Origin of the sequence: uncultured Shimia sp., from assembly GCF_947493595.1 — a bacterium.
Lineage (GTDB): Bacteria > Pseudomonadota > Alphaproteobacteria > Rhodobacterales > Rhodobacteraceae > Shimia.
The window spans coordinates 1-115343 of sequence record NZ_CANLRL010000002.1 but is presented as its reverse complement, the minus strand read 5'-3'; the positions used below and the strand labels follow the sequence as shown (position 1 = coordinate 115343).

Here is a 115343-nt window from a genome sequence, read left to right as displayed (position 1 = left end):
AAATCGGTTGCCCCGTTTCACAATCGCTGCATCCAGCCGTTCTTCCATCTTGCGAATGCGCATGCTGAACGCAGGTTGGGACACACCACAATCTTCTGCGGCGCGGGCAAAATGCCCGTGTCGGGCCAATGAGGACAGAAATTCGAGGTCTTTCAGGCTGATCACAGGACCGCTCCACTAAGCTGTGACGCAAGCTCTAGCGGCTTTGCCCTTCCCGCGCCAGACCGCGACCGCGCCCACGATTCGAACGGAACACCTGAGTTTGCTTAACCGCAGAGTAAGAATATTGCGGCCAACCGCCGGAAAAACTGTGTCATCAAGCGCGACAAGGGGACGCGACAGCACAAGATAAGCGAATGTTCGCTGGACGGGTTGCAACACCTTCGTTAAATAGCGGCGGAGAGAGGCTGCGGGTAACTGCGGCCCGAACCGATATGGGCCGCTTGTCGGCTGAAAAATGGAGGAACCTCGTGTCCCACGCAGAAGATCACGAAGGCACCCGGAGAGACTTTCTCTACTACGCCACCGCTGGCGCAGGTGCCGTGGCTACTGGTGCTGCCGTCTGGCCGCTGGTCAATCAGATGAACCCCTCCGCCGATGTGCGCGCGCTCTCTTCGATTCGCGTTGATACATCCGGCATTGAGCCAGGTACGCAGTTGACCGTGAAATGGCTTGGTAAGCCGGTGTTTATTCGCCGCCGCACCCAAACCGAGATCGACGACGCTCGTGCGGTCAACATGGACGACCTGTCCATCGACCAAGGCTCCCAAAACGCCAACAAACCCGGCACCGATGCAGCGGATGAAAACCGCGCAATGGACGAAGCTGGCGAATGGCTGGTGATGATGGGTGTGTGTACCCACCTCGGTTGTGTGCCTCTGGGCGACGGCGCTGGTGACTTTGGTGGCTGGTTCTGCCCATGCCACGGCTCGCACTACGACACCTCCGGCCGCATCCGCAAAGGTCCGGCTCCTGAAAACCTCCACGTTCCTGTTGCCCGCTTTGAGGGCAGCGAACTGGTCCTCGGATAAGGAGACGCGCGTATGTCTGGTATCCCACACGATCACTACGAGCCCAAGACAAAGGGCGAAAAATGGGTTGAGAGCCGCCTGCCGATTATCGGTCTGCTGTACAACACCCTGATGATTCCAACGCCAAAAAACCTGAACTGGTGGTGGATTTGGGGCATCGTTCTGGCGTTCTGCCTGGTGCTGCAAATTGTCACCGGCATTGTTCTGGTGATGCACTACACCCCGCACGTTGATCTGGCGTTTGCCTCCGTTGAGCACATCATGCGCAACGTGAACGGCGGTCACATGATCCGCTACATCCACATGAACGGCGCCTCGCTGTTCTTCTTTGCGGTCTACATCCACATCTTCCGTGGCCTCTACTACGGCTCTTATAAAGCCCCACGTGAGATCACATGGATTGTTGGCATGATCATTTACCTTCTGATGATGGCAGCCGGCTTCATGGGCTACGTTCTGCCTTGGGGTCAGATGTCTTTCTGGGGTGCCACCGTGATCACCGGCCTGTTTGGCGCGATCCCGTTCATCGGCGAAGCGATCCAGACTTGGCTGCTCGGCGGACCTGCTGTGGACAACGCCACACTGAACCGCTTCTTCTCGCTGCACTATCTGGTGCCGTTTGTGATTGCCGCTCTGGTGGTTGTGCACATCTGGGCCTTCCACACCACAGGCAACAACAACCCAACCGGTGTTGATGTGCGCAAAGGCTCCAAAGAAGAAGTCAAAAAAGACACCCTGCCATTCTGGCCTTACTTCGTGATCAAAGATCTCGTGGGTCTGGCAATTGTTCTGACCATCTTCTTCGCGATCGTAGGCTTTATGCCGAACTACCTGGGTCACCCGGACAACTATCTCGAAGCCAACCCGCTGGCGACACCTGCACACATCGTGCCTGAATGGTACTTCCTGCCGTTCTACGCGATCCTGCGTGCCTTCACTGCCGACGTTTGGGTTGTGATGGGCGCCAGCTGGATCACCGGTGGCATCATCGACGCCAAGTTCTTTGGTGTTCTGGCGATGTTTGGTGCGATCATTGCGATGGCTCTGGTGCCATGGCTCGATACCTCCCGCGTGCGCTCCGGTCGTTACCGTCCGATGTTCAAGTGGTGGTACGCCCTTCTGGTTGTCGACTTCATCGTTCTGATGTGGGCCGGCGCAATGCCAGCAGAGCCGCCATACTCCACCATCTCCCTGATTGGTGCGACCTACTGGTTCGCTTACTTCTTCGTGATTCTGCCGATTCTCGGTGTGATCGAAAAGCCGACAACACCGCCGGCCACCATCGAAGAAGACTTCAACGCCCACTACGGCAAACCTGCTGAATAAGAGGAACCAGGATTATGCTTAAGAAACTTAGCATTGCTGCTTTGGCCGCCCTGTCCTTCTCGGCAGGTGGCGCGATGGCTGCAGGTGGCGCAGGCCACGTCGAAGACATCGACTTCTCCTTTGAAGGTCCGTTTGGCAAATTTGACCAGAACCAGCTGCAACGTGGCCTTCAGGTCTACACCGAGGTTTGCTCGGCGTGTCACGGCCTGAAGTACGTGCCGCTGCGCACTCTGGCTGATGAAGGTGGTCCACACCTGCCGGAAGACCAGGTGCGTGCCTATGCCGCGCAGTTCGACATCTTCGACCCAGAGCTGGACGACGATCGCCCACGGGCACCAACCGACCACTTCCCTGAGAGCGGTCTGGCAGAAGCGCCTGACCTCAGCTTGATGGCCAAAGCACGCGCAGGCTTCCACGGCCCGCAGGGCACCGGCATCAACCAGCTGGTCAAAGGCATGGGTGGCGCAGAGTACATCTACTCTCTCCTGACCGGTTACACCGGTGAAGAGAAAGAAGAAGCTGGCACCACGTTCTACGAAAACACCGCCTTCCCGGGTGGTTGGATTGCCATGGCACCACCGCTGTACGGTGAGGATGTGGAGTACGCCGATGGCCATTCCAACTCCCTGCACCACGTAGCAGAGGATACGGCCGCCTTCCTGATGTGGACAGCTGAGCCAAAAATGATGGCCCGTCAGCGCGCAGGCCTGACCGCGGTTCTGTTCCTGTCCTTGCTCAGTGTGTTGCTCTACCTGACCAACAAGAAGCTCTGGGCGCCAATCAAAGGCAAAAAGCTCAACCTCTGATGAGCTGACAGAGATCTAAATTTTCGCGCCTCGCCGGGTCACCCTGGCGGGGCGCTCTCATTTTTTGCTTTGGAAAACCATAGAATCGGGCGCACACTGGATCAGGCGACGGGACTCACAGGACCGGAGGCTCTAGATGTTTCGATTTTTCATAGCACTCATTCCTCTGCTTTTTACGAGCAGCAGCCCTCTTTGGGCCAACCCTATTACGCTTACTGACTCCGATGACTGGCGCATTCGTGCCACGCTTGGACTGTTTGCCGCAGCCAAAACCAACGGTGATGTGACTGTGGCTGGCAACACCGCTGCATTAGATATGAACTTGCGTGACGCGCTGGAGCATCTCGACTTCACCACAACCGGCCGGTTTGAGGCGTGGCACGGGCGACTCGGATTGATTGCCGAGGGGCACTACATCGGCCTCAGTGAAACGGCCTCAATCTCTGCGGGCCCGGGCGCGGGCCGCTTTGCGGAAGTGAAATCCACGCAAAGCTGGCTTGGCTTGCTTGTGGGGTATCGCGCTGTCAGCGGTGACTTGGGCAATGGTCGCCCCTTCGCCTTCGATGTGCAGGGCGGTGCACGCTACAATCGCCTCACGCAAAGCGTGGTGGGCCCTGGCGGGCTAGTGGATGTTGGTGGCACTGAACGCTGGTGGGAGCCTGTGGTGGGCGCGCGTTATGCCTGGGAGATAGCCGACAGCTGGACAGGCGCCGTCGCGGTGGATGCTAGCGGCTTTGGTGCCAACGGCAATGATCTTGCTTGGAGCGCCAATCTCGCCATTTCCAAACAATTCAATGAGCGGTCCTCGGTGGTGTTTGGTTGGCGCCATTACGACATCAATTTTGAAACCACCCGGTCAGACGGCACCTTTGGGGCTGATTTCTATTCAAGCGGCCCCTTCATTGCCTACGCCTACACATTCAAATGAAGCTGCTTTCCCAACGGCCAAACATAAAAAAGCCGCCCAAGGGCGGCTTCTTCTTTGCTGTGATGTAAGTCTTGCGACTTAGCCCTGACGTGCTTTGAAGCGACGCTGGGTCTTATTGATCACGTAAACGCGGCCCTTGCGGCGCACGATCCGGCAATCGCGGTGCCGGTTCTTGAGCGAGCGGAGCGAGTTCTTGACCTTCATGGGCCTTCTCCTCATTTCGCGGCGCTGCGGTGCGCCTGGGGTTACGGGACCTCTCAAATGAGAGGCGATGAATTCATGGTGGGCGATACTGGGATCGAACCAGTGACCCCTTCGATGTCAACGAAGTGCTCTACCGCTGAGCTAATCGCCCTTTGACACCAGCTTGGATCAATCACCCCCTAACAAAAGGGGGCGCGGAAAACCCGCGCCAGTGGCGGTCTCTATAAAAGGAGTCGCAGGGGGGATCAAGGGCTTTTGGCGCAGTAATTTTTGAGGCTATAGTTTGAGGGAACAGGAGAGAAGATGGAAACTCCCGCCTACCGCATTTTTGAACCTCAAACCGTGCAGACATCGGTGGTTTTTGCCTCGCCGCACAGCGGGTGTGACTATCCGGAGTGGTTTATTCGGCGGTCCTTGCTCAATGCGCACACGATTCGCTCCTCAGAAGACGCTTTCGTGGACCAACTCTTCGCAGAGGCACCGAATTTTGGCGCACCGTTTCTTGTGGCACAGGCGCCCAGAGCATTGTTGGATCTAAACCGCGCGGCCGAAGAACTGGACCCTGCGCTGATCCAAGGCGTACGCAAAGTTGGCCACAACCCGCGTGTCGCCTCCGGCCTTGGGGTGATTCCCCGCGTGGTGGCAAACGGCCGGGCGATTTATCACGGCAAAATGACCCGCGCGGAAGCAGAGGACCGCATCGAGACCTATTGGCGCCCGTACCACAGCGCGCTTCAAAACCTGCTCGAAACAGCCAGACAAGACTTTGGCGAAGCCATCTTGATTGATTGTCACTCCATGCCGCGTGAGGCCGTGCAGGGTGCCACGCGCCGCGGTACGCCGCGGCCCGAAATTGTGCTAGGCGATCGTTTTGGGGCTGCCGCTGATGTAGAGCTGGTCGATCAGATCGAAGCGGCCTTTGTGAAAGCAGGTTTTGTTGTCTCCCGGAACACCCCTTTTGCCGGCGCTTATGTCACGCAGCACTATGGTCGGCCTCTGAGAGCACAACACGCCATTCAGATCGAAATTGACCGGTCCCTCTATATGGATGAGACCACGATCCAGCCCCATTCTGACTACGAGAGTTTCCGCGAACGCCTGACACAGGTGGTGGCCCAAATTGCCCAATTGGGCAAACCGGAGGTCAACAGCCTGGCGGCCGAATGACACCGCGCCGTTGACCTTGCCGGTGTGCTTGGTAAGGCTCTAGGCAAAGACGAGGAGACCCAAATGGCCAACGCTTTGATTGTGATTGATGTCCAGAATGATTTTTGCCCCGGTGGTGCACTTGCCGTGCCCAAAGGCGATCAAATTGTGCCGGGTATCAATGCGCTGATGCAGGACTTTGACACGGTTGTTCTGACCCAAGACTGGCATCCGGCAGGCCACTCATCGTTTGCCAGCAGCCATGATGGGAAATCTCCCTATGAGCTGATCGACATGCCTTACGGACCCCAGGTGCTTTGGCCAGACCACTGTGTGCAAGGCAGTGCAGGGTCCGACCTGCACGCCGACCTCAATCTATCCCGCGCCAATGTCATCATCCGCAAGGGCACCAACCCAGCCATCGACAGTTACTCCGCCTTTTTTGAAAACGACCAGAAGACCCCCACCGGGTTGGAGGGCTACCTGAAAACCCTGGATGTCACCGAGATCACAATGGTTGGGCTGGCCACCGATTTTTGTGTCCAGTTTTCGGCGCTGGATGCAGCCCGTTTGGGTTTTCACGTGACGGTCCGCCAAGACCTGTGTCGCGCCATTGATCTGGATGGCTCCCTCACCGCTGCTGAAAATGCCATGGACACAGCAGGAATTTCTCGCATTTGAGAGAAAAAATTCTTGGTTTGTTAACCAAATACCGGTCATTTACCCGTTGTTAGTTGTCTGAGAAGATTGGGAAATGGCTGCGGAAATTCACGAGCTTAACCGGGCCCTGGAGGCTTTTGATCGGCGCAACACGCCGGCTGGCTTGTTGGTGCGCTATGCCCGTGGCCGGTTGCGGTATTTCTACAGCCGCCAAGTGCTCGTGCTATTTGGGGCTATGGTCCTGGCCTATTCTGCGTCGCTCCAAATTGCCGGGCTGGCTGTTTTGGTTGCGGCCAGTGGGGATGTAATCGACAGCTACGTACTGCATGGAATAACCAAGAATTTACAGCGTGGTGAGACCGTTAAGGACCTCCAGCGCAAAACAACACTTACGGCTTTTGCTCAGGCGTTTGGTCTATCAGCCTTTGTCGCGATCTTGTGGTTGGCAACCCCACGCGAGGCCGCTCTTCTGCTGTGTTTGGCCTATTTAGGGTCCGCCTCCGTGAATGCCATTATGGCGCTATCGTACCACCGCGTGGCAGCCTTCACACGCTTGTCCGTATACGGAGCCTCAACCGTACTGTTATTTGTGGCAGATTTTTATATGCTGCAGAACCACCGTGAACAGGTGTTCTACAATTTGGTTGGGACGTTGATGGTCGCCTACACCATGCTGCCATTTGTCAGCTATGTCACAACCGGCCGCCAGCGGGACTTGCGACAACAGCGCCGCCAGATTGAACAGGGGCTGGAACTGGCTAGAGCCAACGCTTCTTTGCTGGCGCGCCAGCGCGAAGGCCGTTTCCTGGGCTCGATTGCCGAAAATGCCGTCGACAGCATCATCATGCTGGACGCGGATGCCAACACACTTTGGGTCAACCCGGCCTTCACCCGCAAAACCGGCTATAAGCTGTCCGAGGTGGTGGGCAAACACCCCGCCGACTACCTGCACGGCCCCCGGTCTGACCCCGCGATTCTGAAGCGGTTTACACAGGCCATCAAAGACGGCGTAGCCGCCAGCGGCGAAAACGTGAACTACACCAAAGTTGGCGCACCGTTCTGGGTTGAAACCAATCTCTCGCCCGTGTTTGACGAACATGGCAACCTCGAAATGGTCATCTCGGTTGACCGTGACGTGACACTTAAGAACCAGCGCGAAAACGAACTGGCCGAAGCCAAACGGGCCGCGGAGCAGGGGGAGCGCGCCAAAACCGCCTTCCTTGCGACCATGAGCCATGAAATCCGCACGCCGATGAACGGAATCATTGGCATGTCAGAACTTCTTACAGATGCTAAGCTCGGCGCCGAAGAGACGCTTTATGTGCAAACCATCCGCCATTCCTCTGAGGCGCTGCTGACCATCATCAACGATATTCTCGACTTCTCAAAACTTCAGGATGGGCATCTCAAAATCAGCTCCGTTGCCTTTGAGTTGCAGCCTTGTTTGGATGAAGTCATGAACCTGATGCGTCCACAAGCGGCGGCAAAAGGCATTCCGCTTGGGATTGAAATCGCCGATAACCTCCCCCGAACGGTCTGGGGCGATGACGGGCGCCTGCGGCAAATATTGGTGAATGTGATTGGCAATGCCATCAAATTTACAGAAACCGGTGACGTGACTGTGCATGTCGGCACTGTCAAAGAAGGCCCGGACCATGGTCTTGAGATTTCGGTCGCGGATACGGGTATCGGCATCGCTCCGGATCGGATTGAGCATGTGTTTGATCAATTTGCTCAGGCTGACGCCGCCACGACCCGGCGCTTTGGCGGCACGGGATTGGGGCTCGCCATTTCCCGCCAGCTGGCCCGGATGATGGGGGGAGATGTCACCGCAACCAGCGCAGTGAATGTTGGCTCCTGTTTTGTCATTCAAGTGGATTTTCCAGCCGTCAACCTCCCGGCCAAGCGGCTTGCGGACCCGGATGTTTTGCCGGACGAGATGGTGTTTTCTGGCGCAACTGTGCTTTTGGCGGAAGACAATCGCACCAACCGTTTCCTTGTGCAGAAACTTCTGAAGGATTTGCCATTGACCTTAATCACCGCCGTGAACGGCGAAGAGGCGGTGGAAATGGTCAAGGCGCATCAGCCACAGGTGGTGCTTATGGATATGTCGATGCCGGTCATGGATGGGCTTGATGCAACCCGCTTCATTCGCAATCAAATGACGATCCAACCGCATATCATTGCTCTGACGGCCAACGCTTACCGCAGCGACCGTCAGGCGTGTTTGGAGGCGGGCATGAATGGGTTTCTGCCCAAACCGGTGCGGCGTGCGGAGCTGCTGAAAGCCATTGCTCATGGACTAGAAAGCCGCACCAACACCGCTCGTATTGGCTGACATCCCCATAAGGGCTTTCAGGCCTTTGATTTTCTGGGTATTAACAGCCAAACGAGACTGTGAGGGCCAGAATTATGGTCGATATCGCCACGCGCGTCTGGAACCACAAATGGAAGATTGACCCGATTGTTCGGTCACTCATCGACAACGACTTTTATAAGTTGCTGATGTGCCAGTCGATTTTCCGCAATCGCCCTGACGCGCATGTCACCTTTAGCCTGATTAACCGGTCTTCCAACATCCGCCTGGCGGAGTTGATCGACGAAGGGGAGCTGCGCGAACAGCTCGACCATATCCAATCGTTGTCCCTGAGCCGTGGCGAAAGCACCTTCCTGCGCGGCAACACGTTTTATGGCAAACGCCAAATGTTCCGTCCGGACTTTATGGAGTGGTTCGAAAACATGCGTCTGCCGGATTACCATCTGGAAAAGCGCGACGGCCAGTATGAGTTGACCTTTGAAGGTAAATGGCACGAGGTCATGCTGTGGGAAATCCCGGCTTTGGCGGTGCTGATGGAGCTACGTGGCCGTGCCGTGTTGCACGACATGCGCAGGTTTGAGCTGCAAGTGCTCTATGCGCGCGCCATGACTAAACTCTGGGAAAAAATCGACCACCTGCGCACCTTGCCGGACCTGCGGATTGCGGATTTTGGCACCCGCCGCCGTCATTCCTATCTGTGGCAAGACTGGTGTGTGCAAGCCATGGTCGAGGGTTTGGGTGACAAGTTTGTCGGCACCTCCAACTGCCTGATTGCGATGAAACGCGATCTGGAAGCGATTGGCACCAATGCACATGAGCTGCCAATGGTGTTCTCGGCACTGGCGGAAAACGACGAGGAGTTGCGTCAAGCACCCTACAAAGTGCTCGCAGATTGGCATGACGAACACGAGGGTAACCTGCGCATCATCCTGCCGGACACCTATGGCACCGAAGGCTTTTTGAAAGGCGCGCCGGATTGGCTTGCGGGCTGGACCGGCATCCGCATCGACAGTGGTGATCCCGCCAAAGGCGCGGAAACCGCCATTCGCTGGTGGAAAGACCGTGGCGAAGACCCCACCAAGAAGCTGGTGATTTTCTCTGATGGTCTGGACACCGACAAAATTGCCGAATTACACATGCAATTTGCTGGCCGCGTACGCGTGTCCTTTGGCTGGGGCACCTTGCTGACCAACGACTTCCGCGGTTTGACCCAAGACGACGGTCTGGCGCCGTTCTCCATGGTCTGCAAAGCCATCAAGGCCAACGGCAAACCGACGGTGAAGCTATCGGACAACCCCAACAAAGCCATGGGTCCCGCCAGCGAGATTGAGCGTTACAAACGCGTGTTTGGCGTGGGCCAGCAGGACGAAATGGAAGTGATCGTCTAAGTCGCTTCCATCAGAAATTTCTGCACCATAGCCACCGTGCTTGGAGCTTGCAAAATGCGGGTGTGCCCCAGGCCCTCGGTGATCTCAAATTGCGCCCCTTCCCAGGCTTTGGCCACTTGGTTGCCTTCTGCCAACGGTACCTGCTGATCTTCACGATCATGCAGGATCAATGCGTCTTGATCCAGAACTGACGCATTGAGCGGCGTGCGAAATTCATCAAACGCCCGCCCATATTGCGCCTCGATCTGCGCTTGCGCCCGCCCGGAAACCTTCTCTGTGGCCCCCAACATGCGCCCTGCCTGCGCCAAATACGTGCCCGGATAGGCCGGCGGCGCAATCAGTACCGCGCGCTTGGCCGCCATGCCTCGCCGCAAGGCCGTTGCCATGGCCGCGCCGCCCATGGAATGGCCAACCACCGTATCAAGCGGTCCCTCATGTGTGGCAAACATCTCCAGCGCATCGACAAAATCCGGCAGGGCGGCGTTGCGCTTTGGCGATTGCCCATGTCCCGGTGCATCAAACCCCACCACTTCATAACCAGCGGCCACCAAGGGCTCCGCCAAGCCGCTCAACTGGCTGACACGCCCGCCAAACCCATGCATCAAAAGCACTTTGGGATGCGGCCCATTGCGCTCCGGCACCCATCGGTACACTGACAAAAACCCCAAGGCGCCAAACCGCCGCCGTGTGTAGCGCGCCTGTGTCATGGCATGGCGCTCCCAATGGCGCACAGAAGGGCGGGGAGGGGTGGTGAACAGATCGGCCAACCGTGCGGCTGCCTTGTCTGGCGACGTGCGGGACATCACCCACATCTGACTGCGCAGTGCCGACAACATCGCCAGCTTTTTGATCTGCGGCAGCTTGCGCCGCCGCCGCACAATGGAAGGAACACTGCTGTCGGTCATCACTCTCTCCTGCGCCAAACGTATCTAGGTTCCAAAATGGAACTCACATGAAGAGTAATAGGTTCTAAATCAGAACTGAGTCAAGTTCTGTTTTGGAACCTATTGGGAAAATCTGCGGGAGATGCTATGTGAGACGCATGAAATGGACTGATCTCCCCAACGAAGGCTGCTCTGTGGCCCGCACCATGTCTGTGCTCGGTGACCGCTGGACGCTGCTCATCCTGCGCGACACCCTGTTTGGCATCCGCCGTTTTGATGACATTCAGAAACGCCTAAAGATCACGCGCCACGTGTTGTCGGATCGTCTCAAGCGCTTGGAATCCCACGGCCTTCTGGAGCGCAAACCCTATCAGGAGCGCCCCGTACGATATGAATATCATCCTACTCAAGCCGCCAGAGATTTTGTGCCGGTCATGCAAGCCATGACAGCTTGGGCGCAAACGCATCTGCCCACGGAGAAGCCGGAACCTTATCGATTCCTTGATCGCGAAACCCGCCAACCCACAGACCCCAAGGTGATCGACGCCAACACCGGCGCCGAAATCACCTCAAAGTCCATTTGGGTCGAAACCACCCGCCGCTAGGCCAGATAGCGCGTGGCCATTGCGATGGCCCGCTCGGCATAGTCCCGCACTGCTGGATGATCATCGGCATAGCGCCCAATGACCCAGCCACAAGACGCCATCGCCCGCATCACGGTAAACGCCAGCAGCAGCTGCTCTGCATGCTCAGGCAAGGCCCGCACCGTCGCATAGCCGCGTAGCAAACCTGCCCCCAAGGCCGTCTCATTGGCCTGATCCCAATTCTGCGACATGGCCACGCCCAGCTCATACATGCGGAACCCAAACACACCGTCGTCAAAGTCGATCAGCCGTGTTTGCCCATCCTGTACCAGCACATTCTCCCGCAACGCATCCGCATGGATCAGGCCAAAATCGCCCCCCGCTTCGGCATGCGCGCCTATCTCGGACCGCAGCTTTTCGCGGCACGCCAACAACAGCGCTGCTTCATCTTCAGCCAGGCTGGCGTTCTCCCAAAACCGCCCCCAGGACGGCACGTCGCCCAGCAGAGCGTCCAGATCCAAAACCTCGCGCTCAAACGCCTCAGGCCGCTGCATCGCATCGCTGGCCACATGCAACCGCGCCAGTTCCGCCCCAAGAGCCTCATGCAGCCGTTCTTGTTCTGCGGCCTCCATGGCCAGCTGCACACCACCTTCGCCCAATGGCGCGCCGTCCAGCCAGGTCACCAGCGAGGCAACACGCTCCCCACCTGTCGCCAACACATCGCCAGCCAAAGTACGGATTGGCTGCGGCACCACCATACCGGCTTCCACCAATGCTTCGGACCACCACAGTTCCGAGCGGATTGCATCGTCACTCTGATATCCCGGCCGGTGCAGCCGCAACGCCGCGCGCTGCCCATCCGGCCCTGCCGCTTCCAAGACAATGTTCTCGCGGTTCTTGATCAACCGGGGTGTCATTTCCACACCCCATGCCTTTAACGCCTCTTGCGCAGCTACTATGGCCTCTTGATTGTTCATAGCACCGCCTCAAACGCCGCGTTCATAATCTCCACCAACAGATCGGCATTGCCGCGATCAAACGCACAGGGTGGGCGGATTTTAAGCGTGTTGTCGTAGCGCCCCTCGCTGTGCAGCAGCACGCCACGGTCGCGCATCTCGTCAATCATCGCCGTGCAAACCTCTGTGGCCGGTTTCCCGTCGCGCCACAGTTCTACGCCAAAGAACAGGCCGGAGCCGCGCACATCGGCAATCACGTCATAGCGCGCCTGCAGCTCTTTCAATTGCGCCACCGCATAGGCACCCACATCCGCCGCGCTCGCTACAAGTCCTTCGTCTTCAATCACGTTCAGCACCGCATGCGCCGCCGCGGCACTCACCGGGTTACCACCAAACGTGTTGAAGTATTTGAAGCCTTCCTGAAATGCAGTCAGGATCTCCGGACGTGTGATCGTCGCCGCCACCGGATGCCCGTTGGCCATCGGTTTGCCCAGCGTGACGATGTCCGGCGCAAAGCCAAGTTTCTGGTGCCCCCACCAGTGGCTGCCAATCCGGCCAAATCCCGGCTGCACCTCATCGGCAATCACAATGCCGCCCGCGGCCTTCACGGCGGCCACAGCCTCATCCAAGAAGCCTTCTTCCAAGGTCGGGAAACCCTCGTTGGCGAAATACGGGCAGATAATCAGCGCCGACAGCCCGTGTTCAGACCCCTCAAGCTCGGCAATCGCCGCCTTTACCGCTGCAGTGAAGGCTGCTTTCTGACCTTCGCGTGTGCCGCCAACCGGCTGCATATTGTCCGGAGCGGGCACGCGTTTCACATGATCTTTAAAGCCGCCAATTGGTTCCTTGGAGCTGTTGAGCTGGCTCACCGCCGAGGTGTTGCCGTGATAGGTGTTGTCCGTGGTGATCACGCCGGTGTTGCCGATCATCGCCTGCGCCATGCGCAGCGCCACATCGTTGGCTTCCGATCCGGAGCAGACCATCACCATGCTGGTCAGGTCATGGTCGAACTTTGCGGTCAGCGCATCGCCATATTTCAGAATCCCGTCATGCACATATCGTGTGTGGGTGTTCAATGTGGCGGCTTGCGTCGCAATCGCGTCGACCACACGCGGGTGACAATGCCCGACATGTGGCACGTTGTTGTAACAATCCAGATATTTGCGGCCGTCCGTATCCCACAACCAGACCCCTTCGCCACGCGCCAAATGCACGGGCTCTTTGTAAAAGGTGGTGACATGTGGCCCCAACAACCGTTTTCGCCGCGCCAAAATATCCGACATGGCTTGCTCCCTCAATTTGCTCCCGCGCCATTACTGCGCCCGAAGCCCTGAGGCTGCAACCCCGCAATCACTCGTCGCGAGAGACTTTGCCACGCATCGCCTTTACGTCACCACGCACCTTCTTCGCTTTGAGGCGCCGTTGCTGGCTGCCATAGGTGGGCTTCGTCTTGATACGTCGTTTAGGGGCCACCAAGGATTTGCGGATCAGCTCCGCCAGTCGATCCCGCGCAATGTCGCGGTTGCGCGCTTGGCTGCGGGTTTCATCACACTGAATGATGATCGCTCCGTCTTTGGTCCAGCGCCGTCCTGCCAGCCGTTTAAGGCGCGTCTTTACCGGGGCCGAAAGGGCTGGAGAACGCTCCGCCTCAAACCGCAGTTCCACGGCGGTTGCGACCTTGTTCACATTCTGCCCGCCAGGCCCGCTGGCGCGCATGAACTGCTCGGTCAGCTCCCAGTCTTCAATTGTGATGTCGTCGCTGATCCGCAGCATGGCTCTCTCCGCGTTGCGCGGACTGTTTGGTAAGATTTACGTTTTGGTATGCGCCGGAAATTCGCACCTCCGCAATACAGTCGTTAAACCGACGTGATACCGACGTGGTTTTTGGGTGACTTTGACCGGTTAACTCGGCAGCAAAAAGGGCTGCTTCCCGCGTTGGAAACAGCCCTTCGAGATGATTGGAGGTGCATCGGTTAGGATCACACCAATTCGGACTTTACGTCAGCCAAGGGCTGCCTCAGCTGCGCTCCCCCCAAACTGTTCCGACCTCGTTCTCCATAGCTTCTCTAGACAATGGGCACCTCCCTTCAATTTGTTTCGCGTATCCTTAGCCTGCCACAGGTTGGGGATAAGTCAAACAAAATCATGTGGTGCGCGCGGTCAAAGACCCCACGATCATGCGGAACGGCACAAGCGCAAGCAGCGCGAGCGAAAGTTTTACGCACCAATCGGCAAAGCCCAGGCTCACCCAAAGCGGCACCACTGGACCAGCGCCCAGAAGCGGCAGCATTTCGCCCGCCCAGCTCACATCGTTGCTTGGTTCGATGACCGAGAGTGCGCCGCTGAAAGCAACAGTGAAGAAAATCGCCGTATCCACAGAGGAGCCGATCAGGGTCGAGGCCAACGGTGCCCGCCACCACGCGCCCTCGCGCAGCCGATCAAAGATAGCAACATCAAGCAGTTGCGCTGTCAGGAAGGCGAGTCCGGAGCCGATTGCAATACGCAATGTCACGGCAGGATAGGTGAAGCCGTCGCCTTGCAACATGATCTTGGTACCAATGAAGGAGCAGATCACACCCACGATGAAACCGGAAAAAACCACTTTGCGTGCGGCAGGCGCACCATAAACGCGGTTCATAACGTCGGTCACAAGAAAGGCGAGAGGATAGGTAAACGCCCCCCAGGTCAGCCACTGACCAAAGAGGAATTGCACAAGAATATTGGAGGCTACAACAATAGCAGCCATGGCAATAATGCCAGGAAGATAGGTCGTTTTCATTTGTCTGAGCCCGTTTTGTCAAGGTAGCGGCGACTTGGCCCCGCGACCGCCGCGGGACGGGGCGCTCCTACCGTGCGTTGTTTGGCAAATCAAGCTTTATTGAGGGATCACATATTCCACGATCTCGGTGCGCTGGATCAAACGAAAGTTATCGTCCGAGATCATGGTGAGCCGAATGCGCCCTAACTCATCGCGCCAGACGGCCAATCCCTCGAGGTTGTCGTGAATGCCTATGCCTTTGCGCAACAACAGCTTTTCATCACTGGCCACGGTGCCTTCCACAGCGAAACTGCGCACCCGAACCCGAAAGCCCAGACCATTGAACCCCCGTTCCAGAAGGTACAATCGCCCGTCCGGCCCAAAATCTGCGCCAACAGGCTGAAACTGTTTCTCGCGCGGCAAGGTAAAGGCTTTCTCCCATTGGCCTTTCTTCAAAGTGAAGACTTGCGCGATGGTCTCATCGCTGATCGGTTGCTCGGGAATCGCAAAAATCTTGCCCCAATTGTTGATCGCCAAAGCTTCAAAGCCGCCGTTCACTTTCATTTGGTTGAAGGTTTTGCGCCAAGGCATGCCCTGTGCCTTCGCCCCTGGTTGGGAAAATCGGTTTAGGCGGTGTTTGCCTTCAAAGGACACCACAAGCTTACCGTCTTTCTGGAGCACCAACCCTTCGCTGTCGCGCAATCCTGCCTTTTGGGGAAAAGTGCCCTTGGTGTCCAACACCCGAAAGGATTCGACGCCCACAACACTGGAAACAGCACCATCTTTGCGGCGCAATGTGCCGGTCACAAACATCCCACGATCGGAGATCGCCACCATCTCGCGTCCGTTGTCAGACAGCTCGATGCCAGAAAACCCGCCAAACCACCCGTCGTGCAAGCGCCATATGTAGGTCGAAACATGCTCTGCTAGATCATCGGACGCGCCGCTATTACTGCGGCTCGCCAACACTCCAACACTGAGCACACACGCCGCTACGGCGATTGCAAAACTGCGACGCATTGTTGTGGAAGGTCCGTCATTTGAAGTTCACGTCGCGGCTTTGGCTTCGGCGCATTGGGATCTGGTGGAGGCGGGAACAGTATGTCCTGTACCCATTGCCGTGCGTCGTCACAGCCATCACCGGCGGGGGGTGGATCTTGGTTTACACAGCTCATGTCACCACTTGGGCAGTTTAAGCGTACGTGAAAATGGTAGTGATGCCCCCACCAAGGCCGGATTTTGCGTAGCCACGCGCGATTGCCTTTTTCGTCGTCACACATTTGGACCTTGGCGCCAGGAAAAACAAAAATCCGTGCCACTCTAGGATCACTTGCTGCGGCTTTTAGGATCTCGTGGTGCTGTTTGGTCCAATTGCTGTTCACATATGCGCCCCGTTCGCGCCGCATGGAAATCGACGAAATGCTCTCGCGCTCCGCAGCTGTCAGGTTGAGCCGGTTCGCGGGCAGCATCCAAATATCAATATCCAGTCCCAGCTGGTGGGAGCGGTGTCCGGTCAGCATCGGACCACCGCGCGGCTGGCTGATGTCCCCAACATAGAGCCCGTTCCAGCCAGGCTGTGTCGCAGCTTTGGCCGACAGGTCTTGGATATAAGAGATGGTCTCTGGGTGGCCCCAGTTTCGATTGCGCGACAGGCGCATGGCTTGCCAAGTTGGGCCGGTCTCAGGCAGCATATCGCCCCCTGCGAGGCAGCCCTTGGAATAGCCTCCAAAAGGCGCACTGTTTTGTTGTGAGGCGACAGGTTTGGCGCCAAAAAGCTGCTTGGCCTGCACGCCCTGCATACTCACAGGCACCTGCTGCTGAGTCGATACCGCAACCGTGCGCTCTGGTGCTTCGTTCTTACACGCGGCAAGCCCGATCAGGGCCAGTACAGTTAAGAAGCGGTAGCCCATGTGTCGCTGTCTCCCTTTGGGTTGACCCAGCGTAGCAGGATCAGACCCAATAGGAAAAGAGCGATCAGCGGTGTCACGCCAATCTGTTGACTGCCGGACATGAGCGTCACCACCCCAATCATAAAGGGCGCGATGAAGGAGGTTGCTTTGCCGGCTAGCGCATAAAGTCCAAAGGATTCAGCGGTTTTGCCCGGCAGCGCTTGCCGCACCATCATAGAGCGGCTCGCCGATTGAATCACGCCACCCGCAGCCCCAATCAATGCACCGAGTACATAAAAAATCACGTCGGGCAGTTTGGAGGTTTCTTCAACTGCAATGCCAAACACGCTCTCGCGGCAAACAAAAACGATGGCAATGGCCACACCACACAGCACAAAAATACAGAAGGTGATAACCGGCTTGGGACCCATTTTTGCATCCGCCCGCCCGCCAATCCAGGCAAAGATTGCACCGGAAATGATGGCTAAAATGCCAAAAATGCCCACATCCACCACCGACCAATTCAACACGCCCGCGGCGTAGATGCCGCCAAAGGTATACATCCCGTTCAGTGCGTCGCGGTAGAACATCGAACTGCCCAAATAGGCAAAAAGAGACGGGGTTTGTGGCAGATTTCGAATGGTGCCCCACACTTCTTTGAGCGCGCTGGCTGTGGCCCCTTTTGGCGGCTTGGTTGGCTTTGGATCCCGTACCCAGAGGAAAAACGGGATCATGAACACTGCGTACCACAATGCCGTCAGCGGGCCGACAAACCGCGTGCCTTCTCGCTGGCTCGCGTCGAGGCCAAAGGCAGGATCCAGACCAATCATGGTTTTGCCACTGTCAGCGTCTTCGGCAAACAACGCCAGCATCAGTACAAGCGTGACAAGTCCACCAACATAGCCAAACGCCCAGCCGTTGCCAGAAATGCGCCCCACTTCCTCAGTGGAACCAAGTTCCGGCAGCATTGAGTTGGTAAAGATCGTCGCAAATTCCATTCCGATAAGGCCAACGGCGAACAAAAACAGGGTCTTGTGCAAATCAAAGCTGCCGGGGGCCGCAAACCAAAGTCCAAAGGCGCCGACGACATACATTGCCGAAAACAGCCAAATCCAGCGCAGCCGGTTGCCAGAGTTATCCGCCATGGCGCCCAGCACAGGGGCGAGGATGGCAATGACAATGCCGGCCGCTGCAACACCAAATCCCCAAGCCGCTTGCGCTTCGGCACCATCGCCCATCAAATCTTTGATGTAAGGCGCAAAAATGAAGGTGATTAATAGTGTATTGTAAGGCTGGCTCGCCCAATCAAAGAAGAACCAACCCCAAATGCGCTTGCGCGCTGAAACGTCTGACATCCGCATCCCCCCGGACTTTGATTTACACTTAGACGGGATGTCACAACCTTAGCAAGTTAATCCTGCATCGGGGGCCACGGTCTGGTGGTTTCTGCGGCAATCCAATTGGCCACCCATTCTGGCGCGACCGGAGAGGTTTCTTCTCGCCCCATGCCCGCCAGAACACGATCCGGCGTTACAATGCCAGAGTGATCCGTTACCGCCGCACGGTAGAGCGCGTGGTTGGCACATTCGCCGTTTTGTTTCCACATGGACTGCTCCAGGTAGATAAAGCGGTCATCCCAAAACACCGCCCGGCTGCGCATTTCCACTTTCTCAAACGTGCGGATGCGGCGGCGATAGCGCACCGTCGCCCCCGCCATGGTCATGCTCCATTTTTCCTGACGTAACACAGCCACCAAGCCGATACGTTGCGCCAGCGGGATGCGCCCCAAGTCAAACAGGGTCAGCGTGCGCCCGTTGTTCAACTCCATCCACAGGTCAATATCGGACGGCCAACACCGATGTGCAGACACATGTGTGCCGGTCAATGGCAGCGGGGCTGCGTTGCGGAATTTGATCAACTCTTTGACCATGCGCATGATGGGATACATGAAGGTCTCCTTTGGCCGTCCTTCAATGCGCTCTGCAACACATCGTCAACCGAGATTCCAGCGCAGACTTGTGCTTTGACGCAACGGTGCTTAACTGTGCCTCAATCGGAGCAAAGGAGCCTCTCATGATGGCAATTTATGGCCCACTGCGGCTGATCTTGGATATCGCCTTCTTCTTTATGCTGGCACATATCATCATGAGCTGGTTGATCAATTTTCAGGTTCTGAACCTGCGCCAACCTCTGGTCTCGCAAATATGGACCGGGCTGAACCGCCTGCTTGAGCCGATCTACGAACCTGTGCGCCGTGTGATGCCGGATACCCGCCCCTTGGATCTTGCGCCGTTGGTGGTGTTTGTCGTCATCATCTCTTTGCGTGATTACATTCTGCCAGCGGTTCTTCTCGGCTAACCTGCGCCTTCGGGCTTGAGGCTGCCGCCCGCCTATGGGACAGTCGCGCGCAACGCAGAGTGTCCCAACAAAAGGTGAGAAATGCAGGCCGCAACCACGGTTCTGAGCGATGTTTTTGGCTTTGACGCCTTCCGCCCGGGACAAGAAGAGATTGTGGACGCTGTCACTCGCGGTGACAATGTGCTGGCGATCATGCCAACCGGCGGGGGCAAGTCGTTGTGCTATCAATTGCCTGCGCTTGTGCGGGGCGGTGTTACGGTTGTGATCTCGCCTTTGATTGCGTTGATGCGCGATCAAGTGCGGGCATTGCGCGAGGCAGGGGTGGAAGCAGGCGCGCTGACCTCTGGCAATACCGAAGAAGAAACCGCGCAGGTTTGGGATGCGCTTGATGCGGGCCGTCTTAAGCTCCTTTATATTGCGCCTGAGCGGCTTGCCTCTGGCGCGTCGCTGGGCATGTTGCGCCAGATTGGCGTTGGTCTCATTGCGGTGGATGAAGCGCATTGTGTGAGCCAGTGGGGCCATGATTTCCGGCCGGATTACCTGCGCATTGGCGAATTGCAGCGAGCCTTGGACGTTCCGATTGCAGCCTTTACCGCCACAGCTGATGCCGAAACCCGCGATGAAATTGTCGCGCGTCTGTTTGGTGGCGCAGCGCCGCAAACTTTCCTGCACGGGTTTGACCGACCCAATTTGCATCTGGCCTTTGCGGCCAAGGACAATCCTCGAAAGCAAATTTTACAGTTTGCTGCTGCCCGAAAGGGGCAATCCGGGATTGTCTACTGCGGCACCCGTGCCAAAACGGAAACACTGGCAAAAGCTCTCCGCGAAGAGGGCCATCTGTCGTTGCATTACCATGGTGGCATGGATCCACAGGAACGCCGTGATACCGAAGTTCGATTCCAGCGCGAAGATGGATTGATTGTGGTGGCAACTGTGGCCTTTGGCATGGGGGTTGATAAACCTGACATCCGCTGGGTGGCACATGCCGATTTGCCCAAGTCGATCGAGGCTTATTATCAAGAGATCGGTCGCGCAGGTCGCGATGGCGCGCCCGCGGAAACGCTGACCTTGTTTGGCCCAGATGACATTCGTCTGCGGCGGTCGCAGATTGACGAAGGTTTGGCACCACCTGAACGCCGTGCTGCTGACCATGCACGTCTCAATGCGCTTCTGGGGTTGGCGGAGGCCTTGGAGTGTCGTCGCCGCAACCTGTTGCAATACTTCGGGGAAACTGAGGTCAACTGCGGGAAGTGCGATCTTTGCGATACGCCACCCGAGGTGTTTGATGGCACCGTAGCTGTGCGTAAAGCGCTGTCTGCCATTTTGCGCACCGGTGAATGGTTTGGGACCGGTCACCTGATCGACATTCTGCTGGGTAATGACACCGACAAAATCCGCGAGCGAGGCCATGACGTTTTACCGACTTATGGTGTCGGCACAGAATACGATAAACGCCAATGGCAAGCGGTCTTCCGGCAGATGATGGGCCATGATCTTGTGCGCCCCAATCCGGAACGCCATGGCGCTCTGACCATGACGGATCGGGCAAGGCCAGTGTTGCGGGACGAAGAAACTGTGCAGCTGCGCAGAGACACCATTCGCACCACCTCGCGCAGGCCCGCTGCAAAGACTTTGGTGAGCGAAGAAAACGCCCCCCTGATGTCCGCACTCAAAGCCAAACGCCGCGCGTTGGCAGAAGCTGCCAAGGTTCCCGCATACGTGATTTTCCCGGATCGCACCTTGGCGGAAATGGCGGAGGTGCGACCTTCCAATTTGGACGACATGGCGCGGGTGAGTGGCGTTGGCGCTAAAAAACTGGCCAACTATGGTGACGCCTTTCTGGAAGTGATCAATGGGGAAGCAGAACAGATGCACCCCAGCCGTCGCAAGATCGCGGGCCGGCAGGACGCCAGCCTTTATGATTTATTGCTGGAAGCCCAATCCAAACTGCTGCGGGGGCCGGAAGGAATTGACAAACCAATGAGCTGTTCGGCAGGCCTTTTGGCAAAAGTTGCCAGCACCAAACCCCGCGACGCCCAAGCGATGGAACGGCTGTTGGGGGACCGTCGTGCAGACCGGTTTGGTGAGGCGTTTCTGGACGTCTTAAGAGATGCCACTTAGACAGATCCAAAATATGAGGAACACCCGATGCTTGTAGTGATCTCACCTGCAAAACGTTTGAACTGGGATCCCGTTGAGGGGCCAACAACGGAACCCGAGTTTCAGGAAGACGCTGTGCGCCTGGCCAAAACCGCTCGCAACCTCACGTTGGCAGAGCTGCGCAAGTTGATGGACCTCAGTGCGGATTTGGCAAAGCTGAACCGTGATCGGTTCAAGGCGTTTGAGGCAATGCCTTCGGGTGAACTGACTCGCCCGGCAGTGCATGCCTTTGCTGGAGACACTTATGTCGGCTTGGACGCGGCAAGTCTCGAAGCGGATGAGATGCTTTGGGCGCAGGATCATCTTCGTATTTTGTCCGGGCTTTATGGCGTGTTGCGCCCGCTTGACGCGATGCAGCCGTATCGTCTTGAAATGGGCAGTCGCCTGAAGACACGTCGCGGCAAATCTCTCTACGACTATTGGCGCCAGGCGCCGGCCAAAGCGTTGCGCGCGCAAGCGGAAGAGATTCAGTCAGACACTTTGGTCAACTGTGCTAGTCAGGAGTATTTTGGCGCGGTCGATCTGAAGGCGCTCAAACTGCGCGTCATCACGCCGGTGTTTATGGAAGAGCGCAATGGCGAGGCTAAGATTGTCTCTTTCTTTGCCAAAAAAGCCCGCGGCAGCATGGCGCGTTACATCATTCACAACCGACTGAACGATGCCGAAGGCCTCAAAGAGTTTGACTATGGCGGATACCGATATCAGCCAGAGATGTCAGACGGAGACCGCTGGGTTTTCCTGCGCGATTATCCTGAGGCCTGAAGCGGTAGCTCTTCGGGTTGCGGGAACGGGTCAACTGTGTCGCCGGTATAGATTTCTGCGATCACCTTGAAGATTTCCTTCTTGCGCAGTGGCTTGGTGAGATACCTGTCCAACCCGTGCGACAAGATGTGCTCCTCATCTCCCTCATTGGCCAGAGCGGTCAGCGCAACAATTGGCACATGCCCCTTGGTGATCATTTCCAGGTCGCGAATTTTCTGAGTGGCCTCAGTGCCATCCATACGTGGCATGGAAATGTCCATAAAAATAAGGTCCGGTGCATAGGACTGGAATTTCTCGACAGCTTCGACGCCGTCATGGGCAAATTCCAGTTCGATATCCAAAGGCTTGAGCAGTTTTTCAAGCACTAAGCGATTTGTCTTGTTGTCTTCTGCCGACAGCACACGCATGCGCCGTTTTGTCGGTTTGCGTCTTTGAGATGCGCCCGCATTGGCGGCTTTCGCAATCCCGAGGTTTAACTCTGCACGTGAGCCCGGCTTCTGGAGGATCGCCTTCACAAGCGAGTCTTTCTCCATACCAGCAAAAACCTTCAAATCGCTGGTAAGCGCCAGGATTGGCGTGCTGATTTCCATCTTTTGCATCTCTGCGCCTAGGTCGCGGGCATTGATCCCGGAAGGCGTGTGATCCGCGAGGATCAAATCTACATGTGGCGCTAATAACAGCACCTGCGTTTGGTCGGTGCAGATAGTGACCGTGGCCCCCATTTGCTCCAGCTGTTTGTGCAGCAGGTCGCTGTTTACTTCCATATCCGAGGCCACAAGCACATGCTGAACCGTGTCCGGCAGCGGGATGGGAAGCTGCTCACAATCCTCCTCGATGGGCATAGAGAGTCGGAAGCCAAAAGACGTGCCCTCTGCAATCACGGAATCCACCCAGATTTCTCCAGACATCAGCCCAACAAGCTGTTTGGTGAGCGCAAGTCCAAGGCCGGTACCTTCAAATTCACGGTTCTGGCTGGTATCAACCTGATTAAACTCGCCAAAAATATGCTCCAGTTTTTCTTCAGGAATGCCGATGCCGGTGTCCTGAACTGTCACGTGTATCACCGCTTCAGAGCCGTCATTGGTGATCACACCGACCACTTGCACCTGGACATGCCCGTGATGTGTAAACTTGACGCCGTTTCCTATCAGATGTGTCAAAATTTGCCGCATCCGTCCGATGTCGCCAACAAACTTTGTTGGTAGGAACAGATCGTAGTCCACCAAGAGCTCCACGCCTTTTTCTCGGGCAGAGACCTGATGCAAGGTCATAACTTCATGGATGCAGCGCTCTAAATCAAACGGTTCTGTACGCAGCCCAACATTCTCAGCCCCAAGTTTAGAATAATCGAGCACGTCGTTGATGATCGAAAGCAATGCCTCGCCGGAGTTCTTGATGGTGGAGGCGAACAGCCGTTGTTCTTCACTTAAAGAGGTGTCCATCAGCAAGCTGGCCATGCCAACAACCCCATTCATCGGGGTGCGGAGCTCGTGACTCATATTGGCCAAAAAGGCGGACTTTGCTTGGCTTGCCGCCTCTGCTTCCTGACGGGCGTGTTGAAGCTCTGCTTCCTTGCGCACGGAATCAGTGATGTTGAGTGCAAGGCTGGCGCGATCCTCGCCTTGGTCTCGCTGATCAATCAGCTTCAAGAACTCTTCGTTCCACAAGCGCACGATCACCGGCTCTGGCTCATCTTCGTGCCACCGCTGCTCCATCATGTTGCACCAGTCATCGGGAGAGGTGTCTTCCAACACAAACAATCCCTCATGGGCGGCAAATTCCATGATTTCTTGGTAACTGATGCCAGGTTTGACGTGGTCAGCGCCCTCAAAGATGGCCAAATAAGCAGGGTTGGCGGCAATCATCTTGCCTTGGGCATCGAAAAAGGCAAACCCGTCGCGGATTGTCGCTATGGAATGCCAAAGCCGTCGTTCGGCTTGATCGGCGCGTTCTTTGGCGGTTTCCAAATCATGGCGCACTTTTTTGTTTTCGTTGACAACGGTTTCATACTCGGCGCGTGTTTCGACGATCTCATTGGACAGTTGCGCAGCATGTTTGCCCAGCTTGCGGTTGGCTGCATAAAGCTCGCGCTTTTTCAGCTCCAGCAAGCGTTCGGCTGCCAAACGTGCCCGTCTTTCGTCCGCAAGTTTTTGCGCCAGCGACATACGCCGATCCCTAAATCGTCCAATCCGTTGTTGGTCGTTCTCTCAAATGTCCATGAATATCTGCTTAATCGGATAGGCTGCATTTGCGGAATTTCTTATCGTTGCCAAGTCCGTGGCCCCCATGGCACCATTGCGGCATTGATTGATGGAGAAGCCTAATGTTTCGCATTTTTGTGGCTGCAATTTTGACTGTTTGTTCTGGTTTGGCGCATGCCGAAGACTCATTTGTGCCCGATCGCCGTATCGTCGTGAGCCGCGACGTAGATTTCTACGGGTCGGATCTGCAAAATCTGTTTGATACGACTTACGATGCTTGCATTGGGGCCTGTTTGGCCGATCAGGATTGTGTGGCTTTCACCTTCAATCAAAAGTCCAACGCCTGCTTCCCGAAATCAGCGATTAGCGAGCGGCAGCCTTATGAAGGCGCGTTGTCTGCGGAAGTGTTTGAAACGCCTCGCGGAACGCATTTCTTGGCTGGTGGGCGCGCAGAAGATCTGACTTTTTTGAGAAAGTCGGACTTTGACCGCGCCAAAGATTTGGCTGCCAATATCGGGCGGCATCATGCAGGTGGCCCCTGGACTGTGCAGGCAATGCTCGATGCGGCGCAGGAGCGCCGAGCCGATGGCAACAATCTGAGCGCTATGCGTTGGACCGGCGGCGCCTTGGCAAAATCGGACCGAAGCGACCTGTGGCACGAATATGCGCGCCTGAACGCTGACCTGAAAAGCGACAAGTCTTCAGAGTCCCGTACCTATCGTGAGCGCGCCTTCCTTGGCAGCATCAACGCCTACCTACGGGCAGAAGATCGCGCCGAACGCGTGAATGCCCTGATCTTGATGGCCGACCAATTGGAAGAGCAAGATCGGGGTAAAGCGGTGCTGCGTAGCTTGCGGCTTGCCGAGTCGATCCAACCGCGAACCGATGTGGCGCAGCGTTTGGACGCAGCCATTGGCAAATACGGGTTCCGAGTGTCTGAGCACGTTGTAGACAGTGATCTGGAAGAGCCGCGTTTCTGCGCCGAGTTCAATGAGCCTTTGGTCAAGGTTGGTCAGGACTACGCGCCATTTGTAAAACTGCCCAATGCGCAAATGGCTCTGAGTGTTGAGGAGCGCCGCATTTGTGTCGAAGGCCTCACACATGGACAACGCCTAGAAGTGACTTTCCGCGAAGGCCTGCCTGCGCAAAGTGGCGAAACGCTGATCAAAGATATCACGCTTAACGCCTATGTGCGTGACCGCAGCCCAAGTGTGGCCTTCGGAGGGCGGGCTTACGTTTTGCCGCGCAGCCAAGACGCGGGCCTGCCAATTGAAACCGTTAACCTGGATGAGGTTGAGCTGACCCTGCAGCGCGTGAATGACCGCAACATTCTACGTGCCATTCAGGACAGCTACTTTGGTCAACCTCTAAGCTATTGGCAGGTGGATGCCTTTGCCCGCGATGTGGCAGAAACCATCTGGACCGGGACCGGTGAGGTTCAAAATACCTTGAACAAGACCGTGACAACCCGTCTTCCGATGGCGGATTTGGTCGCAGGCCAGCCAGCTGGTGTCTATGCACTGACCGCGGATCTCCCAGGTGCCGACAAATACGATGAAACCTCCGCGACACAGTGGTTCTTACTGTCGGATATTGGCCTGACAAGTCTGAACGGCACCGATGGTTTGCATGCTTTTGTGCGCCGCCTGTCCGATGCCACGGCCATGGATCAGGCCAAGGTGTCGCTGATTTCTCGGGCCAATCGCGTTTTGGGCACTGTTACAAGTGATGCAGAGGGATACGCGCGCTTTGATGCGGGTTTAACGCGTGGCACCGGCGCACAGGCGCCTGCGTTGTTGCTGGTGGAAGCCGGTGAGGATTTCACGTTTTTGTCGCTAACGGACCCTGCTTTTGATTTGTCGGATCGGGGTGTGGAGGGCCGTCCAGCAGCCCCTCCAATTGACCTCTTTGTGGCAACGGATCGGGGTGCTTACCGCGCAGGCGAGACCATTCATGTGACCGCATTGGCACGCGATCCGGTCGCCGAAGCCCTGCCATCGCTCCCCGTAACCGCCATTCTGACCCGTCCGGATGGTGTGGAATACAGCCGCGCGGTGTCCACTACAGGTGTGGCCGGTGGTCATGTGTTTGACATGCCGCTTGGCACGACTGTTCCACGTGGCCGCTGGACGTTAGAGTTCAAATCCGACCTAGAGGCGCCCGCTTTGGCTACGGCAAAGGTGCTGGTCGAGGACTTCCTGCCTGAACGTATCGACTTTGAGATGACACCGCCAAGCGGACCTTTGACCGAGGACGACCCAGCCCCCCTCAAACTTGAAGCGCGGTATTTGTTTGGGGCGCCTGCGGCAGATTTGAGTGTCGAAGGACAGCTCACCCTGCGGTCACAGTCTGAGATCGAAGGGTATGAAGGTTACCGCTTTGGACGCTATGACCAGCCTTTTTATGGTCAAACGGAGTATTTCTTTGGCGATGTGACGGATGCCGACGGTCGCGCGGACATATTCCTGCCCCTGCCATCGCAAGAAGCCGCCGGTCGCGCGCTGTCCGCGGACATCACAATTCGGGTGCTTGAAGGCTCTGGCCGTCCAGTGGAGCGCCGTTTGTCCCATCCGGTGGCCGCACAAACCGCGCTGATTGGGATCAAACCACGATTTGACGAAGACGTTGTTCCGGAAGGTGGCACGGCGCGATTTGAATTGTTGGCCTTGGCGTCCGACCTGTCTCGTGCACAGATGCCGGTGCAGTGGACTGTCAACCGTGTGGAAACGCGCTATCAATGGTACCAATTGGGCGGCAGTTGGGAGTGGGAACCGACCACCCGCCGTACGGCCGTGGCCAGTGGATCTGCAACACTCGGTGACACGGTTGTGGAAGTCGGTGCACGGGTGGATTGGGGTCGCTACGAGATTGTGGTGGAACAGGACGGCGGCGATTTTGTCTCCAGCGCCGTTGAATTCTACGCGGGTTGGTACGCACCTGTAGATGCAACTGAAACCCCAGACACGCTGGAGCTGTCGTTGGACAAGGACATGTTCCGCAGTGGCGACACCGCGCAGCTACGCTTGGTTCCGCGTTTTGCAGGTACGGCCCTGGTCTCTGTGATGTCTAATCGGTTGATATCCATGCAGGCCGTGGAGGTCAGTGAAGGCGAGAACCTGATCCCGTTAACTGTCACGGATGAATGGGGGGCGGGCGCTTATGTGACAGCTTCCGTGATCCGACCGTCCGACCTGCCTGCTGGTAAGAACCCGGCGCGGGCGCTGGGGCTCAGCTACGCAAAAGTGGATCCGGGTGCCAAGCAGCTGTCGGTTGACCTCATTGCGCCGGCGCAAATCGCACCTAGAGGACCGCTTGATGTTTCTCTTAAAGTTGAAGGCGTCGCAGAGGGCGAAACAGCTTTTGTGACCTTGGCAGCTGTGGACGTGGGTATCCTCAATTTGACAAACTTTGAGAGTCCCGATCCATCTGGGCATTATTTTGGTCAGCGTCGATTGGGTATGGAAATCCGTGATATTTATGGACGCCTGATCAATGGCATGACCGGTTCCATGGGGGCGCTGCGGTCTGGTGGCGATGCCAATGCAGGGTCCAAGTTTGACTCGCCGCCACCCACTGAAGAGCTTGTGGCCTACTTTCAAGGCCCCATCGAAGTCGGCGCCGATGGCATGGCGCAGGTTCAGTTTGACATGCCGCAGTTCAATGGCGCTGTGCGATTGATGGCCGTGGCGTGGTCGGCGACCGGTGTCGGGCAGGCGGAGCTAGAGGTTTTGGTGCGTGATCCGGTTGTGGTGACCGCCAGCTTGCCAAGGTTCCTTGCACCGGGTGACGAAAGCCGGCTGCTTCTGGAGTTTGTGCATGCAGAAGGTCCCTCTGGGCGTATGGGGTTGGATGTAGTTACGGAGAGTGGCGTCAGTTTGCAGTCCAACAGCGTGCCTTCGGGATTATCGTTGAAACAATTGGGAAGTGCGCGCCTTTCGGTGCCGCTTGTGGCAAAGGAGATTGGCGATCACGTGATTGACGTGGCGTTGACGACAGCAGATGGCAAGGTGCTCACAAAAACGCTAACGCTGCCTGTGCGTGACAATGACCCGGAAGTGAGTGAGTCCCGGCAGGTTGTTTTGGCAGCCGGAGAGGCGTTGACGCTGGGGTCAGATTTGTTTGCAGACTTGCGACCGGGTACAGCCGAAACGTTTTTGTCTTCTGGCGCGTTGGCGCGATTTGATGCGCCAGGATTGATGCGGGCGCTAGACCGTTATCCCTATGGCTGTACTGAGCAAGTTGCCTCGCAAACCTTGCCTTTGTTGTACTTCGAGGACGTCGCGGATGCGCTTGGATTGGTGGCGAGTGATACGCTGAGCACACGTATCGCAGATGCGATTGAGTTGGTGCTCACTCGTCAGTCCAGCAACGGTGCATTTGGATTGTGGCAACCCTCCTCCGGTGATTTCTGGTTGGATGCCTACGTGAGTGACTTCCTGTCCCGCGCCAAATCGCAAGGGCACGCTGTGCCGGACGTGGCTTTCACGCAAGCGATGAATAACTTGCGCAACCGAGTGAACTATGCGCCGGACTTTGACAATGGTGGCGAAGATCTCGCCTATGCGTTGATGGTTCTGGCACGTGAAGGCGCCGCCAATATGGGCGACTTGCGTTACTACGCTGATGTGAAGGCAAAGGCGTTTGCAACGCCTTTGGCGGCGGCGCAGCTTGGTGCGGCCCTTGCGTCTTATGGAGATCAGACACGGGCAGACTTTATGTTCCAGCAAGCCGCCCGATTGATCGAAGGACAGGCGCAAACCAACGAGAGCCCCTTGTGGCGTGTAGACTACGGCACCAACCTACGTGATGCGGTTGGTGCGTTGACGTTGGCAGTTGAAGCTGGAAGCGCGGCCTTGGATCGAGGGGCGCTGTTGTCGCGTGTCACTGCTCCAGAGCGAGATTTGTCTACCCAGGAATCCGTGTGGTCCTTAATGGCAGCACATGCATTGATCGAGGATGCAGGCTCCAACACCTTGAGCATGGATGGTGTCGCATTGGATGGACCGTTGCTGCAGCGTTTGTCCGACACCGATCTGCTCTCAGATGTTGTGCTGAAGAATGAAGGGGATAATCCGCAGGCGGTTACAGTGACTAGAGTCGGCGTGCCGACTTATCCTGTCCAACGCGGAGGCTATGGGTATCAGATTTCCCGTCAGTATTTCACAATGGAAGGCAATGAGGTTTCGGGGACGGATGTGGCGTCTGGCGACCGGTTTGTCACGGTGTTAACCGTCACGCCGTCAAGCAAAGTGGGTGCGCGATTGATGGTCAACGATCCGTTGCCAGCCGGGTTTGAGATCGACAATCCCAACCTTTTGGTCAGTGGCGATGTGCGCGCGTTAGAGTGGTTGAAACCAACCTACGCAGAGCACAGTGAGTTCCGCTCAGATCGGTTCCTAGCGGCGGTGGATTGGCAATCAGATCAACCGTTTAGGTTGGCCTATGTCGTGCGAGCGGTGTCCCCAGGGGTGTATCATCACCCGGCGGCTTCGGTGGAAGACATGTATCGACCGCAGTATCGCGCCAACACAGATGCAGCGCGCCTGATTGTGACCGAGTAACATGCGATTTGCGCCATTTGTCCTTGTTGCTGCGCTGCTTTTGGCAGCGGCAGTGCGAGATGGCGTGGATCGCTGGGTTGCTGAAACCGTTTTGCCCAATCTGATCACGGATACGTCGGTGCAAGTGGTTGATCGCGATGGAAAACTGCTCAGAGCCTACACCGTTGAAGACGGCCTTTGGCGCATGGGCAGTTGGTTGGATGCCGTCGATCCGAGTTACATCAAGATGCTGGTGGCTTTTGAGGATCGGCGGTTCTGGTCGCATGCCGGTGTCGATTCTTTCGCCGTGTTGCGGGCTTTCGGTCAAGCCGTTTGGAACCGGGAGGTTGTTTCTGGTGGATCGACTCTCACTATGCAAGTTGCGCGGTTGCTTGAGGATTCTGGTACGGGTGCCTGGCACGGCAAGCTTCGTCAGGTGCGGGTGGCCTTGGCGTTGGAAAAACATCTCTCCAAGCAAGAGATTCTTGAACTTTATCTGTCCCATGCACCCTTTGGCGGAAACCTCGAAGGGGTCCGCGCGGCGACTTTGGCATGGTTTGGTAAAGAGCCCCAACGGCTGACCCCAGCGCAGGCCGCGTTATTGGTGGCTTTGCCGCAAAGTCCCAATGGACGGCGACCTGATCGGCACCCCGAAGAGGCGGCCGAGGCGCGGGATCGGGTGCTGCAACGTGCTGTTGTAGCAGGTGTTTTGTCCGAGGACGCAGCCTCCACAGCGATGCTGACACCGGTGCCAAATCAGCGGCGGGATTTCCCGAGCATCGCGCCGCATATGGCGGATCGGGCTGTGGCGGCGCGACCGGAAGCGGTGGCGCATCAGGTCACTTTGTCTCGGGACTTGCAGATGTCGCTGGAAGGGCTTGCTGCAAAAGCCTTGCGCGGATTGGAAGACCGAGTGTCCATCGCTTTTGTGGTGGCTGATCACCACAGCGGGGAGATCCTCGCGTCTGTGGGGTCTGCGGGGTTTTCCGGGGGTGATCACCGGCAGGGATTTGTTGATATGACGCTGGCCAAACGCTCGCCGGGGTCCACGCTTAAGCCATTGGTCTACGGCCTTTCTTTTGATCAAGGGTTGGTCCATCCGGAGACGCTCATCAGCGACACGCCAATACGATTTGGCACTTATGCGCCGCAGAATTTTGATGGGCGGTTTCGAGGTGAATTGCGCGTGAGGGAGGCTTTGGCGCAGTCGTTGAATCTGCCTGTGGTTTTACTGACGGATGAGATTGGACCCGCCAATTTGATGGCTGCCATGCGCAAGGCTGGTACGACGCCTGAGGTGCCCGGTGGGGTGGCGGGATTGGCTGTTGCGTTGGGTGGTGTGGGGCTGTCACTTGAAGAGTTGGTGCAGTTGTATGCGGTGATTCCTCAGGGCGGACTGGCGCAGGATTTGCGCTGGCGAATAGGGGGAGAAACTTCACAAAAGCAACGGGTTATGAGCCGGTCAGCGGCTTGGCATTTGGGCGATATTCTTTCCGGGATATCGCCGCCAAATGGGGTGCCGCGCAATGGCTTAGCCTATAAAACCGGGACGTCTTACGGGCATCGCGATACTTGGGCGATTGGGTTTGATGGTCAGCATGTGGCCGGGGTCTGGATTGGGCGGCCGGATGGGACGCCTGTGCCGGGAGCCTTTGGGGCAGAGGTGGCCGCGCCGGTACTGTTTGAGGTGTTTCAGCGCATCGCGCCGGAGCTTGCGCCGTTAGGACCCCCGCCGCCGGAGACTTTGATTGTCAGCACAGGCCAACTGCCTGAACCGCTTCGGAAATTTCGTGGTCGTAATGCGCTTTTTGAAAAGCCTGAGGACGCGCTGGCAGTGGCCTTCCCGCCCGACGGGGCGACCTTGGAAGGCGGAAACAGCGAGGTCAATTTGAAAGTCAAAAACGGTGCCTTACCCTTCACCGTGTTGGCCAATGGCGCGCCTGTTGTGCGGCAAAGTCGGATGCGGGAGATGGTGGTGCCGCTGACCGGCAAAGGCAGCGCAACGGTGACGGTGATTGACGCCAAAGGTGCATCAGACCGAGTCACGTTTTGGGTCGATTAACCACTGGTTTTGCACGTCGGTTTTGCGTCGGTATCACGACTGTTTTGCGGAGGTGCGCCATTTGACAGGGCCAAAGGCGTTAACCTTTGGCCCCACGCACTGTTTGGATGACGCTATCAGATGCGCTCAATCGCAATGGCGATGCCCTGACCGCCACCGATGCACATGGTGATGAGACCTTTGGAACCGCCGGTGCGGTCCAGGTCATACATGGCTTTCACGGTGATGATCGCGCCGGTCGCGCCAACCGGGTGGCCGAGCGCAATCGCGCCGCCGTTTGGGTTCACTTTGACGGGATCAAGACCAAGACCTTTGTTCACGGCAATGGCTTGCGCGGCGAAAGCTTCGTTGGACTCAATCACGTCAAAGTCGGTGATCGAAAGACCGGTTTTGGCAAGCAGGTTTTCCACCGCCGGGACGGGACCAATGCCCATGACCTCCGGACGCACTCCAGCGTGGGCATAACCCAGCACGCGGAACCGAGGTGTCAGGCCCGCTTTCTCAGCGGCTTCGGCACGGGCCAAAACAATTGCGCCAGCACCGTCGTTGATGCCAGAGGCGTTGCCAGCAGTGACACGGCCGTCTTTCTTGAAGACAGCGCGCAGTTTGCCAAGACTTTCCATAGTGGAGGCGGTTGGGTGTTCATCGCGCGCAAAAGGCACCATGTCGCGTTTCACTTTGACATCAATTGGCACAATCTGATCGTCAAAATATCCGGCCTCGATGGCGGCGGCTGCGCGTTGCTGAGAGGCAAGGGCAAAGGCATCCATGTCTTCGCGAGTGACATCGTTTTCATCAGCGACGTTTTCGGCGGTGATACCCATATGTCCGGTGCCAAACGGGCAGTTCAGCGCACCAAGCATCATGTCGAGGGTTTTCACGTCACCCATTTTCTGGCCCCAGCGCTGGGACTGCATGATGTAGGGGCTGCGCGACATGTTTTCCGCACCGCCTGCGATGGCAAAGTCCGCGTCCCCCAGCATCAGAGATTGAGTGGCGGATACAATAGCCTGTGCACCGGAGCCGCAAAGGCGGTTCACGTTCATGGCTGGGGTGGTGTCCGGGATACCCGCCTGCATCGCCGCGACGCGGGATAGGTACATGTCGCGTGGTTCGGTGTTGATCACATGGCCAAAGACCACGTGGCCAATTTGACCACCTTCCACGCCCGCGCTTTCCATGGCCGCCTTGGTGACGGTGGCGCCCAGATCAATGGGGGCGGTGTTGGCAAGGGATCCGCCAAAGGTGCCAATGGCGGTACGCGCGCCGCCGAGAATTACGATGTCCGACATCTGTCGTCTCCTCATGAAATCGTGTTGGCCACAGTATGCAGTCGCAGCATCTGCGAGTCAGGTGGAACGGTGCGTCACAGTTTCAGCGCCCGTAGTCTTACGGAGGTGTGTTTCGCGGTTTGATTGACAAAAGGTGGCAGATTCCCGCATTTGGGGGCATGAGTGACGATCTGCCTATCTTGGAACTTTTGCCCGCGCGGTTGCGGGAGGCCCGCCGTGCGCAGGGGCTATCGCTGGACGCGGTGGCGAAACTCTCTGGTGTAAGTCGGTCGATGGTGAGCCAGATCGAGCGCGGCGAAAGCAGCCCCACAATTGCCACTCTGTGGAACCTGACGCGGGCGTTGCAGGTGGATTTTGCGGGGCTATTGGATGCGGATGCCGGCGACAAGGTGGATGTGTTGCGCGCGTCCGATGTGCCGCGGTTTGACAATATGGGACATCTCTGTCTCATTCGGATTCTGTCGCCACCCGAAGATGTTGGGGGGCATGAGGTCTACGACATCACTTTTGAGGCGGGCGGCAGCCTGAAAAGCGCGCCGCATACCCGAGGGGCGACTGAGCAGCTGACCGTGCTGTCCGGTGCCGTGTCGGTGACAAGTGGCTCGGCGGCGCAGGCGTTGGCTGAGGGTGACACCGCGCGTTATGCAGCGGATGTTGCCCATGCGATTGAAGCGACAGAGCCCGCGCGGGTGTTTTTGATTGTGAAGAACGCATAAGCGGCGATTTTGCTTGTTCAATCGCTTAACGTGTCCATCGCTTTCGAAATGCCAAGATAATTTCGACTACGATCCAGATTGTTAGTGCCGGCACGATCCACATTAGAGCAAAGATCACCTGGTACCCCACCGAGAAAAGCCCGTAGACCGACGGTCCAATGTCTAAGCCCAAAATCATACAGGGTTGGGGGCCTGCTGCGGAAATTGTGCACCCCATTCCGGTAACAAAGGCCGCGACAGCAATCTCCAAAATAATGATGATGGCGGGCCAAAACACGCAAAGAGCAATAATCACGCGACGGTTCATACGGGACCTACTTAGATGGATGCAGCGTTAGCTTAGTCCATTGACTGCACCGAACCAATAGCTGCGCCTTGGCCGGCAGCGTGCTGCCAATTTCATGTTATGATGGGTTAGGGGGTTTTCAAATAGTGGATTTTTGTCCGTTATAGTGCATTTCCCTCTTTCCGGATGTAAATCCGTTATGATAGATGATCGTCCATCATTATGGAGAACCCCCATGTCTGACGCTTTCTTGACCGACATTCGCGACACGCTCACCACCATTGAGGCCGAGGGGCTGATGAAGACAGAGCGTATGATTACGTCGCCGCAAGGTGGCGAAATTCAGGTGGGGGAGCGGGAGGTCATCAACCTCTGCGCAAACAACTATCTTGGGCTGGCGGACAATCCGGCGCTGATTGCGGCGGCAAAGGAGGCGATGGACCCGCGTGGGTTTGGTATGGCCTCGGTGCGGTTTATCTGTGGGACGCAGGACATTCACCGCGAACTGGAGCAGAAGCTGGCCAGCTTTTTGGGCAAAGAGGATTCGATCCTGTTTGCCGCTTGTTTTGATGCCAATGGCGGGTTGTTTGAGCCGCTGTTGACCAAGGAAGACGCGATTGTGTCGGACAGTCTGAACCACGCGTCGATCATTGATGGCATCCGCCTGTGTAAGGCCAAGCGCTATCGTTATGCCAACAATGATATGGCGGATTTGGAAGCGATGTTGCAGCACGCGCGCAACGAGGGTGCGCGGCATATTATGATTGCCACGGACGGCGTGTTTTCGATGGACGGCTATCTGGCGAACTTGCCGGAGATCACGCGATTGGCCAAGAAATACGACGCGGTGGTAATGGTCGATGACTGTCACGCCACCGGGTTTATGGGGCCTAATGGGGCCGGCACACCAGATCACTTTGGCGTGGACGTGGATATCCTGACCGGCACTTTGGGTAAGGCGCTGGGCGGGGCGATTGGCGGCTATATCGCCGGGCCGCAGCCGGTGATTGACCTGCTGCGTCAACGAGCGCGGCCCTATCTGTTTTCCAACTCTTTGCCGCCCAGCATTGTGGCGGCCGGATTGGAAGCGATCCGCTTGGTGGAAGAGGGGGCAGAGGACCGGGCCCGATTGCGGGAGAATGCGCAGTATTGGCGGGCCGGGCTGGAAAAGCTGGGCTTTGACATCCTACCGGGCGAGCATCCGATTATTCCGGTGATGCTGGGTGAGGCGACACTGGCGCAGGAGATGGCGGCGAAGCTGTTTGAGGAAGGGGTCTATGTGTCCGGCTTCTTCTTCCCGGTGGTGCCACGCGGGCAAGCGAGGATTCGCACGCAGATGAATGCGGCTCTGACGCGGGATGAGTTGGACCGGGCGCTGGCGGCTTTTGGTAAGGTGGGCAAGGCGCTGGGAATTGTCTCATGAGCAAACCAAACACCATGACTGCGCTGGAGAAATCCAAGCCTGAGGAGGGGCTGTGGATGGTACAGGCGCCGGTGCCGGAGATTGGACCAGATGAGGTGCTGATCAAGGTCAACAAGACCGGGATTTGTGGCACGGATATCCACATCTGGAACTGGGATGACTGGGCCAGTGCGACGGTGCCGGTGCCTATGATCACGGGCCATGAGTTTGCCGGTGAGATTGTTGAGATGGGCCGCAATGTCGAGGGGCTTGAGATTGGTCAGCGCTGTTCCGGTGAGGGGCATATCATCGGCCATGAAAGCCGTCAGGCGCGGGCAGGGAAGTTTCACCTCGATCCGGGCACGCGTGGCATTGGGGTGAACGTACAGGGGGCGTTCGCGCAGTATTTGCGCCTGCCGGCGTTCAATGTTGTGCCCTTGCCGGATGATATTCCTGATGAGATTGGCGCCATTTTGGACCCGCTGGGCAATGCGGTACACACGGCGCTGAGCTTTGATTTGTTAGGCGAGGACGTGCTGATCACCGGCGCGGGGCCGATTGGCATCATGGCCGCGGCGGTGGTGAAACATGCGGGCGCGCGGCATGTGGTGATCACCGATATCAACCCAGACCGGCTGGCGTTGGCAGAGCACGTGGTGCCCAATGCGCGGGCGGTGAATGTGGCCACCGAAGACCTGAACGACGTGATGCATGAGCTTGGCCTGAAAGAGGGCTTTGATGTGGGGCTGGAGATGAGCGGCTCGCAAATGGCGCTGGATCAGATGGTCGAAGCGCTGGTGATGGGGGGTAAGATTGCATTGCTGGGCATTCCACCGGGCAAGTCGCCGGTGGATTGGAGCCGCATTGTGTTCAAAGCCATCACCATCAAAGGCGTCTATGGGCGCGAGATGTTTGAAACGTGGTACAAGATGATTGCGATGTTGCAGAACGGCTTGGATGTCAGCCGGGTGATCACGCATCAGATGCCTGTTGGGGATTTTAAGGCAGGGTTTGCGGCGATGAAAAGTGGCAAGTCGGGCAAAGTTGTGCTGGATTGGACCAGCTGAGGGAGCGTTGCCCCCGGCCCATCGGTGATGGGCCTCCCCCAGGATATTTGGGAACTGTGAAAGCTAAGGCGGCTGTCTTCGGGTAGTCAGCCGTCTCGGCGTTTGTCCAGAAAGGCGCGGATTTCTTCGAGCAGCGGCAGAGCTTCGGCGATGCGCTCTGGCGGGAAATGCTCCGCCACATCCATCATGTCCGGGCCAAGTGCGGCGATGGCGTCTTCGCGAAATTGCCGGCCAGCCTCTGTCAGCATGACGCATTTGGAGCGCGCGTCCTTGGGGTTGGGCTCCAGCGTCACCAATCCGGCTTTGCTGAGGCCGGACAGAGTGTGGGTTAGGGAGGTTTTGGGCACTTGGAGTGCGGTGGCGATGTCCATTGGCGTGCGTCCGTCGCCCAGTCGTGTCAGGTGATTGAGCACGGTGAAATGGGACACCAGAAACCCGTCCGGCAGACGGGTTTCAAACAGGCGGCTTGAGAGCTGATTGATGATCCCCACTTCATTGAAGAAGCGAAACAAAGTTGGGACTGTCTGCTCAGGTTTGGGCAAGTTTTGCCTCCAATGGCCAGCGTGGACTTGGCGCCACCCGGGGACCGTATCCGATACGTCCCAGCATTTGAACCGTTCCGCCGTTTGGCGCAAGCCGGTTGTGAATGGTGTGATAGGCACTGTCCATTTCCGGGTACTCTTGCAGCACTTGGCTCAGCGGTTGCAGGCCAAGGCCAAGGGCGGTTGTGGCCAGGTTGACCCGTACCCAGTTTTGACCGGCGATGATTTGGTCCACTCGCGTGTTGGTTTCCGTCGCCAGCCAGATATGTCCCATGGCGGTGTCGGTGTTGGCAAAGACCGCATCCAAACCAGCCTTATAAGCCGTCGAGGAAGTGTCGGTTGCGGTTTCGCGGGTGAACATGCCGGTGAGATGCAGCGATTCAAACAAGGGGCCGGAAAAGTCGATGCCGTCGGGGTTGGCGTTGACCTCTCGATGGCCGATGCGGAACAGATCCACACTTTCCTGATAGGTGTTTGGCGTTTCAACCTCGATCTGGAGCGCGGTATGGGTCAGCTCCCGCAACTCTGCGATGTCTTCAGCATCCACGGATCCGCCAAACTGGACGCCAGGGTCAATTGACTCGGAGAGCTGTGCCAATGCGGATGGATCAACAACACGGGTGGTGTCAAACGGCTCTTTGTTGGAACGTCGGGCCATCACATGGTGGAACAATGGATCGGGTTTTTGGCTGGCATCTTTGGTGAAAACCGCGTGGGCAATGGGGCGGGCGTCCAGGTGGGAGTCGTCTTGACCTTCGGGGAAGAGTGTCAGGTCAACCCGATAGCCTTCTTGTGCAGCGGCGATGCGCATGACCTCAAGGAAGCACCCCAGACCAATGGTGATTTGGCGATTCAGCGGATCGGTTTCCGGCAGCATTTTTTCCAGATCGGCAAAAAGGGTGACTTGGTTGTCTTTGGAGAGATCCACCATCCAGGGCTGTCGGTTATGTGGATTTGGGGCCAGAAGCGCAAAGGACAGCGCCTTTTTTCGGGGGTCTGCATAGGTGCCAGCCAGGGCCCAAGGCGCAATGGCCTGATTGGGGCGGCGGGTGACCGTAAATCCAGTGGCGGCAGCTGCCGTGATGACGCCGCCACCAATCAGGGCGAGCGTTTTTCGACGGGTGATATTCATGGGGTGACCTCCATTTGTGCGATATCGTACTAAATAGTGCGATGTCGCACCAAGTCAAGCGCGGGCGAGCCCAAACTGCATTGGGTGTATTATTTAACAAGCGTACTGTTGAATCTTGATGCTTGTGTTCCCATTTAGGGACTGAGGATAGAGGACGCGGTCCCGCCTCCGAGAGGCTAAAGAAAAGGCGCTCGTCACCGCTCCGATAAAGGAGACTCCCACATGCTCATTGCCTTTTATGTCATCCTTGTCATCGCGCTACCTGCAGCCATCGGGGCGCAGTTGGTGATGAAGAATATCAACCGCAAAGACCCTGTTGGCGGTTTTATGTTGTTGTTGCTGGCGGCTGTGCCAGCGCTTGCCTATGGGCTGTATGTTCCGGAAGGCCTCATTTTGGACTTCCGATTTGATTTGGGTGGGCCTGGTGCCTACGGGCTGGGTGTGATGATTGGTGCCGTGATTGGCGCGATTCAGCGCTGGGCACCGCAACGCGCCTAAGGGGCTCGCTGGACTGGCGTATTCGTGGTAGCACAGCCCTGCGTTTCAGGAGGCAGGGCATGGGCGTGATCCGGCAAGCAAGACAGGCTGACCAAGAGCGACTGTATGAGGTGGTAGTGCAAACCGGTAAAGCCGGGAATGATGCAACGCCTCTGTATCAAGACCCCAACATGCTTGGACATATTTACACGGCGCCTTATGTGGTTTTGGCGCCGGAATTGGCGTTTGTGGTGGAGATAGACGGGCAGGTTGAGGGCTATGTCTGTGGGGTGGCGGACAGCCGCGTGTTTGAGGCGCAGCTTGAGGTCAAGTGGTGGCCTGCGTTGCAGGAGCGGTATCCGGCGCCGGATGAGGCGCGGCGGAAGCGGTGGACCGAAGATGAGCGGCGGGCGGATTGGATACACAATCCTTTGCCAACACCAGACTATGTGGTCACGCCGCATCCGGCGCATTTGCATATGAACTTGATGCCGAAGGCACGTGGCAGCGGGCTGGGGCGGCGGCTGTTTGACACCTGGCTGACTGCAGCAAAGGCGCAAAGCGTGGGGCCGGTTCATATCGGCGCTGACCCGAAGAACGATGGTGGCATCGCCTTTTGGCGGGCGATGGGGTTTGAGCGGTTGCGGCAGCCCGATGGGCGATTTTCGGAGACCTCTGTGTGGATGGGGCGGCCATAGGCGTTGTGTCACTCAGTATTGGGATCCAATATACATTTGCCAATGTTTCATGGGGAAAGACGAAGGACTTGTTTGCGCTGGCCGCTCCCCCTAGGGTGCATGTCGCAAAGTGAATAGATGTTCACCGCGCCAATAAAGCCAGCCAACGGGACACCGAGCCACATGCGCGAGAAGATTTTAGACGCCACCGCAGCGATGCTGGTGGCACATGGCACACAAGCGTCGATGAGCAAAATTGCCAAGCAGGCGGGCGTTGCGACCGGCTCGCTCTATAATCATTTCGAAAACAAAGATGTGCTGATCCGTGCGGTGTATGAAGAGCTTGGCGTGATCGTTGAAAAGGCTCTGGTGGCCGGGGACGATCCGGACCAACCGGCGCAGGAGCGGCTCAAGGCGTTTATTGATCGGCAAATTGATTTTGTCTGGTTTAATGAAAACAACGCGGACTTGCATGAATATCTGTCCAACGTCCCGTTGTTGCCGCGCGAAGAGGTGCTCGACAGTTTCAAACGGACGTCCGACTTCATTGCGGAGCTGCTGCGTCAGCTGCAGGGTGAGGGTTGGGTGATCCCTGGGGATGTTGGGCTGTTTGGCGGCTTCATTGGCGGCGGCATTCGCAACACGTTGAAGTGGCAACGCTCACTTGGGGTGACGCTGACGCCGGAAATGCGGGCGCAGGTGCACCACCTTTGTCTGCATGGGCTGCGCAAAGACACCTAAGGCGCGTCAGTAATCGCGCTGGAAAAAGATGCCGATGCCAGTGTCGTCATCTGAGCCAACCTTGCCTTTCACAGTCAGGTTGTCGTTTACATCCAAGTTCAAGCTGATCGAGCTTTGCCCTTTGCTGTCCACGCCCACTTCTGTGTAGACGTTTTCATTGATGTATTTACCCGCGCGCAGGCCCGGTGTGCCGGATTCGTCAAAGGTCAGCCCCAGATCGTCCAAACCGGAGTTTTCGCCCAAACGCGGACCTTGCGGACCGGCGCCGGAAAGCTGCGCCAATGCGGCCGCCAGCTGTGCGGCTTGCAGGGCGGAGATGCTGGAGAGGTCGCGGCCGAACAGCAGTTGGGAGAGCACCTCGTCCTCAGGCAGGTCCGGGTCGCTTTCCAGAATAATTTTGGGGTCATCCAAGCGGCCGTCCAAAATCACGTAGACGGTGGCGTCTGGTTGGTCGGAAATCGCCACCACCCGCATGGTTGGGACCAGGTCCCCCAACATGGAAATGCGGCCCTCGTCCAGCTCGAAGTTTTTCGCCAGGAAAGATAGACGACCGCGGATCAGATCAATTTCGCCATTGGGGCGGATGTCATTGGTGGTGCCGCCAATTTTCATGCCGCCGTGAAAGTCTGCGTTCAGGCCCAAGCCACGCACCGCGATGCGTTCGGTTGTTTGAATGTTCACGTCCAGGCCAAACGGCGGAGCGGAGGAGCCGCCTTTTTCCTTGGCGATGAGGCCCGCACGATTACGGGTAAGGCGCACTTTGGATGGCTCGTTGATGTGGCGAATGTCGGGGATCGGCCCCGCGCCTGCGAGGCCAACCGGCGTGACGTGAATGTCGGTTTTGCCGAGCACGATGTTGCCAGCGATATTTCCGCCGCCCGTGAGTGGGCCGGAGAGCGTGATGGTGCCATCCACCTCGGTTTTCAGAAGTTGGCCCTGTTGGATGATGATGTCCGTTAAAGTCACCGGTAGATTGGCAGAGAAAGGCGGCGCGAGGGCCACGTTGCCGTTCACGCCAATCTGGCCACCGCCGGAGAACTGCGTGGTGATGTTGAGGTTTGCGGCACGACCGTTGAGGCCAACGGTGCCGCGAATGTCTTCAAACGCCACCCTCAAATCCGGGATGACGAACCGCGCGCCACCCAAGGTGACTGACCCGGTGACCGCCTCTGGTCCGAGCGCACCCTTGAGGCGCAGATCGTAGTTTGCGATGCCTTGAATGGAGTTGGGCTGCAAAAAGACATTGGCTGCGGCGAGCGGTACGGTGCCGGCAACGGAGATGTCATTGCCGTTGCCGGCAGGGTCGATCAGACCTTGGCCGGCGCCCTTGGTGTCAAATGGGCCGGTTCCCTTGAAATCTACTTTCCAACCGTTTGGTGCCTGCTCTGCGGAGGCTTGAATGCGGGCCTTGCCAGGCAGTTCGGGCACAAACACTTGGACTTGCCCCACCTCCAGATCGATCTCCGCTGCGCCATTGCCGGATTGCGGCAGGGTGGCACGGATGGTGGCAGTTGTTTGCGCTGGGGCGGTAGCGGAGAGGTCAAACGCCCAATCTGCGCCGGTCTGCACAGCGCGGCCTTTGGCGGTGGCGGGGCCGGTGACGCCGTCGAGCAACAGAGCCACCTCGTTGAGCGCCGCCTCAAAGGTGAGGTCGCTGTTCTGACTTGCAAGCGTGCCTGCACCGGAGGCAGAAAGTTGCGGTGTTTTGACCTCCGCCTCGCGTAGTGTGATGCCGGTTTCGTCGCGTTTTGCGGAGACAGACATAGTGCTTTGGCCTGCAAGTAGAGCGTCAGCGCGCGGATCGGCAATCGCGAGATCTTGTCCCGTGGCGCTCAGTGTTAGGTCAAACCCTTGGGAGATCGGCAGCACCGCGCCCTTGAGTTGCGCAGACAGCGCGCCACTGAGGTCACGTTGCGCAAAGGGAGAGAACAGAGAGACGGAGTCGACAGTCAGCGTGGCGTCGGTGTCGATGGTCAGGTCCTGACCGCTGCCGCTCACGTGTACGGTGCCGTTTGATCCAAGACTGTTGGTGCGCAGGCTGTAGTTAGACAAGGTCAGGCCTGCGTCTTTTTCCCACAGGACGTCGCCTTGGAAGCCGCCGTTTGAGCCAACCACAGCCGCGAGGTCGGGATCGGATAACGCCAATCCGCGCATGCCCATTTGTAGTTGGGCCTCAACGCGCGGGATGGGTGTTTCTTGCAATGTGCCTTCGCCAAAGAGCGCCACCCGCGCCATCGTAAGCGTGTCGGTTTTGAGGTCGTCCACTGTACCGCTTAGCGTCCAGCGGTCGCCTTCCGCGTGGTTGAATTTTGCGGCCAGTTCGGCGCTTTGCACATAATTCTTTGGGCCTTTGAGCGGTAGCAACACGGGTTTACCGGTCTCGTCACGCAATTGGATGTCGAGATCAAAGCTGTCCGGCAACCCGTTTGCGTCAATTGCCATCTCGCCGTTCAGGTTTAATGAGCGGGAGCTGAGCAGGAGCTGTTGCAGGGTGATACGTCCGTCCCCGAAGCGGCGCAGCAGGGTGCTGAAGCCGATGTTTTCACCAAGGAAATCTTTGTAGTCTGGCGCAAACAGCGGCGCCATGTTGCCACCAAGATCAGCGCGGACCACTTGGGTTGCGGCGTCTTCCGCACTTGCGCCGGGTTCGGTGGCCAGCTCGACGGAGCCTGCGAGACGCTGTTCGCCGTCGCTGGTCAGTAGGATGTCGGCGATAAAATCATCTAGGGAGCCGTCACCCAACACGGTGAGTGCCATGGGCGGTTCGCCGGGGATTTTGGCTTTGGTGACCAAGAGCCCGCCTGCGTCTTCGTGTACTTGCAAATCCACGCGCAGGTTTCGGGTTTCGTTCGAGTAGGCCCCGTCCAAGGCAAAACGGGCCGCTGGGCCCTCCAGACGCGCGGCAGAAAGCAACGCTTCGCCGTTGCCGCCCTCAAGGATCAGGCGCGCGGTGAGGGAGAGATTAAGCTCTTCCCCCAAAAAGCTTTCCCCCAGCGTGATGCGGTCGGCTTTGAGCGATTGAATGTTGATGCTGACCGGCAATTCCGGCAGCGAAAACGGGGTGGCTTCAGCAGTGGGCGGAGCGGATGGATTGGGCGCAGGGGTGCGGGCGAGGATGATTTCGTTGGCGCTGAGTTCATTGACGTTGATGTTGCCGCGTAACACGGCGAGCCGGTTCCAATTGAGCGTCATGCCGCGCATGGTCAGCCAGGTGCCATCGGCGTCTGACATGCGAATCTCTTCGACCGTGGCGTTGGAGCTGATCGCGCCTTTGAGGCCAATGACCTCCACCGTGCGGCCTTCGCCGGACAGTGCATCCTCCAGAAAGTTGGTCAGCATGCCTTTATCTTCGTCACTGGCCTCTTGCTGTTCCGCGTCTTGGGCAGAAAGCGTCAGGGGCCAGATCAGGCAGAGGAGAAGCGCAAGATACCGCATCAGTAAGCGTGTCCAATCCCGATGTAGAGTTGCAGGCCGTCACCGGTGTCGCCTTCTACAGGCGCGGCGAGGTCAAGGCGCAGCGGGCCAAATCCGGTGTTGTAACGCACACCCAGACCGGCACCGGAGTGCCATTTTCCGTCGCCGCTGAAGTCCGATTTTTCACCGACAAAGCCGGCGTCATAGAAGGCCACGGCAGAGAAGTGGTTGTTGATTTTTACCCGCATCTCGCCCGACAGGCCCAAGAAGGACAGGCCGCCGCTGTCGATGCCATTTACGGTCACGAAGTTGGACTGATACGGCTGACCACGGACGGTGCCGCCGCCGCCGGAGTAAAACAGCAAGTCAGGTGGGGTGTTACGTATGGATGGCCCCAAGATGGTACCAAATTGCAAACGGCCCGCGGCGATCACGCCATTGTCGGCTCCAAAGCCACGATAACCCCGCAGATCGCCTTTGAGGTAAAGGGCGCTGTCCGCTTCGGCGTAGCCATAATAGGGGAAGGCATTGCCTTCGATGTAGTAACCGCGCGTCGGGTTGGCGATGTTGTCACGCCGGTCCATTTTTGTGGTCACCGGCACGCCAATCAGATGCAGTTGGCGTTTGCCGTAGTTGTCGTCCACGTCAGAGAAGTAGAGCCCCAAACCGGCAGTGGTCTCAAACCGATCAGAATGGATGGTTTTCACACCTACGCCCAAGGACAGGCTGCGCAGCCAGTAGAGGTCTTCGTCTTCTTGCTTGAGTTCGGCGCCCAGTGTCAGCGCGGTGTTGGCGCCAAAAGTCGCCGGACGGGAGTAGCGCGTGCCAAGGATGTAGTTCACGCCGCTGTTCTGCGCACCGAGATTTTCGATGGAGAAATCAAAGCGTAGGTTCTCCGCTCCGCCATTGAGATTGCGGTGCATCCAATAGGCCGAGAGGCTGAGACCATCACGGCTTTCCAGTTCCGCACCAAACCCAATCCGGCGCGGTGGGTTGTCCACCAGCGCAAGTTCCATATCCAACGAGCCGTCCGGGTTGGATTCATCAGCCTCGCGCAGGTCGATGGTGCGGAAGGTTTCTGTGCGACGTAAGCGCGAGGTGACTTGTGCCACAGTTGTTGGGCTGAAGGTTTCGCCTTCCGGCAGGTCGGCAATTTCGCGCACCCGTTCGGGGCGCACGTTGGATTGATCCTCATACACCAACTTGCCAAAGGTCAGTTTGGGGCCGGGATCCATGGTCAGATCGACGTCCAGCGTGGCCTTGCGGTGATCGGCGGTGATGCTCTGGTCGCTGACTTTGGCCTTGGCGTGGCCTTCATCACGCCACCCGTCAACTCCAGCGCGGGCCGCGTCCGTGATTGCGGGCAGGCTTGCGGGTTGGCGTGGCGCGAAGCTTTCTGGCAACTCTGTGGCGGGCACGATTGGGGCAATCCGGGTATTGCCAAACTGAAAGCTGGGGCCGGGGTCAATTTTATAAACCACCTGGCCAATCGAGGATTTTGCCGCAAAAGGTGAAATATTGTGGGCTTCCTGCCCATCCACGCGGATGGACACCGAAGGGCTGAAATGACCAAGCGAATATAGGGTGCTGACCAAGCGGCGGTAGTCTGATTGTGCGGCGGCGATGATGTCTTGTGGAGCAGAGCTGCCTTCTTCTTTGGCCGTCGATGTCAGGGTTGCAGCCAGCAATCGCGCCTGCAGGTCTTCGTCGCCGTTTGACGTGGTCAATTGAATGTCAAACGCCTGTGCCGGCATCGCCAACCCGATGCACAGCGTTGTGACCAAAAGCGTGGTTTTCCCCGAAAATGGGACCCATCGTGCGCCTGTCTGCAAAGCATCCCCCATGCGCGCCAAAAACTCTTCAAAATGCTTGGGCAACAGGCAGTTTGTTGCCCCTTTCGGGCAGATTAGACCAAGCGTGACTCCGTGACCATACAGCATTCACATACTTCGCGCTTGATCGGTGAAGGGACGCTATGCAAAGGCGGCACCACCGCGTAAGACTGAAGCACATTGTCTTGAGAATTCTTATGCATAGGCTGCAACAGTCTCTTCCCGTCGTCTTTGTACGAAGCCTGCTGTTTTATGGGTTGGCCAGTCTCGCACTGATGCCGTTTCTGATAGTGTGGCCGTTCAAACGGGCGTCGCGTCAGGCAGTGCGTGGGCTTGCGGATGGCTACTTGTCGGTTCTGCGCTGGTTGTTGCGGACGGTGTGTGGCATCGACTATCGCTTGGACGGGGCGGAGCACCTACCCGACGGGCCTTTGCTGATTGCATCTCAGCATGAGAGCACCTGGGAGACGTTATTTTTCCACGCCCTGTTTGACTACCCGGTGATGTTCGCCAAGAAGCCGATTTTTTCTTACCCGGTGTTTGGTCCTGTGGCACGGGCCTTGGGGCATATTCCGGTGGAAACCGGCGGGGACGCGATGCGGGCGGGGTTTCGTGCCGGCGTAGCGGCGATCAAAGACGGGCGGCGGTTGGCGATTTTTCCCAGCGGCACGCGCCGTTTGGAGCATTCCGAGCCGCAAGCCGGGGTGGGGGTGCTCTACCAGCTGGCCGGTGTGCCTGCGGTGCCGGTGCGGTTGACCTCTGGCGCGGTTTGGCCGCGCGGCAGCTGGCTCAAATATCCGGGGGTGATTGAGGTGCAGGTCGGGCCGGTTATTGAGGCCGGTTTGGACCGGCGGGATTTTATGCAAATTTTGAGTGCATATTTGGCAGATTAGACAGGCCTTGTCCTGTTGGAAAATCCCTAAAATTTCTCATGTATTCCATATGTTAAGGCGGGGGTAAGAGCTGCCGTATAGGTGTCGTGTCAGGGTGAGAAAAAGGTGACGGCGATGGCTGATAATTCCAACGTCGCTCCGGTGATCATAAAACGTAAGAAGGTCATCGCAGGCGACGGACACCACGGTGGGGCGTGGAAAATTGCATACGCGGATTTTGTGACCGCCATGATGGCATTCTTTTTGCTGATGTGGCTGATCAACGCGACTACAGAACAGCAACGGCTGGGGATTGCTGAATTCTTCAGCCCAACGGTGCCATTGAACAAAGTGTCCGGTGGCGGCAATGCCATGTTTGGCGGGGACAGCGTGCAGGAACATAACATCCTGTCGCAAAACGGCGTGGGTGGCTTGCCAACGGCATTGAAAGACAACCCGGATCCGGTTGAGTTCGAACAGCCAGGTAGCAAAGGCGAGGATGCTGACTTCGAGAAAGTCGAAGACATGCTGATTGGCGGTGGTGGCGAGAGCCTGTTGGCCGACAATGTGCTGAAACATGTTGTGACACGCTTGACCGACGAAGGTCTGGTGATCGAGATCTTTGATTCCGAAGAGGAGCGATTGTTTAAGCCCAAAAGCGCGGTGCCGATGCCCATTTTGGTGGATTTGGCCAAGGTTCTTGCGGAAGTGTCCAATATGGTGAGCAACCAGGTGGCGGTGGAAGGTCATGTGCGCACCAGCGTGATCACGGTGCGGGAGAACCCGAGTTGGCAACTGTCATCGATTCGCGCAAATGAACTTCGAAAGCTGATGGAAACCTATGGTTTGGAGACTGAACGGGTGGCGCGGGTGACCGGCCATGCAGACCGCGAACCGGTGTCCAATGTGCCGCGGGACCTGCGGAACAACAGGATTGAGATCATTCTGTTGCGATCGGATCGCTGAAGCTAAAAGGAAATATGGTACGCCGTTAGGCCGCTGTTAATTCCGATTGTCGTAACCAAGCAGACGACGACCGAATTGATACAGCAGAAAGGCGTACCATGTCGATTTCCTCTTCGCTTAATGCCGGTGTGGCCGGGCTCAATGCCAATGCCACCCGACTGGCGTCCATTTCAGACAACATCGCGAACTCTGCGACCTACGGTTACCGTCGGGTTGAGACTGATTTCCAGTCTATGGTGACCGGTGCCGGTGGCGGCAAGTATTCCGCTGGCGGTGTGCAAGCGACTTCGCGTCGCCTGATTGACGAAGGTGGTTCGCTCACCCCAACCACCAATCCAACCGACCTCGCGGTGCGTGGTCGTGGTTTCTTACCTGTTGCGGCGGGTACGGCTATCAAGGCAGGTGACACCAGCCCGCAAATGATGCTGGCCACCACGGGGTCTTTCCGTCCGGATGAGGATGGCTATCTTGTGACTGAGGCAGGGCTGGCGCTGATGGGGTGGCCCGCGGCAGCGGATGGATCCATTCCGAACTATCCACGCGACACCGATACCGGCCTGAGCCCGATTCGTTTGCTGACATCTCAGCTGGTTGGCTCTCCCACGACCAATGTTGATCTGGGTGTAAACCTGCCGGCGACCTCCACCGTGGCCGGTGCCGCAGGTTCTGTAGAAACGTTAAGTATCGAGTACTATGGCAACCTGGGCCAGGCCGAGACACTGAACATTGAGTTTACGCCAACCGTTCCAGGGGCAGGCGCGTCCAATGAGTGGAACATGGTGATCCGTGATTCTGCCTCAGGTGGCGCGATCATTGGTGACTACACCATGACGTTTGACGACGGGCGCACCACCGGTGGTCTGTTGCAGGCCGTGGTGTCCAACCCTCCCGGCGGCGCGTATGATCCGCTGACAGGTAGCGCGATCCTGAACGTCTCTGGCGGCCCCATGGAGCTGAACATCGGCATGATCGGGGCCGAAGGGGGCATGAGCCAGCTTGGTGATTCCTATGCGCCATTGAAAATCGACAAAGACGGCGCACCGGTGGGGTCCATGACCTCCGTTGAAGTTGACAACAACGGCTTTGTACATGCCTATTTCGACACCGGGATCACCCGCACCATCGCGCAGATTCCGTTGGTGGATGTTCCAAACCCGAACGGCTTGGATATCTCTTTGGACTTCCAGACCTACGTGCCGTCCAATGAAAGTGGTCCCTACTTCATGTGGGATGCGGGCACCGGCCCATCTGGTGAACTTCTGTCTTATGTCCGTGAGGAATCGGCCACCGATGTGGCGGGCGAATTGACCGACATGATCCAGACCCAACGCGCTTACAGCACCAACGCCAAGGTCATCCAGACCGTGGACGAAATGCTGCAAGAAACCACCAATATCAAACGCTAAGTAACCGCGCCGAGGCCGTTGTCGGCCGGAAAGGATAAGACATGAGTATATCGAGCGCTCTGTCAAACGCATTGACCGGATTGACGGCCACGGCGCGTCGGGCAGAGGTGGTGTCTTCCAATATCTCCAACGCCATGACCGAAGGCTACGGGCGGCGGACTCTCAATCAGTCTGCCGCACTGTATGGCTATTCAGCGGGTGTGAAGATTGAAGGCACTTCTCGCCATGTGAACCCTGTGACCATTGCAGAGCGCCGCCTTGCTGACGCTGGCAATGCATTGGCAACGGGAACAAATGCGTTCTACAACCGTATGGAAAGCCTTGTTGGGACACCCGAAGATCCGACCAGCTTGTCCGGCGTGATGGCGACCTTTGAAAGCTCTCTGGCAATGGCCACAGGTGCGCCAGACAGTGATGTCCGTCTAAAAAACGTGTCGCAGGACGCCGAACGCATCGCGCTTGCCTTTAATGAAGCGTCTGATGGCGTCCAAAAAATGCGCACTGAGGCCGACTCCAAAATCGGCAGCATGATCGACAGCCTCAATGGATTGCTGAAGCAGACCGAGGAGGTCAACCGCAAGATTTCTCTAGCGATCAACCAGGGACAAGAAACCGCGGCGCTGGAAGATCAGCGTCAAGTTCTGATCGACAAAGTTGGCGAGTTGGTTCCTGTGCGCATGTCTCCACGCGATCGCGGCGGCGTGGCGCTCTATACGACCAACGGTGCAGTTCTTTTGGACGGTAAAGCCGCGACAATTGAGTTTACCGAAGTCGGTACGGTTGAGCCGCATATGACAGAGGCCAATGGCCTTTTGGGCGGGGTCACCATCAACGGCTATCCCATGCGGATCGACAGCGACAAAGGCGCGTTGTCTGGCGGCGCCATCGGCGCGCAGTTTGCCATTCGCGACGAATTTGGCGTGCAGGCGCAGGCGGATCTGGATGCTGCAGCGCGTAATTTGGTGGAACGCTACCAAGATCCAACCATGGACCCAACTTTGGCACCAGGAGATGCCGGGTTGTTCACCGATGCAGGATTGGCCTTTACCGCCGCCAACGAAGTTGGTCTGGCTGGGCGGTTGGAGTTGAACAATCTCGTGGATATCGACGGAGCCGGTGAAACGTGGCGTTTGCGCGATGGTCTGGGGGCTGCAGCACCCGGTGATGCCGGTGATGCAACCCATTTGAACCGCATGCTGGATGCGATGCAGGTTCAGGTTGTTCCCGTGTCCGGTGGCTACGGCTCCAAGGCCGTTTCAATGAGTGAGTTGAGCGGCAAGTTTTTGTCCAGCGTGGCTGGCGCGCGGGTGCAAAGCGACAACGACGTGGCTTTTGCTTCGGCGCGATTGGTGTCGCTGGAAGAGATGGAGCTCATTGACGGTGTGGACACTGATCAGGAGCTGCAAATGCTGATGCTGGTTGAGCAGTCTTACGCGGCGAACGCAAAGCTCATCCAGGCGGTAGATGAAATGATGCAAGAACTGTTGAGGATCGGATGACCATTACATCAATAGGTGACATGGCGCAGCACATGATGAATGCGCGCCGGACCGTGGCGGTTAAGCAGGACCTGAACAGACTTGCTTACGAACTTGCCTCCGGTCGAAAAGCTGATCCTTCGGCGGCTCTGCGAGGCGACTTCAATATGCTGGCTGGCGTGGAACGTCAGCTCACCGTTCTGGAGGGCTATGATACAGCCACCAAAGATGCGTCGCTGTTTCTAGAAACGGCCCAAATGACGCTGGACCAGGTGCATTCCGTCACTGGCGATTTGGGACGGGACTTGTTGTCTGCGTCGGAGTCCGGTTTGTCTGCTGCCGTCGACAGTGTGGCTCGTAGTGCGCGCAACGATTTCGACGCGGTTGTGAGTGCCTTGAACGGTCGGGTCGCAGACCGGACAATCTTTGGTGGTACGGCAACAGACGGCGCCGCGTTGATTGATTCCGACGCGATGATGACGCAGCTTTCAGCGGCTGTTGCAGGCGCCTTGACGATCAATGACATTGTCACAGCTGTAGATGACTATTTTATGACTCCAGGTGGTGGATTTGAAACCAATGCGTATCTGGGATCGCTTAACGATCTCGCGCCGATGCGTTTAAATGATAATCAGTCAGCAGACTTCAATGTTCGCGCAGACAGCACTGAGCTACGTGAAGCAATGCGGGATTCTGCGCTCGCGGCGTTGGCCCTTGATCCAGGGCTTAATCTGGACCTCACAGATAAGAAGAACCTAATGGCGCGCGCCGGCGAACGTCTATTGACCGGACAGGACAACCTGACCCGCGTCCGCGCAGACATCGGATTTAATCAGGAACGTGTTGAGAATGCGATGGCGGAGAATTCGCTGTCACGGAGCTCAATGCTGATGACGCAGACGGACCTATTGTCTGCAGACCAAACCGAAGTGGCTGGCAAATTGCAGGCCGTGCAGGTGCAACTTGAGATGGTCTATACGATCACCTCGCGTCTCTCCCAACTCACGTTGGCAAATTATGTAAGGTGAATGATCTCATGGGCTTAGCAAGAATGCTACTGCTCCTCGTACTGATGCCAGTCATGGCAGCAGCAGCGCCGATCCGGATCAAAGATCTGGTAGAATTTGACGGTGTACGAGGCAATGATCTGGTTGGCTACGGTTTGGTGGTTGGCCTGAACGGAACCGGTGACGGGCTGCGGAATGCGCCGTTTACCGAAGAAATTATGGGCAATATTCTTGAACGCCTTGGTGTGAATATCACCGGCGAGAATATGCGTCCCAAAAATGTGGCGGCGGTGTTTGTGACCGCAACACTCCCGCCCTTTGCCCGTGCAGGCGGCACGGTGGATGTGACCATTTCGGCGATTGGCGATGCCAAGAGCCTTTTGGGCGGCACATTGGTGATGACACCGATGAATGCGGCCGATGGTGAGATCTACGCAGTTGCCCAGGGCACAGTGATCGCAGGGGGCGTGTCTGCCGAAGGCGAGGCCGGTGGCGTCGTCAAGGGTGTGCCAACGTCGGGTGTGATCCCTTCTGGTGCCCGCATTGAGAGAGAGATCGACTTCGATTTTTCCACGCTGACCAACATGCGTCTGGCGTTGCGGGAACCGGATTTCACCACAGCCAACCGGATTGAGGAAGCCATCAACCGCAGTTATGGTCGCCGTGTGGCGCTGATGCTGGATGCGGGCACCGTTCAGGTGGACATTGACCGCACCAATCAGGCCTCTCCGGCACATGCTTTGAGCCAGATTGAGAACATCTCGGTGGAGCCCGAACGCAAGGCCCGTGTGGTGGTTGATCAACGCTCCGGCACAATTGTGATGGGCGACGATGTCCGAATATCTCGGGTGGCGGTGTCGCAAGGTGGTTTGACCCTGAGGGTTCAGGAAACCCCGCTGGTGGTGCAGCCCAACCCGTTTGCTAGTGGCGAAACCGTGGTGGTGCCGCGCACCGAGGCGGGCATTGAAGAGGACGAGGGCATTGGCCTGGCGGAGGTGCCGATGGGCACTTCGTTGAGTGAAGTCATCGAAGGTCTGAATGCACTGGGCGTGGCTCCACGTGACATGATCGACATCCTCAAGAGCATCAAAGCGGCCGGAGCCCTGCATGCAGAGTTCATAGTGCGCTAAGCCCGTTAAACAGACAGGCGCGAGAGGCGGTATGTTAGGGCATGCCGCCTTTTTGCTGTTTGGCGATCTTTGGGAGGAGCACGGCACCGTCGCATAGCAACCGGATGGGGCGCAGCAGATGCAAGAAATAAGGTGCGGTGTTTGTGTACGGCGGGCGCTGAGGAGGGGTATTTCCACATCAGGTGCAAGGCTCTCAGTGCCCTGAAGGCGCGCTTGGAGTGGGAGCTCTAGGAATGGCGCGAGGCCCGCGCGCAGCCCATTGGCTGCGCTTCAGCGGTGTTGTGTGTAAGTCAAAGTGAGCGTGTTGCGCTAAGCTTGGAGTGCGGTCTGCACCGCAGAAGTTGGCGCATTTTGGCGTGCCACGTGGCGCTGCAGGCACGTGACCAAATCCGCACGGCGGATTGGTTTGGTGAGGAAATCATCCATGCCCGCAGCCAGACAGGCGCGTTTTTCATTTTCAAAAGCATTGGCGGTGAGCGCCACAATATGTGGTTGGATCACGTCGCTGGCACGGATGGCTTCGGTGGCCTCAATGCCGCTCATCTTGGGCATCGACATATCCATAAAGATCAGATCTGGCGGTGTTTCCAGCGTGGCGTCCACCGCCTCAAACCCGTCCTCGGCAAAGCGCAGGGTGATCGGCAGTTTTTCCAACAACTTTGCTATCAACACGCGGTTGGTTTTGTTGTCTTCCGCGACCAAGACGTTGAGACCGGTCAAATCAATTGCGTCATAGTCTGTCGCCAATGGCGTCTTGACGTCATCTGGCAATGCGCCGTGCGGTGGCAGCTCCACCGGCAAGCTGACAAGGAAGCGCGATCCCTGTCCGTATACAGAGGTCACGGAGATTTCCCCGCCCATGCGTTCGGTCAGGATGCGGCAAATGCTGAGGCCCAGACCCGTGCCGCCAAATCGACGCGTGGTTGAGGTTTCGGCTTGTGTAAATTCCTCAAATATCGCGCTCAGCTTGTCTTCGGGGATACCAATACCGGTGTCTTCCACCGAAAAGTTCAAGGTCATCGGGGTCATCGAGTCCGTGGCCTCGACACCGTCCATCCAGACCTTGACGTCGATCTTGCCAAATTCGGTGAATTTGGTGGCGTTGCCAATGATATTGGTTGCGATTTGGCGGACACGGACATCGTCGGCAAACAAATGTTTCGGCACATCTTCTGCAACGGTCAGATTTAATCCAAGGCCCTTGTTGTAAGCACTGGGTTCCAACAGCCGCAGGGTTTCTTCAAAACAGGTGCGCGTATCAAAGGTGTTGTTGGTGATCTGCAGCTTGCCTGCGTCCAGTTTGGACAGGTCCAAAATATCGTTGATGATGGTCAGCAGGCTGCGGGAGGAGCCAATAATGGTCTGTGTATAGTCCGCCTGTTCCGGGGATTGTTCGGTTTCCGACAGCAGATCTGCCATGCCGATGATGCCGGTCATCGGGGTGCGAATTTCGTGGCTCATGTTGGCGAGGAAGTCGGTCTTTGTCCGGGCTGCATCTTCGGCGGCCTTGCGGGCCTTGCGCATGCTCATGGCATGCTCCTTGGTGGCGGTGATGTCACGCGCAATGGTCACGTAAAAATCGACCGCGTCATCGGCGTTTTTGACAGACAGCATCTGCATTTCACCCCACCGCTCACGCCCGTCTGCAATTTTGTGACGCACTTCGATTTTGGCATCGTTGTCACCGCGTATGGCTTTGGCGACTTTCTGCGCGATATCGGTGTCCGCATTTGTGAGCTGCGCAAGCAGGCTGGTGGGTTTGCCAATGATGTCTTTGGCGGGGATGCCGGTCAGGGTGGTGAACGCCTCGTTGACCCATTCGATTTCGTGTTTCGGATTGGAGAGGATCACCGCATCATTGGTTTTGCGGGCCACCATAGACAAACGCTGCAATTCATTGCGGTGCTTGCTCAAGGCGTCATTGGCGGCGGTCAGGCTTTCCTGGCTGTTTTGCAGGGCTTCTGTTTTGCGGAAATTGTCGACGCCGGATTTGACAAAGGAAAAGCACATGTAGCCCATGCTGATGACCACCATCAACTCGGGCACATTGAGATGCGGCATGGCCATTTCGCCACCAAAACGGATGGCTTGAAGCACAAGAAGGAATAGCGGCGTGAACACAAACAGGCCCATTTTGAAGATGGCGAGCTTGGGGATGGTTGGCAGGATCAAGGCGCCGTTGACAATGCCCATGCCAAGCACACCGGCGACGCCCATAATGGAGGCGTCTTTGCCGACAACCACGACATAAAGTGTCGTGGCAAGGAACATGCAGATGGACTGGAATGCGCCGCTTGTTATGGCCGCGCGCGTCAAAAGAATCTGGCTTTCCCCAGCGCGTAAGCGCGCGGGAATTCGGCGCAACACCCACATATCGACAGCTTCGCCAAAAATCAGCATGGCGGTTGCACAGCTGCCAAATACCGGGCCGGTGGCCAAAATCACCATGAGTGCGCCCAGGCAATAGATCACGGCCCGTTGTTTAAAGGCGCGCACACGTTCGGAGGCATACTGGGCCAACAGGCTGCGCTGACGTGCCGCCACCTTTGCTGTGTGCCGCAATTGTTGTCCCGGGTCTGCCACCATAGTTCACGCACCACTTAATCTTTCGTGGGGTAGAGATAGCGTGACAGTGTTAATTTAATCACTCGGATGGCTGCGTAACGCTCTGACTTCTAATAAAATTTTTGCGATTTTTCTGTGATCGCTGTGTCTTGGCAAAGCCGGCAGGTTCCTGAGAAACAAGGTGAATTGATGTAAGTGACTTGTCGGTTATTTGTGTCAGCGCCCCTTGTTTGTTCACAAAGCTTCTGTATTTGGATATTTCATAAACTGAAGTAACTCAGGGATTCGCGCGTGCCCGACGACTTATTCTCCAACACCGATCTGCCGGATGAATTTTTGGCGATCATTGGTGTCTTTGCTCTGTTCAACCAGATTGAGGCAGAGCTTGAGGACATCAATCTTGATCCACCTCTGTCTAAAATGGAGCGGCGGATACTGGTGTTTATGGATCGACCCAAGCGCATGGGGGTGTTGGCGGAAGATACCTTTTGTATTCCGTCCGCAATCACGCCCGTGGCGGACGCGCTGGAAACGCGTGGTCTGGTTCAGCGCACCCGCGATCCCAAAGACCGGCGGGCGCTGGTGTTGGAGCTGACCCCCCGTGGCGTGGAGGCGCGGGCCTGTTTGATGGACGGGGTGAAACTGAGGTTCCGTGAAATATCCGGTATGAGTGTCGAAGAAATCTCCCAATTTGCCAAGTTGGCCGTGAAAGCCATGCCCGGTGCCGTTGCGGCTGGGCGTTTGGAGGAAAAAGAATGCTGAAACAGTTTGGAAAACTATGCGCCACGGTGGCGCTGCTCTCTATGACAGGCGCCGCGGCGACGCTTGCTCAGGATGTGTTGAAACCGGTGAAACTCATGGTGGTGAGCGAAGCGCCGGTGCCGTTTGAACGGCAGTTTTTTGGTCAAGTGAAAGCGCGCCAATCGGTGGATCTGGCGTTTCAGGTGGGCGGTCAGATTGTGGATTTTCCGGTGACCGAAGGTCTGAACATCGGCGAAGGGGACGTGATTGCGCGGCTGGATCTGGAGATCTTTGAACTGCAACTCAATCAGGCGATTTTGCAGAAAGAACAAGCAGATCGCACGGTAGAACGCCTCAACAAACTGCGCGGCAACACCGTGAGTCAGGTGACGTTGGACGATGCAGAAACGCAGGCGTCATTGGCGCAGATCGCGGTGAAAAATGCGGAATGGTCGCTGCGCCATGCGACGTTGAAAGCGCCGTTTGATGCCTTGGTGTCTAGCCGCAATGTGGAACTGTTCACCACTGTGAGCGCTGGTAGCCCGGTGGTGCGTATTCACGATCTAAGCGAATTGCGCATTGAAGTGGATGTGCCGGAGATCCTGTTCCAGCGGGCAGGCAACGAGCAGAACGTGACGATCAAGGCGCGCTTTCCCGGTAATGACGAAGAGTTTGATCTGCAAATTCGTGAGTTTGACGCGGAGACCAGCAGTGTTGGGCAGACCTTCCGCATCACCTTTGGCATGACGCCGCCGGAGGGCAAGGTGATCCTGCCAGGGTCGTCGGTGACGGTGACTGTGACCGCAGCAGAGCCATCCACCGGCATTATCGTGCCCCCTACAGCCATTGTTGTGGATGACAGCGGCGCAACCGGCGTGATGCGGTTTGACCCAAAAGGTGGCGACGAAGGCAAAGTGACTTGGGTGGCGGTGCAAAGTGAACCTGCCACGGCAGGTATGGTGCAAATCAATGCGGGGCTGAGTGACGGCGACGAGATTGTGCTCACCGGTGGCGGCGCCTTGACCAACGGCCAAGCAGTGCGCCGCTTTGTCGGCTTTGGCAACTGAGGGCGCGGGTGATGGTCAATATTGCACGCGGATCCATTGATCGACCGATCTATACATGGATGATCATGCTGATCTTCCTGATAGGCGGCGGCATTAGTTTTCTGAACTTGGGGCGGCTGGAGGATCCGGCCTTCACCATCAAACAGGCGGTTGTGGTTACCCAATACCCCGGGGCCACATCGGAGCAGGTGGCGGTCGAGGTGTCTGAACCTTTGGAATCCGCCATCCAGAAAATGGAAGAGGTGGATTACATCACCTCGATCAACCAGCCCGGTGTGTCGCAGATCGATGTACACATCAAATCGACTTATGACGGCACCGAGCTACCGGAGGTTTGGACACGTCTGCGGGCCAAGGTGGCGGATGCCGGACGGCATTTGCCCAATGGAGTCCAAACACCTTTGGTGAATGACAGCTTTGGTGATGTGTTTGGCATTTTCCTCGGCGTGACCGCCGAGGGATTTTCGGATGCGGAAAAGCACGAGCTGGCGACCTTCTTGCGACGCGAGTTACTCACCGTGGATGGTGTGGCAGATGTGGACATTCAGGGTCTGCCAGAAGAGGCGATTTTTGTAGAGCCGGACCTGGCGTTGTCGGTCAACCAGAACATTTCGCTCAACGCCATTGCGGGCGCCATTGCCAATGCTGATGCGGTGAATGCCGCCGGGACGGTGACCACAGGTGCCGCGCGCACACGCATCATGCGGCCAGATGGCTCAGACACAGTGTCTGAGATTGCCGGTCTGTCATTGGGGCAAGACGGCAAGGTTGTGAACCTTGTGGACACCAGCCGCGTGTTCCGCGACCGGGTCGACAATCCGCGTCAGATCATTCGCTACAACGGCGAAGAGGCCTTCACCTTGGGCGTGGCGGGCATTGCCACGGAAAACATTGTGGTGGTTGGCAAACGCGTGGACGAAAAGCTGGCGCAGATGGCGGGGGATATTCCTGCCGGTGTGGAACTGCATCCGATCTATCAACAGCACGTGGTGGTGGAGAAAGCCTCCAACGACTTCCTTGTAAACCTCGCCATGTCGGTGGCCATTGTTGTGGCGGTGCTGGCGATCTTCATGGGCTGGCGTGCGGCCGTGGTGGTGGGGGTGACCCTGTTCCTGACGGTTGTGGGAACCTTCCTGTTCATGGGGTTCTTCTCGATCGAGATGGAACGGATTTCGCTGGGCGCGCTGATCATTGCGATGGGCATGTTGGTGGACAACGCGATTGTGGTTGCTGAGGGTATGCAGATCTCCATGTTGCAGGGCAAAAACAGCCGCGAAGCCGCGGATGAAGCGTCCGGCAAAACCCAGATTCCGCTGCTTGGTGCGACGATTATTGGCATCATGGCATTTGCTGGCATTGGCCTGAGCCCCGATGCAACAGGGGAATTCCTGTTCTCGCTGTTTGCGGTGATTGGCATTTCGCTTTTGCTAAGCTGGGTGCTGGCACTGACCGTGACTCCGATGCTGGGTCACTACCTGTTTAAGCAAGGCACAGGCGGTGAAAGTGATGCCTATGGCGGGCTGATTTTCCGCATGTATGGGGCAAGTCTGCGGCTGGCGCTAAAGATGCGGTGGTTGGTGATTGTTGGTCTGATCGCCGTGACGGCGGTGTGCTATGCGGGTTTTGGCCTGATGAAGCAGCAGTTCTTCCCGGACAGCAACACGCCGCTGTTTTTTGTGCACTATAAGCTGCCGCAGGGCACGCCAATTGCAACCACGTCAGCGCAGATGGAGCTGCTTGAAGACTGGCTTGATGAGCGCGACGATGTGGTGAGCTACGCCACTTTTGTCGGGCAGGGCGCGACGCGGTTTATGCTGACCTATGAGTCTGAGAAGGCAAACCCGAGCTATGGCCATATCATTGTGCGGGCAGAGAACTTGGAGGCCATTCCACCGCTGCAAAAGGACCTAGAGACCTTTGGCGCGGGTGCCCTGCCTGAAGGCGAGTTCCGCACCAAACGTCTGGTCTTTGGCCCCGGTGGGGGGGATCCGATTCAGGTGCGATTCTCTGGCAGTGATCCGGTGGTGTTGCGCCAATTGGCGACACAGGCGGCGCAGGTTTTGACCGAAACCACCGACAACATCACCAGCGTGCGCACCAACTGGCGGGAACAGGAATTGGTGATTAAGCCAATCTACGCCACCGAGCGGGCACAGACCGCTGGTGTGGATCGCGAAGACATCGCCGATATGTTCCAGTTTTCAACAGACGGTCTGACAACAGGTCAGTTCCGCGAAAACGAGCGGTTGATTCCGATCATTCTGCGGCGTCAGCCAGACGGGGCCTTTGGGCTGGTTGATCAGGTGGTCTATTCCACAACCTCCAACAGCTTTGTGCCGGTGGAGCAGATGGTCGATGGCTTTGTGCATGAGACGCAAAACACGCTTCTGCACCGCCGCGACCGCGTGGCGACCATCACAGTTGGCGCGGATATCCGCTCTGGCCTGACAGCCGCGCAGGTGCAGACGGAGGTCACGGCGGCGATTGAGGGCATGCACATTCCGGTTGGCTACAAGATGGAATGGGGCGGTGAGTTGGAGAACAGCTCGGAGGCACAGGAAAGCCTTGGAAAACAGTTGCCTATGAGCTTGCTCATCATGGTGCTGATTTCGGTTCTGTTGTTCAACGCCATCCGCCAACCGATCATCATCTGGCTGTTGGTGCCAATGTCGGTGAACGGTGTGGTGATTGGCCTTCTGGGCACGGATATGCCGTTTACCTTCACCGCCTTGCTCGGCCTGCTGAGCCTGTCGGGCATGTTGATCAAAAACGGCATTGTGCTGGTCGAAGAGATCGACTTTGTGCGCGAGGAAGGCCTGCCGATGCGGGAGGCGATTGTGAAAGCCAGCGTGTCGCGTCTGCGGCCTGTGATGCTGGCGGCGGTCACAACCATCCTTGGCATGGCACCACTTTTGACCGATGCGTTCTTTGTGTCGATGGCGATCACCATCATGGGCGGTTTGGCCTTTGCCACCGTGCTGACTCTGATCGCCGCGCCGGTGTTCTACCTGGTGTTCTTTGGCAAAGAAGAACGGCGGGAGAAGAAAGCGGCGGCTGCGGCGGTGCCCGCCTAACACGTCACATCACCACAATTGAGAGGCCGCCCTGTTTGGGCGGCCTTTTGTTTTTTGCGCTAAGCTGGCATAGGGGCGGTCCCGGCCCGCAAGTGGGCATAGGCACAAGACAAAGATATGTTGCGCAACGGTTTGACAGTGAAAGCAAAGCAGAGACAGGAGGCACGCTGTGTTCCTGCCTGATGCGCCTTTGCCGGATGGTCTGTTCCGTTTCATTGCGCTGGATGTGGAGACTGCCAACCGTGATGCGGCTTCGATTAGTCAGATTGGTCTGGCTTGCGTACGTCGCGATGGCGGGATTGAGACCTTTTCCACCTACATCAACCCGGATCAGGACTTTGCGTCGTTCAACACCGAGCTGACTGGCATTGATGCACGTACGGTGCGGGAAGCGCCCACGTTTGCGCATGCGTGGCCAAAGATGTTGCCACTATTGTCACGCAATTTGATGGTGCAACACAGCAGTTTTGATCAGAAAGCCATCACGGCGGCCTGTCGCGCGGCGGGGCTCAATGGGCCAAAGATGGAATGGGCGGACAGTGTAAAAATCGCGCGCAAAGCCTGGCCGGAGTTTCGCGGCAATGGTGGACATGGGCTTGGCCATTTAAAAAAGGCGCTGGGACTGGAGTTCCATCACCACGACGCAGGCGAAGATGCGCGGGCGGCAGCTGAAGTTGTGCTGTTGGCTGAGGAACGGTTGAAATGCCCCATCGAAGACATCACCGGTAAGATCAAACACCTGCAGCTGACGTTTGAGTTTTGAGACTTCAATGTCTTAAGGTGCAGATAACCCCATACTCTCAATGCTTTGGATAAGATTGTCGGCGTGACGCAAGGCTGTGGCGGTGGTGGTGACCATTGCGGGCAAGACCATCCATTCCAGTGACCACGCGCTACCGGAGCGTTCCTGTTCGTGGACTAGGGCGTGGTGCATGGCGGGAAGTTGTGTGGCGTTGTAGCGCGCCAAGGTGACCAGCAACTCGGCCCGCACCGGGTTCTGTTTGTGCGGCATGGCAGAGCTGGTGCCGCCGCCGCAGAACTTCACCTCGTCCACGCCTTGTTGTGCCATCAGAGCCAAGTCCTGCCCCATCTTGCCCAAGCTGCCGGTGACCATTGAGAGCCAATTGACGTAGTCGGTCAGCCTCTCACGCGTGGCGTGCCAGGCGCGGTCCGGATTGGAGAGGGTGAGATTTTTGGCCAGCGAAGCGGCGACGGCATCGCCGTGTGGTGCAAGGCTGGCGCGATTGCCAACCGGGCCGCCAAATTGAAGGGTTTCGACTTGCGGGCGCAGCGTTTTTAGGCGGGTTTTGTGACGCGCAAGCGGGCTGCGCCAAGTGGCAATGCGGTCTGACACCGAGATAGGCAAAGCGGCCTGCATGCGGGTGCGGCCCATCATGGTGGCGTTGCCCCATGTGTCCGTGAGCGCGTCGAGCGCTGTCAGCAGGCCTGCGATCTGCGCCTCAAACCGCGCATTTGCGTCGCGCAGGATCAGCGAGACCGCCGTGTCGATCAGGTCCTGACTGGTGGCACCGGTGTGGATGGCTGGGAGCGCGGAAGGTCGCGTGTGGGCTTTGAGTTGGCGCACAAACTCCGGCACGGGCAGGCCGTCCTGGACTACGCTTTCGGCGATCCTCGCGAGGTCCGGTTGGAAGCTATTGATGTCTTCCACCGCCTCCGCCACGATTGTGTGGTCGACCACACCAGCCTCAGCGAGTGCTTTGGCCAAAGCCCGCTCAAACTGGATAAACCCGTCGATAAACCGCGCGGTGTCCCAAAGCGTCTCGCTCTCTGGATCCGAGAACAGCGGGCCAAACAGGTGAGACGCGTGGGTGAGCGGGTTCATGACAGGGACCGATCAGGTTACGGCACGCAGGCCAAGGATTTCACGCGCTTGCGCTGGCGTGGCGACGGGCCGCTCGTATTTCTCGCACAGTTCTGCGGCGCGTGCGATCAGGGCGGCGTTGGAGGGTGCCAGCGTGTTGCGGTCCAGACGTACGTTGTCTTCCAATCCGGCCCGGGTGTGGCCACCTGCGGCAATCGCCCATTCGTTTACGGTGATTTGCGCCGCGCCAATGCCCGCCGCACACCATTCGGCATTGGGCGCACGTTCCTGCATGATCTTCACGTAGAACTCAAACACTTCGCGATCCACCGGCATGGCGTTTTTCACACCCATGACAAACTGCACGTAGAGTTGGCCATAGAGCGTGCCCGTCTCATGATGACGGATGGCTTGCAGGATATGGCTCAGGTCAAAAGCCTCGATTTCTGGTGTGATTTCATACGTCTGCATCTCGCTGGAGAGCCAGGAGATCAGCTCCGGCGGGTTTTCATAGACCCGCGTGGGGAAGTTGTTGGAGCCGACAGAGAGCGATGCCATATCCGGGCGCAAAGGCAACATGCCGCCACGCGCCTGACCTGCTCCAGAGCGTCCGCCGGTGGAGAATTGGATGATCACGCCGGGGCAGTGTTTTTCCAGCCCTTCTTTGAGCAGGGCAAACCTCTCCGGATCGCTGGACGGCGTTTCATCGTCGTTGCGCACATGGGCGTGGATGATCGACGCGCCTGCCTCCACGGCGGCGTGGCTGCTTTCGATCTGCTCAGTGACCGTTGTCGGCACAGCAGGATTGTCCGCTTTGGTGGGCACGGAGCCAGTGATGGCGCAGCACAGGATGCAGGGTTTGCTCATGGTGATCTCGTTTGAATGGCCACGTTCAAAAAACGCGGGCGAAAGTCAGATGTCAAAGAAGACGGTTTCATTGTCGCCCTGAAGCGTGATGTCAAATCGGTAATCGGGGGAGCCGTCGCGCATCTCACGTTTGGCAATCAATGTGGCGCGGCGGTTTTCCCATTCGATGACGTTGAGCACAGGGTCAGTGGCGTTGGCCTCCGCCTCGTCATCAAAATAGAGCCGTGTGTTCAGGCCCACATTGATGCCGCGTGCCACAATCCAGAGCGAAATATGTGGCGCCATCAGTTGTCCGTTGCGGCCCATGACCGGCCCCGGTTTGATGGTGTCAAAACCCCATTCGCCGGTGTCAAAATCGGTGATCACGCGGCCCCAGCCTTTGAAGCCTTCTTCGGTCTCGCCCGCCTGTTCTGGATGTGGGTAAATGCCCTCGGCATTGGCCTGCCAAGTCTCCAGCATCACGTCTTTTACCGGACTGCCGGTGCCGTCGATCACCAGACCTTCGATGCGAATACGCTCACCTTTGGCGTTGGGGCCGGCGATGTCCCAGCCAAGTTCGCGCGCGTAGATGTCAAACCCCGCCGCGCCGGGGGCGAGGCCAATGTGCACGTATGGCCCAGCCGTTTGGGAGGGGGTTTCTTTGAGGTAGTCGAGCTTCTGCACCATGCTCAATTGCCCTCCATGCGGTTTTCAAACAGGGTGGAGCGCCGACCACGCAGCACGATGTCAAATTTGTAGGCAATGCTGTCCAGCGGCACGGAGGCGTTCATATCAAGCGCGGCAATCAGCTGACCCCGTGCGGCCTGATCTGGGATGGTGTTCACAATCGGGCATTTCGCGATCAGCGGGTCGCCCTCAAAGTAGAGCTGCGTGATCAGGCGTTGGGCAAAGCTGGTGCCAAAGACGGAGACGTGAATATGCGCTGGCCGCCAGTTATTGACCCAATTGCGCCAGGGGTAGGCGCCGGGTTTTACGGTGCGGAAATAGTAGTAGCCGTTTTCGTCCGTTATGGTGCGCCCGCAGCCGCCAAAGTTGGGATCAATTGGGGCCAGATAGGCGTCTTTCTTGTGGCGATAGCGGCCCCCAGCGTTGGCCTGCCAAATCTCCACCAAGGTGTTGGGCACAGGGCGGGCGTTTTCATCCAGCACGCGGCCGTGCACAATGATGCGCTCGCCAATCGCGCTTTCGCCCGGTTTGGCGTAGTTGTGGATCAGGTCGCGGTCCATAGCGGTTACGTCATCATGGCCAAAGCGTGGGCCGGTGATCTCGCTGACGGTTTGCTCCAGACTGATCAGGGCGTTTTGCGGGGACCGCGCCACGGAGGTTTTGTAGTCCTGCGAAAACGCAGGCGGGTGCCACTCCCGGTCACGCTGATAAAATTCCGCGGGTTTGCTCATCGTGTTGCTCCTCCCCTGCGCGCCTAGAATGCGCGATCAGCCCATCTCTGCAAAGGTCTGTTTTGCCAGTTTGATGGCGTGGTTGGCTTTGGGCACACCACAGTAAATCGCGACGTGCTGAAACACTTCCATCACGTCTTCCTGACTGGCCCCGGTGTTGGCGGTGGCGCGGATGTGCATCGGGATTTCGTCAAAGTTGCCAGTGGCCGCGAGCAAGGCCAGGGTCAGCATGGAGCGTTCCCGCAGGCTGATGGCGTCACTGGCCCAAACCGTGCCCCAGGCACCTTCGGTGATGAGGGTTTGGAATGGCGCGTCCAGCGCGGTTTTGTTGGCCTCTGCCCGATCGACATGGGCGTCACCCAAAACCTTGCGGCGGACCTCCATGCCGGTGGCGAATTTGTCAGACATAGTGTGTCTCCTTTGTCTGGCCCATCAGTAGGGCAGGCCCACATAGTTTTGGGCAAACACTTTTTGCGCGGCGTCGTTGCTGCGCAGGAAGTCGATCTCGGCGCGTTGCATCTTCAGATCAAACTCGGACTGATCCGGATAGCGGTGCAGCAGATTGGTGGTGGACCAGCTGAACCGCTCGGCCTTCCAGATGCGTGCCAGCGCCTTTTCGGAATAGGCGTCGATGCCAGCGGTGTCCTTGTCCTGATAGACCTGCACGAGGCCGTGGTAGAGGTAATAGATGTCAGAGGCAGCGGTGTTCAGACCCTTCGCGCCGGTGGGCGGCACGATATGGGCCGCATCACCACAAAGAAACAAACGGCCCCAGCGCATCGGTTCGGTCACAAAGCTGCGCAGCGGCGCGATAGATTTCTCAATGGATGGGCCGGTCACCAGGGCCTCTGCGTGGCGGCTCGGAATGCGGCGTTTGAGTTCGCTCCAGAAAGCGCTGTCGCTCCAATCGTCGGGCGAGTCGCTCAGCGCGCATTGGATGTAGTAGCGGCTGAGGTTGGCGTTGCGCATGGAGCAGAGGGCAAAGCCGCGCTCTGACCAGCTGTAGATCAATTCGTCATGCACGGGGGGCGTTTCGGACAGCACGCCAAGCCAGCCAAAGGGATACACCTTTTCATATTCACGGCGCACGGACGTGGGAATGGTCTGGCGACTGACGCCGTGGAAGCCATCACAGCCAGCGATGTAGTCACAGTCGATCCGGTGTGCGGTGCCGTCCACATGATAGATCACATAAGGCGCGTCACTTTTGGCGTCGTGGATCACCACATCCTCGACATTGAACACCAGATTGCCGCCCTCGGCTTCGCGCGCGTCATAGAGATCGCGGGTCAGTTCGGTCTGGCCGTAGACCATAACGTCTTTGCCGGTGTGTGCGTGAAAGGAGATACTAAACTCTTCTTCGCCATAGGCAATCACCGTGCCGTTGTGCGTAAAGCCTTCGGCATCCATGCGTGCGCCAACACCGGCCTCGCGCATCAAGTCGACAAAGCCGGTTTCCAATATGCCTGCGCGGATTCGGCCGAGCACGTAGTCGCGCGTCTTTCGCTCAAGTACGATGCTGTCGATGCCCTTGCGGTGCAGCAGTTGTGACAACAAAAGTCCCGACGGCCCGCCGCCGATTATGCAAACCTGAGTGCGCATGAGGTTCCTCCTGTTGGCAGTTTGACTTTGTAAAAGTGAAAAGTAAAATGAGCGTTTGTTGGATTTAGTTGCTAAAAATGGGCATCAACTATGATCGATCGGCGCATCAAATTCCGTCACATCCAGTGCTTTGCCGAGATTGTCCGGCACAGCAGTCTGAAGTCAGCGGCGCAGCATCTGCATCTGACACAACCGGCGATTTCCAAAACACTGAAGGAGCTTGAGGAGGTTGTCGGGTCGGATCTGCTGGTGCGCAATCGCGGCGGGGTCAGCCTGACCAAACAGGGTGAAGTGTTTTTGCACTTTGCCCAGATGAGTCTGGCGGCTTTGCAACAGGGGCTGAATGGCGTGGCGCAAATGGCAAATACGGGTAAAGTCAGCCTGGCGGTTGGGGCCTTGCCAAGTGTGGCGGCGCGGTTGATGCCGGAGGTGGTGCAAGCTTTTACCGAGCTGGCACCGGATGTGACGTTGCATATTCATGATGGACCACATGGCTATTTGATCGAGGAGTTGCGCCAAGGGCGGCTCGACGTGGTGATCGGGCGCATGGGAGCGCCAGATGTGATGAAAGGTATTGCCTTCACGCAGCTTTATGACGAGCATGTCGAGTTTGTGGTGCGCAAAGGGCATCCGCTGCTCGACCAGCCCAACATCCACCATCTTGGCGACTGGCCGGTGATTTTCCCGCCAGAAGCTTCGGCCATCCGCCCACTGGTGGAGCGTGCTTTGGTGGCACAAGGTGTCGGAGAGATCGCGACCAAAGTGGAAAGTGTGTCGGGTGCCTTTGGACGGAACTATGCGCTCTCCAATGACGCGGTCTGGATCATCTCCAATGGGGTGGTGGCCAAAGAGCTGGAAAGCGGGGCACTGGTGCGGCTGCCGTTTGACACATCCCTGACCAAAGGCCCGGTGGGGTTGATGACGCGCACAGAGGGGCAGTTTTCTGCGGCGGAGTCCCTATTTCGGCGGGTTTTGGCAGATGTGGCGGAGCGGATTGCCTAGACAGCGGCCAGTCAATGCAAGGTCAGGCGCTTTTTCGCCTGTGCTGCTTTGAAATCGGCGAAATTTACCTCCATATTAGCTGGGAAAACAAAAAACGAATGAGGTGCTTTCATGAAACTTATTTTGATCCCGGCGATGGTTGGTAGTCTGGCTGTTCTGTCCGCTTGCGCGGGTGGTGTGACGGAGAAAGATGTTGGCTGCGCGGGCGCAACCGTGGTTGGTGCCGTGGTTGGGGGTGCCTTGGGCAACCAGCTGGGCGGCGGCTCGGGTAAAGATATCCTGACAGCCGGTGGCGCTGTGGCTGGTGGTGCAGTCGCAAACAACGCGGCAGGCTGCTAAGCGCGTCTGAAGCAGACGAGAGATAGAAAAAAGGCTGGCGCTCATTACAGAGTGCCAGCCTTTTTCTGTTTGCGTGCCAACTTAGAAGTCGAGATTTTCCACGCTCAGCGCGTTTTTCTGAATGAACTCGCGGCGCGGTTCCACCACGTCACCCATCAGCTTGGTGAAGAGGTCATCCGCTTCGGCGATGTCCTCGACCTTCACTTGCAGCAAGGTGCGGGCATCCGGATCCAGCGTGGTTTCCCAAAGCTGATCCGGGTTCATTTCACCCAAGCCCTTGTACCGCTGCAGCGTCAGGCCTTTTTCACCCTCTGCCAGAATGGCGTTCAGGAGGTCCAGCGGGCCGTTGATGATCTGGCTGCGGTCTTTGCGCACCAGTGTTGCGGAGGTGTCGTAGACCTCTTGCAGGCTCTCGGTGAAGCTTCCGGACTTGCGGGCCTCGCCGGACCGCAGCATTGGGCCGTCCAGTGTGCGCACCTCTTCGACACCGCGCAGGATACGGGCCAGTTTGATGCCGTGATCCTGAGTGATACGGCCGGTCCAGCCCCGCTCATATTCGAGTGCAATCAGGTCCAGACGGGCGGCAACCTTGTCGGCCACGCCTTGCAGGTCTGCGTCCACCGCGCCGGGGACAAAGGCGCCCGCGATGGCGGCCTGTTCCAGAATGTGGCGGGGGTAATGGGTTGGGAAGGCGTCCAGCACCTGCTTGAGCTGACGGGCCTCGGTGACAACGCGCGCAAGATCTTGGCCGGTCATCTCTGCACCAGTGCCAAGGCGCAGCACAGCACCTTCGATGCCCTGGTTCACCAGGTAATCGTCCAGTGCCGCCTGGTCTTTCAGATAGACCTCGGACTTGCCCCGCGCCACTTTGTAAAGTGGAGGCTGTGCAATGTAGAGGTGCCCTTTTTCGATCAGCTCTGGCATCTGGCGGTAGAAGAAGGTCAGCAACAGCGTACGAATGTGCGCACCGTCGACATCCGCGTCGGTCATGATCACCACCTTGTGGTAGCGCAGTTTGTCGACGTTAAATTCATCACGGCCAATGCCGGTGCCAAGCGCCATCACCAAGTTGCCAATTTCCTGGCTGCCCAGCATCCGGTCAAAGCGTGCGCGCTCCACGTTCAGGATTTTACCCCGTAGTGGCAGGATGGCCTGGGTTTTCCGGTCCCGCCCAGTTTGAGCTGAGCCACCAGCGGAGTCACCCTCCACCAGGAAGACTTCGGTTTTGGACGGGTCTTTCTCAGAGCAGTCTTTGAGCTTGCCTGCGAGGAAGTTCACATCCATCGCAGTTTTGCGGCGGGTCAATTCGCGCGCCTTGCGGGCTGCTTCGCGGGCGTGGGCTGCTTCCAAAATCTTGGAGACAATCATCTTGGCTGTTTGCGGGTTTTCGCCAAACCACTCTGCCAGTTTTTCCCCCAGCAGGCCTTCAACCGCGGGACGTACCTCGGAACTCACCAGCTTGTCTTTGGTCTGCGAGCTGAACTTCGGGTCCGGCACTTTGACAGACAGCACACAGGTCAAACCTTCGCGCGCATCATCGCCGGTGAAGGTGATCTTTTCCTTTTTGGCGATGCCGCTTTCCTGCGCGTATTTCTGCAAGGTGCGGGTCAGCGCCCCACGGAAACCGGCAATGTGCGTGCCGCCATCGCGCTGTGGGATGTTGTTGGTGAAGGGCAGCACATTCTCGTGGTAGCTGTCATTCCACCACATCGCGACCTCAACGCCAATCTCGTCACGTTCCCCTTTCACATAGACCGGCGCCTCCATCAAAGGCGTCTTGTGACGGTCGATGTATTTCACAAACTCGTTCACACCACCGTCGTAGTAGAGCTCGGTCTTCAGTGGCTCAGCCGGGCGCTCGTCTTCCAGGATGATGCGCACACCGGAGTTCAGGAAGGCCAGCTCGCGCAGGCGTTTCTCGAGTGTTTCAAAGGAATACTCGATGTTGGAAAATGTATCCGTGGAGGCCATGAAGCGCACTTCGGTGCCGGTTGCGTCACCGCAATCCGCCACTTCGCGCAAATGCTCGGTGCAATCGCCATGTTCAAACTTGGCGTAGTGCTCTTTGCCGTTGCGCCAGATGCGCAACTCCAGCCAGACAGACAGGGCGTTCACAACCGACACGCCCACACCGTGCAGACCGCCGGAGACCTTGTAGGAGTTGCTGTCAAACTTACCACCGGCGTGCAGCTGGGTCATGATGACCTCGGCGGCGGACACGCCTTCTTCCGGGTGAATATCCACCGGAATGCCGCGGCCGTTGTCATACACCGAAACCGAACTGTCGGCGTGAATTTTCACCTTCACGTGGTCGGCGTGGTTGGCCAGCGCCTCGTCGATGCCGTTGTCCACAACCTCATACACCATGTGGTGCAGGCCGGAGCCATCATCGGTGTCCCCGATATACATGCCCGGACGCTTGCGCACCGCTTCCAAGCCTTTGAGAACTTTAATGGAATCCGCGCCATATTGCTCGGTATTTTGCGCGTTGTCAGACATACATGTCGCCCTTTTTCATTTGCGAATTTTATATCGGGTTTGGGGGCGGTTGTCACGCAAATGACAAGGATTTTTGTGAAACGATCAGGTTGAGTTAAGCCTTTGAGGACAGGTTGGAAATCCCGGCCTCATCGGTCACTTCCACATATTGTGCGCGATCCCCAAGCGCGTCAAACAGCCCGGCCTCTGTGCCGGTCATCCAGGCCTGTGCCCCAAGGGCGCAGATCTCGTCATAGAGCGCCGCACGTCGGCCTGGATCAAGATGCGCGGCAACCTCATCCAGCAGCAGGATGGGGGCGGCACCAATGTCGTCTTTGAGAGCGCGGGCGTTGGCCAAAATCAGCGATACCAACAGCGCCTTTTGCTCCCCGGTGGAGCAGTCTTTGGCGGGCACGCCCTTCTCGCGGTAGGTGCCAATCATGTCGGTGCGATGTGGTCCCACCAGAGTGCGTCCGGCGGCAATGTCTCGGAACCGGCTCTCGGCCAGCGCCTCCAACAGATCAGCCTCGGTCCGCGGCATCGCGCCGTCTGATTGGATCAACTCCAGTTCAGCCACCGGAAATGCGGTTTGCGCCGCCGCCTGGGCATCCAGCAGCCGTTCGACGCTGGCTTCGCGTGCCTGATGCAGCCGCGCGCCCGCTTCCGCCATTTGGCGTTCCAGCGCGACATACCAATGGGCATCGCTGATCTGTTCTTTCAACAGCCGATTGCGCTCCCGCATTGCCTTTTCATAGGCAAGGCTGGCCTCGGCATGTTCCGGATAGAAGCTGAGCGTCATGCGGTCGAGAAACCGCCGTCGCCCCTCCGCGCCTTCGATCCACAGACGGTCCATTGCGGGGATCAGCCACAACACCCGGCAAATCCGTCCCAGCTGGGTCTGTGGCGCAGCTTTGCTGTCGATCTGCACCTGTCGCGCGGCACCGTTTTCTGACCGCACATCAATTTCGTAGGTTTGATTGGTCGCTTGCAGGAGCCCGGAGAGTTTCCAGCCAATGGCTTCCGGTCGGCGGGTCATCTCTTCGGCACTGGCGCGGCGAATGCCACGGCCCGGTGAAAGCAGCGACACCGCCTCAAGGATGTTGGTCTTGCCCGCGCCATTGGGGCCAAACAAGGCCACAGGACGCGCATCACAGGTGAGCGCGCCCTTTTTGTGGGATCGAAAATGAGACAGGCTCAGGGATTTCAGAAACAGCTCAGACACGGGCCCGGCATTCACTTTCACCAAATATCCCCGCCGGAGGCATCCGCGTCAGCGGATCAAACCCGCATTGGCATGACAACGTAGACCGCGGAAGTGTCGCCACCTTCACGCATCAAGGTCGGGTCGCCAGCGGAGTTGAACATAAACACGGCGTTTTCGCGGTCCACCTGGCTTGCGATTTCCAGCAGGTATTTGGCGTTAAAGCCAATTTCAAGGCGCTCGTCGTTGTAAGCCACAACCAGCTCTTCTTCGGCAGCGCCGCTGTCCGGTGAGTTCACCGACAACACCAGACGGTCTTCATCCAGCTGCAATTTCACTGCGCGAGAGCGTTCCGAGGAAACCGTGGCCACACGGTCCACCGCTTTGGCAAACTCAGAGGCGTCCACTTCCAGCTTACGGGTGTTTCCCTGTGGAATCACCCGGGTGTAGTCTGGGAAAGTGCCGTCGATCACCTTGGAGGTCAGGGTGATATGGGGGGTGGCAAAGCGCACTTTGGTTTCGCTGACTGACACGGCGATTTCCATATCGTCATCGTCCAGCAATTTGCGCAGCTCGCCCACGGTTTTGCGCGGCACAATCACACCGGGCATGTCCGTTGCACTGTCCGGCAGGTCGGTGTCGATGCGCGCCAGACGGTGTCCGTCGGTGGCCACCGCGCGCAGCACTTTGCCGTCTTCGCCATCGGACACATGCAAGTAGACGCCATTCAGGTAGTAACGGGTCTCTTCGGTGGAGATGGCAAACTTGGCTTTGTCAAACAGGCGACGCAGGGCGGGTGCTGACGCCGAGAAGTTGGACGAATATTCTGAGGAGGCCATCACCGGGAAGTCTTCACGCGGCAGGGTGGCCAGCGAGAAGTTGGAGCGGCCGGCTTCCACCGTTAGGCGGCCAGCGGCGCTGTCGTCTGTCAGGGTGACCAGGGCTCCATCTGGCAGTTTGCGCACAATCTCATGCAGGGTGGTGGCAGCTACGGTTGTGGCACCGGCGCGTTCCACCATGGCGTTGGCTTTGTCCACCACTTCGATGTCCAGGTCCGTGGCGCGGAATTGCACGGTGTCGCCTTCGGCTTCGATCAGCACGTTGGCAAGGATTGGAATGGTGTTGCGGCGTTCCACAACAGACTGCGCTTGGCTCACTGCTTTCAGCAGCACGGCGCGTTCAATACTGATTTTCATCCCATCAACCTCCGATTACCGGGACAGGCACCTTATCGAGGTGGTCACACGGTACAAGTCTTTTCCTAGGTTTGTCTGTGAAGTCGCAAGGAGCGTCAAGCGCCAAGCGACCAAAAGAAAACACCGCGCCCAGTGGACGCGGCGTTTTGGTCACGTTTGCGGTCAAAAAGCTTAGGCTTCGAGGGTGCGACGCAGCAATTCGAGGTCTTCGGCGATCTGCCCGTCAGAATTACGCAGCTCTTCAATGCGGCGCACACCATGCATGACCGTGGTGTGGTCACGTCCGCCAAATCGGCGCCCGATTTCCGGCAAAGACCGTGAGGTCAGCTGTTTGCAGAGGTACATCGCGACCTGACGCGGACGGGCAAAGGTGCGCACGCGCTTGGGGCCAATCATGTCAGACAGGCGGATGTTGTAGTGCTCTGCCACCTTGCGCTGGATCTCTTCGACGGAGACTTTGCGTTCAGAGGCGCGCAGCACGTCGGACAGGCAGTCCTGCGTCAATTCCATGGTGATTTCACGCCCAACCAGCGATGCGAAAGCAAACAGGCGGGTCAACGCACCTTCAAGCACGCGCACGTTGGTGGAGATGCGGTGAGCCAGGAATTCCAACACACCATCCTGAAGTTGCAGCTCAGGATACTGCTCGCGGTAAGTGTCTACCTTGTTTTGTAGAATGCCAAGCCGCAGTTCGTAATCGGTTGGGTGCAGGTCTACCACCAGACCACATTGCAGACGGCTCTTGATGCGGTCTTCGAGATCTTTGATTTCGCCTGGCGCACGGTCGGCCGAAATGATGATTTGTTTGTTTTGGTCCACCAGCGCGTTGAAGGTGTGGAAGAACTCTTCCTGAGTGCTGTCTTTGCCGGCGATGAATTGGACGTCGTCCACCATCAGCACATCGACGGAGCGGAACAGCTCTTTGAAGTCCATCATCTTGCGGTCGCGCAGGGCTTGCACAAAGCGGTACATGAATTGTTCGGCAGAAAGATACAAGACATTCAGGTCGGGGCGCTGCGCCTGAAGCTCCCAGGCAATGGCGTGCATCAAGTGGGTTTTACCAAGGCCCACGCCGCCATACAGAAACAGCGGGTTGAAGGTCACTGGGCCACCTTCGCCCACACGGCGCGCGGCGGCATTCGCCAACTCGTTTGGTTTGCCGACAACAAAGCTGTCAAAGGTGAAACGTGCATCCAGCGGCGCGCCGGTCATGCCCGCATCATTGCTTTCTGTCGCAGCGGCCACGGCAGGTGCGGCGGCGGCGCTGACTTTTTTCACGCTGGCCGCAGGTGCGGGGCGGTGGGCGGAAGTCTTGGTCGCCACTTTGAACTGCATGCGCTGCACGTCGGCGCCGTTTTGGTTCATCTGATGCAAAATCAGGTCGCCATAATTTTGCGACACGTAATTGCCGATAAAATTGGTCGGCACATGAAAGGTGGCGACGCCATCTTTCAGCTCTGAAAAATTGACAGGCTCAATCCAGGTTTTGAAGTTATTTTGACCCACAGTTTTGAGTAGGTCTTGTCGGATGGTGCCCCATGTGTCGTCAGTCATCTGTCCCCGTTTTCCTTCACACGTCTTAGTCGCCGGACTGTGCCCGGTCTCTGCCTTTGTCCCGCGATCCATATCTGCCTCGGTGCCGAAAACGGCCAAAACACCAAGCAATAAGCGACCCTTCCGGAGGTCCCTATTCTCCGGTCGCAAAAGCTATCTGTGCGCAGATGCGCAGTTTTGTGGAACAGGTGAACACCCCGGACACAACCACCACCGCGCTCCCAAAAACGCGGTCTGTCTAGTCACCCAGTATGGCCAAGCCACCGTATGTCGGCGTCTGTTCCCCCCAAGGCGAAATGAATCGCTGAGTGAACCTAGCAAGCAGGTGCCAAAGCGGGCAACTGAACTTCGATCTTGACTCAGGCATTCCCCAAAAAGAATCTATCCACAGGCATGTAAGTCTTTGTATTAAAGTGATTTTATTATTATTTTTGATCCATTCTAAGGCGAGGCTTACACAGGGATATCCCCCAGTGATGTGAATTGGAAAATGGCTTGGACTCGGCTCTGAAACCCCGATTTTGTCTGGCTTTAACTGTGGGGGGCCACATATGGTTGTTGCGTCGCTGCCACAGGTGTTTGCTGAGCCGCGTGTCAGAAAAAAGGAATCGCTCACAGGCTTTGCTCGACTCACCTGCGCGATTTTGACCGCCCTGTTTGATCTGCTCTGCACGGGATCAGATCCGACCCTTGCCTGCGGCGCGGGGGGCGTGCATTAACAGGCCGATGGCAAAGCAACTTGATTATCATACCATCCGGGAGATCTTCACCCGGTTTGAGGCCGCCGAAGCCGAACCGGTGGGAGAGCTGGATCACGTCAACGTCTATACGTTGGTGGTGGCCGTGGCCCTGTCGGCGCAGGCGACGGATGTGGGCGTGAACCGCGCCACCAAAGAGCTGTTCAAAATCGCGGATACCCCGCAGAAGATGTTGGATCTGGGCGAGGAGGCGGTGATTGACCACATCAAGACCATCGGCCTCTATCGCAACAAAGCCAAAAACGTGATCAAGCTCAGCCGCATCCTTGTGGATGACTACGGCGGTGAAGTGCCCAACTCCCGCGCAGCGCTGGAAAGCCTGCCGGGTGTGGGGCGCAAGACTGCCAATGTGGTGCTTAACATGTGGTGGCGTTATCCGGCGCAGGCCGTGGACACGCATATCTTCCGGTTTGGCAACCGCTCAGGCGTTTGCCCCGGCAAAGATGTGGTGGCGGTAGAACGCGCCATCGAAGACCAAATTCCCGTGGATTTCCAACTCCACGCCCATCACTGGATGATCCTGCACGGCCGCTATGTGTGCAAAGCACGCAAACCCCTGTGTGGCACCTGTCTCATCCGCGATCTCTGCCTATTTGAGGACAAAAACCTATGACCCAATACCAAGTGGTTGGCATCGGCAACGCTGTTGTGGACGTGATCAGCCAATCTGACGACAGTTTTCTGGACCTGATGGGCATTCAGAAAGGCATCATGCAGCTGGTTGAGAAAGAACGCGGCGAAATGCTTTATGCCGGTATGACCAACCGCAAACAGGCGCCGGGCGGCTCGGTGGCCAACACATTGGCCGGCCTTGGTGCGCTTGGGTTGTCGACCGGCTTTATCGGACGCGTGAGCAACGATGCGCTGGGACAGTTTTATGCCAATGAAATGCAGGCCGACGGCACTGACTTTGTGAATCCGCTGGTGGACGGTGACGAGCTGCCCACGTCGCGTTCGATGATCTTTGTCTCCCCGGATGGCGAGCGGTCGATGAACACCTATCTGGGCATCTCGTCTGAAGTGGGTCCGGACGATGTCTCCGATGGCGTCGCCGGCAAGGCGCAGCTGCTTTTCCTTGAAGGTTACCTCTATGACAAACCCAAAGGCAAAGCCGCCTTTGAGCGGGCTGCAAAGCTCTGCCAGGAGGGCGGCGGCAAAGCAGGCATTGCCCTGTCTGACCCTTTCTGCGTCGAACGTCACCGCGACGATTTCCGCCGCTTGGTGAAAGAACTCGATTTTGTGATTGGCAATGAACACGAGTGGCAATCGCTCTATCAAACCGATCTGAGCGCCGCGCTTGAGCAGGCCGCGCAGGACTGTGGCATGGTGGTGTGCACCCGCTCAGGTCACGACGTGGTGCTGCTTTCCGGTGATGAAGAGGCCACAGTGCCCGTTAATGAAATTGTGCCGGTGGATGCCACTGGCGCTGGCGATCAATTTGCCTGTGGGTTCCTCTACGGTGTGGCCACTGGCCAGTCACTGGAAGTGTCGGGAAAAATGGGCTGCATCGCTGCGGCGGAAGTGATCAGCCACTATGGTGCACGGCCTGAAACGGACATCAAAGCGCTGTTTCAGAAAGCTGGGCTGATAGGCTGACGCACTTGCACCACGACCTGTGTTGGAGGCACCCGTGGGAGCCTCCGGCGGGGATATTTGTCGACCATGAATGAGTGTCTTGGGAGCGCTCCGCTCGCCACGCCGGTCGACACTGCGCGATGCTTACGTCTTGAGCGGAGCGCCATTCACAGTCACGGCCATCGGCTTCCCAGCCTGTACCGCTTAGGTAGAATACCCTCTGGGTGGTTAATTTGCCGTTAACCACCATTCACTGTCCGTAAGTATCCCCGGGTGAATTGGGCCTGTGGCCCAAGAGGGGCTGGCCCCTGCTATCGCAACGACGCCAGCGCCATTTCCGCCAGTTGCGCGCTGAGATCACGTATAAAGCTGTCTGGCTCGTCTGCGCGCGGGTGATACCAAAACACTGGGGCGTTGATCAGAAGCAGCAGAGACTGCAGGGCGATGGAAGTGTTTTGCGCGCGGAAGCTGCCGTCTTGCATGCCTGTTTGCAGTACATCTCGAAACAGGGTTTCGTATGCCTTTCGCTCTAGTTGGATTTGCGCAAACAGTTCGCGCTCCAAGGCTGTGGTCGATTTCTGCTGCACGCCGACATAGGACTGAATGATCACCTTGTGGTAGGGCAGCGTGCGCAGGACCTCGGGAATATGGGTCAGGATCATCTGCCGTAAGTTCTCTTCTGGAGCGGCGTCCGGGGTGATCACCGGCGGCACTCTTTGCAGCACAAAATCTGCCGCGCGCAGGCAGACTTCGGCCAGGAGCACGCCTTTGGAGGGGAAGTGGTGGTAAATCCGTCCCTTCGTGGACCCAAGCTGGCGTGCAACGTCGTCGATAGAAGCGGTGTCCGCTCCCAACCGCATAAACACCTCGGCAGCGGCGTCCAGAATCTCGGCTTTTGAGGCACTCATCGCTGTCAATTTGGTGTCCGCCATGGGGCCTCACAGGATCCGATTAACGCAACGTCGCGCAGTTCGCCTCCGTTGACAGCATACTCAGTAGTATGTTTGCCTCACAGGTGCAATCTCCGACCCAATGGGCGGAGGCCTTGGGAGGGGCGTTTGCATGGAGATCGACACATTCCGCAGCGAAACCCGCGCGTGGCTGGAGGCCAATTGCCCTGCGGACATGCGCACGCCAATGGGCGAGGATGACATCTGTTGGGGCGGGCGCAAGTTTGTGTTTCGCTCGCCTGCGCAAAAGCAGTGGTTGGAGGTCATGGCCGCCAAGGGTTGGACGGTGCCAGCCTGGCCCAAAGCCTACGGCGGTGGCGGTCTGAGTGGGGATGAGCAAAAGGTCCTGACCGAGGAGATGCAGCGCATCAATGCGCGGCCGCCCCTACAAAGCTTTGGCATCTGGATGCTGGGGCCGGCCTTGTTGCAGTTCGGCTCTGAAGAACAGAAGCGCCACTACCTGCCCCAAATTGCACGCGGTGAAATCCGCTGGTGTCAGGGATACTCTGAGCCCGGCGCAGGCTCCGATCTGGCGGGGTTGCAGACCAAGGGCGTGGATACTGGAGACCACTTTGAGGTCACAGGGCAGAAAATTTGGACCTCTTATGCCGACAAGGCCGATTGGATTTTCTGCCTTGTACGAACGGAGCCGGATGAGAAGAAACACACCGGGATTTCTTTCCTGCTTTTTGACATGGATAGCGCGGGCGTTTCGACCAAACCCATCAAGCTGATTTCTGGTGCCTCGCCATTTTGCGAGACCTTCTTTGATGCTGTGAAAGTGCCCAAAGATCAGATTGTGGGCGCACGCGGGCAAGGCTGGACCATCGCCAAATACTTGCTGACCCATGAGCGGGAAATGATTGGCGCGGCGGACTCGGCGCTTTTTGCCAAGTCGGACATCGCGGCGGATGCGATGTCTGCGATTGGTTTGGATGACACCGGTCGGTTGGATGATCCCATGCTGCGCGCGGAGCTGGGACAGTTTCTGGTAGATGAAATCTGTTTTGACACACATCTGGACATGACTGGCACCTACATGCGCGCAGGACATGAATTGGGCGCGCGGTCGGCTGAACTCAAGTACCTCGGGACGGAGTTGAATAAACGCCGCCAAAGTCTGCGTGTGGCGGCAGGCGGTAGTGACGATCTGGTCTGGGAGGGCGCGGCCAATGATGCGGGGCAGGCGGCCAAAGACTGGCTGCGCTCCAAGGCCAATAGCATCGAAGGCGGCACATCTGAGGTGATGTTGTCGATCCTGTCCAAAGCCGTTTTGAAATTGCCGGGGTAGATGCGCATGGAACTCTTGAGCGAAGACCAACAGCTGATTGCCGACTCTGCGGCGGGGTTTTTGCGCGATGGGCATGGCATTGCCGCGTTCCGCGCGTTGAGAGAGGCAGGCGAAGATGCCAACAGCGCGATTCTGGGTGAACTGGCCGAGATGGGCTGGATGGGGATTGTGCTCCCAGAGGCCCTCGGAGGCGTTGGACTCGGTTACCGTGCAGCGGGTCTAATTGTCGAAGAACTGGGGCGTCATTTGACGGTCAGCCCGTTTGTGTCTTCGGCTATCTTAGCCGGCACCGCGCTGGCTTCGGCTGGTGGCGACATGGCCCAAAACTGGGCGCCTAGAATTGCCACCGGTGACGCCGTGGTTGCGCTGGCGATGGATGAAGCGGTCAAACACCGTCCCGAACGTATTGCCACGACAGTTTCAGGCGCGTCTGGTGCATTGACGCTAACTGGCCGCAAAACATTCGTGGTCGATGGCGGGATTGCGGATCGTTTGATCGTGACCGCCAAGCGCGGGGATGACCTATGTTTGGTGCTGTGTGATCCCCAAGCGGCAGGCGTTTCGCGTACGCCGCAAGTGATGCTGGACCATCGCAACGCGGCCACTGTGATCTTTGAAGATGTAGCAATTGCTGAGGCTGATATTCTTGCGCAGGGGGCTACTGCAGAAGACGTCTTGGCAAAGACACTGGCGGCGGGCCGCGCGATTGCGGCGGCGGAGCAGCTCGGAGTCGCCAAGGCAGCGGCTGAGCAGACCTATGACTATCTGCGCACCCGCAAGCAGTTTGGCGTTTTGATTGGACAGTTTCAGTCGCTGCAACACCGGACGGCAGATCTTTATTGCGAATTGGCGCAGGTTTCCTCGTTGATTGCGTCGGCGTTGAACGCGTTGGATGAAGGCAGTGCTGAGGTCGAAACCTTGACCCGTGCAGCCAAGGCCAAGATGGCGCGGGTTGGGCGGCAGGCCACGGAAGAGGGCGTGCAGATGCATGGCGGCATTGGCATGACCGATGAGATGGATCTTGGCCTGTTCATGAAACGCGACCGCGCATTGACCGAGTTTTTGGGTGATGCGGGCTATCACACTGAGTGGATTTTGCGGCAGCGCGGCATCTAGTCAGGGTTGAATGGATTTAACGTACGACAGCGTATGGAAAAGGAAAGGTGACGTAACGGAGCTTTGCGCAAGCGGGGGAATGGAGACTTGACGCAAAAGACTTCGCTCCGAAGACTGAGCATAGAAAAAGCCGGTCCTAACCGGCACGGGAGGATACTTTGGAAGTTGTGCAACTGCTCGTCAGCGGGCTTGCGAATGGCTGTGTCTACGGCTTGATCGCGCTTGGCTTCGTGCTGATCTACAAGGCGACCGAACAGGTGAATTTCGCCCAGGGCGATTTCATGATGCTCGGCGCCTTTGTGTGTTTGGGGCTGACAAACGCCCACTATGTGGGGTTGCCGTTCTGGGTTGCTGCACCTTTGTCGATCGCCATTATGGCGGTGCTGGGCTATTTGCTCGACTTCTTTGTGCTGCGCCACTTGTTTGGCCAAAGTCAGACGGCGGTGGTGATCCTCACCATCGCATTGGGCTTTGTCATCCGCTTTGTGGCCGGTGTGATCTGGAGCCATGAGCCGCAAACGCTGGAAAGCCCACTGGCGATTGGCGACTTCAACATCGGTGGTGTGGTGTTGGGCATGGCGGACATTGCGGTGATTGTTGTGACCGTGTTGCTCACCTACTTCCTCTATCAGTTCTTCCAGCGCACTAAGCTTGGTTTGGCGATGCAGGCTGCAAGTCAGAACCAGATGGCAGCTTACTTCATGGGCATTCCGGTAAAACGCGTGCAGGGCATGATCTGGGGGCTCTCCGGGGCTGTCGCGGCGGTGGCGGGTATTCTTTTTGCCTCGAAAGGCGCAATTGACCCCAACGCAGGACTTCTGGGCATCAAGGCTTTTGCCGCGGCTGTGATCGGCGGGTTTGGCTCTTTGCCCGGTGCGCTGATGGGCGGGCTGATTGTTGGCGTGATCGAACCTTTTGCCTCTCGCTACTTCCCGGCAGGCTATAGCCAGATCGCACCCTACACGCTGCTGCTGTTTGTGTTGGTGTTCCGCCCGCATGGCCTGTTCTCGCAGGTCCGGATCAAGAAGGTCTGAGCGATGCGGATACATTTCAAAACCTCCTACGAACACGACATCCGGCTCTTTCCCGACTGGTGGAGCTTCTTTGTCTATGCAACGCTTATTGTGATCGCGGTGGCCCTACCGTGGCTAATGGATGACTTCTTCCTCGGTGAAGTCACCAACGTTCTGATCTGGGCCATCGCGGGCCTAGGCCTAATGCTTTTGACCGGACAAACCGGCCAGGCCAGCCTTGGCCACGCGGCCTTTTTGGCGCTGGGTTGCTATTCCTGCATCATCTTCATGGAGCAGGGCTGGCCCTTCCTGATTGCCTTTCCGGCGGCAGGCATCCTGACCGGTGTGGTGGGCACCATCATCGCAATCCCCGCGATCCGCCTGCACGGTATCTACCTCGCCATTGCGACCATCGCGCTGTCCATTCTAGCCGACGACATCATTGTGCTGATGGAGCCGATCACCGATGGCGTGTCGGGCAAGTTTGCTCCGATGATCACTATCTTTGGCATTGAGATCGAGCGCTGGACCACGCCGGATCGTTTCTATTGGCTGGTGTTGGCCGTCACGATTCTCTGCACGCTTGCCTATCGCAACCTGCTGCGCTCGCCCTTGGGGCGGGCCATGGCGGCGGTGCGAGACAGTGAAGTTTCAGCCACCGCCATGGGGGTGCATATCGCGCGCACCAAAGCGGCGGCTTTTGGCATCTCCTGTGCGATCACCGGTTTGGCAGGCGCGCTCATGGGTTTTTATGCTGGTGCGTTCAACAACGAGACCTTCTCCATCGTGATCTCCATCACCCTTCTGATGATGATTGTGATTGGCGGTCTGGGTTCGATCCACGGGGCATTTTTTGGCGCGGTGGTGGTGGCCTTCCTGCCGCAGTTCCTGTCGATGACCAAAGACCTGATCGGCGGCGGCTCCGTGGCCATTCCGGGTCTGGAAACCGGCGTCTTTGGTATGATCCTGATCCTCTTCATCCTGTTTGAGCCGATGGGTATCTACGGCCGTTGGATGAAAATCCGCATCTGGTTTGAGCTCTTCCCCTTTGCGCGCAAAGACATGTTCAAGCGCCAGAAGAGCTACCTGAAGACGGAGCGTTTGAGATGAGCAATCTGCTGGAAATCAACAACGCGACGCTCAAGTTTGGTGGCGTGGTTGCGGTGAATGATCTGACGTTTTCGGTTGAGGAAGGCGAGGTCTACGCCATCGTCGGCCCCAACGGCGCGGGGAAATCGACGGTCTTCAATCTGATCTCGCGGTTTTATAATCCCTACGCCGGCTCGATCACCTTTGACGGCCATAACCTTTTGGATCGCAACGCGGATTCCGTGGCCGATCTTGGCATCGCACGTACCTTTCAAAATATCGAGCTGTTTGACCATGCCACAGTGTTGCAGAACCTGCTGGTCGGACGGCATCGCCATCGCACTACGAACTTGGTGCAGGAGATGTTGTTCACGCCCAAAGTGCGGCAGGAAGAAAAACGTCATCGGGAGGCTGTTGAAGAGGTCATCGATTTTCTCGACCTTCAGCCCTACCGCGACAAGATGATCGCCGGGCTGCCTTATGGGGTGCGCAAGGTGGTGGAACTGGGCCGTGCGCTGGCGTCTGGGCCGCGGCTTTTGCTGTTGGATGAACCGGCTTCCGGTCTGTCCGTTGAGGAAACGCAGGACATGCGCTGGTGGATTGATGACATCCGCAAACAGATGGGCATCACCGTTTTGATGGTGGAGCACGACATGGGGCTGGTCTCGGGCGTGTCCGACCGTGTTCTGGCGCTGGCCGATGGGGCCAAGCTGGCCGAAGGCACACCGCAGCAGGTGCAATCTGATCCGGCGGTGATTGAGGCCTACCTTGGCGCGGGGGCAGCGTGATGGGCGAAACAGTGCTTGATATCAAGAACATAGAGAGCTTCTACGGCCCAATCATGGCTATTCGCGGCGTGTCGTTGAAGGTGGAAAAAGGCCAGGTGGTGACCGTGCTGGGCGCCAATGGCGCGGGCAAGTCGACTCTGCTCAAAACCATCTCCGGCATCATGGACCCTGAAAAGGGCCAGGTGGTGTTTGAGGGCCGGGAAATCCAAGGCATGGAGCCGCACAAAGTGGTGGGCCAAGGCATCGTGCATGTGCCCGAAGGTCGCGAGGTGTTTCCGCTTCTGACGGTGGGTGAAAACCTCTCGCTGGGGGCATATACCCGCAGCGACAAGGCGGAGATCGAGAAAGACCGGCAGATGGTCTTTGATTATTTCCCCATCCTTGCCGAACGGCGTCACCAAGAGGCCGGCACCTTGTCTGGTGGGCAACAACAGATGCTCGCCATTGGGCGCGGTCTGATGCTGCGGCCCAAAATCATGTTGTTGGATGAGCCATCGCTCGGCCTGTCGCCTCTGTTGGTTCAGGAGATTTTTGCGATCCTCAAACGCCTGAACAAAGACGAAGGTGTGACCATGATGCTGGTAGAGCAAAACGCTAAAGTGGCATTGGACCTCGCTGATGTAGGTTATGTGATGGAAGTTGGCCGGATCGTGATGGACGACACCGCCGAGCGCCTGATGGAAAGCGAGGACATCAAAGCCTTTTACCTCGGGCATCAGGAGACCGGCGCGCGCGGTGAGCGACGCTGGAAACGCAAGAAAACGTGGCGATAAGGGGAGGCAGGATCATGAACATTCAAAGCACAACCCAGCCGCCTGAGCAGATTGAAATCAACGGCGTGATTGTCTCTGCGACGCCGGGGCAGAAACCTGCGCTGGTGGACGGTTGTGATACGGTTGTGGGCCTGTTTCAAAAACGGTGTGAGCAGCTGCGCGACCGCACTGCGCACCGTGAAAAAGACCTGGGCATTTGGCAAAGCTATTCCTGGGCCGACTACTGGAACCACGCCAAATGGATTGGCCTTGGCCTGCGCGCCTTGGGGCTGGAACGGGGGGAAGTGGTCTCGATTCTCGCGGAAGACCGCAAGGAATGGCTCTATGCAGACATGGGCATCCAATGTGTCGGCGGCATTGCTTCTGGCGTTTACACCACCGATAGCGCCAGTCAGTTGGAGTACCTGCTACGCGACAGCGGCAGTCGCTTTCTGTTTGTGGAAAACGATGAGCAGCTCGACAAATTTCTGGAGATCGAGGACCAGGCCAGCCATGTGGTGAAGGTCATCATCTTGGACCAAGACGGCCTGCATGACCTGCGCCATGACAAATGTGTGTTTCTCGATGAGCTTTATGAAACCGGGCGTGCCTATGAGGCCGAAAACCACGGGGTCTTTGAAGAAGAAATTAAAAAGGCCAAGCCAGAAGACACTGGCCTGCTGATTTACACCTCCGGCACCACCGGCATGCCCAAAGGCGCAATGCTGTCTCAGGAAAACGTGATTGCCGCCTGTGTGTCCGGCGCTCATGCGTTGCCAACCATGGACAAGGATGAACAGCTCTGTTTCTTGCCGCTCTGCCATATCCTAGAACGCAACGTGTCCGCCTATTTCCCGATCGCGGGCAAATCCACGGTGAATTTTGCCGAAAGCACAGAGACGGTTTTTGACAACCTGCAAGAAATCTCGCCCGCGCATTTCACCGCCGTGCCGCGGGTGTGGGAGAAGATCTACTCCCGCGTGCTGGTGTTGGCGCAGGAAGCCACGCCGATTGGGCGGTTGTGTTTCAACCTCGCGGTCAAGGCGGGGCTCAAGCGGGCGGACTACCTGTTGGAACGCAAACCTGTGCCTACAGGTGTGCAGCTCAATTACGCGCTCTGGGATTTCCTTGTGTTGCGCAACCTGCGCCGAATGTTGGGTATGGACAAAATGCGCCGGGGCGGCACAGGCGCGGCCCCGATCAGCCCGGAATTGATCCGCTGGTATTGGGCGATTGGTGTGCAGCTTCTCGAAGGCTACGGCATGACCGAAAACGCCGGGCTCGCCTCAATCAACCTGCCGGACGACAACAAGCTGGGCAGCGTGGGCAAAGCCGTGCCGGGCTTTCAGGTGCGCATTGCAGAGGACGGCGAAATTCAGACCTTTGGGTTGAACAACTTCCAAGGCTACTGGCGCAATAATGAGAAAACGGCGGAGACCTTCACCGAGGATGGTTGGCTGCGCACCGGTGACGTGGGCAAGCTGGACGAAGACGGTTTTGTCACCATCACCGGGCGTCTCAAGGACATCATCATCACCGCTGGCGGTAAAAACATCACCCCGGCGGAGATCGAAAGCCGTCTGAAATTCAGCCACTATATTTCTGATGCGGTGGTGATTGGGGACGCACGCAAATATCTGACCTGCCTGATTATGATCGATCAGGAAAATGTGGAGAAATACGCCCAGGACCGCAAAGTGCCGTTCTCGGATTTTGCCTCGCTCTGTGCCGCTCAAGATGTGGTGGACCTTATCAAAGGTGAGGTGGACGATGTGAACAAGGAGTTCGCGCGGGTGGAACAGATCAAGGAATTCCGCCTGATCAACGTCTTGCTGACGGCGGAGGATGAAGAATTAACCGCGACCATGAAGCTCAAGCGCAGCTTTGTGGAGAAGAAACACGCGGGACTCATAGAGGAAATGTACTAAGCTCAAAATCATGTGGCCCCAGACCACACTTCAAACGGGAGGAAACTATGAAGAAACTGACGACTGCAATGGCAGTTGGCGCGGCGGCGCTGGCTTCCCAGGTCGCTGCGGACACGCAAGGCGTGAGCGATGGCGAGGTGGTGATTGGGTCCGTAAACGATCTGTCCGGCATCTTTGCTGCGGTGGGCGTTCCGGCGGTCAACGGCGCCAACATGCGCTTTGACGAGGTGAATGCCGCCGGAGGAGTGCACGGGCGTCAGATCCGGTTTGTTGTGGAGGACAACGGCTACCAGATCCCGCGCGCGATGCAGGGCTACAACAAGCTTCTGAACCGCGACAAAGCCTTTGCCATGCTTTTGTCTTTGGGCACGCCTATGAACGTGGCAGGCTTCAAACTGCTCGATCCCAAAGGCATTCCAAATGTCGGCCCGCTCTCGGCAGCGCGGCAGATGCTGCAGGAGCCGATGGACAATAAATTCATTGGGTTCTCAAGCTACTACGACCAAGTGCAGGTTGGCGCGAAATACCTTGCGGAAGAGTTTGAGGCCAAAAACCTCTGCACCATGTATATCCCGTCTGACTTTGGCAAAGAGATTGCCGAGTCCACCAAAGACCTTGCGGAGAGCATGGGCCTGACCATGGCCAGCGAAACCACACACAAGCCGGATGAGTTGGATTTTGTTGGCTCTCTTGGCAAACACAAAGCCGCCGGGTGTGATGTGATCACCATGGCGCTTGGCGTGCGTCAGGGTATCACCGTGGTGGGCTCCGCCAAGAAACTGGGCTGGACCGATGTGAAATTCCTCAACACCTCCGCAGGCTTCTTGGAGCCGGTGGCGATGGTGCCGGGCGGTGTGACCGATGGTTTGTATGCCGCATCCGGCTGGCAGGATCTTTATGCACGGGCAGCGGATCCGGTGCCGGGTAAGTTCATTGCCGATTACAAAGCCAAGTTTGATCAGCCTGCGTCCGGTTTTGCCATGCTGGGTTACTCCGCAGCGGACACGCTGGTGCGTGCCTTGGAGGCCGCCGGTCCTGAGCTGACCCACGAAGGCTTCATCGCCGCCATGGAGACGCTGGACTATATGGACGAGCTCACCGGCTCGCAGACCACCTATGGTGCTGACGACCACCGCGGCGCGGATGACGTGGTGATTTCTGTGGTGGAAAACGGCGGTTGGAAGACGGTTGCTGTGAAGTAAGGCGTCTGTCAGCAAGATAAAAAGGCTCCCGGAGGTTTTCGGGAGCCTTTTTGCATGTCAGCTTTTGCCCACATGGCCAAAGCTTTACATAGCCAGGGCGCACATTTACGGTGAGTGGACGAAGAACCAATTCGCTACCTGTACGTGAATTTTGGCTTCAAGGTTTTCCATTCAGAAAAAGCTGTATGCCTTTCCCGTCATCGACATACTCGGCTTCTATGACGGTAAGGTTCTTACTGCCGCGGCCTTTTCTGACACGCCCTGCTAAGTCAAAGTGGGTAGCATACCGTCCTTCGAAGAAGCCCTCAAAGTCGCCTGCTCTCAGCAACAGGTATTGATACGGGTTGGAAAACTCCGCCAAAGCAAAGAACCATTCTTCGTTCAACGTCAAATTTGCGTCATCCGCTAAGACAGGCTTGGGCTTTCCGAGAATTCTTGTATCGTGATGTTGCCATTCTTCTGGTGCGTTTTGGCTTGCTGCAAGGATCCTATCAGCCTCATTGCGTCTCCAGACAACCACCCTGCGGCTATTAAGCAAAAGGATCTCTACGTCACCAGGACTGAATGCGTCAACTTGGATAATTGGTCGGCTCGCTGCCTGCTGAGCAACGACATCAGCTGTGGGTAAACCCGTCCGCGTTAATAGGAAAAGTCCCAAAAAAAGCGAGAACATTACTGCTGTCGCAGTCAGGATATATAGTGCATTTGGACGTCGCATACTGACAGAATGGATAGTTCAATTCGACTTGTGCGCAAAGCCGAATTAGGCGGCACAGCCCGAATAGTCCTACGGGTGCATTAACTTCAACAAGGGCAAAGCGGTCAGACAAACCTCGCGAGCCATCCGTCACACTGGGCGCGAAGCTCACCTTCAGTTTGTGGCAGGGGCGTCCAGTTTTCTGAGCATACAGAAAAATTCCCCGCAGCCGATGGTCTGGTCTGCGGGGAAGGCGGGAGTGAACTTGTTCTTGCACAGTCCCCATAAAGACCGCGCGCCTGTCCCTAAAAAGTCCGCGGCCCTTCCGTGAGTGGATGTGCCCGCGCCACACAGGTTGGAAGGAGGATTCAACCTGGGCGCTCTGGCGACCACCTATCCACAGACATACCTTATTTTGCGGCATTTGGCTACATATTGTGTCGATTTTGCAGCTGCTGTGTAAATACAGCGGGTTACTGCCAGGTCACATCACCCAAAAAGATATAGCCTGCGCCGTAGATGGTTTTGATAAGACGCGGGTTTTTTGGATCTTCCTTGAGCTTGGTGCGTAGGCGGGAAATCCGCACATCCATGGCCCGGTCAAAGCTTTCGCCAGCCGCGCCCCCCAAAGACTCCTGCATCTGCGCGCGGCTGATCAAGCGTTTGGGGCTGTCTAAGAACAGCCGAAGGACTTCGCCTTCCGCATGGCTGAAGGTGGTTTCAGCACCATTTTCATCCACCAGCACGTAGCGGTCAAAAAAGGCGGTCCAGCCGTTGAACACGGCGGTGTTGGCGGCCACCGGCGCGACGGTTTTTTCTTTGCGTAGCCGCGCGCGAACGCGTGCCACCACTTCGGTCGGGTCAAACGGCTTGATGATGTAGTCATCCGCGCCCAGCTCCAGCCCGGTGATCCGGTCCTGCACTTGCGCGCGGCCCGAAATGATGATCACCGCCGCGCCCAGCTCCAACGCCAGGCGATGCACCAGCGACAAGCCGTCTTTGTCCGGCAATCCTAGGTCCACGAGACAGACATCCGGCGTGGTGGATTTGAGCGCCGCTTCAAATTCGGTAGCGCGGGAAAACGCCATGGTGCGAAAGCCCGCGTCTTCCAAAGCGTCCGCCAAAATCATGCGGATTTCCGGTTCATCGTCCAGGATGGTGACAAGCGGGGCGGTCATGGCGGGGCTCACTTCGGATGCAGAAACTGGTCAAGCTGCGCAGCGGTAAAGGGCTTGGGCAGCACCGGCGCACGCGCGGCGCCTTCGATATAGAGATCATGGCTCTGGGGCAAGCTGGTCATCAGATAGGTCGGCACGCGGTCGCGCCCCAATTCGCGGATCAGGTCCACGCCGGTGGCGTCGCCCTCCAGTGAAATATCAGACAGCACCAGTGTGATATCCGGCACCTGATCCAGCAACACGCGAGCTTCGTCGACGCTGGCGGCCTCGATCACCGTGTGCTTCATGTCGGTCAGCATATCGCGGATCAGCCCGCGCAGGTCCGGGTTGTCCTCGACCAGCAGTGCCAAGCCGGGGGTGGAATCCTGTACCGCACGCCGCAGCGGCAAGCGCAGCACCACCTGCCCTCCGGTCTCGGTGTTGGTCACTTTGATGTCGCCACCCACCAGCTTGGTCATGTCATAGACCATCGCCAAACCCAGGCCGGAGCCATCTGCGCCTTTGGTGGTAAAGAACGGATCAAGCGCATGTTCCAGCGCCGCGTCTGAGAACCCCGGACCGGTGTCACGTACAGTGAACTGCACCCAGGTGTTCTGCATCAGCTCGGCGATCAACAGGATGGTGCCGCCCTGACCGCAGGCATGGGCCGCGTTCAACAACAGGTTCACCAGCGAGTCGTGTAACATCGCCGGATCGAGCAACACCGCGCCGTCTGGAATGCTGTTCTCAATGATCAGCGCAACCTCTTCCCCAACCGTCGGCTGCGCCAAGGTTTCCAGCTCGGACAGGAAGCTGGTCATGTCTGTTGGCGCCAGTTTGGGGACCCGAGGCCCGGTTACATTGGCGAGGTTGTCCAGCAATGTACCGCCGCGCCGTGCTGCACCCAAGGTCGCTTCGATCAATGCGCTGGCGTCTTCAGGCAGGTTCATTTTTTGCAGCCGACTTTGTGTGCCTAAAATAATCGTCAGCAGGTTGGAAAAATCATGTGCCAGGCCGCTGGTCATCTGTGCGGCAATTTCCCGGCGCCGGGTTTGCTGCAAAGCCACTCGGGCTTGGGTTTCTTCGGTCACGTCCATCGACAACACGTAGACGCCACGGGCAGCGCCCTCGTTGTCATCTGGTGTAAATGCCGCGCGAATGCGCCGTGTGCTGGGGTGTTCGTTAAACTCAAACACCGACGGTTCGCCTCTGAAGGCCTTGTCCATATGTGGCTTGATATGGCTGTAGGCGTCGTCCCCCAAGGCTTCACTGGCGTGCATACCGACAATGTCTGACGGACGCCCCGGGATCACCGCACTCAGGCGGCGGTTCGAATAGGTGTAAAGCCGATCTGGTCCCACGTGCGCGATATGAGCCGGCATCATTTCTGCTGTCAGCCGCATCCGTGCCTCGCTGTCCATCAGCTGGCGCTTCACTTCTTCCAGTGTCTGTACCGTGGCCTCCAACTCGCGGTTGGTGGCGGACAGTTCCTCGGCGTATTGCAGCAACTGATCCGACAGCTCCTCAGAACGGGAGCGCAGCAACGCCTCTTGTCGTTTGGTGGAGGTGATATCGGTGTAGACCGCCACCCAGCCGCCTTCGGGCAGGGGCGAGCCTTCGACAGAGACCCAGCGGCCGTCTGCCCGTTTGCGCTCAAAGTAATGCGCTTCAAAATTTAAGGCACGGTCGACGCGCTCTTTGATGAAGGCCTCTTTGTCTTCATCACGTACATCGCCATATTCGCCGTTCTCAATCAGAAAGCGGATGGTTTCTGAAAACGGTGCCCCCGGTTGGGACAGCACGCGCGGAATGGAAAACATTTCGCGAAAGCGGGCATTGGCCACCACCAGTTTCAGATCGCTGTCGTAAATCGACATCGCCTGTTTGATCAGGTTCAGACCGGCAACGGTCATGGCCTGGGTGGCTGCGGCTCGCTCCATCTCGGCTCTCCTTCTACACTATCGCTAACACCCAATTTGGGGGTGCGGAAAGGGCGAATTGCAGCTTGTTACAATTCGTAAGGATTGGGAAAACTTTAAGAAAAAGTTGACCAACAGGGTGAAACACGCACCACTAGAGGTGGAGAATCGCTTGCGCGATTTTGGCCCGTTCCGGCGGGCTTAAGGGAGGAAGAGAATTTGGCACAGTCGTCACAGGCGACCGGGGGACTCGCGTCCATTCCGGCGCTGTTGCAGCGGAACGCCGCCCAGTTTGCAGACAAAGATGCATACCGGGAGAAAGAGTTCGGGATCTGGCAGACCTGGACTTGGGCAATGACCGAGAAAGAGATCGAAGCGCTGGCGCTTGGTCTGATCAATCTGGGTGTAAAAGAAGGTGACTTTGTCGCCATTATCGGGCGCAACCGCCCGTATTTCTATTGGTCGATGGTTGCCGCCCAATCCGTGGGTGCGGTTCCGGTACCGGTCTACAACGACAGTGCCGCCGAAGAGATGGAATACATCCTGGGCCACTGTGGCGCGAAATACGCCATTGTTGAGGATCAGGAACAGGTCGATAAGATCATTGAGATCCAGGACAAGCTGCACACCTTTGAGCACATGGTCTACATCGACCCACGCGGGTTGCGGAAATATGACCACCGTCAGCTGCACGAGTTCAGCCACATTCAGGCCCAAGGCCGCGCAGCACATGATGAATTGATTGGTGAGCTGAAAGAACGTCGTGAGAAGCTCGACTATGACAGCACCTGTGTCATGCTCTACACTTCCGGCACCACCGGCAAACCCAAAGGTGTGGTGCTCTCCAACCGTAACGTGATCGAAAGCGCCAAGAACTCGTCCGAGTTTGACAGCCTGACAGGGGACGAAGAAATTCTGTCTTACCTGCCGATGGCTTGGGTTGGCGATTTTATCTTCTCTGTGGGTCAAGCCTACTGGTGTGGGTTCTGCGTGAACTGCCCGGAATCGGCGGAAACCATGATGACCGACCTGCGCGAAATTGGGCCAACATACTATTTCGCGCCACCGCGGATTTTTGAAACATCGCTGACCAATGTGATGATCCGCATGGAAGACAGCGGTGATCTGAAATACGCGCTGTTCCATCACTTCATGGACTTCGCCAAAACCACTGGTGAGAAATACGGCATGCCCAAGCGCAGCTTGGCCAAGCCAGACATGAAGCGCCGCGTGAAAAATGCCTTCCGCTATGCGATGGGTATTGGCTTTGCGATGGAAACCATCGTGGAAAACGGCATCCGCATGGCCTTCACCAAGCTGCGTTACGGCAGCAAGGCACGCGAGCACTTCAAGGCCAAAGATCCAATTCTGCTGAACCTCTATCGTGGCAACCTGCGGGATTACTTCAAGTACCGCATGGGCAACGTGTTGGTGTACGGTCCGTTAAAAGACACGCTTGGTTTTGGCCGTGTGCGTGTGGGCTACACCGCTGGTGAAGCGATTGGTCCGGAAATCTTCGAATTCTACCGGTCTTTGGGCATCAACCTGAAGCAGCTCTACGGTCAGACCGAAGCCACCGTCTTCATCACGGCGCAGCCGGATGGCGAAGTGCGCGCGGACACTGTGGGTGTGCCAAGCCCGGACGTGGAAATCAAAATTGCCGACAATGGCGAGATTTTCTACCGCAGCCCAGGCACGTTTGTGGAGTATTACAACAACCCGGAAAGCACCGCCTCCACCAAGGATGCGGAAGGTTGGGTGGCAACTGGCGACGCGGGCTTCTTTGAAGAGAAAAGCGGCCACCTGCGCATCATCGACCGCGCCAAGGACGTTGGCAAAATGGCCGATGGTTCCATGTTTGCGCCAAAGTATGTTGAGAACAAACTGAAGTTCTACCCGGACATCCTTGAGGCCGTGCTGTTTGGCAATGGCAAGGACCGTTGTGTGGCTTTCATCAACATCGACCTGACGGCGGTGGGCAACTGGGCGGAACGCAACAACATCGCCTATGCCTCGTATCAGGAACTGGCCGGTCACCCGAAGGTGCTCGACAGCATTCAAGGGCACGTTGAGGCCGTCAACCGTTCTGTGGCGGATGACCCGATGCTGGCAGGTTGCCAGATCCATCGCTTCCTGGTTCTGCACAAAGAACTGGATGCGGATGATGGCGAAATGACCCGGACCCGAAAGGTGCGCCGTGTGATTGTGGCGGACAAGTTCAAGGATCTTGTGGATGGTCTCTATGACGGCTCCACCAGCGTCTCGACCAATACCGAAGTGACCTATGAGGACGGCCGCAAAGGTTCGATCAGTGCAACGCTTGAGTTGCGCGACGCCAAAGTTGCGCCCATGGCCAGCAAGATAGCAGCGGAATGAATGACATGAGCAACGACAGCTACGTCACAGAAGACGGCCGCACCATTGGCCCGACTGTGATGGAAATGAAAAACATCACGCTGCGCTTTGGTGGTGTGAAAGCGATCACCGACATCAGCTTTGACATCCGCGAAGGCGAGATCCGCGCGATCATTGGTCCAAACGGCGCGGGTAAATCCTCGATGCTGAACGTGATCTCCGGCTTCTACGTGCCGCAGGAAGGTGAAGTTTGGTACAAAGGCGCCAAGCGTCCGCCGATGAAGCCGTATCAGGTGGCGGAACAGGGCATCGCCCGGACCTTCCAGAACATCGCGCTGTTTGAAGGCATGACCGTTTTGGACAACGTCATGACCGGCCGCCTGCGCCAGATGAAAGCCAACATGTTTGAGCAAGCCATCTGGAAAGGCAAAGCCGAGCGCGAAGAGGTTGAGAACCGCGAGAAAGTTGAGAGAATTATCGACTTCCTTGAGATTCAAGCGATCCGCAAAACCCCGGTTGGCCGTCTGCCGTATGGCTTGAAGAAACGTGTTGAACTGGCGCGCGCCTTGGCGGCGGAACCTTCTATCCTGCTTCTGGATGAACCCATGGCGGGCATGAACGTTGAGGAAAAAGAGGACATGTCCCGCTTTATCCTCGACATGAATGACGAGTTTGGCACCACCATCGCGCTGATTGAGCACGACATGGGCGTGGTGATGGACCTCTCTGATCGGGTTGTGGTGATGGACTACGGCAAAAAGATCGGCGACGGCACCCCAGACGAAGTGCGCAACAACCAAGACGTCATCGACGCCTATCTGGGGGTGGCACATGACTAAGCCCCTCTTTGATCTGAAAGCTAAAATCGGAGGCGTGAGCGATGCCTGAACAACTCGTATTTGCGATGGAGGTCTTCACCAACGGCCTCATGTCCGGGGTGCTCTATGCGCTCGTGGCGCTGGGCTTCGTGCTGATCTACAAAGCCTCCGGCATCTTCAACTTTGCTCAGGGTGTGATGGCGCTGTTTGCCGCGATGACTCTTGTGGGCATTCAGAACGGCCAAGTGCCGTTTGCCCACCTGATCAACGCGATCTTCGGCACCCATGTGCACACCTTTGGGTGGAACATTTCCTCGGCCTTTGCGCTGATCCTCACCGTGGGTGTGATGATCCTGCTGGCCTGGGCCGTGCAACGCTTTGTGTTCCGTCATTTGGTGGGGCAGGAGCCAATCATTCTCTTCATGGCCACCATTGGTCTGGCTTATTTCCTCGAAGGGTTTGCGGACCTGATGTGGAACTCGGAGATCAAAACGCTGACCTTCTGTCTGCCGGGCGAGCTGTGCCTGCCACAGGGCATGAACCTGGCGATTGACGATGCCGCCTACAACGCCTGGGGCGTGGGTTTCTTCATCGACAACCTCGACATCACCGCAACTTTGGTTGCCATCGTTTTGGTGATCGCGCTGGTCGCATTTAGCCAATACACCAAACAGGGCCGTGCCATGCGCGCTGTGGCGGATGACCACCAAGCGGCGCTGTCTGTGGGCATCTCCCTGAACTTCATCTGGGTTCTGGTCTGGTCTCTTGCAGGTTTTGTGGCACTGGTCGCAGGCATCATGTGGGGCGCCAAATCGGGCGTGCAGTTCTCGCTGTCCCTGATCGCGCTGAAAGCTCTGCCGGTTCTGATGCTGGGTGGCTTTACCTCGATCCCGGGCGCCATTGTCGGCGGTCTGATCATTGGTGTCGGTGAGAAGATGTTCGAATATTGCTTTGGCATCGGTCAGTGTTTTGGCGGCGTGATCAACCTTGGTGGCGCAACCGAGAACTGGTTTGCCTATGTGCTTGCCCTCGTCTTCCTCGTCTTCCGGCCCCAAGGCCTGTTTGGCGAAAAGATTATCGAGCGGGTCTGATTACATGTCCAAGCTGATCGCCCTCTTAAACGTCATCGCCTGGTCCGGCTTCTGGGTCTTTGGATACCTCGCCTTCACCGGTGATGTCTCCCGCCCGGAAGAATTGACCACGGCCGCCCTGGTGGCAGCGTTTGGTGGTCTGCTTGGGATCTGGACCTTCTTCCGGCTGGCCCGCGACGCGGAAACCTCCGGCTATGCAAAACCTCGGAACCGGGCGGACCGGTCCCACCTTGAAAAAGAATACAACGAGGAGACCGCCTGATGTTCTATCGTGAAGCTGGCGATTTCAAAAAGACCTACTCGGCTGACAACCAGACGTTCCCGATCAAGATTGACCGCGTGGGATACTACCTTGCTCTGGTTGTGGCCTTTCTGGTGATCCCGTTTGTGATCAATGATTACTGGGCCAACGCCATTCTGCTGCCGTTCCTGATCTACTCGATTGCGGCCATCGGCCTGAACATTCTTGTGGGCTACTGTGGTCAGGTGTCGCTTGGCACCGGCGGTTTCATGGCCGTGGGCGCTTATGCCTGTTACAAACTGATGACCTCCTTTCCGGAGGTGAACATCTTCTTCCACGTGATCCTGTCTGGCGGCATCACCGGACTGGTCTGTGTTCTCTTTGGCTTGCCAAGCTTGCGCATCAAAGGCTTCTATCTCGCGGTGGCAACACTAGCGGCGCAGTTCTTCCTGGTGTGGCTCTTCAACCGGGTGCCGTGGTTCTACAACTACTCCGCCTCCGGTCAGATCAACGCGCCAGAGCGCATGGTCTTTGGCATTCCGGTGACCGGTCCAAACACTGAATCCTGGGCAACATACTTGTTCTGCCTTGTGTTCCTTGTGCTCAGCGCCCTCATCGCGCGCAACCTGACACGCGGCATGGCTGGCCGGAAATGGATGGCCATTCGCGACATGGACATTGCGGCTGAAATCATTGGTGTGAACCCGCTGAAAGCCAAGATCTCCGCTTTTGCTGTGTCGGGCTTCTTTGTTGGCATCTCCGGCGCGCTGTTCTTTGCGCTCTATCTAGGCGCGGTAGAAGTTGGCGAGGCCTTTGGCATCACCAAATCATTCCTCGTGCTCTTCATGATCATCATTGGTGGTCTGGGCTCCATCTTCGGCTCCTTCGCAGGCGCGGCCTTCCTGGTGCTGCTGCCGGTGGTGTTGAAAGTGGTTGGCGTGGACATGCTCGGCTGGCCCACTGACATCGTGGCGCATTTGCAGCTTGTGATTGTTGGCGGCCTGATCATCATGTTCCTGATCCTGGAACCACACGGCCTTGCCCAACTCTGGCGCGTGGCGAAACAGAAACTGCGGTTGTGGCCCTTCCCGCACTAAGGCGGGGCCAGAGCCAACCATTCCGGGGCGGGGAGGCCCCGGCAATCAACATCGGACTAACCATGGGAGGAAAACCCCGATGAAAACTAAATTTGCAACGATGGCCGTAGCGGCCGTAATGGCAGCAGCCCCAGCAATGGCGGACCTTGTGTTCCCATCCCTGAGCTACCGCACCGGCCCTTACGCAGCAGGCGGCATCCCGTTTGCAGACGGCTATGCCGACTATTTCACCCTGCTCAACGAGCGTGATGGCGGCATCGGCGGCGTTCCAACCCGCCTGCTGGAATGTGAAACCGGCTACAACACCGAAAAAGGTGTGGAATGCTACGAATCCACTAAAGGCGAAGGCGCGCTGGTATATCAACCGCTGTCCACTGGCATCACCTATCAGCTGATCCCAAAAACCACCGCTGACAACATCCCAATGCACACCATGGGTTACGGTCGTACTTCTGCTGCAAACGGCAAAGTGTTCAGCCACACCTTCAACTACCCAGGCACATACTGGAACGGTGCGTCCGGTGCGGTGAACTACCTGCTGGCTGAAAACGGCGGCGACCTGAAAGGCCACAAAATTGCGCTGGTCTATCACAACTCTGCTTACGGCAAAGAGCCAATCCGCACGCTCGAAGAGCTGCAGAAGAAGCACGGTTTTGAACTGAGCCTGATGCCTGTTGACCACCCTGGTCAGGAGCAGAAGTCTCAGTGGCTGCAGATCCGTCGTGAGAAGCCAGACACCGTTCTGATGTGGGGCTGGGGTGTGATGAACCAGGTTGCCATTCAGGAAGCTGCCAACATCCGCTTCCCAATGGAAAACTTCATCGGCATCTGGTGGTCCGGTGCGGAGCATGACGTTCTGTCCGCAGGCGCCAAAGCCAACGGCTACAAAGCGCTGACCTTCCACAATGTGGGCCGCGACTTCCCAATCTTTGACGACATCCAGAAACACGTTGTGGATACTGGCAAAGCAGCGGGCGCAGGCGATCAGATCGGCAACGTTCTCTACAACCGTGGCATGTATGCAGCGATGCTCGCAGCTGAAGCGGCCAAAACCGCTCAGGAAATCCACGGCGTAGCGGACATCAACGCCGGCCAGATGCGTGACGGTATGGAAGCTCTGTCCATCACCGAAGAGAAGATGGCCGCGCTGGGTATGCCAAACTTTGGTCCTTCCTTTGACGTGTCCTGTGAAAACCACGGTGGCCCAGGCCTCGTTGGTGTGACCCAGTGGGATGCGGACAGCCAGACTTGGTCCCTGATCTCTGACTTTGCAGAAACCGACCAGGAAGTGATCGGCGCGCTGATCGCGGAAGATTCCAACGCATATGCGTCTGAAAACAACATCGAAATGGGCTGTAAGTAAGCCTGTTTGAAACCTTTGTCCCGGCCGGGCGCACCGGCCGGGACACCCTAGAACGTGAGATGAAAGACAACGCACATGCTTGACGCTGGTCGCACCCAAGAGACCCTTCTGGAGGTCAACAACATCGAGGTGATCTACAACCACGTGATCCTCGTGCTCAAAGGCGTGAGCCTTGCGGTTCCCAAAGGCGGTATCACCGCATTGCTGGGCGGCAACGGCGCAGGCAAAACCACCACGCTGAAGGCCATCTCCAACCTGCTGCACTCTGAGCGCGGCGAGGTGACCAAAGGCTCCATCACATATCGTGGCGAGCCCATTGCGGAATTGGACCCGGCGTCGCTGGTGAAAAAGGGCGTGATCCAGGTGATGGAAGGTCGTCACTGTTTTGAACACCTGACCGTTGAGGAAAACCTGCTGACCGGGGCCTATACCCGCAGCGGTGGCGATGTCGCCGCTGACCTCGAAATGGTCTACAACTACTTCCCGCGTCTCAAAGAACGTCGCAAATCTCAGGCGGGCTATACTTCTGGTGGTGAGCAACAGATGGTTGCCATCGGTCGCGCGCTGATGAGTAAACCGGAGTGCATTCTGCTTGATGAACCCTCCATGGGTCTGGCGCCACAACTGGTCGAAGAGATCTTCAACATCGTGAAAGATCTGAACGAAAAAGAAGGCAACACCTTCCTGCTCGCCGAACAGAACACCAACGTCGCCCTGCGCTTTGCGCATTACGGCTACATTCTGGAAAGCGGCCGTGTGGTGATGGATGGCCCGGCCGATGAGCTGCGCGAAAACCCTGACGTAAAAGAATTCTACCTCGGTATGAGCGACGACGGGCGGAAATCCTTCCGTGATGTGCGCTCTTATCGCCGTCGTAAGCGTTGGCTGAGCTAAAACGCCGCAAATTTTCGGCGCGCAGATCGGCGCGCCACCCCGCCCAAACCTATCGGGCAGACATACCCCACCGCGCCCCCCAAATTGGCGGGCGCATAGGAAGACTTTGGCCGCTTGATACGGCTTTGGACCACAAAGGATGGCATCACATGAGCCGCTTTTTTGACGATTTGGAAACCCGCAGCGCCGATCAGCGCGCCGCTGATCTGGCCGCTTCTTTGCCGGCACAGATCGCACGGGCCAAACAATTACCAGGTTTTGCGGCCTCTCTGGCAGACACTGCTCCGGCCAAGGTGACCTCGGTGGACGACCTTGCCAATCTGCCGGTCCTACGCAAATCCGAACTGGGTGCGGCGCAGAAGGCCAGCGGCCCGCTTGGTGGCTTTGCCGATCTCAGCAATCCCAACATTGCGCATGTGTTCCAATCCCCTGGCCCGATCTATGAACCCGGTGGCAACACCTCGGATTGGTTCCGCTTTGGCCGCGTGCTGCACGCGGTAGGCATTGGCGCGAATGACATCGTGCACAACTGCTTTAGCTACCATCTGACCCCGGCGGGCATGATGTTTGAAAGCGGCGCGCGCGCCGTGGGCGCCAAGGTGCTGCCAGCGGGTGTTGGCCAGACCGAAATGCAAGTCCGCGCGGCGGCTGACATTGGCACCACCGCCTACGCGGGCACGCCGGACTACCTCAAAATCATCCTCGATAAGGCCGAGGAGATGGGTGAGAAACTCAAGATCACCAAAGCCACCGTAGGCGGCGGCGCGTTGTTCCCAAGCTTGCGTCAGGAATACGCCGATCGCGGCATCACCTGTCTGCAGGGCTACGGCACGGCCGATCTTGGCTCCATCGCTTATGAATCTGAAGCGATGGAAGGCATGATCATCGACGAAGGTGTGATTGTGGAAATTGTCACCCCCGGCACGGGCACTCCGGTAGCCCCCGGCGAGGTGGGCGAAGTGGTTGTGACCACACTCAATCCAGACTACCCGCTTATCCGTTTTGCCACTGGCGACCTCTCCGCCATCCTCCCTGGGCAAAGCCCGTGCGGGCGGACCAACATGCGTATCAAAGGTTGGATGGGCCGTGCCGATCAAACCGCCAAGATCAAAGGCATGTTTGTCCGCCCCGAGCAGGTGGCAGCGCTTGTGGCGAAACACGACGAGGTCACCAAGGCCCGCGTGATTGCCACCCGCGCAGGTGAGATGGATGTGATGACCGTCCAAATCGAAAGCCCCGGCGGCGATGAGGCCGCATACGGTGCCTCCGTGGCGGACGCGCTGAAACTCAAAGGCAAGATTGAGATCGTCGCGCCGGGCAGCCTGCCCAAAGACGGCATCGTGATCGAAGATCAGCGCAAATACGACTAACCCCTCTTCCCCTGAGCCCGGCGCCAGCATTGGCGCTTCGGCTAGGCCCGTCGCTTGCGGCGGGCTTTTTCTTTTGGGGTGAGTGAAATTTTTTAGTCCAGGTGGTCGAAAAAGATTGAAGCAGCCCCAAGGTCTACCTAAGTGTAGCGGGTCATCTTTTGGAATGGAGCCAAAACCATGAAAATCAGTTGGGATCTGCCGCAAAAACGCAAAGGGATTGCTGGGGTGATCGATGGGCTGATTGGTCCAGGCGCAACCCCCGCAGAAAAGGCGCTCCAGTTGTATCTGCCCTTTGGATTTGGTGCCATCGTGTTGCTCGCCGGTTTGGTGTTGGACTTCGGATGGTCAGTGGCGCAGTTCGTGGTGATCGCAGTGTTGGCGGTCGATATGATGGGTGGGGTGATCACCAACGCAACTTCCACGGCCAAGAGATGGTTTTTCCGCGAAGGCCAAGGGATCAAACAGCATCTTGGTTTCGTGGCGATGCACGTTGCGCAAACCGCATTGTTTGGATGGGCGTTTATGGATCTGGATTTGCTTTGGATTGGCAGTGTGTTTGTGGTGCTGTTTGGGTTCAGCGCCGCAATCTTGACCATGCCGCTGTACCTTCAGCGGCCAATAGCGAGCTTCCTGTTTGTGGTAGCGATGTTCTTATCGCTTTATCTTTTTGAAACGCCGCAGGAAGTGCAGTGGTTCCTGCCCATGCTCTACTACAAAATTCTAATTAGCCACGTACTTCGAGAAGAGCCTTATCAGCCAGACTAGATGTCGTTGATTTGACCACTTAAATACCCAATCAACAGACGCCCCATCATGCGCTCCATCGTCTCTTGTGCTGCCTCCTCGCCGACAATCTCCGCCACCACCGCATGGTGGGTTGTCATTGACAGTTGCATTGCCTCATCTTGGGCGATCTCTGCCGCCGATTTGCCGCGTAGGTAGTCAAACAACAATGCCATTTCACTGCCAAAATCCGATGCCATAGCCTCGGTTAACGCTTGTAACTTGACCTCCTGTGAGGCGCCGCCAATCTGCGGAACAGCTACAGATTTCATCACCTCTTTTGTGCAGGCCAGAAACAGGGCCTCTTTTGTGGGGAAGTAGTGGTAGAGCGCCGATTTGGACACGCCCAGATGGGTGGCCACTTTGCGCATGCTCACGCCCCCATAGCCATGTTCGGAAAAATAGGAAGCTGCGCGCAGCGCTAAATCGACGCGGTGGGCATCATGATCTACAATCTTCGGCATTTATTTCGTCCATTTGGTCTAAAAACTATTTGACACGTCTCCCTACTGAGGTCTAGGAGGAAATTGTTTTCGTCCAGATGGTCTAAAAAGATGTTCCCAACGCGCACTCCACCTCTCTTCCGCCTCGAAGTCGTGCTGGCCTGTGCTGTGTCGGTTGGCATCCTCTGTAAGATCGAGGACGGGTGTCGCGCGTTTGGATGTCTGTTTTGAAAGGTCCCTCAATGTCATCTTCCGCAACCACCGGTGGGGTCGACCGCGCCCATGATCGCTCCTTCGTACCCAAGCTGATCTTTGCCGCCCTGCACGGCAGTATTGTCGGCCTCTGCCTTTGGTTGGCTTTTGCGCTGGAGTGGGCAGACACAGCCCGCGCCAAACTATTGGCCGCTTGCGTGGTGCTCTATTTCCTGAGGCACATGATCACGCTGTTTGTCCTGCTCAAACGCAAGGTGGACCTCTTGGAAGCCCTCGGACTGTCCGCTTTTATGGCCTTGTTTGAAATTGGTTTCCTGCTGCTGGGGGCAGGTATATTCAGGGACACAGCGGTGCCCTTTGGCGGCATGGACATGTTGGCGATGGGACTGATTGCCCTTGGCTCCTACCTCAACACCAGCTCCGAACTGCAACGCTTGATCTGGAAGAAACGCCCCGAGAGCAAAGGCCGCTGCTACACCGGTGGATTGTTCAAACATTCCATGCACATCAACTACTTCGGCGACATGGTGCTGTTCACCGGTTGGGCTTTGCTCACAACCTCCTGGCTTGCCTTTGTAATCCCGCTGTTCATGACCGTTGGCTTCGTCTTCTTTCACATTCCGGGTTTGGACGCCTATCTGTCCCAACGCTACGGCGCGGAGTTTGATGCTTATGCTACGAAAACCGCAAAACTGATCCCCTTTGTCTACTAAGCCTCTCGCAAACCGCCCGCCATGCACTATCTTGGCGGGAACACGATAGGTGAGGACCCGCCATGGACGCACAAACCATCAAAACCCGCGAGATGCGCGCGCTTTCCATCGCCATGGCCGGCAGCCTGTTTATGGGCGGGGCAGGGGTGCTGGCCGCGATTATGTCCAACTCCACCGCCATCATGATGGATGGTCTGTTCTCACTGATCGCCTTCACCTCGGCCTTCATTGGCCGCAAGATCAGCCAGAATGTGGACGCCGCCCCGGACCGTTTCCGTCCGCTGGGCTATGCGGCAGATGAGGCGGTGTTTGTCACCTTCCGCTCGCTGTCATTGATTGGCCTGATCCTCTTTGCCTGCGGATCGGCGGTGATGAACATCCTCAACTACATTCAAGGTCAGGCGATCCCAACGCTGAACTATGAGCCTATGCTGATCTACTTTTTAGTGATCAGCGCCACCTGTTTTGGCCTCTGGGCCCTGCACCGTCACACCTATAAGAAAACCGGCGAGGTCAGCGAAATTCTCAAGCTGGAAAGCAAAGCCGCCGCCATCGACGGCTTCATGACGGTTGCCACAGCCTTGGGCCTCGGCATGATCTATGTCTTTGGGGATGGCGTTCTGGCCCCCATTGCGCCGATTGGCGACAGCATTGTGGTCTTCTTCCTCTGTCTGGTCGCTGTGCGTCAGGTTCTGCGCGATTTGGGGGGCGGCATGGGCGAATTGCTTGGCGTCACGGCGCAGCCGGAGATCATCGCCAAAGCGCGCCGCGCTTTGCGGGCTTCGGTGGCAGACCTGCCAGGTGACTTTGTTGATATGTCGGTGGTGAAGCTTGGCCGCACTTACACCGTCAGTGTCTATTACAACCCAAAACAGGCGATCACACCGGAGCAGGTCGATAACCTCAACCTCACCATGATTGCCGATGTGCGCAAGGTGCTGCCCGGTGCCGACGTGCTGTTGTGTATCTCGCAATACCCCCGCCGCTGGCCAGAAGGCATGGGCTAGCGCATGGCCCGCCCTTTGAGGATCGCGTCTGAGCCAAAGCGCTCGCGAATGGCATCGGTGGCGCGCTCCGCCTTGGCGCGTTGCTCTGCCTGAGGGTCAAGCAAATCGCCTGACAAATCTGCCTGTGTCGCCGACACCAGATCGGCCAGACCAACGCCAATCAACCGGTATGGCCCTTCATCCCCCACCTGATCAAACAGTCCTCGTGCGGTGCGATACAGCGTGTCCGCCATCTGCGTCGCATCACGCAGGCTCACCCGCCGGCTTATCGACGAGAAGTTCGCCCGCTTCAACTTCAACGTCACCACACGCCCGGCCAAATCTTTGGCCTTGGCGCGGTCGCTGACCTTTTCAGACAACCGCCACAAATGCCCGTCCAGAATGTCCGCGCTGGCGGTGTCTTCAAAAAACGTGGTCTCGTTGCTGATGCTTTTCATCGGCGCATGTGCGGACACTTTGCGCCGGTCCTGTCCCCGCGCCAGATGCCACAACCGATACCCAGTGTTGCCAAACCGCGCTATCAGGTCTTCTTGGTCCCAGCGCAACAGGTCGGTGAACGTGCGAATGCCCGCCCGCTCCAAATTCTCCTGTGCCACCGGCCCAATGCCCCAGATCATCCGCACGGGTTTATCGCGGAGAAAATCATCCGTTTCCGCCTTGCCAATCACCGAAAACCCGCGCGGCTTGTCCAGATCGCTGGCGACCTTGGCTAGGAACTTATTGTGGGACAGCCCCACTGAACCTGTCACGCCCAACTCATCTTTCATGCGCTTTGTAAGTCGTGCCAGCATCACCGCTGGCGGTGCGCCATGCAGCTTGGCGGTGCCGGTCATGTCCAAAAACGCTTCGTCCAGCGACAAAGGTTCAATCACAGGCGTCATCTCATCCATCATCTTGCGGATCGCGCGGCTGACCTCGACATAAACTTCCATACGCGGCTTGATCACCACCGCATCGGGGCAAAGCTTCAGCGCTTGAAACATCGGCATGGCAGAGCGCACCCCGCGAATACGCGCCACATAACAGGCCGTGGACACGACCCCGCGTTTGCCGCCGCCAATAATCACCGGCTTGTCGATCAACTCCGGGTTATCGCGTTTCTCGACACTTGCATAAAACGCATCACAATCCATATGCGCGATAGACAGCTCAAACAGCTCAGGATGAGAGGTCACACGCAGGCTGCCACAATGTGGACACCTTTTTGTGGTTTCCAATTCGTTAAGACAATCGCGGCATACTGCTGGCATTGGTTTACTTCTTGTGGAGATGGCAATGACTATAGCATTCCCAAATTTCCCTGACAGGGCTTATCGCGGCTCCAAGCTGATTGTGTTTGTCGGAGACAAGCTGGTGTCGGTGCTGCGTGATGACATCCCCACCATTCCTTGGCCGGATTACTGGGATTTTCCCGGTGGCGGGCGCGAAGGCGATGAGGCCGCGCTGACCTGTGCGTTGCGTGAGACCGAAGAAGAGATTGGCCTGACCCTGTCAGAACATGACGTGATCTGGGCCCGCCGCTATCAGCGGCAAGATCACTTTACGTGGTTCTTTGCGGCGCAACTGCCGGCGGAGATGGAACAGCACATTGTGCTAGGTGATGAGGGTCAGCGCATCAAACTGATGTCGCCGCGTGAGTATCTCACCCACGCGAAAGGCATCCCGCATTTCCAGACACGTCTCGCCGATTTTCTCGCCGATACACATCCGGAAAACCCAAACAACTTCATGCTGCCGATGGCGGCCTGCGCTTAAAGCGTCGCCAGTTCGCTCACAATCGCCTGTGCCGCTTGGCGCGGATCTTCCGCAGTCCAAACTGGGCGGCCCACTACAATGTGGTCTGCGCCGTCTTTGATTGCGCTCGCTGGAGTTGCCACCCGTTTCTGGTCCCCCAGCGCAGCGCCGGTTGGACGCACGCCTGGCGTCACAATCAAGCGGCCCTCGGCTTCGGGAAGCGCCCGGATCATGGCCGCCTCTTGAGGGGAGGCAATCACACCGTCCGCACCGGCTTCAAACGCTTTGCCCGCGCGCTCGGTCACCAGATCAGGGATGGCCCCGTCTTTGATCAGACAGTTGTCCAGATCGCCGCGATCCAGTGAGGTCAGCACGGTCACACCCAGAATTTTCAGATTGCTGCCCGCCGCGCCTTCTTTGGCCGCTGCCACCACGTGGGGGTCGCCATGCACGGTCAGGAAATCCAGATCAAACTGCGCCAGGCCACGCACCGCAGCCTCAACGGTGGCGCCAATATCAAACAGCTTCATATCCAGAAAAATACGCTTGCCCTGTTCCTGCTTCAGCTCATTGGCCAGAGCCAATCCGCCGCCGGTCAGCATACCCAGGCCAATTTTGTAGAAACTCACCGCATCACCAATCTGTCCCACAAGCTCTTGGCCGTGCAGGATGTTAGGGACGTCGAGGGCTACAATCAGACGGTCATCAGCGGTCATGGCGGTATCTCCGGGCTATCTAGGGGCAAAGCAAACGTCTGCCTTCTAGCGCCGTGCGCCCAGTGCCGCAAGGCTTAGCGGTTGCCGTAGATCCACTCCATGTCCGGCTTTTCGGTGCAATAGTAATGCACCCAGATGAAAACATGCTGAAACGCGGCCACGACCAAGGCGTTCCAACTGTTGCACAGCAGCGCAATACCCCAAAGCCCCAAAAAGATCGGTCCGTACATGGCGTTGGAGGTGTATTTGAAAATGCCATCTGTGACCAACGGCAGGGCGGCAATCTCTTCGCGGAAATGATCGCCCCCCACCGCGCGGCGAATGGTGAAATGGGTCAGCACCGAATGCATGCCGTAAATCGCCACGGACACAAAGATCAGCCCCAGACCAATATTGAGCCACTGTGGCGTTCCAATGGGCACATCGTCCGCCAACCCCGTGATCAGGATTGTGATCGGTCGTGCCGCCAAAAGCGGCAGAAAAATCCGTGTCCAAACGGCAAGATCGGCGTCTCCGTGCAGGCGCGTGACCAGATTGCGGTGTAATTCTACGCGAAAGATAAACGCCACAATCACTTGATGCAGGATTGCGAGGCCGATGCTGGTAACCGCCCAGGTCTGCGCCGTGAGGCCCAAAAACCTCTGTCCGTCAGGTGAGGGCATCACCACCGCCGTGGCGCCGAGCCACAAAAACACAATCAGCCCCAAATGTTGGGGCTGACCTTCAAGCATGTCACGCCATGTGGAGCGCATGCGGATTTCTTCTAATCTGGCCATACAGACAGTCTGTCCAAAGACCGCCTTGCTGTCCAGTTAACCCTCGCTGGGGTAGACACCCGGCGCAAAGGACAGCTCTTCGCGGCCTGCGCGGATTTCCGGCATCCGGCTCAGCTGACGCAGCGCTTCTTTGATCAACGCCAAACGCCCCGCGCCTTTAGGGCGCGCTTCTTCCGCAGGGACGGCGCAAAGCAGGCGCACGTCGCGGGAGGCATCGCTGAGGCTGACCACAGCGGACAACTCGCCCAAGGTTTGACGGTAAGTTGGGTTTGAAATCTGAATCTCGGTCACATGCATGGTGCGGCCCTTTCTTGTCTGCTCTTTGGAGCACTGTGATTCCGAAATAGGGCGAAATTTGTCTCAAATTAGGGGAATTTTCGCACCATTTTCGCACTGACCTGAGCAACCCTTCAAAAGCACTCGATTTTCCAGCCGTGACATCTTGATTCATTTCGCGCTGTTGCCCACATCATGCTTGAGGCCCACAATCGAGGCGTGCCGCAAAGCGGGCGCCACATCTGAACCGGGCGCTTACAAGAAGGAGAGATAGCCATGGACTTGAGCAAGTTCACGGAACGGTCCCGCGGTTTCATTCAGGCTGCGCAGACCATTGCGATGCGGGAAAATCACCAGCGCTTGGTGCCCGAACACATTCTAAAAGCTTTGATGGACGATGATCAGGGGCTGGCGGCCAATCTGATCACCCGTGCTGGTGGCGCGCCACAAATGGTGCGCGAAGCAGTGGATACAGCGGTCAGTAAGCTGCCGCAGGTATCTGGCGACACCGGCCAACCCTACATGGACAATAAAACTGCCAAAGTGCTGGCAGAGGCCGAAGCGCTTGCCAAAAAGGCGGGCGACAGCTTTGTGCCGGTGGAGCGTATCCTAATGGCGCTGGTGATGGTGAAATCCAAAGCCAAAGACGCGCTGGACGGCGGCAATGTGACCGCGCAGTCGCTGAACGCTGCGATCAATGACATCCGCAAAGGCCGCACTGCTGACAGTGCGTCGGCGGAGGATGGCTATGAGGCGTTGAAGAAATACGCCCAGGACCTGACCGAACGCGCCAGCGAAGGCAAGATTGACCCGATCATTGGCCGGGACGATGAAATCCGCCGCGCCATGCAGGTTCTGAGCCGTCGCACCAAAAACAACCCTGTTTTGATCGGGGAGCCGGGCGTTGGTAAAACCGCAATTGCCGAAGGCATGGCGCTGCGCATCGTGAACGGCGACGTGCCGGAAAGCCTGCGCAACAAGAAGCTTCTGGCGCTCGACATGGGCGCGCTGATCGCGGGCGCCAAATACCGAGGTGAGTTTGAGGAGCGTCTGAAGGCGGTCCTGACTGAAGTCACGGAGGCGGCCGGCGAAATCATCCTCTTTATTGACGAAATGCACACGCTTGTCGGTGCGGGTAAATCTGAAGGTGCGATGGATGCGGCCAACCTGATCAAGCCTGCGCTCGCCCGCGGCGAGCTGCACTGTATCGGTGCGACCACGCTGGATGAGTACCGCAAATACGTGGAAAAAGACGCGGCCCTGGCCCGTCGCTTCCAGCCTGTTGTGGTGGAAGAGCCCACTGTGGAGGACACCATTTCCATCCTGCGCGGCATCAAGGAAAAGTATGAGCTGCACCACGGTGTGCGCATCTCCGATGCGGCGCTGGTTGCGGCCTCCACTTTGAGTCACCGCTACATCACCGACCGTTTCCTGCCGGACAAAGCCATTGACCTCGTCGACGAGGCTGCCTCCCGCCTGCGCATGGAAGTGGACAGCAAACCCGAAGAACTCGACGCTCTTGATCGTCAGATCCTGCAATTGCAGATCGAGGAAGAGGCGCTGAAGCTTGAGGATGATGCGGCCTCAAAGGACCGTCTGGAAACCTTGCAAAAAGACCTTGCGGACCTGCAAGACCGCTCCGCTGAGATGACCGCCAAATGGCAAGCGGGTCGGGATAAGATGGCCGGTGCGCGTGACATCAAAGAAGCGCTCGATCAGGCCCGCGCAGACCTCGACATCGCCAAGCGCGAAGGCAACCTCGCCCGCGCGGGGGAGCTGGCCTATGGCGTGATCCCGGATCTGGAGAAGAAGCTCGAAGAGGCGGAAAGCGCCGAAGGCGAAGTGACGGTTGAAGAGGCTGTGCGCCCGGAGCAGATCGCACAAGTGGTTGAGCGTTGGACCGGTATCCCGACCTCCAAAATGCTCGAAGGCGAACGCGAAAAACTTCTGCGCATGGAGGATGACCTGCACCGCCGCGTGATTGGCCAGCACTCCGCCGTGACCGCGCTTTCCAACGCGGTGCGCCGTGCCCGTGCGGGCTTGAACGATGAAAACCGCCCACTGGGCAGCTTCCTCTTCTTGGGGCCAACCGGTGTAGGGAAAACTGAGCTGACCAAAGCTGTGGCCGAGTTCCTGTTTGATGACGACAACGCCATGGTGCGCATCGACATGTCCGAGTTCATGGAGAAACACGCGGTTGCCCGTCTGATCGGCGCGCCTCCCGGCTATGTCGGCTATGACGAAGGTGGTGTTCTGACCGAGGCCGTACGCCGTCGCCCCTATCAGGTGGTGCTGTTTGACGAGGTCGAAAAGGCCCATCCGGATGTCTTCAACGTGCTCTTGCAGGTGCTCGACGATGGTGTGCTGACCGATGGCCAGGGCCGCACGGTGGACTTTAAGCAAACGCTGATCATCCTGACGTCCAACCTCGGCGCGCAGGCGCTCAGCCAACTGCCAGACGGCGCGGACGCTTCTGACGCGCGTCGTGACGTGATGGACGCCGTACGCGCCCATTTCCGGCCGGAGTTCCTCAACCGTCTGGACGAGACCATCATCTTTGACCGTCTGGGGCGGCAGGACATGGACGGCATCGTCGACATCCAACTTGCGCGCCTCAAAAAGCGCCTTGCTGGTCGCAAGATTGGCCTTGAGCTGGACGCAGGTGCCAAGCAGTGGCTGGCGGACGAAGGCTACGACCCGGTCTTTGGTGCACGGCCTCTGAAGCGTGTGATGCAACGGGCCTTGCAAAACCCGCTGGCCGAAGCTTTGCTGGCTGGCGATATCAAAGACGGCGACACCGTGCCGGTCTCAGCTGGCGCTGAAGGCCTGCTGATCGGCGACCGTGTTGGCAGCAGCGAAAATCCAAAACCGGATGATGCCGTCGTGCATTAAGCCGTCTCATAGCACTAAGAGGGCGGAGAAAATCTCCGCCCTTTCAAGTTCCTGAATGAGTAAAAATTGGCCTTGGCTCAGTATATTAATACTTGAAGCGCAAGCCCACGCCGATGCCCTTGTCAAATGTGCGGTCTTTGCCCAGCCCAACCAACACATCCCCATAAAGGGCCACGCCGTCACTGAGATTTTTGCCCAGCTGCACCTCTGCCGAGGCTGGCCATGTCTCGTTTTCCCAATTGTAGGGAAGCTTTAGATCGGCCTTGATCCACCATGTGTCAGCAAAAGGTTGTAATGCAATCAGGCGCGCGGAGGTTTGGCTTATATCTGTGCTGCCATTGTAGGACGCAAAGTGCTGAACCAGCGGAATTAGTGTTAGGCCGGTGTTCAAATTGGCCAAAGCGACCCCTGCGAAAGGTGCCAATTGATCTGCGCCGGGGCCAATTCCGGTGCCCGCTTCACCGAGGTCATAGATCCACTCCAGTCCCACCGCCGTGCGCATCCCCCAAGTTTCATTGAGCTTTCTCTCGCTTGGAAAGTAAATCGCTTTGACGCCAACTTTTTCAAAGCTGGTTTCGCGGGATCCTGACGCGTTTGTTGAATTGTAGTGCAATTCATATTTCAGTTTTAGATCAGGGCGCAGCATGTAGGCGCCGTCAACGTAGGCATCCTGTTTGTCTGCTCCCTTGCCCAGGTCAAGAGATTTGAATCGCAGGTCTGTGTTGTTGACAGCTGCAAGTGGATTAGACGCGTTTTCTTGGGCAGTCAGACTTTGGCAGCAAAAGAGCATCAAAGCCAGCACACCTAGCCGGTTCGTCCGAAGTGTCGCATTCCGTGCTGTCATGGAGCCACCTGAAATCTGGAAGAGTTGGTTGGGACGCCTGTGTTTAATGTTTGCTAGCCTGCCACTCTGGGTCTTGCAAAGTAAAGGATGTATGTGAAGGAACAGCCATCGAGAACGGGTGACACCCCATTTGTTTACGAAGTCTCACAACGGCGATAGCCAAAAACTCGAGTGGGCGTTTTCAGGAAAACCTCGCTACAGGCGGCCTTTCGTTGCCATCGGAGAAAATCGCCGCCCTCTTTGTAGGTGGCACCATGGCTGGCGTGCGGTCTCATGGAACGCTTTGCTGGCGGTATTTACTCCCTCGAAGATGTGCCTGCGCCTAAGCCTGCACCGGATGTGTATCTGCATGCTGCCAAACTGGCCAATACCGCACCGGCGCGATGTGTCGTGGTCGAGGACAACCCGTCAGGAGCCAAAGCTGGAAAAGCCGCTGGCACGCGCACATTTGGCTATGTCGCTGATACCGATCCGATCCGCCTTGCGCCAATCTGTGACGCCTTGTTTGACGACATGGCCAAGCTCCCGAAATTGTTGCACCTCCCTCATGCAGCTGTTGCCCATTCGTGACTTGCCCTTCTCACTTGGACGCTCCACTTTAAGCCCAACGCGCCAGAAGGGAGCCAGTCATGGAAAGCACAATGGAAACAGCCTTTGATGTGGTGGAGTTCCTTGGTCTGACGTTTGTGCTGATCTTTGCGCTCTTGGTGGTGGTCGCCTGTGTTCTCTTTGTCATCGACCGCAGACAGACCGAAGATGCCATCCGGCGCAACTATCCGGTCATTGGCCGCTTCCGCCACATTTTCTCGGAACTGGGCGAGTTCTTTCGTCAGTACTTCTTCGCCATGGACCGTGAGGAGCTGCCGTTCAACCGCGCCCAACGCGAATGGGTTGGCCGGGCAGGGGCGGGCAAATCCAACACCATTGCTTTTGGTTCCACCCGCAATCTCAATGTGCCGGGCACACCAATTTTTGTGAATGACCCGTTCCCGCCGCTGGACGACGAATATGCCAAATCTGAGCCGCTGTTGATTGGCCCCACCACTCGCACACCCTATCTGGCACCCTCGTTTTTCAACATCTCCGGCATGAGCTACGGCGCCTTGTCCAAACCGGCAGTGCAGGCACTTAGCCATGGCGCGGCGCAGGCGGGTGTGTGGCTCAACACGGGTGAGGGTGGCGTCAGCCCGTTCCACTACGAGGGCGGCTGTGATCTGGTTTACCAAATTGGCACCGCCAAATTTGGCGTGCGCAATGCAGAGGGTGGGCTGGATGATGACAAACTACGTGAAATTGCCAGCCATGACAGTATCCGCATGTTCGAGGTGAAAATGGCCCAAGGGGCCAAGCCCGGCAAAGGCGGCATCCTTCCGGGTGAAAAAGTCACCGAAGAGATTGCCAATATCCGCGGGCTTCAGGTGGGTCAGGATGGCATCTCTCCCAACCGTCACCGCGAGATCGACAACTTTGACCACCTCTTGGACTTCCTCGCCCATATCCGCGGTGTCACCGGCAAACCCGTGGGCATCAAAACCGTGGTTGGCGCAGAAAGCACCATGCGTGAACTGTTTGAAACCATCTCGCGCCGTGGTGCTGACATGGCCCCGGATTTTATCACCATTGACGGCGGCGAAGGTGGCACCGGCGCGGCGCCCATGCCGCTCATGGACTTGGTGGGCATGCCTGTGCGTGAGGCGCTGCCTCTGGTCGCAGATCTGCGTGACGAGTTTGAACTGCACAACCGGATCCGTCTGATTGCCTCAGGTAAGCTGGTCAATCCCGGCGACATCGCTTGGGCACTTGCCGCTGGAGCAGACTTCGTGGTTTCCGCCCGTGGCTTCATGTTTGCGCTGGGCTGCATCCAGGCGCTCAAATGCAACAAAAACACCTGCCCCACCGGCATCACCACCCACGATCCGCGTTTCCAAAAAGGCCTGGTTGTGGACCGCAAAGCTCCCCGCGTGGCGCGTTATGCCCAGGCGCTGGTGAAAGAGGTCGAGGTCATCGCCCACTCCGTCGGCGTGTCCGAGCCCCGTAAACTTCGCCGCCGCCACGTGCGCCTCGTCCAACCCAATGGCCGCTCCGTGCCGATGAACGAAGTCTTCCCCCGCCCCGGCGCGATGTAACGTCTTTTCTTCATTTGGCCAAAAATATCCCGGGGGTGTGGGGGCTGGCCCCCACGCCTCCCCCCCCACGCGGGCCAAACGTTACAATCGCCGCACACCATCGTGAGCCCCTGTGTGTGGCGTCACGTATCACACCTGCGCTATCACGATCTCAACGCAATAGGAGAGACCCCACATGGCGCACCGCTGGACCAATGACCTCACAAATGACGACGTGACCCCGAAGTCCGCCTATCTGAACCGCCGCCAGGTCATGGCCGGCATGGCCGGTCTCGGCCTCGCAGCCCTTGCGCCCAAAGCACAGGCCGCCACCGATCTCACCCCGACCGATTTTGACGTCATCACGCAGTACAATAACTTCTATGAGTTCGGCACCGGAAAGGAAGACCCCGCCAAACACGCCCACCGCCTGACCACCAAGCCTTGGAGCATCAAGATCGACGGTCTGGTCGACCGCCCCGGCGACTACGCGCTTGGCGACATCCTCTCCAAAATGACCATTGAGGAGCGCATCTACCGCTTCCGCTGTGTCGAGGCCTGGTCGATGGTGGTGCCGTGGAACGGTTTTGAACTGAAAGACCTCTTGGACCTCGCGGGCGTGCAATCCTCCGCTAAATATGTAGCCTTTGAAACGCTTTACCGCCCAAAGGAGATGATCGGCCAAAACTCGCCTTTCCTGGATTGGCCCTATGTCGAAGGCCTGCGCCTGGACGAAGCCAACCACCCGCTCACCCTGATGGCAACAGGCATCTACGGCAAAGACGTGCCCAAACAAAACGGCGCGCCGATCCGTCTGGTGGTGCCATGGAAATACGGCTTCAAGTCGATCAAATCCATCGTGCGCATCACGCTGACGGACAAAGAGCCGCCCACCAGCTGGAACAAATCCATCCCCGGTGAATACGGTTTCTATTCCAACGTGAACCCGGAGGTGGACCACCCCCGCTGGTCACAGGCTTCTGAGCGCCCGATTGGCGGCGGCTTCTTTGCCAAACGCATCCCAACCTTGAAGTTCAATGGCTATGAGAAAGAGGTCGCCGGCCTTTACGACGGCATGGACCTGCGCAAAAACTACTAAGACCATGCGCGCAGCCATCCTCACCTCCACTCTGACTTGCCCAACCTGTGGACATGTTCAGGCATTTGAGATGCCCACCGATGCCTGTCAGTACTTTTTGGAGTGTCGGGGCTGCAGCGTGGTGTTGCGCCCCAAGGCCGGGGATTGTTGCGTCTTTTGTTCCTATGGCGATGTGCCCTGCCCGCCGATCCAACAGGGCGAAAACTGCTGCAAAGGCTGACGATGATCGACACCGTAAACACCCTCGTGCGCAAAACGCCCAACTGGCTGCTCTATCTGATCGGGGCAGCCTATCCGGTTTGGTTACTTTACGCGGGCTTTACCGGCGGCTTGGGTGTGGACCCTGTGAAAGCCATGGAGCACGCGCTGGGCAAAGTTGGCCTTCAGGTGCTGATCGCGGTCCTTCTGGTCACTCCCTTGCGTCGGTTCACCAAGCTCAACTTTCTGAGCTGGCGCCGGGCGCTGGGCGTGATTTCTTTCTTCTACATCCTGCTTCACTTCCTGGTCTGGATGGTTCTGGACGTGCAGATACTCTCGCAAGTCTGGGCAGACATCGTCAAACGCCCCTACATCATTGTCGGCATGATCTCCTTGGTAATCCTGCTGCCTTTAGCGATCACTTCAAACAACCTGTCGATCCGTAAGCTTGGCCCGCGCTGGCGTAAGTTACACAAGCTGACCTATCTCGCCGTCGCGCTGGGCGGTGTGCACTACATCATGCAGACCAAAGGTTTTGAATATGAGCCTTACATCTACCTTGGTGTGGTGATCGGCCTGATTGCGTTCCGCAAATTGCCCAAAAAACGCGCCGCGCAACCGGCCAAACGTCAGGTCGCCTAGAGGTCAGGTGGCCGAGAGGGCTGTGTCCTCAATCATTGCGACAGCCTAGCCCAACCCCAAGGTCACAATGGGCGCGCAATCGCTTGGTGTCTTCGCGGGTCCATCCCTCCGGTGCGGTGACCTCGGCCCAAGGCGAAATATAATCGCGGGCATAATAGGCGTGGCCATGGCCGGGAGGTGCGCCAAACGACAGCGCCATATCAAGCGCCAATTGAAACTGGGTTACAATGGGAATGAACACCAGGTGCCGCGAGACATCCTCCGCCGGAGGATCGTTCATCCACGGCGGCGCTCGCCAAAGAGAGCGCGGTTCATAAAACACAATCGGATCGCTGGAATACTGCAAAAAGGCAATCCGCATTTGCCCCCACGCGCGCGGCGCGTCAGAGGCATCATGAACATGGTTGGCATAACGCACCAGCGAGCCTCGCCCGACCTCTGGCAGAACCCAAGGGCTGTCCGCGTTGCGTGCCATCTGAATGCTATGCCAGAATCGCGAGGGGAAAGGTGGGCCGGCCCAAAACGCCCCATTGATCGGATCATCCAGCAGGCGGAACAGGTTGGTGGCATACATCGAAGACCACGCCCCAAGGCTGAGCCCATGGGCATACAGACGAGGGCGGCTGTCCTTTGGCAAACCCGACCAATAGTCGTGCACCACTTCCAAAAGCGCTGTGGCCTGATCCAACCCGGTACGGGTTTCCAGGATCAGCGCCAGAGGCGACTGCAAATAGGAATACTGCACACTCACCGTGGCGATGTTGCCGTTGTGCATATACTCCACCGGATCATGAGACCCCGGATCCATCCAGCCGGTGCCGGTTGGGCTGGTGACAATGAGAACGTCTCGCTCAAAGGCGTCGACGCGGATCAATTCCGCCAAGGCCAATTCCGCACGCTCCCGCGGGGTCTCGCCATTTGCCCGCCCCACGTAAACGCGCAGTGGCTCTTTTGCGGGTTTGCCGGTGAAGTTGGAGATCGCCTTGGCATCCGGCCCACTCAAAACAAAGTCTCGTCCCGGCTGTCCCATTGCGGCCCAATCGATCAGCGAGACTGTTGACCCAGATTGATAATCAAAGGGGGGCAGGGGCGGGGCCACGTCAAACAACTCCTGCGCGGTCTCGTAACTCTGATCCAGTGACGCCACGACCCGATCAAAAATCCCGTCGCGCGTCACCACAAACAGAATGGCTGCCACCGTGAGCACCCCCAGGACGTTGGCCCGGCGCGGTGGCATGATCCGATAAAAACGGGCCCGCACCCAATGGAACAGCATCGCCACAAAAGCCCCGACTGCATAAAGCGACAGAAAGGTGAGTGTGGTCAGCGTCGTCAGCTTTAGCAGGTGGCGCCCCTCCACAACGTCCATGCCCATTTTGCCGCGCAGTTCGTTTTGCCATTCCAGACTGTAGATCAGGATCCAGAGGGTCAGCGCGACCACGCAAAGGGAGAGCACCCCGTCAAAGGCTTTGCCAAGCCGTCCTGTTAGGCGCGGCAAATCGGCGGCTTGCCAGGTCAGGCTCACGGACTGCCCTAGCAAATACCCAATTGCAATGAGCAGCCCCCCAAGGATGCCCTGTTCGGTGGCGCCCCGTGGGATGAGTGAGGGTGTCATGGAGGCGGCAAAGAACGACAGCCCAAGCAGGAAGCTGCGAAGTGAGAAGTGGAAGATCAATCGGCGCAGCCAGGTCAAAGTGTGTTCCTTTGGGTCGGGGTTCGTGGGCAGACTAATGGCTCTGTGGTCAAACAAAAGCCTCTTAAGGGGGAGGAGAGGTCAAATTGACTGATCGCCTTACGCCAGCCTCCAGGTGCCTTCCCCCCACCGCCCGCAGCCTTCACCTTTCCGAAAGGTCCTTGTTTCTTCCGTATTTCCGCACCTCCGTAATACAGTTGCGATACCGACGTATTACCGACGTGGATTTGGGCGCTTGTTTGGGTGTTGCGGTGTGAGTCTTTGGTGAGTCTGGTCTGAGTCTGTGGATAAGTAGTGTTGTGGGTGATTTGTTTACTGTGATTGTGTGTTTGTCTTGTTTTTGGTTGCGGGGGTGTTCTGTTTAGGGTGTTGATATTGTTGAGTTTTGTAGAAAGTTGGCGTGTTTTTGCAGAAAGTTGAAAAAAGCGCTTGCGGCTGGGTTG

At 57.5% G+C, this 115343-nt stretch carries 99 protein-coding genes and 1 tRNA gene (1 of these 100 running past the window's edge); 60 read left to right on the top strand and 40 right to left on the bottom strand.

Features of this window, described 5'->3' with window-relative positions; all coding sequences use genetic code 11:
- Window positions 1–165: the beginning of a LysR family transcriptional regulator gene (locus Q0955_RS06115; protein WP_299421335.1), read on the bottom strand. Its footprint begins 723 nt before the window's first position; the window shows 165 of its 888 coding nt (coding positions 1–165); it begins with the start codon at window positions 163–165; its stop codon lies off the left edge, out of view.
- Window positions 166–470: 305 nt separating this feature from the next.
- Between Q0955_RS06115 and petA the strand changes: the two genes are divergently transcribed.
- From petA to Q0955_RS06095, 4 genes are all read left to right on the top strand, one after another.
- A complete protein-coding gene (petA, locus tag Q0955_RS06110; protein ID WP_299421332.1) occupies window positions 471–1031 on the top strand; it encodes a ubiquinol-cytochrome c reductase iron-sulfur subunit in 561 nt (186 codons plus the stop codon).
- Between the two features lie 12 nt (window positions 1032–1043).
- Complete coding sequence (gene petB / locus Q0955_RS06105; protein WP_299421330.1) at window positions 1044–2357, top strand: cytochrome b; 1314 nt, start codon at window positions 1044–1046, stop codon at window positions 2355–2357.
- Window positions 2358–2371: 14 nt separating this feature from the next.
- The gene (locus Q0955_RS06100) at window positions 2372–3163 is read left to right on the top strand and encodes a cytochrome c1 (protein WP_299421327.1); all 792 of its coding nucleotides are present in this window, start codon (window positions 2372–2374) and stop codon (window positions 3161–3163) included.
- A 136-nt stretch (window positions 3164–3299) separates the two neighbouring features.
- Complete coding sequence (locus tag Q0955_RS06095) at window positions 3300–4091, top strand: hypothetical protein (RefSeq protein WP_299421325.1); 792 nt, start codon at window positions 3300–3302, stop codon at window positions 4089–4091.
- 78 nt (window positions 4092–4169) lie between these two features.
- Here the strand turns inward: Q0955_RS06095 and ykgO are convergent, their stop codons facing one another.
- Together ykgO and Q0955_RS06085 are read right to left on the bottom strand one after the other, a co-directional pair.
- Window positions 4170–4295: a type B 50S ribosomal protein L36 gene (gene ykgO, locus Q0955_RS06090; protein WP_054004448.1), complete on the bottom strand. Its 126-nt coding sequence runs from the start codon at window positions 4293–4295 to the stop codon at window positions 4170–4172.
- 76 nt (window positions 4296–4371) lie between these two features.
- Window positions 4372–4446: transfer RNA gene (locus Q0955_RS06085), tRNA-Val, on the bottom strand.
- Between the two features lie 152 nt (window positions 4447–4598).
- Here Q0955_RS06085 and Q0955_RS06080 point away from each other — a divergent pair.
- The 4 genes from Q0955_RS06080 to pncB all read left to right on the top strand — a co-directional run bounded on the left by Q0955_RS06080 (window position 4599) and on the right by pncB (window position 9806).
- Window positions 4599–5462, top strand: a complete 864-nt coding sequence (locus Q0955_RS06080) for an N-formylglutamate amidohydrolase (RefSeq protein ID WP_299421321.1) — start codon at window positions 4599–4601, stop codon at window positions 5460–5462.
- Between the two features lie 63 nt (window positions 5463–5525).
- A complete protein-coding gene (gene pncA, locus Q0955_RS06075; RefSeq protein WP_299421319.1) occupies window positions 5526–6122 on the top strand; it encodes a bifunctional nicotinamidase/pyrazinamidase in 597 nt (198 codons plus the stop codon).
- Window positions 6123–6195: 73 nt separating this feature from the next.
- Window positions 6196–8439, top strand: a complete 2244-nt coding sequence (locus Q0955_RS06070) for an ATP-binding protein (protein ID WP_299421316.1) — start codon at window positions 6196–6198, stop codon at window positions 8437–8439.
- A 74-nt stretch (window positions 8440–8513) separates the two neighbouring features.
- Window positions 8514–9806, top strand: a complete 1293-nt coding sequence (gene pncB / locus Q0955_RS06065; RefSeq protein WP_299421313.1) for a nicotinate phosphoribosyltransferase — start codon at window positions 8514–8516, stop codon at window positions 9804–9806.
- Here the strand turns inward: pncB and Q0955_RS06060 are convergent.
- Complete coding sequence (locus Q0955_RS06060; protein WP_299421311.1) at window positions 9803–10711, bottom strand: alpha/beta fold hydrolase; 909 nt, start codon at window positions 10709–10711, stop codon at window positions 9803–9805. The two genes, pncB and Q0955_RS06060, sit on opposite strands and share 4 nt — an antisense overlap.
- 137 nt (window positions 10712–10848) lie before the next feature.
- Between Q0955_RS06060 and Q0955_RS06055 the strand changes: the two genes are divergently transcribed.
- Window positions 10849–11295, top strand: coding sequence for a helix-turn-helix domain-containing protein (locus Q0955_RS06055; RefSeq protein ID WP_299421308.1), 447 nt, complete (start codon window positions 10849–10851; stop codon window positions 11293–11295).
- Here the strand turns inward: Q0955_RS06055 and Q0955_RS06050 are convergent.
- The 8 genes from Q0955_RS06050 to Q0955_RS06015 form a co-directional block, all read right to left on the bottom strand.
- Window positions 11292–12251, bottom strand: a complete 960-nt coding sequence (locus Q0955_RS06050; protein WP_299421306.1) for a phosphotransferase — start codon at window positions 12249–12251, stop codon at window positions 11292–11294. The two genes, Q0955_RS06055 and Q0955_RS06050, sit on opposite strands and share 4 nt — an antisense overlap.
- Entirely contained in the window at window positions 12248–13513 is a 1266-nt protein-coding gene (locus tag Q0955_RS06045) for an aminotransferase class III-fold pyridoxal phosphate-dependent enzyme (protein WP_299421303.1), read from the bottom strand. Before Q0955_RS06045 ends, Q0955_RS06050 begins: the two co-directional genes overlap by 4 nt.
- Before the next feature lie 67 nt (window positions 13514–13580).
- The gene (gene arfB / locus Q0955_RS06040) at window positions 13581–14003 is read right to left on the bottom strand and encodes an alternative ribosome rescue aminoacyl-tRNA hydrolase ArfB (protein WP_299421301.1); all 423 of its coding nucleotides are present in this window, start codon (window positions 14001–14003) and stop codon (window positions 13581–13583) included.
- A 370-nt stretch (window positions 14004–14373) separates the two neighbouring features.
- Entirely contained in the window at window positions 14374–15009 is a 636-nt protein-coding gene (locus Q0955_RS06035) for a queuosine precursor transporter (protein WP_299421298.1), read from the bottom strand.
- Between the two features lie 96 nt (window positions 15010–15105).
- Window positions 15106–16008 carry an esterase-like activity of phytase family protein gene (locus Q0955_RS06030; protein WP_299421295.1) on the bottom strand — a complete coding sequence of 301 codons (903 nt, stop codon included), beginning with the start codon at window positions 16006–16008 and terminating at the stop codon, window positions 15106–15108.
- Window positions 15981–16898 (bottom strand): penicillin-insensitive murein endopeptidase, encoded by a 918-nt coding sequence (gene mepA / locus Q0955_RS06025; protein WP_299421293.1) that lies wholly within the window; start codon window positions 16896–16898, stop codon window positions 15981–15983. The genes Q0955_RS06030 and mepA overlap by 28 nt, the downstream gene beginning before the upstream one ends.
- Window positions 16880–18232, bottom strand: coding sequence for an MFS transporter (locus Q0955_RS06020; protein WP_299421290.1), 1353 nt, complete (start codon window positions 18230–18232; stop codon window positions 16880–16882). Before Q0955_RS06020 ends, mepA begins: the two co-directional genes overlap by 19 nt.
- Before the next feature lie 56 nt (window positions 18233–18288).
- Entirely contained in the window at window positions 18289–18825 is a 537-nt protein-coding gene (locus Q0955_RS06015; protein ID WP_299421288.1) for an acyl-CoA thioesterase, read from the bottom strand.
- A gap of 125 nt (window positions 18826–18950) precedes the next feature.
- On the opposite strand from Q0955_RS06015, the gene Q0955_RS06010 reads away from it, so the two are divergent.
- The 3 genes from Q0955_RS06010 (at window position 18951) to yaaA (ending at window position 22157) form a co-directional block, all read left to right on the top strand.
- Window positions 18951–19235: a YggT family protein gene (locus Q0955_RS06010; protein WP_299421285.1), complete on the top strand. Its 285-nt coding sequence runs from the start codon at window positions 18951–18953 to the stop codon at window positions 19233–19235.
- 81 nt (window positions 19236–19316) lie between these two features.
- Entirely contained in the window at window positions 19317–21356 is a 2040-nt protein-coding gene (gene recQ, locus Q0955_RS06005) for a DNA helicase RecQ (protein WP_299421283.1), read from the top strand.
- 27 nt (window positions 21357–21383) lie between these two features.
- The gene (gene yaaA, locus Q0955_RS06000) at window positions 21384–22157 is read left to right on the top strand and encodes a peroxide stress protein YaaA (protein WP_299421281.1); all 774 of its coding nucleotides are present in this window, start codon (window positions 21384–21386) and stop codon (window positions 22155–22157) included.
- Here the strand turns inward: yaaA and Q0955_RS05995 are convergent.
- Window positions 22142–24322, bottom strand: a complete 2181-nt coding sequence (locus Q0955_RS05995; RefSeq protein WP_299421280.1) for a response regulator — start codon at window positions 24320–24322, stop codon at window positions 22142–22144. The two genes, yaaA and Q0955_RS05995, sit on opposite strands and share 16 nt — an antisense overlap.
- Window positions 24323–24480: 158 nt before the next feature.
- On the opposite strand from Q0955_RS05995, the gene Q0955_RS05990 reads away from it, so the two are divergent.
- Window positions 24481–29919 (top strand): alpha-2-macroglobulin family protein, encoded by a 5439-nt coding sequence (locus Q0955_RS05990; RefSeq protein WP_299421278.1) that lies wholly within the window; start codon window positions 24481–24483, stop codon window positions 29917–29919.
- 1 nt (window position 29920) lies between these two features.
- Complete coding sequence (gene pbpC, locus Q0955_RS05985; RefSeq protein WP_299421277.1) at window positions 29921–31960, top strand: penicillin-binding protein 1C; 2040 nt, start codon at window positions 29921–29923, stop codon at window positions 31958–31960.
- A gap of 116 nt (window positions 31961–32076) precedes the next feature.
- On the opposite strand, the gene Q0955_RS05980 is transcribed toward pbpC, so the two are convergent.
- Window positions 32077–33252 (bottom strand): acetyl-CoA C-acyltransferase family protein, encoded by a 1176-nt coding sequence (locus Q0955_RS05980; RefSeq protein ID WP_299421274.1) that lies wholly within the window; start codon window positions 33250–33252, stop codon window positions 32077–32079.
- 158 nt (window positions 33253–33410) lie between these two features.
- Here Q0955_RS05980 and Q0955_RS05975 point away from each other — a divergent pair, with 158 nt between their 5' ends.
- From Q0955_RS05975 to tdh, 3 genes are all read left to right on the top strand, one after another.
- Window positions 33411–33968, top strand: a complete 558-nt coding sequence (locus Q0955_RS05975) for an XRE family transcriptional regulator (protein ID WP_299421271.1) — start codon at window positions 33411–33413, stop codon at window positions 33966–33968.
- 521 nt (window positions 33969–34489) lie between these two features.
- The gene (locus Q0955_RS05970) at window positions 34490–35677 is read left to right on the top strand and encodes a glycine C-acetyltransferase (protein WP_299421269.1); all 1188 of its coding nucleotides are present in this window, start codon (window positions 34490–34492) and stop codon (window positions 35675–35677) included.
- A gap of 14 nt (window positions 35678–35691) precedes the next feature.
- On the top strand, window positions 35692–36723 hold the full coding sequence (gene tdh, locus Q0955_RS05965; RefSeq protein WP_299423189.1) for an L-threonine 3-dehydrogenase: 1032 nt from the start codon (window positions 35692–35694) through the stop codon (window positions 36721–36723).
- Between the two features lie 86 nt (window positions 36724–36809).
- On the opposite strand, the gene Q0955_RS05960 is transcribed toward tdh, so the two are convergent.
- Both Q0955_RS05960 and Q0955_RS05955 read right to left on the bottom strand, forming a co-directional pair.
- Entirely contained in the window at window positions 36810–37265 is a 456-nt protein-coding gene (locus Q0955_RS05960; protein WP_299421266.1) for a MarR family winged helix-turn-helix transcriptional regulator, read from the bottom strand.
- A complete protein-coding gene (locus Q0955_RS05955; protein ID WP_299421264.1) occupies window positions 37252–38397 on the bottom strand; it encodes a twin-arginine translocation pathway signal protein in 1146 nt (381 codons plus the stop codon). The genes Q0955_RS05960 and Q0955_RS05955 overlap by 14 nt, the downstream gene beginning before the upstream one ends.
- Window positions 38398–38619: 222 nt before the next feature.
- Here Q0955_RS05955 and Q0955_RS05950 point away from each other — a divergent pair, with 222 nt between their 5' ends.
- The 3 genes from Q0955_RS05950 to Q0955_RS05940 all read left to right on the top strand — a co-directional run bounded on the left by Q0955_RS05950 (window position 38620) and on the right by Q0955_RS05940 (window position 40292).
- Window positions 38620–38895, top strand: a complete 276-nt coding sequence (locus Q0955_RS05950) for a hypothetical protein (protein WP_299421261.1) — start codon at window positions 38620–38622, stop codon at window positions 38893–38895.
- Between the two features lie 59 nt (window positions 38896–38954).
- Entirely contained in the window at window positions 38955–39572 is a 618-nt protein-coding gene (locus Q0955_RS05945; protein ID WP_299421259.1) for a GNAT family N-acetyltransferase, read from the top strand.
- 162 nt (window positions 39573–39734) lie between these two features.
- Entirely contained in the window at window positions 39735–40292 is a 558-nt protein-coding gene (locus Q0955_RS05940; protein ID WP_299421256.1) for a TetR/AcrR family transcriptional regulator, read from the top strand.
- Between the two features lie 6 nt (window positions 40293–40298).
- Here the strand turns inward: Q0955_RS05940 and Q0955_RS05935 are convergent, their stop codons facing one another.
- Together Q0955_RS05935 and Q0955_RS05930 are read right to left on the bottom strand one after the other, a co-directional pair.
- On the bottom strand, window positions 40299–43727 hold the full coding sequence (locus Q0955_RS05935) for a translocation/assembly module TamB domain-containing protein (protein WP_299421254.1): 3429 nt from the start codon (window positions 43725–43727) through the stop codon (window positions 40299–40301).
- Complete coding sequence (locus Q0955_RS05930) at window positions 43727–45583, bottom strand: BamA/TamA family outer membrane protein (protein WP_299421251.1); 1857 nt, start codon at window positions 45581–45583, stop codon at window positions 43727–43729. The genes Q0955_RS05935 and Q0955_RS05930 overlap by 1 nt, the downstream gene beginning before the upstream one ends.
- Window positions 45584–45735: 152 nt before the next feature.
- On the opposite strand from Q0955_RS05930, the gene Q0955_RS05925 reads away from it, so the two are divergent.
- The 6 genes from Q0955_RS05925 (at window position 45736) to Q0955_RS05900 (ending at window position 52397) form a co-directional block, all read left to right on the top strand.
- Window positions 45736–46431, top strand: a complete 696-nt coding sequence (locus Q0955_RS05925; protein WP_299421249.1) for a lysophospholipid acyltransferase family protein — start codon at window positions 45736–45738, stop codon at window positions 46429–46431.
- A gap of 114 nt (window positions 46432–46545) precedes the next feature.
- Window positions 46546–47376 carry a flagellar motor protein MotB gene (locus Q0955_RS05920; RefSeq protein WP_299421246.1) on the top strand — a complete coding sequence of 277 codons (831 nt, stop codon included), beginning with the start codon at window positions 46546–46548 and terminating at the stop codon, window positions 47374–47376.
- 98 nt (window positions 47377–47474) lie between these two features.
- Window positions 47475–48782: a flagellar hook-basal body complex protein gene (locus tag Q0955_RS05915; protein WP_299421243.1), complete on the top strand. Its 1308-nt coding sequence runs from the start codon at window positions 47475–47477 to the stop codon at window positions 48780–48782.
- Between the two features lie 41 nt (window positions 48783–48823).
- Window positions 48824–50281 (top strand): flagellar hook-associated protein FlgK, encoded by a 1458-nt coding sequence (flgK, locus tag Q0955_RS05910; protein ID WP_299421241.1) that lies wholly within the window; start codon window positions 48824–48826, stop codon window positions 50279–50281.
- On the top strand, window positions 50278–51288 hold the full coding sequence (locus Q0955_RS05905) for a flagellin (RefSeq protein ID WP_299421238.1): 1011 nt from the start codon (window positions 50278–50280) through the stop codon (window positions 51286–51288). Before flgK ends, Q0955_RS05905 begins: the two co-directional genes overlap by 4 nt.
- An 8-nt stretch (window positions 51289–51296) precedes the next feature.
- Entirely contained in the window at window positions 51297–52397 is a 1101-nt protein-coding gene (locus tag Q0955_RS05900) for a flagellar basal body P-ring protein FlgI (protein ID WP_299421236.1), read from the top strand.
- Between the two features lie 309 nt (window positions 52398–52706).
- On the opposite strand, the gene Q0955_RS05895 is transcribed toward Q0955_RS05900, so the two are convergent.
- Complete coding sequence (locus tag Q0955_RS05895) at window positions 52707–54959, bottom strand: ATP-binding protein (protein ID WP_299421233.1); 2253 nt, start codon at window positions 54957–54959, stop codon at window positions 52707–52709.
- 294 nt (window positions 54960–55253) lie between these two features.
- Between Q0955_RS05895 and Q0955_RS05890 the strand changes: the two genes are divergently transcribed.
- The 4 genes from Q0955_RS05890 to Q0955_RS05875 all read left to right on the top strand — a co-directional run bounded on the left by Q0955_RS05890 (window position 55254) and on the right by Q0955_RS05875 (window position 60607).
- Window positions 55254–55724 (top strand): MarR family transcriptional regulator, encoded by a 471-nt coding sequence (locus tag Q0955_RS05890; protein WP_299421231.1) that lies wholly within the window; start codon window positions 55254–55256, stop codon window positions 55722–55724.
- Window positions 55718–56770, top strand: coding sequence for an efflux RND transporter periplasmic adaptor subunit (locus Q0955_RS05885; RefSeq protein WP_299421228.1), 1053 nt, complete (start codon window positions 55718–55720; stop codon window positions 56768–56770). Before Q0955_RS05890 ends, Q0955_RS05885 begins: the two co-directional genes overlap by 7 nt.
- A gap of 11 nt (window positions 56771–56781) precedes the next feature.
- On the top strand, window positions 56782–59844 hold the full coding sequence (locus Q0955_RS05880) for an efflux RND transporter permease subunit (protein ID WP_299421225.1): 3063 nt from the start codon (window positions 56782–56784) through the stop codon (window positions 59842–59844).
- A 169-nt stretch (window positions 59845–60013) separates the two neighbouring features.
- The gene (locus Q0955_RS05875; RefSeq protein ID WP_299421223.1) at window positions 60014–60607 is read left to right on the top strand and encodes a 3'-5' exonuclease; all 594 of its coding nucleotides are present in this window, start codon (window positions 60014–60016) and stop codon (window positions 60605–60607) included.
- 12 nt (window positions 60608–60619) lie between these two features.
- Here the strand turns inward: Q0955_RS05875 and Q0955_RS05870 are convergent, their stop codons facing one another.
- From Q0955_RS05870 to pobA, 6 genes are read right to left on the bottom strand one after another with little or no spacing between them, the layout of a single operon-like run.
- Window positions 60620–61687, bottom strand: coding sequence for a 3-carboxy-cis,cis-muconate cycloisomerase (locus tag Q0955_RS05870; protein ID WP_299421220.1), 1068 nt, complete (start codon window positions 61685–61687; stop codon window positions 60620–60622).
- A gap of 12 nt (window positions 61688–61699) precedes the next feature.
- Window positions 61700–62533 carry a 3-keto-5-aminohexanoate cleavage protein gene (locus tag Q0955_RS05865; protein WP_299421217.1) on the bottom strand — a complete coding sequence of 278 codons (834 nt, stop codon included), beginning with the start codon at window positions 62531–62533 and terminating at the stop codon, window positions 61700–61702.
- A gap of 45 nt (window positions 62534–62578) precedes the next feature.
- The gene (pcaG, locus tag Q0955_RS05860; RefSeq protein ID WP_299421215.1) at window positions 62579–63199 is read right to left on the bottom strand and encodes a protocatechuate 3,4-dioxygenase subunit alpha; all 621 of its coding nucleotides are present in this window, start codon (window positions 63197–63199) and stop codon (window positions 62579–62581) included.
- Window positions 63200–63201: 2 nt separating this feature from the next.
- Complete coding sequence (gene pcaH / locus Q0955_RS05855) at window positions 63202–63930, bottom strand: protocatechuate 3,4-dioxygenase subunit beta (protein WP_299421212.1); 729 nt, start codon at window positions 63928–63930, stop codon at window positions 63202–63204.
- A gap of 36 nt (window positions 63931–63966) precedes the next feature.
- Window positions 63967–64338 (bottom strand): 4-carboxymuconolactone decarboxylase, encoded by a 372-nt coding sequence (gene pcaC, locus Q0955_RS05850; RefSeq protein WP_299421210.1) that lies wholly within the window; start codon window positions 64336–64338, stop codon window positions 63967–63969.
- A 24-nt stretch (window positions 64339–64362) separates the two neighbouring features.
- Window positions 64363–65532: a 4-hydroxybenzoate 3-monooxygenase gene (gene pobA / locus Q0955_RS05845; protein ID WP_299421207.1), complete on the bottom strand. Its 1170-nt coding sequence runs from the start codon at window positions 65530–65532 to the stop codon at window positions 64363–64365.
- Between the two features lie 90 nt (window positions 65533–65622).
- Between pobA and pcaQ the strand changes: the two genes are divergently transcribed.
- Entirely contained in the window at window positions 65623–66534 is a 912-nt protein-coding gene (gene pcaQ, locus Q0955_RS05840; protein ID WP_299421205.1) for a pca operon transcription factor PcaQ, read from the top strand.
- Window positions 66535–66645: 111 nt separating this feature from the next.
- Entirely contained in the window at window positions 66646–66873 is a 228-nt protein-coding gene (locus Q0955_RS05835) for a glycine zipper 2TM domain-containing protein (RefSeq protein WP_299421202.1), read from the top strand.
- Window positions 66874–66954: 81 nt separating this feature from the next.
- Here the strand turns inward: Q0955_RS05835 and gyrB are convergent, their stop codons facing one another.
- The 4 genes from gyrB to dnaA form a co-directional block, all read right to left on the bottom strand.
- Window positions 66955–69372, bottom strand: coding sequence for a DNA topoisomerase (ATP-hydrolyzing) subunit B (gene gyrB, locus Q0955_RS05830; protein WP_299421200.1), 2418 nt, complete (start codon window positions 69370–69372; stop codon window positions 66955–66957).
- A gap of 94 nt (window positions 69373–69466) precedes the next feature.
- Window positions 69467–70594, bottom strand: a complete 1128-nt coding sequence (gene recF / locus Q0955_RS05825) for a DNA replication/repair protein RecF (RefSeq protein WP_299421197.1) — start codon at window positions 70592–70594, stop codon at window positions 69467–69469.
- Between the two features lie 35 nt (window positions 70595–70629).
- Window positions 70630–71748: a DNA polymerase III subunit beta gene (dnaN, locus tag Q0955_RS05820; RefSeq protein WP_299421195.1), complete on the bottom strand. Its 1119-nt coding sequence runs from the start codon at window positions 71746–71748 to the stop codon at window positions 70630–70632.
- 171 nt (window positions 71749–71919) lie between these two features.
- Window positions 71920–73302 (bottom strand): chromosomal replication initiator protein DnaA, encoded by a 1383-nt coding sequence (dnaA, locus tag Q0955_RS05815; protein ID WP_299421192.1) that lies wholly within the window; start codon window positions 73300–73302, stop codon window positions 71920–71922.
- 726 nt (window positions 73303–74028) lie between these two features.
- Here dnaA and nth point away from each other — a divergent pair.
- Together nth and Q0955_RS05805 are read left to right on the top strand one after the other, a co-directional pair.
- Window positions 74029–74673, top strand: coding sequence for an endonuclease III (gene nth, locus Q0955_RS05810; RefSeq protein WP_299421190.1), 645 nt, complete (start codon window positions 74029–74031; stop codon window positions 74671–74673).
- Complete coding sequence (locus Q0955_RS05805; protein ID WP_299421187.1) at window positions 74670–75656, top strand: adenosine kinase; 987 nt, start codon at window positions 74670–74672, stop codon at window positions 75654–75656. The genes nth and Q0955_RS05805 overlap by 4 nt, the downstream gene beginning before the upstream one ends.
- 290 nt (window positions 75657–75946) lie before the next feature.
- Here Q0955_RS05805 and Q0955_RS05800 read toward each other — a convergent pair whose 3' ends face one another.
- Window positions 75947–76567 (bottom strand): TetR/AcrR family transcriptional regulator, encoded by a 621-nt coding sequence (locus Q0955_RS05800; protein WP_299421186.1) that lies wholly within the window; start codon window positions 76565–76567, stop codon window positions 75947–75949.
- A gap of 130 nt (window positions 76568–76697) precedes the next feature.
- On the opposite strand from Q0955_RS05800, the gene Q0955_RS05795 reads away from it, so the two are divergent.
- From Q0955_RS05795 to Q0955_RS05760, 8 genes are all read left to right on the top strand, one after another.
- Window positions 76698–77876 carry an acyl-CoA dehydrogenase family protein gene (locus tag Q0955_RS05795; protein WP_299421183.1) on the top strand — a complete coding sequence of 393 codons (1179 nt, stop codon included), beginning with the start codon at window positions 76698–76700 and terminating at the stop codon, window positions 77874–77876.
- Window positions 77877–78992 (top strand): acyl-CoA dehydrogenase family protein, encoded by a 1116-nt coding sequence (locus Q0955_RS05790; RefSeq protein ID WP_299421179.1) that lies wholly within the window; start codon window positions 77877–77879, stop codon window positions 78990–78992. It begins immediately after the preceding gene.
- A 158-nt stretch (window positions 78993–79150) separates the two neighbouring features.
- Window positions 79151–80026 (top strand): branched-chain amino acid ABC transporter permease, encoded by an 876-nt coding sequence (locus tag Q0955_RS05785; RefSeq protein WP_299421178.1) that lies wholly within the window; start codon window positions 79151–79153, stop codon window positions 80024–80026.
- 3 nt (window positions 80027–80029) lie between these two features.
- Window positions 80030–81115: a branched-chain amino acid ABC transporter permease gene (locus Q0955_RS05780; RefSeq protein ID WP_168591117.1), complete on the top strand. Its 1086-nt coding sequence runs from the start codon at window positions 80030–80032 to the stop codon at window positions 81113–81115.
- The gene (locus tag Q0955_RS05775; protein WP_299421174.1) at window positions 81112–81882 is read left to right on the top strand and encodes an ABC transporter ATP-binding protein; all 771 of its coding nucleotides are present in this window, start codon (window positions 81112–81114) and stop codon (window positions 81880–81882) included. Before Q0955_RS05780 ends, Q0955_RS05775 begins: the two co-directional genes overlap by 4 nt.
- The gene (locus Q0955_RS05770) at window positions 81882–82655 is read left to right on the top strand and encodes an ABC transporter ATP-binding protein (protein WP_299421171.1); all 774 of its coding nucleotides are present in this window, start codon (window positions 81882–81884) and stop codon (window positions 82653–82655) included. Before Q0955_RS05775 ends, Q0955_RS05770 begins: the two co-directional genes overlap by 1 nt.
- A 14-nt stretch (window positions 82656–82669) precedes the next feature.
- Complete coding sequence (locus tag Q0955_RS05765) at window positions 82670–84562, top strand: long-chain fatty acid--CoA ligase (protein ID WP_299421168.1); 1893 nt, start codon at window positions 82670–82672, stop codon at window positions 84560–84562.
- Between the two features lie 47 nt (window positions 84563–84609).
- Window positions 84610–85764, top strand: a complete 1155-nt coding sequence (locus tag Q0955_RS05760) for an ABC transporter substrate-binding protein (RefSeq protein ID WP_299421165.1) — start codon at window positions 84610–84612, stop codon at window positions 85762–85764.
- Between the two features lie 157 nt (window positions 85765–85921).
- Here the strand turns inward: Q0955_RS05760 and Q0955_RS05755 are convergent, their stop codons facing one another.
- The 3 genes from Q0955_RS05755 to Q0955_RS05745 form a co-directional block, all read right to left on the bottom strand.
- Entirely contained in the window at window positions 85922–86437 is a 516-nt protein-coding gene (locus Q0955_RS05755) for a hypothetical protein (protein WP_299421163.1), read from the bottom strand.
- Between the two features lie 497 nt (window positions 86438–86934).
- Entirely contained in the window at window positions 86935–87639 is a 705-nt protein-coding gene (locus Q0955_RS05750; protein ID WP_299421160.1) for a response regulator transcription factor, read from the bottom strand.
- An 8-nt stretch (window positions 87640–87647) separates the two neighbouring features.
- A complete protein-coding gene (locus tag Q0955_RS05745) occupies window positions 87648–89558 on the bottom strand; it encodes a PAS-domain containing protein (RefSeq protein ID WP_299421158.1) in 1911 nt (636 codons plus the stop codon).
- A 198-nt stretch (window positions 89559–89756) separates the two neighbouring features.
- Here Q0955_RS05745 and Q0955_RS05740 point away from each other — a divergent pair, with 198 nt between their 5' ends.
- The 9 genes from Q0955_RS05740 to Q0955_RS05700 all read left to right on the top strand — a co-directional run bounded on the left by Q0955_RS05740 (window position 89757) and on the right by Q0955_RS05700 (window position 99531).
- Entirely contained in the window at window positions 89757–91913 is a 2157-nt protein-coding gene (locus Q0955_RS05740) for an AMP-binding protein (protein WP_299421155.1), read from the top strand.
- Window positions 91910–92731: an ABC transporter ATP-binding protein gene (locus tag Q0955_RS05735; RefSeq protein ID WP_299421153.1), complete on the top strand. Its 822-nt coding sequence runs from the start codon at window positions 91910–91912 to the stop codon at window positions 92729–92731. The genes Q0955_RS05740 and Q0955_RS05735 overlap by 4 nt, the downstream gene beginning before the upstream one ends.
- 41 nt (window positions 92732–92772) lie before the next feature.
- Window positions 92773–93801 (top strand): branched-chain amino acid ABC transporter permease, encoded by a 1029-nt coding sequence (locus Q0955_RS05730; protein WP_299421150.1) that lies wholly within the window; start codon window positions 92773–92775, stop codon window positions 93799–93801.
- 4 nt (window positions 93802–93805) lie between these two features.
- Window positions 93806–94063, top strand: coding sequence for a hypothetical protein (locus tag Q0955_RS05725; protein WP_299421147.1), 258 nt, complete (start codon window positions 93806–93808; stop codon window positions 94061–94063).
- Entirely contained in the window at window positions 94063–95139 is a 1077-nt protein-coding gene (locus Q0955_RS05720) for a branched-chain amino acid ABC transporter permease (protein ID WP_299421145.1), read from the top strand. The genes Q0955_RS05725 and Q0955_RS05720 overlap by 1 nt, the downstream gene beginning before the upstream one ends.
- Window positions 95140–95218: 79 nt before the next feature.
- Window positions 95219–96502 (top strand): ABC transporter substrate-binding protein, encoded by a 1284-nt coding sequence (locus Q0955_RS05715; RefSeq protein WP_299421142.1) that lies wholly within the window; start codon window positions 95219–95221, stop codon window positions 96500–96502.
- Between the two features lie 75 nt (window positions 96503–96577).
- Window positions 96578–97396, top strand: a complete 819-nt coding sequence (locus Q0955_RS05710; protein WP_299421140.1) for an ABC transporter ATP-binding protein — start codon at window positions 96578–96580, stop codon at window positions 97394–97396.
- A 149-nt stretch (window positions 97397–97545) separates the two neighbouring features.
- Window positions 97546–98766 (top strand): AMP-binding protein, encoded by a 1221-nt coding sequence (locus Q0955_RS05705; RefSeq protein WP_299421138.1) that lies wholly within the window; start codon window positions 97546–97548, stop codon window positions 98764–98766.
- A 177-nt stretch (window positions 98767–98943) separates the two neighbouring features.
- Window positions 98944–99531: a hypothetical protein gene (locus tag Q0955_RS05700; protein ID WP_299421135.1), complete on the top strand. Its 588-nt coding sequence runs from the start codon at window positions 98944–98946 to the stop codon at window positions 99529–99531.
- Here Q0955_RS05700 and Q0955_RS05695 read toward each other — a convergent pair.
- Window positions 99528–100013, bottom strand: a complete 486-nt coding sequence (locus Q0955_RS05695; protein WP_299421132.1) for a TetR/AcrR family transcriptional regulator — start codon at window positions 100011–100013, stop codon at window positions 99528–99530. The genes Q0955_RS05700 and Q0955_RS05695 overlap by 4 nt on opposite strands.
- A gap of 221 nt (window positions 100014–100234) precedes the next feature.
- On the opposite strand from Q0955_RS05695, the gene Q0955_RS05690 reads away from it, so the two are divergent.
- Both Q0955_RS05690 and Q0955_RS05685 read left to right on the top strand, forming a co-directional pair.
- Window positions 100235–100918: a DUF1295 domain-containing protein gene (locus Q0955_RS05690; protein ID WP_299421130.1), complete on the top strand. Its 684-nt coding sequence runs from the start codon at window positions 100235–100237 to the stop codon at window positions 100916–100918.
- Between the two features lie 62 nt (window positions 100919–100980).
- The gene (locus Q0955_RS05685; RefSeq protein WP_299421127.1) at window positions 100981–101925 is read left to right on the top strand and encodes a cation transporter; all 945 of its coding nucleotides are present in this window, start codon (window positions 100981–100983) and stop codon (window positions 101923–101925) included.
- Here Q0955_RS05685 and Q0955_RS05680 read toward each other — a convergent pair.
- Complete coding sequence (locus Q0955_RS05680; protein WP_299421125.1) at window positions 101922–103175, bottom strand: DNA polymerase IV; 1254 nt, start codon at window positions 103173–103175, stop codon at window positions 101922–101924. The genes Q0955_RS05685 and Q0955_RS05680 overlap by 4 nt on opposite strands.
- A 25-nt stretch (window positions 103176–103200) precedes the next feature.
- Here Q0955_RS05680 and Q0955_RS05675 point away from each other — a divergent pair, with 25 nt between their 5' ends.
- Window positions 103201–103680: an NUDIX hydrolase gene (locus Q0955_RS05675; RefSeq protein ID WP_299421122.1), complete on the top strand. Its 480-nt coding sequence runs from the start codon at window positions 103201–103203 to the stop codon at window positions 103678–103680.
- Here Q0955_RS05675 and pyrF read toward each other — a convergent pair.
- The 3 genes from pyrF to Q0955_RS05660 all read right to left on the bottom strand — a co-directional run bounded on the left by pyrF (window position 103677) and on the right by Q0955_RS05660 (window position 105448).
- Window positions 103677–104375 (bottom strand): orotidine-5'-phosphate decarboxylase, encoded by a 699-nt coding sequence (pyrF, locus tag Q0955_RS05670; RefSeq protein ID WP_299421119.1) that lies wholly within the window; start codon window positions 104373–104375, stop codon window positions 103677–103679. The genes Q0955_RS05675 and pyrF overlap by 4 nt on opposite strands.
- 74 nt (window positions 104376–104449) lie before the next feature.
- Window positions 104450–105151, bottom strand: coding sequence for a methyltransferase (locus tag Q0955_RS05665; protein WP_299421116.1), 702 nt, complete (start codon window positions 105149–105151; stop codon window positions 104450–104452).
- Between the two features lie 36 nt (window positions 105152–105187).
- Complete coding sequence (locus tag Q0955_RS05660) at window positions 105188–105448, bottom strand: hypothetical protein (RefSeq protein WP_299421114.1); 261 nt, start codon at window positions 105446–105448, stop codon at window positions 105188–105190.
- 255 nt (window positions 105449–105703) lie between these two features.
- Here Q0955_RS05660 and clpB point away from each other — a divergent pair, with 255 nt between their 5' ends.
- Window positions 105704–108319, top strand: a complete 2616-nt coding sequence (gene clpB / locus Q0955_RS05655) for an ATP-dependent chaperone ClpB (RefSeq protein WP_299421111.1) — start codon at window positions 105704–105706, stop codon at window positions 108317–108319.
- Window positions 108320–108404: 85 nt separating this feature from the next.
- Here the strand turns inward: clpB and Q0955_RS05650 are convergent, their stop codons facing one another.
- A complete protein-coding gene (locus tag Q0955_RS05650; protein WP_299421109.1) occupies window positions 108405–108965 on the bottom strand; it encodes a hypothetical protein in 561 nt (186 codons plus the stop codon).
- Between the two features lie 444 nt (window positions 108966–109409).
- Between Q0955_RS05650 and Q0955_RS05645 the strand changes: the two genes are divergently transcribed.
- The 5 genes from Q0955_RS05645 (at window position 109410) to msrQ (ending at window position 113207) form a co-directional block, all read left to right on the top strand.
- Window positions 109410–109733, top strand: coding sequence for an HAD-IA family hydrolase (locus Q0955_RS05645; protein WP_299421106.1), 324 nt, complete (start codon window positions 109410–109412; stop codon window positions 109731–109733).
- A gap of 71 nt (window positions 109734–109804) precedes the next feature.
- Window positions 109805–111289: an FMN-binding glutamate synthase family protein gene (locus Q0955_RS05640; protein ID WP_299423186.1), complete on the top strand. Its 1485-nt coding sequence runs from the start codon at window positions 109805–109807 to the stop codon at window positions 111287–111289.
- 175 nt (window positions 111290–111464) lie between these two features.
- Window positions 111465–112367 carry a protein-methionine-sulfoxide reductase catalytic subunit MsrP gene (msrP, locus tag Q0955_RS05635; protein ID WP_299421103.1) on the top strand — a complete coding sequence of 301 codons (903 nt, stop codon included), beginning with the start codon at window positions 111465–111467 and terminating at the stop codon, window positions 112365–112367.
- Window positions 112368–112371: 4 nt separating this feature from the next.
- On the top strand, window positions 112372–112587 hold the full coding sequence (locus Q0955_RS05630) for a GDCCVxC domain-containing (seleno)protein (RefSeq protein WP_299421100.1): 216 nt from the start codon (window positions 112372–112374) through the stop codon (window positions 112585–112587).
- Between the two features lie 2 nt (window positions 112588–112589).
- The gene (gene msrQ, locus Q0955_RS05625) at window positions 112590–113207 is read left to right on the top strand and encodes a protein-methionine-sulfoxide reductase heme-binding subunit MsrQ (RefSeq protein WP_299421098.1); all 618 of its coding nucleotides are present in this window, start codon (window positions 112590–112592) and stop codon (window positions 113205–113207) included.
- A gap of 28 nt (window positions 113208–113235) precedes the next feature.
- Here msrQ and Q0955_RS05620 read toward each other — a convergent pair whose 3' ends face one another.
- A complete protein-coding gene (locus tag Q0955_RS05620) occupies window positions 113236–114900 on the bottom strand; it encodes an alpha/beta-hydrolase family protein (RefSeq protein ID WP_299421095.1) in 1665 nt (554 codons plus the stop codon).
- Between the last annotated feature and the right edge of the window lie 443 nt (window positions 114901–115343).

Coding starts and splice junctions, on each gene's coding strand:
- Q0955_RS06035 (WP_299421298.1), bottom strand. CDS start 15,009: ATGAAAACGACCTATCTTCCTGGCATTATTGCCATGGCTGCTATTGTT.
- Q0955_RS05955 (WP_299421264.1), bottom strand. CDS start 38,397: ATGAATATCACCCGTCGAAAAACGCTCGCCCTGATTGGTGGCGGCGTC.
- Q0955_RS06060 (WP_299421311.1), bottom strand. CDS start 10,711: ATGACCGACAGCAGTGTTCCTTCCATTGTGCGGCGGCGGCGCAAGCTG.
- Q0955_RS05925 (WP_299421249.1), top strand. CDS start 45,736: ATGCATAGGCTGCAACAGTCTCTTCCCGTCGTCTTTGTACGAAGCCTG.
- Q0955_RS05885 (WP_299421228.1), top strand. CDS start 55,718: ATGCTGAAACAGTTTGGAAAACTATGCGCCACGGTGGCGCTGCTCTCT.
- Q0955_RS05715 (WP_299421142.1), top strand. CDS start 95,219: ATGAAAACTAAATTTGCAACGATGGCCGTAGCGGCCGTAATGGCAGCA.
- Q0955_RS05950 (WP_299421261.1), top strand. CDS start 38,620: ATGCTCATTGCCTTTTATGTCATCCTTGTCATCGCGCTACCTGCAGCC.
- pcaH (WP_299421212.1), bottom strand. CDS start 63,930: ATGAGCAAACCCGCGGAATTTTATCAGCGTGACCGGGAGTGGCACCCG.
- Q0955_RS06010 (WP_299421285.1), top strand. CDS start 18,951: ATGATGGCAATTTATGGCCCACTGCGGCTGATCTTGGATATCGCCTTC.
- pcaG (WP_299421215.1), bottom strand. CDS start 63,199: ATGGTGCAGAAGCTCGACTACCTCAAAGAAACCCCCTCCCAAACGGCT.
- Q0955_RS05905 (WP_299421238.1), top strand. CDS start 50,278: ATGACCATTACATCAATAGGTGACATGGCGCAGCACATGATGAATGCG.
- Q0955_RS05710 (WP_299421140.1), top strand. CDS start 96,578: ATGCTTGACGCTGGTCGCACCCAAGAGACCCTTCTGGAGGTCAACAAC.
- Q0955_RS05660 (WP_299421114.1), bottom strand. CDS start 105,448: ATGCATGTGACCGAGATTCAGATTTCAAACCCAACTTACCGTCAAACC.
- Q0955_RS05935 (WP_299421254.1), bottom strand. CDS start 43,727: ATGCGGTATCTTGCGCTTCTCCTCTGCCTGATCTGGCCCCTGACGCTT.
- clpB (WP_299421111.1), top strand. CDS start 105,704: ATGGACTTGAGCAAGTTCACGGAACGGTCCCGCGGTTTCATTCAGGCT.
- msrQ (WP_299421098.1), top strand. CDS start 112,590: ATGATCGACACCGTAAACACCCTCGTGCGCAAAACGCCCAACTGGCTG.
- pcaC (WP_299421210.1), bottom strand. CDS start 64,338: ATGTCTGACAAATTCGCCACCGGCATGGAGGTCCGCCGCAAGGTTTTG.
- dnaN (WP_299421195.1), bottom strand. CDS start 71,748: ATGAAAATCAGTATTGAACGCGCCGTGCTGCTGAAAGCAGTGAGCCAA.
- Q0955_RS05775 (WP_299421174.1), top strand. CDS start 81,112: ATGAGCAATCTGCTGGAAATCAACAACGCGACGCTCAAGTTTGGTGGC.
- Q0955_RS05940 (WP_299421256.1), top strand. CDS start 39,735: ATGCGCGAGAAGATTTTAGACGCCACCGCAGCGATGCTGGTGGCACAT.
- Q0955_RS05995 (WP_299421280.1), bottom strand. CDS start 24,322: ATGTCGCTGGCGCAAAAACTTGCGGACGAAAGACGGGCACGTTTGGCA.
- petB (WP_299421330.1), top strand. CDS start 1,044: ATGTCTGGTATCCCACACGATCACTACGAGCCCAAGACAAAGGGCGAA.
- arfB (WP_299421301.1), bottom strand. CDS start 14,003: ATGCTGCGGATCAGCGACGACATCACAATTGAAGACTGGGAGCTGACC.
- Q0955_RS05735 (WP_299421153.1), top strand. CDS start 91,910: ATGAATGACATGAGCAACGACAGCTACGTCACAGAAGACGGCCGCACC.
- Q0955_RS05700 (WP_299421135.1), top strand. CDS start 98,944: ATGAAAATCAGTTGGGATCTGCCGCAAAAACGCAAAGGGATTGCTGGG.
- nth (WP_299421190.1), top strand. CDS start 74,029: ATGGCAAAGCAACTTGATTATCATACCATCCGGGAGATCTTCACCCGG.
- Q0955_RS06045 (WP_299421303.1), bottom strand. CDS start 13,513: ATGTCGGATATTTTGGCGCGGCGAAAACGGTTGTTGGGGCCACATGTC.
- Q0955_RS05690 (WP_299421130.1), top strand. CDS start 100,235: ATGTCATCTTCCGCAACCACCGGTGGGGTCGACCGCGCCCATGATCGC.
- Q0955_RS05945 (WP_299421259.1), top strand. CDS start 38,955: ATGGGCGTGATCCGGCAAGCAAGACAGGCTGACCAAGAGCGACTGTAT.
- Q0955_RS05835 (WP_299421202.1), top strand. CDS start 66,646: ATGAAACTTATTTTGATCCCGGCGATGGTTGGTAGTCTGGCTGTTCTG.
- Q0955_RS05685 (WP_299421127.1), top strand. CDS start 100,981: ATGGACGCACAAACCATCAAAACCCGCGAGATGCGCGCGCTTTCCATC.
- Q0955_RS05680 (WP_299421125.1), bottom strand. CDS start 103,175: ATGCCAGCAGTATGCCGCGATTGTCTTAACGAATTGGAAACCACAAAA.
- ykgO (WP_054004448.1), bottom strand. CDS start 4,295: ATGAAGGTCAAGAACTCGCTCCGCTCGCTCAAGAACCGGCACCGCGAT.
- pbpC (WP_299421277.1), top strand. CDS start 29,921: ATGCGATTTGCGCCATTTGTCCTTGTTGCTGCGCTGCTTTTGGCAGCG.
- Q0955_RS05800 (WP_299421186.1), bottom strand. CDS start 76,567: ATGGCGGACACCAAATTGACAGCGATGAGTGCCTCAAAAGCCGAGATT.
- Q0955_RS05975 (WP_299421271.1), top strand. CDS start 33,411: ATGAGTGACGATCTGCCTATCTTGGAACTTTTGCCCGCGCGGTTGCGG.
- Q0955_RS06015 (WP_299421288.1), bottom strand. CDS start 18,825: ATGTATCCCATCATGCGCATGGTCAAAGAGTTGATCAAATTCCGCAAC.
- Q0955_RS05665 (WP_299421116.1), bottom strand. CDS start 105,151: ATGGCCAGATTAGAAGAAATCCGCATGCGCTCCACATGGCGTGACATG.
- Q0955_RS05920 (WP_299421246.1), top strand. CDS start 46,546: ATGGCTGATAATTCCAACGTCGCTCCGGTGATCATAAAACGTAAGAAG.
- Q0955_RS05795 (WP_299421183.1), top strand. CDS start 76,698: ATGGAGATCGACACATTCCGCAGCGAAACCCGCGCGTGGCTGGAGGCC.
- Q0955_RS05705 (WP_299421138.1), top strand. CDS start 97,546: ATGAGCCGCTTTTTTGACGATTTGGAAACCCGCAGCGCCGATCAGCGC.
- Q0955_RS06100 (WP_299421327.1), top strand. CDS start 2,372: ATGCTTAAGAAACTTAGCATTGCTGCTTTGGCCGCCCTGTCCTTCTCG.
- Q0955_RS05765 (WP_299421168.1), top strand. CDS start 82,670: ATGAACATTCAAAGCACAACCCAGCCGCCTGAGCAGATTGAAATCAAC.
- Q0955_RS05760 (WP_299421165.1), top strand. CDS start 84,610: ATGAAGAAACTGACGACTGCAATGGCAGTTGGCGCGGCGGCGCTGGCT.
- recQ (WP_299421283.1), top strand. CDS start 19,317: ATGCAGGCCGCAACCACGGTTCTGAGCGATGTTTTTGGCTTTGACGCC.
- Q0955_RS06080 (WP_299421321.1), top strand. CDS start 4,599: ATGGAAACTCCCGCCTACCGCATTTTTGAACCTCAAACCGTGCAGACA.
- pcaQ (WP_299421205.1), top strand. CDS start 65,623: ATGATCGATCGGCGCATCAAATTCCGTCACATCCAGTGCTTTGCCGAG.
- Q0955_RS06020 (WP_299421290.1), bottom strand. CDS start 18,232: ATGTCAGACGTTTCAGCGCGCAAGCGCATTTGGGGTTGGTTCTTCTTT.
- Q0955_RS05730 (WP_299421150.1), top strand. CDS start 92,773: ATGCCTGAACAACTCGTATTTGCGATGGAGGTCTTCACCAACGGCCTC.
- pobA (WP_299421207.1), bottom strand. CDS start 65,532: ATGCGCACTCAGGTTTGCATAATCGGCGGCGGGCCGTCGGGACTTTTG.
- Q0955_RS05865 (WP_299421217.1), bottom strand. CDS start 62,533: ATGAGCAAACCCTGCATCCTGTGCTGCGCCATCACTGGCTCCGTGCCC.
- dnaA (WP_299421192.1), bottom strand. CDS start 73,302: ATGACTGACGACACATGGGGCACCATCCGACAAGACCTACTCAAAACT.
- Q0955_RS05725 (WP_299421147.1), top strand. CDS start 93,806: ATGTCCAAGCTGATCGCCCTCTTAAACGTCATCGCCTGGTCCGGCTTC.
- Q0955_RS05720 (WP_299421145.1), top strand. CDS start 94,063: ATGTTCTATCGTGAAGCTGGCGATTTCAAAAAGACCTACTCGGCTGAC.
- Q0955_RS05755 (WP_299421163.1), bottom strand. CDS start 86,437: ATGTTCTCGCTTTTTTTGGGACTTTTCCTATTAACGCGGACGGGTTTA.
- Q0955_RS05650 (WP_299421109.1), bottom strand. CDS start 108,965: ATGCTGCGCCCTGATCTAAAACTGAAATATGAATTGCACTACAATTCA.
- pncA (WP_299421319.1), top strand. CDS start 5,526: ATGGCCAACGCTTTGATTGTGATTGATGTCCAGAATGATTTTTGCCCC.
- flgK (WP_299421241.1), top strand. CDS start 48,824: ATGAGTATATCGAGCGCTCTGTCAAACGCATTGACCGGATTGACGGCC.
- Q0955_RS05880 (WP_299421225.1), top strand. CDS start 56,782: ATGGTCAATATTGCACGCGGATCCATTGATCGACCGATCTATACATGG.
- Q0955_RS06055 (WP_299421308.1), top strand. CDS start 10,849: ATGAAATGGACTGATCTCCCCAACGAAGGCTGCTCTGTGGCCCGCACC.
- Q0955_RS05640 (WP_299423186.1), top strand. CDS start 109,805: ATGGAAACAGCCTTTGATGTGGTGGAGTTCCTTGGTCTGACGTTTGTG.
- Q0955_RS05745 (WP_299421158.1), bottom strand. CDS start 89,558: ATGGAGCGAGCCGCAGCCACCCAGGCCATGACCGTTGCCGGTCTGAAC.
- Q0955_RS06050 (WP_299421306.1), bottom strand. CDS start 12,251: ATGAACAATCAAGAGGCCATAGTAGCTGCGCAAGAGGCGTTAAAGGCA.
- Q0955_RS05870 (WP_299421220.1), bottom strand. CDS start 61,687: ATGAACCCGCTCACCCACGCGTCTCACCTGTTTGGCCCGCTGTTCTCG.
- Q0955_RS05750 (WP_299421160.1), bottom strand. CDS start 87,639: ATGACCGCCCCGCTTGTCACCATCCTGGACGATGAACCGGAAATCCGC.
- Q0955_RS05805 (WP_299421187.1), top strand. CDS start 74,670: ATGACCCAATACCAAGTGGTTGGCATCGGCAACGCTGTTGTGGACGTG.
- mepA (WP_299421293.1), bottom strand. CDS start 16,898: ATGGGCTACCGCTTCTTAACTGTACTGGCCCTGATCGGGCTTGCCGCG.
- msrP (WP_299421103.1), top strand. CDS start 111,465: ATGGCGCACCGCTGGACCAATGACCTCACAAATGACGACGTGACCCCG.
- Q0955_RS05970 (WP_299421269.1), top strand. CDS start 34,490: ATGTCTGACGCTTTCTTGACCGACATTCGCGACACGCTCACCACCATT.
- Q0955_RS05990 (WP_299421278.1), top strand. CDS start 24,481: ATGTTTCGCATTTTTGTGGCTGCAATTTTGACTGTTTGTTCTGGTTTG.
- pncB (WP_299421313.1), top strand. CDS start 8,514: ATGGTCGATATCGCCACGCGCGTCTGGAACCACAAATGGAAGATTGAC.
- Q0955_RS05675 (WP_299421122.1), top strand. CDS start 103,201: ATGACTATAGCATTCCCAAATTTCCCTGACAGGGCTTATCGCGGCTCC.
- pyrF (WP_299421119.1), bottom strand. CDS start 104,375: ATGACCGCTGATGACCGTCTGATTGTAGCCCTCGACGTCCCTAACATC.
- Q0955_RS05770 (WP_299421171.1), top strand. CDS start 81,882: ATGGGCGAAACAGTGCTTGATATCAAGAACATAGAGAGCTTCTACGGC.
- Q0955_RS05630 (WP_299421100.1), top strand. CDS start 112,372: ATGCGCGCAGCCATCCTCACCTCCACTCTGACTTGCCCAACCTGTGGA.
- Q0955_RS05790 (WP_299421179.1), top strand. CDS start 77,877: ATGCGCATGGAACTCTTGAGCGAAGACCAACAGCTGATTGCCGACTCT.
- gyrB (WP_299421200.1), bottom strand. CDS start 69,372: ATGTCTGACAACGCGCAAAATACCGAGCAATATGGCGCGGATTCCATT.
- Q0955_RS05780 (WP_168591117.1), top strand. CDS start 80,030: ATGCGGATACATTTCAAAACCTCCTACGAACACGACATCCGGCTCTTT.
- Q0955_RS05695 (WP_299421132.1), bottom strand. CDS start 100,013: ATGCCGAAGATTGTAGATCATGATGCCCACCGCGTCGATTTAGCGCTG.
- Q0955_RS06070 (WP_299421316.1), top strand. CDS start 6,196: ATGGCTGCGGAAATTCACGAGCTTAACCGGGCCCTGGAGGCTTTTGAT.
- Q0955_RS05980 (WP_299421274.1), bottom strand. CDS start 33,252: ATGTCGGACATCGTAATTCTCGGCGGCGCGCGTACCGCCATTGGCACC.
- Q0955_RS05900 (WP_299421236.1), top strand. CDS start 51,297: ATGGGCTTAGCAAGAATGCTACTGCTCCTCGTACTGATGCCAGTCATG.
- yaaA (WP_299421281.1), top strand. CDS start 21,384: ATGCTTGTAGTGATCTCACCTGCAAAACGTTTGAACTGGGATCCCGTT.
- Q0955_RS06095 (WP_299421325.1), top strand. CDS start 3,300: ATGTTTCGATTTTTCATAGCACTCATTCCTCTGCTTTTTACGAGCAGC.
- Q0955_RS05915 (WP_299421243.1), top strand. CDS start 47,475: ATGTCGATTTCCTCTTCGCTTAATGCCGGTGTGGCCGGGCTCAATGCC.
- tdh (WP_299423189.1), top strand. CDS start 35,692: ATGACTGCGCTGGAGAAATCCAAGCCTGAGGAGGGGCTGTGGATGGTA.
- Q0955_RS06030 (WP_299421295.1), bottom strand. CDS start 16,008: ATGCGTCGCAGTTTTGCAATCGCCGTAGCGGCGTGTGTGCTCAGTGTT.